The organism is Streptomyces sedi, assembly GCF_006335015.1.
Lineage (GTDB): Bacteria > Actinomycetota > Actinomycetes > Streptomycetales > Streptomycetaceae > Streptomyces > Streptomyces sedi.
Genome location: NZ_VDGT01000007.1, coordinates 1 through 115,343 on the forward strand (window position 1 = coordinate 1; position 115,343 = coordinate 115,343).

Consider the following 115,343-nt stretch of genomic DNA (forward strand, 5'->3'; position numbering starts at 1 on the left):
TGGAAGCCCATGGTGTTCACCTCCCCGCCTCAACGGCCCGTTTCCGCACACCGGACGACATCGCCAGGTTCCTCGATCCTCACAACACCAAGATCAAACCGACGTGTTGATTCCCGGCAAGCCCTTAGAGCCCCTGGGCCAAGGTGTCAGCGGGGGCGTGGGTAACAGCAGACAGCAAGTGCCGGTGGCGCTGCCGGCACGCCGGACCTGCCCGGATATGAGCGCTTCACGCGACTTCGCGTAAGTCATCTCGCTGAGAGGGCCTCAGCGCCCCGCAGTCGCTACAGCGGAAGCGACCCGTCGCAGAGCGCGCAGCAGAAGTAGTCGTCGCGCACGATGTTCCGGCGCCCGCAGTGCGGGCACTGCCGGAAGACGAACACGTGGGTGAATCCTGCGGGATGCCCGACTCCGGCAGTCGTCAGTGTCGTGTCGATGGCCGCCCAGGAATCAGGGGCCGGGCAGTACCCCGTCGACTGATTGGTGATCTCGTCGGCTTCCCAACCCTTCCCCCTGTGGGTGAAGCTGATCTCCCCGGCCGCGGCGACGAGGACTCCGCCCGAGCAGACGACGTGTTCGCTTCTGCGCGGCGCCAATCGGAGCAACAGGTCGGCGTCGACGGTAAAGGTGAAGGGCTCGCTCACGTCATCGGGCGGCTGCTGGGAGAGCCAGGCCGCGAGTTGGTCACCTGAGGTGATGGGCGATCCGACGGTTTCCTCGGATGCCCGGGCCAGATGCTCGGGAGGCCCGACATACGGGTAGATCTTCATGCGTCTTCTCCGGGTGGCTGCGACCGCGTCATCTCGCCGAAAGGCACGGCCTGGGCTTCTCCGACGTAGTCGGCCGCTGTGCTGGGCAGCAAGGGTGCGGGGTTTCCCGGCCCCCAGTACTCCCAACCGGCGAAGAAGTAGTGCCCCACGACGGTCGTGCGTGTGACGCCCTCTGCGTCCTCTCGCTCCAGAAGCTCCAACGCTTCGGTCAGTTGACGCAGAAAGTGGCCGATCTCGACCTGGGCCAGGGGGCGGTGGCTGCTCCAGATTCGGCTCCAAGCTTTCGGCCGGGCGGCCGGCTGGTCGGCCAGCCCCACCCAGGTCCTTTCTTCTACGGTGAAGACGTAGGCGGTGACGGTGTGCTCCGAGAAGAGCTGGACGCTTAGGCAGTCAGTCATTCGCGTATCAGGAATTCGATCAGGACGTCGGGGGTCATTTCGCCGCGACCGACCCGTTCGGCGATCTCGGCTGTTCGGTGGTGGCCACCGGTGATATGCACTTGAGAGCCAGGGTAATTGATGCTGTCGCCGGGGCCCCAGTCCCTGTATCCGCTGATCGGATCGTTCCCCTGAGGACCGCCGATCCGGATCAGTTCGTCGTTGGAGAGGTTCCTGACGCCACCGTGGCCGGCGATCTCGCCCCCCAGCATCTGTGCGTCGTTGAGCCCATGGCTGGGGACGCGGTTATCGACCAGTTCGCCCGCGCGGACATAGAACCGCTCCGGGTTGGAGTGGATCGGGAGGTCGGCCAGGTGCGCATTCGTGTAGGCCAAGCCCAGCGGGTCGATCCAGGTATGTGGGTTGTGTGGGTACGTGTACGGGTTCGGGGCCGGCAGGAGACCGTACGGGTCGGGGGTGCTGAAGCGACCGGTCTCGGGGTCGTAGTGGCGGTGGTGGTTGAAATGCCAACCGGTTTCCTCGTCGGCGTACTGGCCGGGGAAGCGCAGAGCGGTGTGGGCGCCATCGGCGCCTTCCGTGACCGTGCGGCCCCACAGGGTCGCACGGCGCTGCCAGGCGATGCCCCCGCCCTCATCGATCAGATGAGTCGGAGTCCCGACCAGGTCGGTGACTATGGCGAAAAAGCGCTCGTCGATCTCTCCCTGCTCCGCTTCCCGAGCCCCGTGGACGCGTTCCGTCTGCGTCAGAGGGTGGAGACCGTGGTGGTCCCAGGTCGTGATGCGGGCGGCCTCGTCGTCGGCCACCGCCATCTGTTCGACGAGGGCGTTGCCGTGCCAGGTGAAGAGCACGCGTTCCACGACTGTGGCGCCGTCGGCAGCGAGCCGCGTCTTGGCGATGCGGCGGCCGAGGGGGTCGTAGGAATATCGCCACCGCGTGCCATCGGGGGTCACCACGCCGGTGAGCTGGTTCTCGGCGTTCCAGGTGTAGTGCCAGATGTCGGGCTTCCTGGACAGGCGTTTGCGCTGTCGGCGTATGACGCGTCCGGCCGCGTCGTAGGTGTATCGGACAGCACCTGCCTGGGTCAGGAGGCTACCGGCGTAGTCACGCTGCCCCGTCTCCTCCCCCATGTGGCCGAACGAGGTCCGGTGGGCGTTGGTCTGGTTCCCGGCGAGGTCGTAGACATATGTCTCCTCGCCCCCCGGGCCTGCCACTGCCAAGACGTGCCCGGCAGGGCCGACGGTATAGTGGGTGGTATCCGAGCCCTCGGACACGGCCGTGAGGTAGCCGTCGGGCCGATAGGCGTAGGAGCGACGGTGGAGCTCTCTACGACCTCCGGCCGGCCCGTCCGGCACGGTGAGGACTTGCTCAGCTGGAAGTCCCGCCTCGTTCCAACAGTGTCGGAGGACGAAGGTGTCGTCAACGGCACGGAGGGACTCCCTGCCCAGTGCGTCACGTTCGAAGGCGAGATGGTGAGCGCCCGATGTCAGGGCCGAGACGCCCCCGCCTTCTGCGTAGCTCCAACTGCTGGCGTGGCCGCCGGGAGTACGCCGAGTGAGGAGTCTGCCAAGCCCGTCATAGTCCAGCGTGAGCGTACGTCCGTTGACGGTCTCCCACAGCAGGCGGCCCGACAAGTCATGGCTGCGGGTCATTTCCGCGTCCGGACCGTGCGCGTGCACGAGTTGACCCGCCCAGTCGTACGCGAAGCTGGTGGTCTCACCTGTCGACAGGACGCGGCGGACCACCCGGCCCATCGCGTCGTGGCTCAGGCTTAGCCGCTCGCCAGCCGCGTTCGTTCGGGAAAGGAGTTGGCCCGCGCCGTCGAGTTCGAAGTGGGTGGTCCGGTCGTCGAAATCCGACTCCGTCGTCATGCGACCGACCTGGTCATAGGTGTAGTCCCAGGTCAGCCCTGTCGGCGAGACCATCTGAACGATGTTGAGTTCGGTGTCCCGGACGTAGCGCAGCGTCGCCCCGTCCGGGGTCGTCTGCGAGGCGGCCAGATCGAACGGACCATAGGTGAACCGCGTCACGCCGCCGTTCTCGTCGGTGAACGCCAGGAGGTTGCTCTCGCCGTCCCAACGCCACTCGCGTCGCCCACCGTCGGGGGCAGTGCGGCGCAGCGGGTCCCCCTCCACGGACCAGGCGAAGGTGGTGACAGCCCCGAGGGGGTCGACGATCTCGACCGGACGGCCGAAAGCGTCTCGTCCATACCGACTCGTCCCACCTCCCGCATCGCTCACTGTGACCGGTAGACCGGCCGCGTCACACCCGAAGTGCGTGACGTTTCCCAAAGCATCAGTGATGGAGGAAACGGCCCCGGTGGGGAAGTGGGTGTACCTGGTGCGGTTGCCTGCCGGGTCGGTCACGGTGGTGCGGTTGCCCCGGCTGTCGTAGGCATATCGCCAGGTCGTGCCGTCGGGGTTGATGATCTCGGACAGAAGGCCGAGATCGTTGTACTGCGCCCGCGTGCGGGTGCTGTCCGGTCGGACAACGACGGTCACCTGCCCCGATTCGTCGTGGTCGCACCGCGTGGTGCGCCCCAACGGGTCGGTCAGCACGGTGACCCTGTCGTACCGGTCGAACGCTCGGCGAGTGGTGTTTCCGGCGGGGTCGGTCTCGGCGACGAGTTGGAAGCAGTCGTTGAACTGGTAGACCGTCACGTGGCCCAGGGAATCAGTCGCCGTCGTGCGGTGGTTCTCAGTGTCGTAGGCGTAGCTGCATTCGAGCGCACGGTCGGTGCCGGTGCCGAACACGCATCGGCCGGCCTCGTCGTACTCGTAGCGGTACCAGGTGCCGTTCCGGTCCTCCCACCGGGTCAGGCGGTGTTCCTCGTCATAGGAGAACAGCATGGGCAGACCCGAGGAGTTGTAGACCTTGGCCAGATTGCCTGCCGTGTCGTACTCATACGCCAGTAGCACAGGTTCCACATCATCGCTCAACAGCCGCAGTGCGGTGACCCGTCCATCGACGATCCCGACGCCGACCCGGTAGCCGCCCGAGTGCACGATCTCCGTGGGCTGCCCGTGCTCGCTGTAGCGGATGTCGATGCGGTTGGTGTTGCTGTCGCTTATCGCGACAAGAGGAAGCTCGCTTCCGCGGTGCCCCGGGACGGGGGCGAAATGGAGTGTCCGTCCCGTCTCCTGTCGGTGCACGGCGATGGGAGTACCCCTCTCCCCGTCCCATGACAGACCCCATCGAGGCCCCTCAACCGGCATCACCTCTTGCTCAGGCTCAGGCAGGGGAATGGGATACTCCAGCCGCATGCCGTCCTCAGTGAGAAGCGCGACCCCGTGCTCCTCCAAGACAAGACGCTGATCGAGCGTCGAGGCCCAGCTCGGTCCGAACCACCGGCCCTCCCGGTAGGTCGACAGGTGATGTCGCCGCAACACGAGCGACAGGACACCGGGCAGGTCGACATCGGTGGCCGGCCACGCCACTTCACCGGTCGCGAAATCCACCGGGTCACGCGAGAAGACCCTGCGTCCCCACTCCACCGCACTGCCCCGCAACCGTCGCCCCGCACCCACCGCACCCCTCGCCATACCGCGCAGCCCCGTACGGGCCAAACCGCGCAGGCCAGCGGCCAGTCCACCGAGGGTGGTAAGGCCCTTCATCCCCGGAATGCAGTCAAACGCGGCGAACGCGACATCGAGCAGTCCGGCTTCACCTCTCGCGAACTTGATCAGCGTGTCGGCGAGGACAACGAGGGCCGCAGCAAGGACCACCCAGGCCAGCGGACCGCCGATGATCATCACGACGACACCGAGTACCGCGACGATGACCTTGCAAGCCTCGACGAAGGTGTCCCAGTTGTCAGTCACCCAGTCGATGGCCTTCTCCCACCACCGCCGGTTCTGGATACCGGCGTCGGACGCCTCGTCGATATCGCGGGAGCACTCCCGTGCCGCGTCCTCGCGCATCTCCTGGGCTTCCTGGGCGAGTTGGCGGGCAGCGGACAGCCGCTCCTCGGCGTCGTTCACCCGGGACCGCGCCGCCCCGGCCGCCGCCTCGGCAGCCTGGGCATCCCGGGTCGCGGCACGGACGTCATCCTCGTCGGGCGGCTCGACGTCCTCCCGCTCCCCCTCGCGCCGCAACCGTTCGGCCTCCTCCCCGGCGCGACCCATCCAGTCCTCGGCGTCACCTAACGCCGACTGCGCGGAGGCGAGATCGGCCTGCGCCGAGATCGCCCGGTCCAACGCGCGGTCCGCCATACCCTGCGCGGTCTGGAGCTTCGGCCAGTAGGTCCCGAGCGCCTGCGAACAGAGGGAGTAGGACTCCTCCAACTTGGTCAGATTGCCCGGCACACCGTCGAACTCGGCACGGAACACGTCCGCCGACAACCCCGCCCAGTCCAACACCGCACGCTCCGAGGCCAGCCCCCGGATCTTCCCCAACGCCTCGTCGACATCATCGGCGAACTCCCGCAACTCATCCGCCAACTCGCGGACCTCGTCCGGATCACCCGGCGTCGGATCCCGATCCATGTCCACAGGCGACCAGTCAGACGCACGCACCATGCCCCCCCAGGCCGAAGGTCTCAGGTCATCGTAGAAAGCGCGAGGACACAGCGTCAACGCCGGCTACGTTCAGTCGTATGGCTCGTCTGGTGGACCGTACTCGCATTGTTCGACGTCACCGATTCGAGGTGAGCGAGAGAATCGCGAAAGCGTCATGAGCCTGCTGCCCTCCCACTCCCCCGTGACTCAGCCGCCTCTGCCACCGGGCATGGAGGGCGACCCGTTGGTCCCCTTGCGTGGCCAACGCGGGGACAACAGCCGTCAGGAGCAGGCGGAAAACCCCAGGTACCGGGCACGAAGCGCGAGCCTCGCATCAGCTCTCGAACCCAGAGAAAACCGCAGGTCAGAGGCCTGATAACGCGTCGTCCAGGGCGGCATTGCAAGTCCCCCCTCGGACACCACATCTTCCCAGGCCTGACCTGCGGGTTCCCTCCGGCCAGTGGTTCGCCCCCGCCGCCCCGCGCCGCCTCTCCGGAGACCGCCGAACGCTTGCGACTGACCGGATACGCCGGCTGCGACTACCGCCGCTCCCGCTCCCCGTTCTTCTGGGTCTTCCGGCTCTGCCCGGTGACCACCGCCGAGGGCCCGTGCCGGTCAGCCGGTGCCCGGCCAACCCCGAGCTCGGCGAGCGGGAAGTGATGACCGGCGCTGCTGGACCGCGACCGCCACCCCGCCCACGCCGGGCACCGGGCAGCGGTTAGCGGTTACTCGCCGCGGGCCGCCGCGCTCTGGCGCGACTGGACCAGCGACGCCCCGGGCAAACACTCACTCATCGCCTGTGCCCACTGAAGACATCGAACTCATTCGGGCTCGTGGCTGATCACGACCTTGCCGAAACGTGAGCCGTGCGCGAAGTGCTCGAACGCCTGTGGGGCCTCGGAGAAGGGGAAGACTCGGTCCATCACGGGGCGGATGCGGTGTTGGGCCAGGACGCGGTTCATCTCCTCCAGGTCGCCGCGGCTTCCGACGCCGATCGCGCGGAGTGTGGCGAAGCGGAGGGAGAGGGGCATCAGGTCCATGCCCTGCCCGGCGCCGCCGAGGTGGCCGACCAGGGAGATGGTGCCGTGCGGGGCGAGGGCCTCGACGGACTGGGAGATGGTGGCGGCGCCGCCGACTTCGACGACCGTGTCGACGCCGCGGTCGTCGGTGAGCTCGCGGACGAGGGAGCCCCAGCCAGGGGTCTCCGCGTAGTTGACGACGTCGGAGGCGCCGAGTGCGCGCAGGCGCTCGGCCTTGGCCTCACTGGAGGTGGTGGCGAGGACGCGAGCGCCGGCGGTGCGGGCGAACCGCAGCGCGAACAGCGACACACCGCCGCTGCCCTGCACCAGCACGGTGTCGCCAGGCCCGACGCCGGCCACGGCGGACCAACCGGTCAAGGCCGCGCACGGCAGCGTCGCGGCCTCCTCGAAGCTGAGGTGCTCGGGCATCGAGACCAGGGCGTTCTCGTCGACGACGGCGTAGTCGCTGAGCCAACCGTCGATGTCGGTGCCGTACATCCGGCCCACCTTTCGCATCGGGCCGCCGAACCATGTCGGGTGGAACGAGTTGACCACCCGGTCGCCGACCCGGAACCGCGTGGTGTCCGGCCCGACAGCCTCGATCACGCCGGCGGCGTCGGAGAGCTGGATCAGGTTCGGCAGCGGCGGGAGCGGATACCGGCCGCTGGCGATCACCGTGTCACGGCTGTTCAGGGAGGTGGCCTTGACGCGGACCAGGACTTGGCCACGTCCGGGAGTGGGCGTGGGTTCCTTGACCAGTTCGAGGGCGAGGTCGGCGTTCAATCGGTATGACTGCATGATCTTGACGCTAGGATGCCCGGGCTGGACGATCAGCACCCTGGAGTCCAAATTCCGCAACCGATCGTCCAGGGCCAGGAGTCATGGATCTCGTCGACACCGTGCTCAGCACGATGAACATCAGGCCCTCCCAGTACGCCCGGCTCAGCGTCGGCGCACCGTGGGGCATCTCCGTGCGGTCGCGCGACTCCGCCCGGCTGCTGCTGGTCGCGGAGGGCTCCTGCTGGCTCGACACGGAGTCGCTCGAAAAACCGCGACCGCTCGTCGCCGGCGACTGCTTCCTGGTGCAGAGCGACGTCGAGTTCACACTCCAGGACGCGCCCGGCCGCGCCCTCGTGGACTGCGAGTCGCTGTCCGGGAGCCACGTCGCCGAGCACGGCGGCGACGGCGAGCGGACGGTGATCCTCTCCGGCCGGTTCTCCTTCGACATCGCCGCCGCGGGACAACTCCTCGACACTTTGCCGCCGTTGCTGCGCATCGATCTCGGCAACGCCGCCGGCCGGTCGCTTCGTGCCACCTTCGAACTGCTCGACGCCGAGGCGTCCGAGGGCGGCGGCGGCTCCGCGCTGATCGCCAGCCGACTCGCCGATGTGCTTTTCGTGCAGGCGATGCGGGCCAGCTGCGCGTCCATCGGCAGCGGCGGCGTCAGCTGGCTCGCCGCGCTCCGCGACCCTCAGCTCTCCGCCGCCATGAACGCCGTGCACGGTGACCTCACGCGTGCGTGGACCGTCGCCGAACTCGCCCGTGTCGCCGGCATGTCCCGCTCCGCCTTCGCCGCCGCGTTCCACGCCAAGGCGGGAGAGACGCCGCTGAGCTACCTCACCTCGTGGCGCCTCTACCGGGCCAAGATCATGCTCCGCGACACGCCGTTGAGCGTGCAGGAGATCGCCGTGCGGGTCGGCTACGAGACCGGCACCGCCCTCAGCCGTGTCTTCACCCGCCGTGAGGGCATCTCCCCCGGCGCCTGGCGCAGGAACCAGCGGCGCTCGCGGGCCGCTTGATCCAGGATCGGTCGCCCGGTGGACGGCATGAACTGACGTGTGAGTCGGGGACGTTGACCGCTCCGTTGTCGGGGCCGGGCCGCGGGCCCCCACCCTGTCGCCACCCCTCGCGGCCGTCCCTCCCCCGGCTCCGCGCGCCAAGCCCGCGCAACCTCGCCGCGCCTCGCGCGGGCAGGTACACGCTGGCGCGCGGAGAGCGTCGCCGCCGTCACTCGTTCCGAAGCGGTGTCCCGTACGTGGCGTCAAGCACCAGAGCGAGCAGCCGGTCGGGCTGTTCCGCATCGTGGCTGCGGGCTGTGGACAGCGCGATGCCGACGACGAGTTGGACCAGGTCGTCGGCGGTCAGGCCGGCGCGTGCCGTTCCCCGCCGCTGAGCCCGGGCGAGAAGCTCGGCTGCCGCGTCCAGGATCAGCCGATGGCAGGAGAGCTCCGGCGCGACCGGCTCCGCGACCATCAACGCGCCCACCAGCCCGTGGCTGAGCCTGGCGTGAACGAGGAACGCGCGCAGCCATCGCGTCAGCGCGTCGTCGGCGGATTCCGAGGAGGACAGCGTCTCGGCCAGCTCGCACAGCGTCTCGATCCGGTCCCCGAGGACCGCGGTCAGCAGAGCGGAGCGGTTCGGGAAGTGGCGGTACAAGGTCCCCGGGCCGACGCCGGCGCGGCGGGCGACCTCGTTGAGGGACGCCTCCGGTCCGGCTTCGGCGAAGACGTCCCGCGCCGCGGCGACGAGACGTTCACGGTTGAGTCGCGCATCGGTACGCCGCGGCTCTCGCGCGGGGGCGTTCTCGTGTGTGGTCGTCATCGGCCCGTCTTCCGGTCGCGTTCGGGGCAGTTAAGCGGAGCGCCTCTCCGTATAGTACCGTCCATCAACCGGAGAACCTCTCCGGAATGCGTGACCTGAGGAGCGCGGATGACGGACTGCGGGCAGGCCGAGCTGGGACGAGTCGGGATCTGGACCTTCGCCTACGAGGGGCAGCCCGCTGGGCGGGTACGGGAATCGGCCGCGGAAATCGAGGAGTTGGGTTACGGGGCCATCTGGTACGGGGAGGCGTTCGGCCGCGACACGGTAGGCCAGGCGTGGCTGTTGCTGGCGGCGACACAGCGCATCGCCGTCGCCTCCGGCATCGCCAACATCGCGTTCCGGGACCCGATCGCCACCGCTACCGCGGCGCGTGCGCTGGGCGAGGCCTTCCCCGGACGCTACGTACTCGGCCTGGGCGGGCACCGCGTCGACGACACCGTCCACGAACTGGACGGCTACCCCGTGCCGGCCCGCGGCAGAGCGGTGACCACCATGCGCGCCTACCTGCGGGCCATGGACGCGGTACCCGCCCACGGCCCCCTGGCGGACCCGGCCCCGCGCCGCGTACTGGCCGCCCTCGGCCCGAAGATGCTTCGGCTGGCCGCCGAACACACCTGGGGCGCGCACCCCTACTTCGTACCCACCGACCACACCCGACTGGCGCGCCAGATCATGGGGCCGAGTGCCTTTCTCGCGGTGGAGCAGGCAGTGGTGCTCGACACCGACCTGAGCCGCGCCCGCCAGGTGGCCAGGGAACACGTCGCCGGCTACCTCTCGGCACCGCATCAGGAGGCGAACGTTCGACGACTCGGCTTCGGCGACGAGGACATCGTCGGCGGGCCGAGCCGTCGACTGGTGGATGCGATCGTCGCCTACGGGGAGGCGGAAGCGATTCGCCGACGCGTTCAGGAGCACCTCGACGCGGGAGCTGACCACGTCTGTCTGCAAGTGCTCACCGCCGACCCCCGCTCTCTGCCCGAGTACGAGTGGCGCGAACTCGCCGCCGTCCTCCTGCCCCGCCACGGCACGGGTGACGCCCCGCCCCCGCACGTGGTCTCCGGCGGTCGGTCAGTCCACGTCGCGGGGCCGCGGTGATCCCGTGCGGGCGGACAACCCGGTGGGGAACGGCTCCGCCCGTGCGCGGTGGCCACGGGCGGGGCCGGGCTCCGGGCAGGGGTCGGCGACATCTCGCAGCGCGGTGCGCGGCCGGCTCAGTCGGGCGTCGCGGCCGGCGGCGCGACCGCTCCGCGCAGTTCGGCGGCGGCCTCGGCCAGGAGTTGGGCGAGGGTGGTGTCCGGCTCGGCCAGCCAGCGGGGCAGGGCGCGCCGGTGGATCGCCAGCACCACGTCGACGACGAAACGCGCCTTGCCGGGTTCGACGCCGCGGCGTTCGAGCGCCGGTGCCAGCGCGTCGGCGACGGCGGCGAGCTTGATCAGGTCGCGCTCGGCCAGCGCCGGGTTGGCGGCGATCACTCTTCCCCGGCGCAGCAGGTACTCGCGCGGGCGGAACAGCTCCTCCGCGTTTCCCAGCGCGGTCAGCAGCGCCTCGATCGGGGCGAGGTCCGGGTCGGCCGCCTCGACCTGGGCGACGAGGTGGGCCTCAAGCGCGTCGCCGGCGAACAGCACTTCCCGCTTGTCGGGGAAGTAGCGATAGAACGAGCGCTCCTTCAGGCCGGCGGCGCCCGCGATCTGCGCGACCGAGGTGCGCTCGAACCCCTGCGCCTCGAACAGATCGAGCGCCGCGCGTTCGAGCCGGCCCTGTGCGTCGGATTCCCATCGCGGCATACCCGCCAGAGTACGACAACAGGAACTGTCGTCAGCTGGTACGGTCGATGACAACAGATGCTGTCATCACTCGGAGTGCCCTATGAAAGCTCTGCAGTTCGACCGGTTCGGCCCCCCGGACGTGATCCGGCTCCGCGACGTCCCCCAGCCGGAGCCCGGACCCGGCCAGATCCGGGTCGCCGTGCGGGCGTGCGGCCTGACACCGGCCGACTGGCACCTCGTCGACGGCCTCCTCGCCGACCATCTGCCGCCCCCGCCGCGCGGGTTCGGCCTTGAGGTCGCGGGCACCGTCGACGCGCTCGGCGGGAACGTCACCGGCGTCCGGATCGGCGACCGCGTGTTCGGCCCGGTCACCTTCGACGGCCCGACGGCCGGCGCCGCCGAGTACGCGCTGATGCCGGCCTGGGCGCCCATCCCCGAGGGCGTCACCCCCGAGCAGGCCGCCGCGCTCCCGACGGCGGCCGAGACGGCCTGGCGCGCGCTCGACGACCTCGGCGTCCAGCCGGGTGAGCTGCTGCTCGTCCACGGCGCGGGCACCACCGTGGGCGAGACGGCGGTGCGCCTGGCGCGGCACCGGGGGATCCGGGTGATCGCCACCGCCGGACCGACCCGGGCCGCCGCCCTGGAACGGACCGGCGCCCGGGTGACCCCCTACGGCGAGGGCATGGCCGCACGCGTCAGCGCACTGGCGCAGGGCGCCGTGGACCGCGCCCTGGACGCCTCGCCGACCGGAGGCCGGATCGACCGCGCCGACCAGCCCAGCCCGAACGGCGGCTCCCTGCCGACCCTCATCGAGCTGGCCGGGGACCCCGACCGTGTCCTCACCGTCTCGGACTTCGCCGCCGCGGCCGAACTGGGCGCCCGGATCACCGCCGAGATCCGCTACGACCAGATGCACGAGTTCGCCAGACTCGCCGGCGAAGGCGTCCTGGCCGTACCGGTCGCCCGCACCTACCCCTTCGACCAGGTCCAGGAAGCGGCCGGGCTCAGCCGATCCCGCCGCCCCGGCGGCAAGCTCATACTCGTCCCCTGACCACCCTGCGGCGACCACGGGGGCGGACGCGACGAGGCTGACGTCGCGTCCGCGGTCTCCGGAGGAGCCCCCGGGCGGTGGTCAGCCGTGGCCGTGCGCGGGCGGCGCGGGACGGGAGGGGGCGTGGGGGAGAACGACGAGGCCCCTGTGCCACAGCCCCGCCAGGAGCGCGTCGATCCGGTCGGCGCGGTGGCCGGTCGCTTCCGCCAGCCGGGCCACCGGGGTACTCCCGTCGCAACCGGCGAGCACCGCGCGGGTGGACGGGGTCAGCCGCACCGTGGAGATCCGCCCGCCGGCGCCCGCCGCCACCAGGTAGGTGGTGGGGCGTTCCGCGGTGTCCGCCAGTCGACCCGCCGCCAGCGTCGCGCGGTGCGCCGCCACGACCTCGCAGCCGAAGGAGGCCAGGACCGCGCCGGGGCGCAACGCCGGTCCGCGGGGGGCGGTCCCGGTCTCGCGCCCGGCCAGGAGACCGGCCCGGGCCTCGTACCACAGCGTCTCGAAGCGGATCAGGTCCAGGAACACGGACCGGCGCCCCTCCCCCGGGATCTCCGCGCGCGCCGCCAGTTCCTCCAGCCGCCGGCCGGCCGCCGCCGCCTCCCCGGGGCGGTCCAGGCGACCGCCAGGGGGGCCGTAGGCAAGCAGTTCCCCGGCCCCGGGGAGAGTGCCCGCCACGGTGATCGTCGCCGGGTACAGCGCCCTGATCTGCTCGCGGGTCTTCTCCCTCGCGATCCACGAGGTGGCGTCCAGGCCCTGGGGCCGCATGGCGGCGAGCCGGCGCACCTCGTCCCGGGGCAGGCCCTCGCGGTCGGCGAACGCGTCCGGGTCCTCGCGTATCTCCCGCAGCAGGTCGGGGGCCGTCAACGCCCGTGCCAGGAGCGCCTGGAAGGAGACCGGCGCGGGCGTCACCGGGGCTCTCCCGCGGAGGCGTACCGGGCCATGAGGTGGCGCGTCCGGCTGAGGTCCTCGTCGATCTCGGGGACGGAGAGGGCGAACGCGCTGTCCCGTTCGATCATCACCGCCGGCAGGTCGGGCCGCCGGCGCAGCAGCCACTCCAGCAGCGCGAACACCCGCTCGCCCACCGGGGCGTCGTGGCTGTCGATCAGGAGGCCCGCCACGTAGGCGTTTTCGGTGTTGCCGGCCAGATGGACCTGGACGACCCGGTCCAGGGGGAGCCGCGCCAGGTAGGCGTAGGGGTCGAGGCCGTGGTTGACGCAGTTGACCACGACGTTGTTGAGGTCGAGCAGCAGGCCGCAGTCGCAGTGGTCGAGCACGGCCCGGATCATCTCCGGCTGGGACAGCTCTCCCGGCATGTCGAGGTAGGTGGCGATGTTCTCCAGCAGGAACGGCCTGCCGACCCGGTCCTGCACCCGCTGGGCACGGGCGGCGATGGCACGGGCCTTGGCGAGGGTCTGCACCGTGGGCACGAGGTTGCCCAGGTCGATGCCCGCCTCACGGGTGAAGCACAGGTGGTCGCTGAACCACGGGGCGTCGACGGCGTCCGCCACCCGTGCCACGGCGTCGACGTACTCCAGGTCGAGCGGGCCCTCGGAGCCGACGGACATCTCCAGGCCGTGCGGGATCACGGTGAAGTCCTCGCGCAGGGCTCTCAGTTCGTCCAGCCGCTCGTCCCCGGCCAGGTAGTTGTCGGTGACGACCTCCAGCCATTCGATGGTCCCCCTCCCGGCCATGATGTAGTCGTGGAGTTCACTCCGGTATCCCAACCCGGTCCCGAGCCTGGGCACGTCGCTGGTCCTCGCCGCCCGATCCGGCATGGTTCTCCTCGTCGTTCTCTGTGGTGGAACGGGGTATCGCCCCGACCGCTTGCTCGATGACCGCCCCCCGGCGCATGACGATGACGCGGTCCGCCGGTTCCACGCGCGGCGCCCGGTGGGAGATCATCACCAGCGTCCGGTCACGGCAGTGGTCGCGTACGGCCCGGTCCACGGCCCGCGCGGTCTCCGGGTCCAGGGCGCTGGTGGCCTCGTCCAGGATCAGCATCCGGCAGTCCGCCAGCAGGGCGCGGGCGATGCCGACGCGTTGACGCTCGCCCCCGGACAGGCGGTGGCCGTCGCCCCCGACGGGCGTGTCGTAGCCGTCCGGAAGCGAGGCGACCAGCCCGTCGAGCCGGACGGCGGCGAGCGCGGCGTCCATCTCGGCGGTGCTGATCCCGTTCCGGGCGAAGGCGAGGTTGTCGCGCAGCGAGCCGTCGAAGAGCGTCGTGTGCTGGGGAACGAGCACCACCGACCGCCGCACGGCGGCCATGGCGTCCCGGTCCTGGGCTTCGGCCGGGTCGGGTGGGCCCTCCGCGTCGTCGGTGAGGAGGGAGCCGTGCTGCGGTGACAGCAGCCCGGCCAGCAGCAGCGCGAGGGTGCTCTTGCCCGAGCCGCTGCGGCCCACCAGCAGATGGACCCCGCCGGCCGTCAGGTCCAACGTGACGCCGTCCAGGGCGGAGCGCGCCGTTCCCGGGTACTGCCAGGAGACGTCGCGCACGCGCACCGTGAGGGCGGTGCCGGGACGCGCGGGGCCGTCGGAGCCGCCAGGTCCGGCCGAGCCGGCCGAGTCGGCCGGGGGCTCAGGGGGCCGGGCCACCGGCTCCGCCATCCGCAGGTCCAGGAACTCGATGATCCGCTCGAACATGGCCATGGACGCCTGGAGGCTGCCGCTCAACTGGAGCAGGCTCTGGATCGGCCCGGCCAGGCGCGACTGGAGGATGACGAGGGCCACGACCGTTCCCACCGAGAGATCAGCGAACCAGGTCCCGGCCAGCCAGTAGATGACCGGCGGGACACCCGCGAAGGTCGCGCCGATCAGGGCCGTCGCCGTGGCGCCCGCCATCCGCTGGCGGTAGGTCAGGTCCCGTACGCGCTCGACCTTCTCCACGAAACGCGCGCGCTGGGCTCCCCTGCGGCCCAGCGTGCGGCCGAGCAGCACCCCGCCCAGCGACAGGTCCTCCGCCACGTACTGGAGGATGGAGGTGAGGTGGCGCTGCCTGCGGCTGAACAGCAGCCGCCGTTTGCGGGCGAACCGGCTGTTCACCCAGCCCAGGACGGCGGCCAGCACCATCGAGGCCACCGCGATGGGCCAGCTGAGGGTCAGCATGATCATCAGCGACACGATGAGCAGGGTGAACGACGACAGGATGGTCTGAGCCGTCCCGGTGAGGAAGCGGCTCACCCCGTCGATGTCGCTCACCAACCGCGCCTGGATGCGGGCCTCGCGGTGCTCGGAGTAGAAGTCCAGGGGCTGGGTGTGCGCCCGGTCGAACACCTCGACCCGCAGGTCGGCGGTCACCCGCTGGCCGATCCACTGGGTCAGCGCGGTCTCCACCACGCTGAGCACGCTCGTCGCGACGGCGATGGCCAGCATGAGCGAGCACAGCCGCGCCAGCAGCGCGGTGTCCCGGTACGGCAGCGCGTCGTCGATGATCCGCGCGATCACGAGGTTGGTGCTCACGGACAGCCCCGCGACCAGCACCACGACGCACAGGGAGGCCGCGACCTGCCACCGGTACGGGGCGAAGCGGCCCGCCATGCGTCGGGCCGCGCGCCGCACGGTCAGCCGCCCGGTGGCCCGTTCCTCCCCCGGTGTCCCGGGCCGGTCGCTCAGCACGCGGCCCGGCCTTCCGCCGCACCCGGCGCCTGGCCGGGCCCGGCCGTGCCCAGGGCGACGGTGAACAGGTGGCGCCCGGCGCCGCCGGAGGCGCGGAGCGCGCCGGTGACCTGGTGACCCGCCCCTCCCCAGGGTGAGCACAGCAGCCCGTGGGTGCAGGCCGACAGGAGGATCGCGTGCCCCAGGGCGCCGGCCCGGGTGAGCAGCGCAGGGTAGGCCGCGTCCGCCGTCCCGCCCGGTGCGCCGCAGACCAGGGCGAAGGCCGGGGCGTCCGTGTACGCCTCGCACAGCGAGCGTGTGACGTCGGGCCCGGCGTGCAGCGGGCGGAAGCCGTGTTCCGGGTCCCAGCGGTGCAGGTCCGGGGCCAGACCGTCCACCGCGGGGGCGGCGAGGACGATCCGCAGGCCGGCGTCCCCGTGCCGCGCCACCGGCCACTGGCGGGTCTGCGTGGCCAGGGCGCGGGCAAACACGTCGGTGAGCAGGGTTGCGGCGAGCGGGCGCGGGGCGAACGCGCGCACCGAGCGGCGTTCGCGCAGCACCGCGTCCAGCGGGCGCGTGGCGGCGGTCGCGGCGGCGACGGGCGCCGGGGGCGGTCCGCCGGTGGGGGGCAGCGCACGGCGAGCCGGACCCACCAGGGCGGGCATGAGGCGTTCCATCTCGTCCTCGGGGATGAGCGGCATGGGGGCCTCCTCTCAGTTCTCTCTGGGGGCGTTGGCGCTCGGGGGGCGCGGCGGGTCGCCCACCGCCGCGACCGCCGTCACGTACTGGTCCCCCGGCACCAGGTCGAGGGTTTCGGCGAGGTCGTGCCCCCAGGCGGAGGCGAAGTCCACGGGCGTGCCCCGGCTGTGCAGCACCGCCGACAGCTGGGTGGTGGCGCAGCCCGCGTCGAGTTGGGCCAGGCGGTAGGCGAAGCCGCCGTACTTGGCGGCCAGCCGCTGGTGCGCCGCCACCATGACCAGGACGTGGCCGACGTCCTCAGCGCGAAGGTCCGTGGAGCGCAACGCCCGGTCGAGGGGGACGGGTTCCGGTCGTACGGCGATCAGTTCGTGGTGGGTGTCGTCGTAGCGGAACACCGTGCCTGGCAGGTCCACCTGTCCCTCGCGGGTGAGCAGGTACAGCTCCACCGAGGCGAGCGAACCGCCGCTGGGCGCCCAGCGGCCGGCCGCGGGGTCGTCGGTGTCCCGGAAGCCGCCGACCCGGGCGAGGACGTCGGCGATCTCCGCCATCCCCGAGGGGTCGCCGGCCGGCTGGCCGGCCCCCGCGCCGAAGGTGCCGGGCACCGGGAGCCCGGCCGCGGGCAACGGGCACCGGGGCCGGGTGACGAAGGACCGCGCGGGCCGGTCCCCGGCCAGGTCCGCCCAGCGGGTGGCGACGTCCTGGGGCGGGTCGCCGGGCGCCACCGCCGGCGGCGGGGGCCGTTCGACGGTCCACTCGTACAGTTCGGCGACGGCGGCACCGTCCTCGGCGGCGGGACCGGTGCCGCAGTCCGGGCAGCCGGGTTCGGGGGCCACGAAGAACCGTTCGCTCCCGCCGTCCGGCACCGAGACCGCGCGCAGCGTGCGGGCCGGGGCCGTCGTACTCGACGCGCCCAGCAGCGCCAGCGCCTCGGAGCACGCCAGGCCGGCCAGCAGGTCGCGGGTGTCCGGGTCCACGGACCGCGGCTCGCCCCAGCCGGCGGCGGCCCGGCCGGCCCGGCAACAGGCGACGCAGGCGGTGTAGCCGGACAGGAACACCGGGCCCAGCTCCACCCGGTCGCGGTCGACGGCCACCCGCAGCACCGGGACGTCCCACGCGGCGCCCTGGGCGGCGACCCGTTCCAGCAGGCCGTCCTGCCCCGGTTCGTCCACCACGACGAGGAGCGTGCGCGCGGCGCCCCGGGAGGCGGGGGCGGCGGCCAGTTCCGGGGCCGGTCCCGGTGGCGGCGGCGGTGGCGTCGCGGTGTGTCCCACTCCGCTCTCGGCGAGGTCGGCGGCGATGACACCGGCGGTGCCGGCCGGGCCGTAGACCAGGGCGGCGGTCCGGCCGAGGGCGTCGAGGCAGGCGTCGGCGTCGCGGTGCGCGCCGGTCCACTCGACGCCGCGGGAGACGAAGTCCGCCACATGGCTCGCCACGCGCTCCGCGCGCCGCCCGCGGCGCTCTTCGAGCAGCCCCCGCCGGCGCAGCAGGGCCAGCACCGCGTCCAGCTGCGGCGCGGACAGCCCCACCGCCGCGCACAGCCGGGGGCGCGTGCGGGTGCCGTCCAGCAGCGGCAGCAGCACGGGCAGGACCTCGCGCGCCGTCCTTCCCCGGAAGACGTGCCGGCGGGTACCGCCCTGGACGATGGTTCCCCCGTCGTGGGCGATCACGGCCAGTCCGCGCCGCAGCGCCGGGCCCTCGGTACCGGCCGGAGCGGGCCGGCCCTCCCGGGCGTGCCCCGCGCGCTCCTGCTCCACCGGGCCCGGGAGGACCGTGCCGGGGGGAACGGTGCCCGGGCCGGCGGGCTCCCGGCCACCGCGGTGCTGATCAGCGGACATCGCCGGCCTCCTCGTACACCGCGTCCAGCAGTGCGGGCAGCGCGGGCTCCGGCCGGTCGCCCACCGGGGCGCACCGGGGACAGCCGTGGCGGGGGATGACGGGGTGACCGTGCAAGGACATGTCCTGTTTCGCGATCCGCACCACGCGTCCCGGGTACGCGCCGGGGCGGCGCAGCATCCCCAGGGCGATACCGGCCGCCACCCGGGCGTGGGCGGGCAGATACCCGGTGGGGCCGAGTCCCGGGTCGCGGTCGTAGGCGCGGTGCACGGCCTCGGTGTCCCGATGGTGCTGATCGTGCTGGGCGCAGCGGTCGCGGTAGCAGCCGAAGCACGGTCCGCCCGGCGGGGTAACGTGCGGGCCGACCAGCACGGCCGGGTGCTCGTCGATGACGGGCAGCCAGGGCACGCCGAGTGCGTACGCCAGCCCGTCGGCCCGTTCGCACAGTCCGGGAGCCGGCCGCCAGGAGGCGACCACCAGCGGGCCTGGCCGCTCGCGCAGCGCCCGCTCCATCGTGTCGGCGTCCACCACCCGGGCGGTGGGCAGGCTGTCGGCGAGCAGCCGCGTCACCCGCAGGCCGAACGCCCCGAGCCCGAGCAGTACGGGGGACGGTGGCGGTGTCGGTTCCACCATGTCGCGTCTTTCCTCTTCCCCGGGCACGGCCCGGACGGTGCGGCGCCACCGGACGGGCCGCCGCGGCGCGGCCACGCCTCCTGGAGCTGGAGACCTCAGTGGGGTCAGGGGCGGGGCTTCATGAAGCAGGCCGGCAACATGCAGGCGCCGCCGCAGCTGGAGCCCTGACAGGCCAGGTCCATCGGGGTCATGGGCCCGGACTCCTCGTAGTCCTCCGCCTCCAGCTCCAGGTCCAGATCCAGTCCGTTGTCGCTCACGGTGTTCTCCTTCCGACGGCACAGTGCTGTGCGGCGTGGCCGCCACATGGCGGCCACGCCGCACACTCTCGGAGGTCCTCCGGTCGTGCCCCGGTCCCGGGAAGACCGGCGCGGGACCGGGCCGCGACCGGGGGCGCGCGCAGGGTGGGTCCCGCTGGTCCCGTCGCGCGAGGAGTACGCCCCATGGAGCACGCCCCACAGGTACCGGCGGGGCTGCGCGCCCTGGACGCCCTGGTCTCCCCGTACGGCGTGGTCTCCGGCGTCAGCGAACCCCGGCGCTCTCCCCTGCTGCCGCACTCCTACCGCTGCTCCGCCGAGGTCGGGGAACCCGGTGTGGCGCGCGGTCTCGGCATCGGTACCCGGGCACAGGGCGGCGGGCGGGCGCCGCACTCCCCCGACCTGGCCCGTTTCCTCGCCGTCGCGGAAGCCGCCGAACGGTACGCGGGCTGCGACACCCTCGGTGAGGAACGCGTCGTGGCGAGTGCCGCCGAGCTCGCGGGCACGTGCCTGGAACCCGAGCGGTTCCCGCGCCTGTCGGCGGCCGAGTACGCCCATCCCAAGTGCCGGCTCGTGCCCTTCGATCCGCGGGCGCCGATCCGGTGGGTGCGCGGCACGGACCTGCGCACCCGGCGGGAGCTGTGGGTCCCGGCCGCCATGGCCTGCTACGGCCTCGCCGACCCGATGGACGCCGAACGCTTCTGCTACCTCATCTCCACCGGGTACGCCGTGCACACCGACCCGGTGGAGGCGGTGCTGCGCGGCGCGCTTGAGGTCATCGAGCGGGACGCCGTCGCGGTCCTGTGGCTCCAGCGGATGGCCCTGCCCTCGCTGGCCCCCGCCGCCCTCGGGGACACCGTGCGGCACCTCGCGCGGGAGCTGGAGCAGCGGTTCGTGGAGACCTGTCTCTTCGACGCCACGGGCGACCTGGGCGTCCCCACGGTGTACTGCGTCCTGGTGGCCCCGCACGATCCCGCCGTGCGCACCGCTGTCGCGGCGGGCACCGGCCGCGACCTCGCGGACGCGGCGGTCGGGGCCGTGCTCGAAGCGGTCTCCATCATCGAGTTCCTGCACGAGCACCAGGACGAGCGGCGGGAGGAGGGGGCGGGGCCGGTCGCCGTGGAGGACATGACGGCGCTCACCGCTGCCTCCCGGTACATGGCCGCGCCGGAACGCGCCGCCGCGTTCGGTTTCCTGCTCGACGGCGCCGGGGACCGTCCGAGCCCGGCGACCGCCGCGCTGCCCGCCGACCCGGCGCGGGCGCTGCGGCAGGTCATCGGCCGGCTGGCGGACATCGGCGCCCGCCCGGTCGTCGTGGACCGCACCACCCGGGAGCTGGCCGACTGCGGGCTGACCGCCGTCAACGTGGTGATCCCGGACCTCCAGCCGATGAGCGTGGACCCGCTGGCGCAGTTCAAGGGCCACCGGCGGCTGTACGAGGCGCCGGCCCGCGCGGGACATCCGGTGCGCGCCGAGGAGGAACTCAACCCGTGGCCGCAGCCGTTCGCCTGACCTGCGCCCGCGTCTGCCCCGGCGCCCCGTCCGGCCTCCGCATGACCGGCCGTCCGGGGCCGTCCTCAACCGCCGGGGCGATCCCATGACCCTGGCTCACCTGACTCGGCTGGGCTCACCTGGCTCGGCTGGCTCCGCGGGGGCACGTTCTCCGTGCCGCTCCTCCCGCACCGTCGGCACGGCGGGATGGTGTGCCCACCCACGCACCTGAACTGACCGCCGGTCAGGCGCGCTACAGCCGTGCGGCGCCCCCGTGCTGACCGCGAGCCAGCGGTGTCGCGCGACCGCGGGACAGGGTCGGCGCGGGGAGCGGTGGTGCCGGACCGGTGACGGCCGCGGCGGGGGCCCTGGCGAGCCGGTGGTCGCCGTCCTCCCGGGCGCCCGGGGTGTGGACGGCTCGGAAGAGAGCAGGAGTACTACCCCGGCCCCGCACACTACGGAGGTCCCCATGGACTTCGCCCCCGCCCCCGCGATCACCGCGTTCCACGTGCGGACGCTGCTCGACTCGCCGGCCGACGACCCCGTGCTCTACGTCGACACCAAGGAGGCGCCCCGCATCGAGGTGTGGACGTCGGGCGACATCCGGCGCGCCACGATCGTGGCCACCCGGCGACAGGTCACCGGCTGGATCGGCGAGGAGCCCGACGACGAGGCGATCCACGAACTCCTGCCCCGGTTGCAGGACATCGCCGACAGGATGGTCGGCGGCTCCTGAGGGCGCGGCAGCGCGTGCCTAGTCGCTCTCGCCGGCGGGGCGCTTCCCGGAGCGTCGCCGCCCTGGGCGCGGCGCGGCCAGGAGGAGACGATCATCCGCCGTTCACGGGCACGCAAGCCACCGTTCGCGGCGGAAAGAAACGGTTTTGGGCGGTCCCGGCGTTGAGGGCCGCCCTCCCACCCCCGGTGGCGCGGCCCGGCGTCCGAAGCACCGCCCCAGGCAGCCGAGCAGTGAAGAGGCATCATGTTTCGTTTCCGACGGCGTCGGAACCAGCGCGTCAGAGAGAGATCCGTCTCAGCGACCGTCGTCGCCGCCCTGGTGGCCGGACTCGGCGCGGTGGCGGCGGCACCGGGCTCCGCCGCCGGCGACCAGGGCGGCGACGCCTCGCGGCTCAGCCCGTTCGACGCGGTGGACCAGTTCATCGGCACCCGCCACGACACCACCCAGAACAAGGGCAACAGCGCCTACGGCAACACCTGGCCCGGTGCCACGCTGCCCTTCGGCATGGTCCAGTTCACCCCCACCACGCACCACACGCGCGGCGGCGACAACTGGGGCGGATACGAGTACGACGCCGACCAGCTGCGCGGCTTCGGCCTCACCCGGCTCTCCGGCACCGGCTGCGCCCACAACAACGGCGCCTTCGACGTGCCGATCCTGCCGTACACCGGCCGGCTGACCGCCGACCACGGGCTGCCGACCTCGCCGGCCGACGGCATCGGCGACTACTACCTGGACTTCTCCCACGACAACGAGCACGCCGAGCCGGGCCATTACGCGGTCGGCCTCGACAACGGCACCGACGTCAGCCTGACGGCGGCCCCCCGCACCGGCGTCGCCACCTTCGACTTCCCCGACGACCGGGACTCCGCCACCCTCGTGTTCGACGTGGCCGGCTCCAACAACGGCTCCAGCGCCAGCGCCGTGACCGTCGAGGGCGACACCGTCTCCGGCTGGACCGAGACGCGCACCGTCTGCGGCGGCGGCAGCTACCGCGTCCACTTCTCCGCCACCTTCGACACCCCCCTCGCCTCGCACGGCACCTGGAGCGGCTCCGACGTCACGCCGGGCGGCACCGAGGCCGAGTCGACGTTCTCCCACGGCTCGGGCGCCTTCGTCACCTTCCCGCGCGGCGCCGAGGTCACCGCCCGCGTCGGCGTCTCCTACGTCAGCGTGGAGAACGCCGCGCTCAACGCCTCCACCGAGGCCGGCGACCGCACCGCGGAGGAGCTGCGCGCGGAGGCCGCCGCGGCCTGGCGGGACGCCCTGTCCACCGTCGACGTCACGGGCGGCGACGACGCCCAGCGCACCGTCTTCTACACGGCGCTGTACCACGCGCTGCTGCACCCCAACCTCTACGACGACGTCAACGGCGAGTACCTCGGCTACGACGGCACCGTCCGGCGCGTCGCCGAGGGCCGCCACCAGTACGCCACCTACTCCGGCTGGGACAGCTACCGCGGCCACGCCCAGTTGATCGCGCTGCTCTTCCCCGACGTCGGCTCGGACATCAACCAGTCCCTGACCGACCTGGCGACCCAGACCGGGCGCTGGCCCAACTGGCCGCACAACGGCGTCTCGCAGCAGAAGATGAGCGGTGACGGCCTCCAGGTCATGCTGGCCTCGATCGACGCGTTCGGCAGCACCGACTACGACCGCGAGGCGGCGCTCGCCTCCATGGTCGCCACCCAGACGCTGCCCGCCGACGCCAGCAACCGCCCCCATCTGCACCAGTACGCCGGCCTGGGCTGGGTGGAGAGCCGCAACGGCGATGTCGCGACCTCCAAGACGCTGGAGTACGCGATCAACGACTTCGCGATCGCCCAACTCGCCGGCAGGCTCGGAGACGAGGACAACCACCGCCGGTTCATGACCAGGGCGCAGCACTGGCATAACGTCCTCGACCCGGAGAGCGACCACATCCGGCCCCGCGCGCGCGACGGCTTCGACCGGGACTTCGACCTCGGCGAGCGCGGCGACCAGTTCGAGCAGTCCACCGGCTACCAGTACGGCTGGCTCGTCCCGCACAACCTGGCGTCCCTGATCGAACGCCGGGGCGGCGCCGAGGCCGTCACCGAACAGCTCGACACGTTCTTCACCGAGCTGGACGCCGGCGTGTACGGCACCCCGTACTCCTACCTCAGCAACGAGGCCGTCTTCCACACGCCGTGGATCTACAACTGGCTGCGCCAGCCCGCCGGAACCACCGACGTGCTGTACCGCGCCGCCGACGAGATGTTCGACACCTCGCCGAGCGGCCTGCCCGGCAACGACGACCTCGGCGCCCTCTCCGCCTGGTACGTCTGGGCGTCGATCGGCCTGCACCCCTCGGTGTACGGCACCGCCGACCTGGCCGTCTCCTCGCCGATGTTCCCGCGCGTGCTCATCGACAGCGCCGGTGGCGACCGCGCCATCGCCATCGACGCGCCGGGCGCCGGAACGGACCAGCGCTACATCCAGTCCCTCGCCGTCAACGGCACCGACTCCACGGCCTCCTGGCTCCCGGAGTCGTTCTCCAGGACGGGCGGCACCCTGGACTTCACCATGGGCGCCACTCCCGGCAGTTGGGGCACGGGGGCCGACGACGTTCCCCCCTCGTACGACGCCCAGGAGGACGCGTACAACAACGTCGGCACCACGGCGGAAGGTCGCGGCGCCACCGGCATGTTGGACGCCTCAGGCAACAGCCTCTCCCGCGACCACCTGGCCGCCGCGGGAGCCACCCCGGGCGCCGCACTGACGGTGCCGGAGACCGGCACCGTCTTCCACTGGCCGGACACCCGGGCGGGCGAGCCCGACAACTGGGTGCCGCACGGCCAGCGCGTCGACCTGGGCGGACGGCGGGGCGCCTCGGTGTCCTTCCTCGGCCTGGCCACCAACGGCCCCGCCGAGGGCACGGCGACCGTCGTCTACGCGGACGGCTCCACGCAGGAGGTTCCCGTCCAGTTCACCGACTGGACGCCGGGCACCTCCTACCGCTTCGGCAACGTTCCGGTGGTCACCGTCCCCGGCCGCAACGGCGCGGACGGCGGGCAGGACACCACCGAGGCGAAGGTCTTCGCCACCGCGCCGGCCGCCGTGGACCCGGACCTGGCCGTCGAGGCGGTGCTGCTGCCGGAGGGCTCCGACCGGGGCGTCATGCACGTCTTCGACGTGGCGCTCGGCGACACGGCGCCCCCGGCCCCGGACGAGACCCCCGAACGCGTGGTCCTCACCCCGGCCGCCGACCCGGCCACCGAGCAGCGGGTCACCTGGCGCAGCCGGGCGGACTCGGGCGCGGTCCAACTCCGCGCGGACGACGCGGGTGAGGCGGAGGAGGTGCGCACCGTCGAGGCCGAGGTGCTGACGGAGGCCCATGTCGGCGACGCCTCGTTCACCGGCTACACGGCCGCCCTCACCGACCTCGCCCCCGACACCCGCTACTCCTACCGGGTCGGCCACGAGGGGGCGTGGAGCCCCTGGCACGCCTTCACCACGGCCGCCGCCGGCGCCGAACCGTTCACCTTCCTCTACTACGGCGACAACCAGCAGGGCCTGGACGACGTCTGGCCCGCCATCGCGGCGCGGGCGAACGAGGAGTACCCGGACGCCAGGGCCGCCCTGTACGCCGGGGATCTCATCGACAACTCCCACGAGGGCGAGTGGAACACCTGGTTCGCGGCCAACCCCGCCGCCCTCGCCACCCAGCAGAACCTGGTGACGGTCGGCAACCACGAGTTCAACTCCGGCAACGGTCTGCTCCAGACCAACCGAGCGAGCTTCGTCTACCCGGCCAACGGACCGCTGCCGTCCGACGCCGGAGCGGACGCCGACCGGTACGGGGAGCATCTCGCGACGGCGCTGCGGGACACCGTGTACCACGTGGACCATCAGGACGTCAGGTTCGTGGTGCTCAACGCCAACCGAGACGACATCTGCGAACTCGCCCGCCCGGCCGACCTCGCGGACTTCGACTGCGCCGAGGCCCGCGACATCTGGGTGCGGATGCAGGCCGTCTGGCTGGACCGGGTCCTGGAGGAGAACCCCAGCACCTGGACGGTGGTCCTGCACCACCAGCCGGTGTTCTCGGCCGGCGCGGGCCGCGACGAGCCGGACATCCGCGAGGCGTGGCTGCCCGTCTACCAGGAGCACAACGTCGACCTGGTGCTCGCGGGCCACGACCACACCTACGCGCGCGGCCATGTGGACGACGACGCGACGGACACCCCCGGCCTCACCACGGGCCCGGTGTACGTGGTGGCGGACGCCGGTGCGAAGTTCTACGACCTCCAGCCGGAGGACGACAACGTCTGGACCCGCAACGGCGCCACCCAGGTCGTCCGGGCGCAGCAGACGTCCACGTACCAGGCGATCACGGTGGAGGGCGAGACCCTGTCGTACCGCTCGGTGATCGCCCACAAGGGCGACGACCGGGCGGCTCCGGGAGCGATCGGGGACACGCTGGACAGCTTCACGGTGACCCGGTACGCGGACGGGTCGAAGTGGGTCACCGAGGAGGGGGTGACCCCGCCGGAGCGGCCGGACGACTCGGACGGCCCGGACGGCCCCGGTGAACCGGACGGCCCGGGCGACCCCACGGACCCCGACGGCGGGGCGGGTTCGGACGGCGGCGGTCACGCCGGCGGCCAGCTCACCCCGTCCCCCGGCACCGGTGGTCCCGGTGGCGGCGACGGCGGTCCCGGTGGCGGCGGTCCCGGTGGCGATGGCGGCGGCTCTCCGGACGGGGGGGCGGCTCCCCTGACGGGGGCGGAGGCAAGGGCCCGCTGGCCGTCACCGGCGGTGCCGTGCTTCCCGTGCTCGGCCTCACCCTCGCGGCACTGATCGCCGGCACCGCGCTCCTCCTCTGGCGCCGCCGCCTGACGGCGCGCTGAACCGGCACCACTCCCGGGTCCCCCTCACCCCCGGCGAGGGGGACCCGGTCAACAGGTCGGCACGGGCCGACCGTTGGCGCTACCGGCCGTCGCCGAGGTCGACGAGCTTCTCGAAGAAGAACTCGTGCTTCAGATAGGACACCTCGTACTCGTGTCCGGGGTAGGGCGGGATGAGCTGAGCGGCCTGGATCAGCCGCCAGCCGTCGCACAGGGCCGCCACGCCCGTGGCGTAGGGCGGTTCCTCGCTGTCGCCCGTGGTCGGCGAGGTGCGGCCGGTGCCGTCGTAGTGCGCCCAGCCGACGACTGCGGAGTCCAGCGCGGAGGTCGACAGGTACAGCACCAGGAGCCGCTGGCGGACGGTGGACGCGGGGACGGGACGCGGGGCGCTCATGCCGCGGCTCCCCGAGGCCGGTTGGAGACGCGGGTGACCCAGTGCTCCAGGTCGAAGTCCTCGTCGCCGGTCAGGGACCGCCACAGCAGAACGCGGTTGTACCGTTCCAGGCGGCCCGTGGCGTGCTCGTACCAGGGGAAGTCGGCGTCCAGTTCCGCCGCCACCCGCGGGTCGTGCAGGTCGGAGGTGTCCCAGAGCCGCCGCTGCCGCACCGTCGGGTTGAAGCGGATCTTGAACATGTAGCGCGGGGAGTCGCTGTCGTTGCGCCGGCCACCGTGCCACAGACCGTGGTGCATAAACACCACGGTCCCCGCCGGGCACACCAGCCGGCTCTGACCCCGCAGATTCTGGTAGCGGCCGGTGTCGCTCTCGTTCGTGCGCCGCAGATGGCTGCCGGGCACGCTGAGTGTGCCGCCCATCTCAAGCGTCACCTCGCTCGGGTAGTACATGAGCTGGACGTCGAACGCGTCCGACCGCACGTCGATGATGGCGTCCGCGTGGAGCGGCTGCGCCTGCCCCTCGCGTGGCTGACGCACGTGCACGGCGTGGTGGTCGATGTTCGGCTCCGGGCCGACGAGGCTGTGCAACACGCCCGCCAGCTCGTCGAGTTCGATGAGCCGCCGCACGAAGGACCCCTCGGGGTACGCCAGGGTGGCCGGCGTGCCGTGGGGCGCCGCCCGGACGCCGTCCCGCAGGACCTCCACGGCCTCGGCGTTGAGCTCCGGTGGCACCACGGCGTCCAGCCGCAGCGAGCCGTGCGAGACGAAGTGTGCCATCTGCACCGACGTGAGCAGCTTGGGTGCGATTGTCGTCGTCATGGCGCCACGGTAGGCGGGGCGCGCCCGTCCACGCGTGGGTCCGGCTCCCTCTCCACTGGTAATTTCTCACCATGAGGGAGACCGTCGTAAGCCTCGCCGAGCCCCCCGTGGTGACGAGCGTCGGGGTCGGCTTCCACGGCCCGGCCGGGCAGGTCGACGTCTTTCGGCTGCCCGACCTGTGGCAGCTCCACCTGTATCCGTACGAGGCCGATCTCACCGTGGACGGCACGCACCACGCCATCCGCCCCGGCCGGATCAGCCTCGTGCCGCCGGCCACGACTGTCCGTTACCGCTATCGCTCCCGGTGCCAGCACCTCTTCGCGCATCTGCGCCTGCCGGGCGCCGGCGAGCGTCGCACCGTGCCCGTCATGCAGGACGCGGGATCCGAACTGCCCCTGCTCTCCTCCCACATGAAGCAGGCCGTGGCCGCCTGGCCCGGCACTCCCGTCCGTGCCGCGGCGGAGATCTGGGCCGTCCTGTGGCGCGTCGCCCATCTCGCCCCGCCCGGCTCGCCCCAGGGGCGGGGGAAGACCCCGCACCCGGCCGTCGACACCGCGATCGCGTATATCGAGGCCCGCCTCGCCGAGGCCCTCACCGTGCCGGCCGTCGCCCACGCGGCCGGCGTCTCCCACAACCACCTGACCAGGCTCTTCGGCGCCGCCACCGGCGACACGGTCGTCGCCTACATCCGCCGGCGCCGGATCGCCCGCGCCCGGCATCTGCTGCGCGAGTCCACCCTCTCCATTCCCGCGATCGCCGCCCAGGTCGGCATCCCCGACCTCCAGGCGTTCAACAAGGCGTGCCGGCGGGAGCTCGGTGCCTCCCCCCGGGCCGTCCGGCACTTGGCGGACGAAGGCGTCCCGGGGCCAACTCCGTGAGCCCGGCGGCGGGGTGGCGACACAGGTCGGCCAGGGCGCCGTGGTCGAAGCCGCTTGCCGGCGACGGCCCGGTAAAGTACGCGGTCAACGTCAGCAACCAGGCCGGCTACGCCGAGCGGCTACGCGGCCTGGTGCGCGAGCACGGCAGGCCCGCCGTCATCACCGAGTTCGGCTGCGGCGCGTTCACCGGTGCCGACCGACGAGGAGCCGGCTCCTTCCAGATCGTCAACTGGTTCGCCGCCACCCCACGCGTCCGCGGCGACCACCCGCGCGACGAACTGGTCCAGGCGCGCTACCTTGGCGAGCTCATCGACCAGTACCACGCCGAAGGCGCCCACGAGCGAGTCCACGTCCGCGGCCGAGGAGATCGCTTCGCCCCCACGCGCGTCCCCGTCGCCGGCCTCCCTCTCTCCCCGTGGTCAGCGCGTCGACAATATCTGCCACCCGGCAGATATACAGCCGTTCATCGCGCTCTGCCGGCTCCTGCTCGCCGTCGGGGCCGCCGTTGAGTCCGGTCAGGGGAATTCGTCGCGGCATCGGAGAATGCAACTCCATGGGATGTCGGAATTGTTGCACCGAAATGAACAGGACATCGACGACCCATCAGGCATCTCAACAGCCACACCAGTCACTCAGTTTTTCAACCAAAAGAATCAGAAACCAGGCATCCACGGCCATCCGAGCGAAGACCCCCACACCACCAGACAAACCGCCCCTCCACTTTCTCACGCTAGGTGACCAACTCCGCAATGCAGATTCCACTTACAGAATCCCGAACCTTGCGTTCACGCCTCACGCGCATTCAGGGGATTCACACAAGTGACCGGCTGTGCTACCTTAATTCAGGCTCGGACCGATTGATCTTTCGGGGGGATCGTGTCACAGACAGCAGCCACCACTCGAATACTCGTAGTCAACGAGAAGACCGTGACCAGGGCTGGATACCGCTCACTTCTGGAAAGCAACGAGGACTTGAAAGTGGCCGGGGACGCGGCGGACATCGGCAAGGCCATCGACAGCATCGGCCAATTACAGCCGGACCTCGTCGTCCTGGACGCGACCACGGACTCGCTCGACACCGCCGGGATCCGCAGGCTGACCACCAACGGCTCCGGCAAGCCGCCTCCCGTGCTGGTCCTGGTGGACCAGGTCGACGAACGGGTGTACCGACTTCCCCAGTTCGGCGTACGCGGACTGCTCCTCAACCAGTCGAGCCCCGAGCAGATCGTCTCGGCGGTCCGACTGGTGGCCGCCGGCTACGCGCTCTTCCTGCCCCACGGGATGCCCGCCGACCACGGGCCCCCGGTGATGGGCGAGGAGCCGACCGTCGGGGTCTGTCTCGGGCACCTGACCAGGCGGGAGTCCGACGTCCTCCAGCTGATCGCCCGAGGCCTGAGCAACGCGGAGATCTCCGCCGCGCTCTTCGTGAGCGAGAGCACGGTCAAGTCCCATGTCCAGCGGATGCTCGACAAACTCGACCTGCGCAACCGGGTACACGCGGTGATCTACGCGTACGAGATCGGCATGGTGCGCGTCGGTGTGCCGGTGCTCGCCACGGCGGGAGCCTGACCTCCGAATTACCGGACCGACTGCCAGTGGGCCTCTTCCAGAACTCTGGAGGAGGCCCACTAAGGTTGATTTACGGCGCGTCAGAATCGGCCCGACTCTATCTTCTCCGCCATACCCATCCGGTCTTTCTTTCCGTTTTCCGTCCTCGGCAGTTCATCCACCGTATGCAGCACGTCAAGGAGCATATAGACGGGAAGCCTCTCGGCACACCATTGCTTGAGCAAAAGAAACGAAACCCTACTCCCCGGTTGCGGGACAATGACGGCATGCAACGCCGCCCGGAGCCCTTCACCGACGACGACCACCGCGGAGTCAGCCACCGAAGGGTGACTGTCGAGTACGCTCTCGATTTCACCGAGTTCGACCCGTTGCCCACGGATCTTCACCATGTGGTCCCTGCGCCCCGCGTATTCGAGATTCCCGTCGGGGGTCTCGCGCACGAGATCTCCGGTGGGATAGGCCCCGCGTTGCGGCTCACGTCCCCAGTAGCCGAGCATCACGGAGGGCCCGGAGACCCACAGCTCTCGTACGTCCTCCTCCTCGCCCCCGCGCAGTTCGAGGGTGTCGCCGGAGGCCGCCGTGCCGATGGGCAGCGGAGTGGAGCGGGCGAGGTCATCGGCCGTGACCTCGTAGGACGTGCAGACGTTGGTCTCGGTCGGCCCGTACCAGTTGAACATCCGCACGTCCGGCCAGTGGGCACGAAGCCGCTGCGCGTAGGGCAGCGGAAACGGTTCGCCGGCGAAGAGGCAGATCCTCAGGTGCCGCGGGGGGTCCTGGTCGAGGAGCCCGCCCTTGCTCATCATCAGGGTCAGTGCCGAGGGTACCGAGTACCAGACGGTGATCCGGCGCTCGAAGAGCAGGCGCACCAGCAACTCGGGCGCGTAGGCGACGCCCTGGGGGATCAGATGGACCTCGGCTCCGGCGGCGAAGGCCGCGTAGAGGTCGAAGACCGACAGGTCGAAGTTGAACGGCGCGTGGTTGGCCAGCCGGTCCCCGGGCCCCAGTCCGAGGTGGTCAACGGCCCACTCGACGAAGGCAAGGGCGTTGCGGTGACTGACGCAGACGCCCTTGGGGTCTCCCGTGGAGCCCGAGGTGTAGAGGAGGTAGGCGGGGTCGTCCGGGCCACCGACGGCGCGGACGGCCCCGGTCGGGGCATCTGACACCGGCTCGGCGAGCAGCTCGCCGAAGGAGAGCACCGGCGCCTTGACGGCCGACGCCTCGGGCACGCGCTCCAGGCCCTCGGCATCGGTGACCACCAGGGCCGCGGTGCAGCCGTCGGCGATCTTCGCCAGCCTGGTGGGCGGGTTGGACTCGGCGACGGGGGCGTAGACCGCGTTCACCCGCAGACAGCCCTGCATCAGCGCGACCGCGTGCAGGCTCTTCCCGGACCAGATCACCACCCGGTCGCCGGCCCCCACGCCCCGGGCGGCGAGTGCGGCGGCGTACCGCTCGGCCAGAGCGTCGAGTTGACGGTAGGTCAGTTCGCCGTCGGGCGCCCGGACAGCGGGGGAATCGGGAGCGACGCGGGCCGCCGAGGCGACCAGATCCTCCAGTCTCACAGCCCCAACTCCCTTGCCACCAGCTCCTTCTGGATTTCGTTCGTGCCGGAGAAGAGCACCGAGGGCATCGCGTCGCGCAGCGCCGCCTCGATCCCCTCGTCGGCGAGATAGCCCCGTCCGCCGAAGACCCGCACGGCGTCCATCGCGCTGGCGACGGTGCCCTCGGAGACGGCGAGCTTGGAGAGCGCGACGGGCAGCCTGGCCGGCCCGCCGCGGTCCATCTCCCAGCAGGCGCGGTAGAGGAGCAACCGACCGCTCTCCAGTCGGAGCTTCATGTCGACGATCCGGTGCGAGACGGCCTGGAACGCGCCGATGCGGCGGCCGGACTGGCGGCGTTCCCTCGCGTGTGCCACGGCGCGGTCCACCAGTCTGGCGGAGAGGCCCAGATAGCCGGCGAAGAGGCAGGCGCGTTCCCAGCCCATGGAGTGTTGGAAGATGGCGGCGCCCATCCCGGGGCGGCCGATCACCTGGTCGTCGGAGACGAAGCAGTCGGTGAAGCGGACGCCTCCGCCCGGACAGGAGCGCAGGCCCATCTTCTCGAACGGCTCGCTTCTGCTGACACCGTCGGCCGTCCCCTCGACGACGAACGCCGTCTGGCCGAGGTGTCCCGACTCGGGGTCGGTGGTGGCGTAGGTGACCAGCAGATCGGCGACGGGGCCGTTGCTCACAAACGTCTTCTGCCCGTTCAACACGTAACCCCCGCGCACACGCGTGGCGGTGACGGACAGTCGGGAGATGTCGGACCCGGCGTCGGCCTCCGTCATGGCGTTGCCCGCGATGGTGCTTCCGTCCACCAGGCCGGGCAGGTAGCGCTTCCTCAGCTCTTCGCTTCCGAAGTCGGACAGGGGCACCGCGCAGGCGAAGAGGTGGGCGCTGGCCGCGAAGACCAGGCCGGTGTCGGAACAGCCCTCGCCCAGCGCCTCGTAGAGCCGCGCGGTGTCCAGGGCGCCGAGGCCCGCGCCACCGTACTCCGTCGGAACGCAGGCGCCCAGCAGGCCCAGTTCGCCCAAGGCTCGCCAGTCAGAACGGCTGTAGGGCACCCGTGGCGCCCCGCTGGTCTCGGGGAAGCGCCTCCGGACCGCGTCCAGGGTCCTGGTGTGACGCTCCTGTTGTTCGGCACTCCAGCTGAACTCCATATGCACTCTCCGTGGTCGTAGCGTGAGAGGTGGTGAGCCGTGCCAGCGGGCGAAACGCCCAGGTCCGAGAGTGCTGCTGCCGAGTCGACGCAGCAGAGAAAGTAACGCCCCGTAACATCCTTCATCGGAGAATTAATTCTCCGGCTGCCATGTATAACAGCCCCTCTGCTGGCTAGCAAGGCTCGTTTTGCCGGTGCGGGGACCGCCGGGCCCCTCCCGGGCTCCCCGGCGGCGCCGGGTGCCGGCTCGACTGTTCGCACCGTTGTTCTCCGTCGAAGGTGCGGTCCGCGGGCCGCCCTGCTCATCACTTCGGCTCGCCGTCCTCCTTAAGTCCCCCCGCCCGTCACCGACGGCGCGGCGGGTTTCGCTCCCAAGGCCAATGGTGGTGCCCCCGACCGGCGGAGGAGACTGCCCACAGGCCGGCTGGGACGCCCCGCGCCGCCGTGCCTCCCCCTCTTCTCCCCCTCCCTGGAGGTCTGATGGCGAGCGCCGATGGTCTGCCCCTGGAGGCGGTGGTGGTCGCCGACGTGGCGATCGTGCTGCTGGCGGGGACCGCGATGGTGGCGCTCAGCCGCCGGCTGCGCCAACCCCCCGTGGTGGCCGAGATCGCCACCGGAATCATGCTCGGCCCCAGCCTGCTGGGCTTGCTCCCCGGCGATCTGCCCCAACGGATCTTCCCCGACGACGCCCGCCCGATGCTCTCGGCCATCGCCCAGATCGGGCTGCTGCTCTTCATGTTTCTCGCCGGCTGGGAACTGGACCTGAGCCGGCTGCGCGGCCGGGGGCGGGCGGTCGGGGGGATGGCCGGCTTCTCGATGGCCGTCCCGTTCCTGCTGGGGCTGGGCGCGGCAGGAGTGATGTTCTCCCAGCACGCGGGGGACGGAGTGGACGCCAGCACCTTCGCGCTCTACGTCGGAACGGCCTTCTCCATCACGGCGTTCCCGGTGCTCGCCCGGATCGTCAGGGACGGCCGGCTGTCGGAGACCCGGGTGGGCACCACCGCCATGGCCTGCGCGGCGATAGGTGACGTGGTGGCGTGGTGCGTTCTGGTCCTGGTGGTGGCGCTGGCCGAGGCCGGGGGGCACGGGCAGTTCGTGCGAGTGGTCCTGCTGTCGGTGGCGTACGGGGCGTTGATGGGGTTGCTGGTGCGACCGCTGCTGACGGCCCTGCTGAGGCGCTCGGGCCGGGACGGCGACTCGGCGAGCCTGCTGGTGGTGATCGCCTCGGGGGTCTTCCTCTCCTCGTATGCCACGTCCTGGATCGGCATCCACGCGATCTTCGGCGCGTTCGCCTTCGGCCTGGTGATGCCGCGCGGCACGGGGCCGGCGCTGGCACGGGCGGTCGCCGCGCCGATGGAGAAGGTGGCGGCGCTGCTGCTGCCGGTCTTCTTCATCGTCACGGGGCTCTCGGTGGATATCGGCGCACTCGGCTGGTCCGGGCTGTGGACGCTGCTGCTGATCGTGGTGACGGCGGTGGTCGGCAAGTTCTGCGGGGCCGCGCTGCCGGCACGGCTGTCCGGGATGGGCTGGCGTGAGGCGAGCGTCTTCGGCGCCCTGATGAACACCCGGGGCCTGACCGAGATCGTCATTCTCGACGTCGGCCGGCAACTCGGCATCATCGACGACCAGTTGTTCACCATGATGGTGCTGATGGCACTGGTCACGACCGCCATGGCCGGACCGTTCCTGCACCTGGCGCGAGCCGCCCCGGCGGGCGCCGACGGCTCGGCGGAGGAGGGCCCGTCCGGGGCGGTTTCCTCGGCGCCCGATCAGGTTCCGCCGTCCGGCACGGGTCGGCAGACCGCCGGCGGCCGACGATGACCTGGTGCGGCGTCCGGGTGCTGGCCACCCCCGAGTTGGAGGTCTGGTACGGCTCGGTCGCCGGGCGGGGCAGGCGCGGCGCCGCGCTCCCGCTTCCGACGCCCGCGGAGCGGGAACGCGCGGGGACCTTCGTGCACGCGGCGGAGGGCATCTGGTACCTGGTCCACCGGCTGGCCACGCGCCGCATCCTCGCCGACCGGCTGCGCTGCGGACCCGAGGACGTGGTGATCGGCCGCTCCTCCTGCCCCGGTTGCGGAAGCTTCGAGCACGGCCCGCCGCGGCTGTTCGCTCCCCGCACACCGCTGACCCTCAGCCTCTCGCGCAGCGGCCCGCACTGGCTGCTGGCCCTGGCGCCCGGCGGCGGACGCGTCGGTGCCGACATCGAGCTGCTCGGCGACCGCGATGTCACCGGGCTGGCCAAGGTCTGCCTGACCCCCGCCGAGCAGCGCCGGCTGAGGAGCACGGAGCCGGCCGCGCGCGGTGTGGTCTTCCACCGCTGCTGGACCCGGAAGGAGGCGGTCGCCAAGGCGCTGGGCACCGGTCTCGCCGCCGGACTGTCCAGGATCGAGACCGGGTTGGGTTCCTCCACAGCCGTCAGGAGCCGAGTCGCCGACCGGAGCACGACGGTGGTCGCGGTGGACGGACGCCCCGGCGGCCGGTTCGTCGTACGCGATCTTCGGCTGCCCGCGGGGCTCGCGGGCGCGGTCGCCTGGGAACCGCCGCCCGGCAGCCCACTGCGGGGAGGAGTCTCCCCCCTGAGTGCCGGACGTCCGGCCGCCCTTTCATCACAAAGCGCGAGTCCACGGTTCATCAAGTGAGAGGAAGAATTCGGCGGTGGCGCCTGGATACCGTGGAGTGAGCCTGCCAGACAGCAGTTCCATGCGCCCCCAGAAGCTCCCGGAGGTCATGCACCATGTCGGAAACAACTCCCGTTTCGGCCGGCGGGCACGACGCCGTCCTCAAGGAAGTGAAGGACTTCCTCGAAGCGCGCTTCCTACCGGAGGGCGAGACGGGCATAGAGGCGACCACCCCCCTGCTGGAATGGGGAATTCTCACCTCCATCAGCACGACGGAGCTGATCGCCTTCATCCAGGACCGTTACGGCCTCTTCGTGCCGCCGGAGATGATCGTCGGATCGAACTTCAAGAACCTGGAGAAGATCACCGAGCTCGTCCTTTCCCTTGAGAACGATCCGCTGGCCAGAGCCTGAGACAGGAAGACCGAGAGGAGCTGGAGATGTCCGAGGTCGACTACGACATTGGAATCATCGGGGGCGGCCCCGCGGGTTCGACCGCCGCCTCGTACCTCGCCAGGGCGGGGCTGAGCGTCGCGGTCTTCGAGGGAGAGAACTTCCCCCGGCCGCACGTCGGTGAGTCGCTGGTGCCGGCCACCACGCCGGTGCTGCGGGAGATCGGCGCGCTCGACCTGGTCGATCAGGCGGGCTTCCCCCGCAAGTTCGGCGCCGCCTGGACGTCGGCCGTCGAGGGCGACGTGCCCCACCTGGGCTTCCAGGGGCTGAACAACGGTCTGGGATTCGCCGAGATCGAGTTCAACGAGCGCGACCAGCCGGGCGTGGGGCAGGACTACACGTACCACGTGGACCGGGGCAAGTTCGACCTGATGCTGCTCCAGCACGCCAACGCCCAGGGGGCCAAGGTCTTCGAGGGCATCCGGGTGCGCCGGGTCGACTTCGACGGCGAACGGCCGGTGATCCAGCTGCCGTTGGGGAGCAACGAGGTCGGCGTGAAGGTCCGCATGGTGGTGGACGCCAGCGGGCGCAACACCTTCCTGGGCCGGCAGCTCAGGCTGAAGGTGCCCGACCCGGTGTTCAACCAGTACGCCATCCACGCCTGGTTCGAGGGACTGGACCGGACGGCGTTGGCGCCCACCGGCGAGAAGGCCGACTACATCTTCATCCACTTCCTGCCGATCACCGACACATGGGTGTGGCAGATCCCCATCACCGACACGATAACGAGCGTGGGAGTCGTCACTCAGAAGAGCCAGTTCTCCGCCTCGAAGGATGACCTGGAGGGATTCTTCTGGGAGTGCGTGGGAAGCCGTCCGGAGCTGCGGAAGGCGCTGGAGGATTCCGATCAGGTGCGCCCGTTCAAGGCGGAGGGCGACTACAGCTACGGAATGCGGCAGATCGTCGGCGACGGTTTCGCGCTGATCGGTGACGCGGCGCGTTTCGTGGACCCGATCTTCTCCAGCGGGGTGAGCGTCGCGCTGAACAGCGCGAGGATCGCCTGCAAGGACATCATCGCCGCCGCGGAGAAGGACGACTTTCGGCGGGAGAGTTTCTCGCAGTACGAGCGGACGCTCAGGCGCGGGGTCAACAACTGGTACGAGTTCATCTCCGTCTACTACCGGCTGAACATTCTCTTCACCGCCTTCGTGCAGGACCCCCGGTACCGGCTCGACGTCCTGAAAATGCTCCAGGGCGACGTCTACGACGATGACGAGCCCAAAGCCCTGGCGGCGATGCGGAGGATCGTCCGGGTGGTCGAGGAGAACCCCGACCACCTGTGGCACCGGCATCTGGGCAGCCTTTCCGCCCCCAGCTCGGCCCCGATGTTCTGATGGGGAGCCGACAGCCTCCCCTCGTCCCGCGGGAGGAACCCGGTGCGCGGGGTGCCGTGGCCATCGTGGGCGCCGGTTGCCGCTTCCCCGGCGGGGTCACCGACCCCGACGGTCTGTGGCGCCTCCTGGTGAGCGGCGGCGACGCCATCTCCGAGGTACCGCCGTCCCGTTGGGACGTGGAGCGGTACTACGACCCGGAGCCGGGCGCGCGCGGCGCGATGTACTCCCGCTGGGGCGGGTTCATCGAGGACGAGACCCGTTTCGACGCCGGCTTCTTCGGCATCGCCCGGCACGAGGCCCGCCAGATGGACCCGCGGCAGCGGATGCTGCTGGAGGTCAGCTGGGAGGCGCTGGAGAACGCGGGCATCGTCCCCGGGGAGCTGTCCGGCTCCAGGACGTCGGTGCTGATGGGCAGTCTGGGCGCGGACTACTTCCTGCTGCACGCGCAACAGGCGGGGGTCCGCGGGATCGACCCGTGGTACGCATCCGGCAAGGAGCAGAGCTTCACCTCGGGCCGCCTGTCCTATCTGCTCGGACTCAACGGGCCGAGCCTGTCCATCAGCACCGCCTGCTCCTCCTCGCTGGTGGCGGTCCATCTGGCCCGCCAGAGCCTGCTCACCGGCGAGTCCGACTACGCGCTGGCCGGCGGCGTCAGCCTGGTCCTCTCTCCCGAACTCTCCGTCTACATGTCGCAGATCGGCGCCCTGTCCAAGGAAGGACGGTGCAAGGTCTTCGACGCGTCGGCCGACGGCATTGTCCGCAGCGACGGCTGCGCCGTGCTGGTGATGCGCCGGCTGGCCGACGCCCTGGCCGACGGCGACGACATCCTCGCCGTCGTCCGGGGCACCGCCGTCAACCACGACGGGCACAGCGCCGGACTGACCGTGCCCAACGGCGGCGCGCAGGAATCGCTGATGCGGGACGCGCTGCGCACGGCCGGGCTCGCCCCGCACCGGGTCGGCTACGTCGAGGCACACGGCACCGGCACGCCGCTGGGCGACCCGATCGAGATGGGCGCGCTGGCCAAGGTGTACGGGGCCGAGCGGGCGGCGGGCGATCCCTTGCTGGTCGGCTCGGTGAAGACCAACATCGGCCACACCGACGCGGCGGCCGGCGCCGCCGGGCTGCTGAAGGCCGCCCTGGCGGTCCGGCACGGCGAGGTGCCGCCGCATCTGCACCTGAGCCGGCCCAACCCCATGATCCGGTGGGACCGTTGGGGCGTCGACGTGCCGACGGAGCGGACCGCCTTCCCCTCCGGCGGCGACGACGTCCGGCGCGTGGCAGGGGTGAGCGCCTTCGGACTCAGCGGCACCAACGCCCACGTCCTGGTGGAGCAGCCGCCCCCGCGGCCCCCGGCCGAGCGCCCCGAGGGCGCCAGGCCGGCGCTGCTGCTCCCGCTGTCCGCCCGCTCCGGCGGCGCGCTGCGTGCGCTGGCCGAGGCGCACCGGGAACGGCTGGACGCGCTGGCCTCCCCCGCCCCGCCGGCCCCGCCCCTCGAAGGGGCGGATACCGCGGCCGAGTTGTCGGCCTATGTGCGCACCGCGGCCGAGCGGCGCACCCACCACCGCGAGTGGCGGCTGGCGGTCGCTGGCCGCACCGCGCCGGAACTCTTCGCCGAGTTGGGCGCGTTCCTGGAACGCGGGTCCGAGGCGGAGCCGGAAGGCGACGCCCTCGACCCGGATGCCGAGGCGCCGACCGGGCCGTGCTTCGTCTTCTCCGGGCAGGGCGGCCAGTGGCCCGGCATGGCCCGCGAACTGGTCGAGGAACCGGGCGCGTTCGGCGAGACGCTGCGGCGCTGCGACGCGCTGATACGCGACACGGCCGGCTGGTCGGTGCTCGCCGAGCTGGACAGGGAGGAGGAGCACAGCCGGCTGGCCGACACCGCGATCGCCCAGCCCGTGATCTTCGCGGTGCAGGTCGCCTCGGCCGCGCTGTGGCGCTCCTGGGGCGTGCGGCCGGCGGCCGTGATCGGCCACAGCATGGGCGAGATCGCCGCCGCCCAGGTGGCGGGCGCGCTCAGCCTGCCGGACGCGGTCGACGTGGTGGTCCGGCGCGGGCGGCTGCTCGCCGAGGCCGCGGGGGCCGGCGGGATGGCGTCGGTGGCCCTGGGCGCCGAGGAGACCGAGGAACTGCTGGCCGGCTACGGCGACCGGCTGAGCGTGGCCGCCGTCAACAGCCCGACCAGCGTGGCCGTCTCCGGCGACGCCGACGCGCTGGCCGAGTTCACCGCGACGCTCACCGCACGGGAGGTGAACTGGCGTGCCATCCCGGGCGGTTACGCGTTCCACAGCCCCCGGATGGAACCGTTCCGCCGGCGGCTGACCCGTCAGCTGCGGGGCCTGGCCTGGCGCACGCCGGACGTGCCCGTCCTCGTCACCACCCGCCCGGAGCACCGACACGACGCGGAGCGGCGCTTCGACGCCGCCCACTGGGGGCGGAACGTGCGCCGTCCCGTCGCCTTCGCCGAAGCGGTGGCCGAGGCGCTCGCCGCCGGGCACCGCACCTTCGTCGAGCTGGGGCCGCACCCGGCGCTGACCCAGCCGCTGCACCAGTGCATGGGCGCCGCCGGCGTCGAGGGCACCGTGCTGCCGACGCTGCGGCGCGGCACCGACGGGGCGCTGACCGCCCGCTCCTCGCTGGCCGCCCTCTACCGGCTGGGCCACGCTCCCGCCTGGGAAGCGGCCAGCGGCGGTCGGGGGCGTTCGCACCGACTTCCGACCTACCCGTGGCAGGGCGAACGGCTGTGGTTCGAGACGGCGGACGGGGCCGAGGCGGCGGGCGCCGCGCCCGAGTCCGCGGCGCCCGTCGCCGACGTGGGTCACCTCAGTGCGGAGCTGCGTCTGTTCGACGCCGAGGGGCGCCTGGTGGCGGAGACCTCCGGGCTGAGGCTCGGCACGCCGGGGGCGACGCCTCCCCCGGTGGCCGCACCCGCCCCGGCGACCGCCTCCGTCCCCTCGGCCGGCGTTTCCGCGGCCCCCGACGCGGAAGCGCTGGCCGACCGGGTGGCGGAGGCGGTCGCCGGGGTGCTCGGCCGGCCGGACGGCCGGTCGGTGCGGCGCCAGCACGGCTTCACCGAGCTCGGCATGGACAGTCTGGGCGCGGTGCGGCTCTGCCAGGTGCTCCAGCAGGAGCTGGGTGTGAAGGTGCCCAAGACCGCCGCGTTCGACCATCCCACGGTGGAGCGGATGGCCGCGTTTCTCGCCACGCTGCGGCCCGCGCGCTCGGTGTCGCCGGAGTCCGTGCCCCGGCCGTCGGCTGAGGTGGCGGAGCGGGCTCCGCTCGCCGCGCCCGGGGCCGAGCCGATCGCGGTGATCGGGATCGGCTGCCGGTTCCCCGGCGGCGCCCACGGGCCCGACGGCTACTGGCGGCTGCTGCGGGAGGGGGTGGACGCCGTGCGGGCCGCGCCCGAGGGCCGCCTCGACGGTCCTGAGATCTGGCGCGGCGGCTTCCTCGACCAGGACGTGAGCCACTTCGACGCCGGATTCTTCCGGGTGGCCCCCCGCGAGGCGAGATCACTCGACCCCCAGCACCGGCTCTTCCTTGAGGTCGCCTGGGAGGCGTTGGAGGACGCGGGGCAGCGGGCCAACGCGCTCTCCGGCTCCCGCACCGGGGTCTTCGTCGGCATCAACTCGCAGGACTACAACCAGCTGGTGACGGGCCACCCGGAAAACCTGGACGCGAGCTACGGCACCGGCGTCTCGTTCTGCGCCGCGCCGGGCCGGCTCTCCTATCTGCTGGGTCTTCAGGGGCCCAGTCTGGCCGTGGACACCGCCTGCTCCTCCTCGCTGGTGGCCGTCCATCTGGCGGTGGCCAGCCTGCGGTCCGGGGAGAGCGACATGGCGATCGCCGCCGGGGTGAACCTGATGCTCAGGTCCACCATCCACGCGACCAGCGCCGCCGCCGGAGCGCTGTCGGCGGCCGGTCGCTGCGCCACCTTCGACGCCTCGGCCGACGGCTACATCCGGGGTGAGGGCTGCGGCGCGGTGGTGCTCAAGCCGCTCAGCCGGGCACGGGCCGACGGGGACGAGGTGCTGGCCGTCGTCCTGGGGTCGGCCGTCAACCAGGACGGGCCGAGCGGCGGCCTGACCGTACCCAACGGCCCGGCCCAGACGGCGCTGGTGCGCGCCGCGCTCGCCGACGCCCGGGTCTCCCCCGGCGACATCGGCTATGTGGAGGCGCACGGCACCGGCACCCCGTTGGGCGACCCCATCGAGCTGCGTGCCCTGGGCGAGGCGCTGGGGCGCGACGAGCGGGGCGAGCCGTGCGTGGTCGGCTCGGTGAAGACCAACATCGGCCATCTGGAGGCCGCTTCGGGCGTCGCCGGGATGATCAAGACGGTGCTCGCGCTCCGCCACGGCGTGATCCCGCGCCATCTGCACCACGCCGAGCCCAGTCCCGACATCCCGTGGGAGCGGCTGCCGTTCCGGGTGCCGACCGAACCGGTGGCCTGGCCTGCGGGGGGAGCACCCCGGTACGCCGGGGTGAGCGCCTTCGGGTTGAGCGGCACCAACGCACACGTGGTGCTGGGCGAGGCCCCGGCCGCCACGGCCCCGGCGGACGCGGCGGAGCCACCGGCGCGCGATGGTTCCGTGCCGCCGGCGGGGATGCTGCTGCTGCCGCTGTCGGCCGCCACCCGCCCGGCGCTCGCGGATCGGGCGGCGGCCCACCGCGACCTGCTGAGATCGGCGGACGCGCCGGCGGCCGTGGATGTCTGTCACACGGCGGCGCTGCGGCGCGGCGCGCTGGACCACCGGCTGGTGGTGACGGGCGGGAACGCCGCCGAACTGGCGGCGCGTCTGGACGCGTTCGTGAGCGACCCCGAGGCGGCTCCGGGGGCGGGCACCAGCGTGGGGCAGGTCGCCGGGGAACGGCGGCGCGGGCCGGTCTTCGTCTTCTCCGGGCACGGCTCCCAGTGGGTCGGCATGGCCAGGGACCTGCTTGCCGAGCACCCGGTGTTCGCCACGGCCGTGGCGCGCTGCGACGAGGCGCTCTCCTTCCACCTCGACTGGTCGGTGCGGGAGACCCTGGCCGCCGGCAGCCCGGTCTCCGACGCGCCGGGCGCGGAGGCCGACCAGCAGATCCTGCTCTTCGCCATCCAGTACGGGCTGGTGGAGATGTGGCGGGCGGTGGGCGTGCTGCCGGCCGCCGTCATCGGGCACAGCATGGGCGAGACGTCGGCGGCGCTGTGCGCCGGGGCGCTCGGCCTGGACCAGGCGGCGGAGGTGATCGCCCGCCGCAGCCGCCTGCTGAAGGACCTGGTGGGGCGCGGAGGCATGGCGGTGGTCGGCCTCGGGGCCGACGAGACGGAGGCCGAACTGGCCGACTACGGCGACCGGTTGTGCGTGGCCGTGGTGAACAGCCGCCAGTCCACGGTGGTCTCCGGGGCGAGCGACGCCCTGGAGGACTTCGGCACCCGGATGCGGGAGCGCAAGGTGTTCTTCCGCGTCGCCAACGTGGGCGGTCCCGCGCACAGTCCGCTGGTGGAGCCGATGCGGATGGCTCTGGTCGACGCGCTGGCCGGGCTGGCGCCGGGTTCGGCCCGGGTGCCGGTGTACTCCTCGGTGACCGGCGGCCCGCTGGACGGTGAGGAGCTGACGGCCGACTACTGGGGACAGAACCTGCGCCGGCCGGTGCGCTTCGCCGACGCGGTCAACGCGGCCGTTGCCGACGGCCACGACACGTTCGTCGAACTCTCCCCGCATCCGATCCAGTTGACCCCCGTGGAGCAGGAGGTGGCGGCGGCCGGCGGCACACCGCTGACCGTGCACTCGCTGCTGCGGGACACCGACGGTGCGCTGGCGTTCGCCACCGCGGTGGCCGCGCTGCACACCGGCGGCCAACCGGTCGACTGGCGGCGCGTGTTGCCGCGCGGCCGGCAGGTGAGCCTGCCGCGCTACCCGTGGCAGCACCGGTCCTACTGGGTACCCAACGAGCCGAGGTCGGCCGACCCGGGAGGCCCGACCGAGGCGGCGACGGGCGACCATCCGCTGCTGGGGCGCGCGCGGCGGCTGCCGGGGTCGGGCCGCGCCCGGCTGGCCACAGCCGCGCTGGCACCGGACGCGCTGGCCGGGGTCGGGGCCGCCGCGCTCCCCGAGCACCCCGACGCGCTGGCCGTACCCGCCGCGCTCTGGTTGGAGCTGGCGCTGGCCGCGGGCTCCGCCGAGTTCGGCGGGCGGCGGCGGGTGTGCCTGAACGACGTGCGGCTGCCCGTCGCGCAGCCGGTCGCGGCGGAAGGGGTGACCCGGGCCGGCGTGGTGCTGAACGCGTCCGGCGACGGCGGCAGGGAGTTCACCGCGACGGTCGGGTCGCCCTGGGAGCCGGGGCTCGAACTGACCGTGGCCACCGGCCGGTTGACGCCGGTGGCCGGCCCGGTGGAGCGCCACGTGGCACGGGCCCACGGACCGTTGACGGATCCGCTCGCCGCGTGGCTGGCCGAGCTGGGCCACGGCGAGAGCGCCGCGGTGGCGGTCTCGGCCGCCACGGGTGGCGACGCGGTGGAGATCGCCTTCGACCGGAGGCCGGCGGCACGCCGCTGGACGCTCCCGCCCGATCTGCTCGAACTGGCGCTGCGCGTTCCCACGTTGCTGGCCGGCACCGAGCGGGGCATCGGGGCGGGGTCGCCGTCGGCCCCTCGCTGGATCGGGTCGCTCGCGGTGCGCGGACCGGTCGGCGAGGGCCGGCTGCTGGTCGGCGCGCGGCGGACCGCCGCCCCCGTGGGGGCCGGCCCGCGTGAGATCGCGGCGGACGCGTGGATCGCGACGGAGGACGGCACGGTGGTGGCGGAGCTGCGGCAGGTGCTGCTCGGCCCGCCCGGCGGCCTGGTCCTCTCCGCCGACCAGCGGACCGCGCTGGCCGACCGCCGCTTCGGCCTCGCGTGGCGGGAACCGGCGGCGGCGACCGCGGAAGCCGGGGCGGCTGCCGAGGCCGGGGCCGCCGACGCGAACGGCACGGCCGGCGAGGCGGACGCCGACCGCCGGACCTGGCTGCTGCTCTCCGACCGTGGCGGCGTCGCCGCCGCGCTCGGCGCGCGGCTGTATGCCAGGGGCGACGCGCACCAGCTACTCGGTGGCGAACACCCCGCGACGCCGGATGAGGTGGCCGACGCGCTGCGCGCGCTGGCGCGGGGCGACGGCTGCCGTGGGGTGGTGCACCTGGGCGCGCTCGATCTGCCGACCGGTTCGCCCGACGAGGCCGGGCTGGCCCAACTGGCCGCGCTCTGTGGCGGGTTGCCGGCCCTGACCGCGCTCCTGGACGGGGCGGGCGCACCACCGCTGTGGCACGTCACGCGGGGCGCGGTCGCCGTCGACGAGAACGAACGACCCGCCGCGCTGGCCGCTGCCGTGCGCCGGCTCGCGCCGGTGGCCGGGATCGGCCGCCCCCCGGTGTGGGGTGGGGCGATCGACCTCGACCCGTTCTCCGAGGGGTCCGTGGCCGACGCCGCCGACGTGCTGGCCGACGTGCTGGCCGGCGACGGTGAGGATCAGGTAGCCCACCGCGCGGGGCGCCGCCTGGTGGCCAGGGCCGTGCGCCTCCCCCGGCCCGGTCCGGTGCGGGCCCGCGTGCGGCTGCGCGGCGACCGGACATACGTGGTGGCGGGCGCCGGCGGCGAGTTGGCCGGCCGGCTGACGGCCTGGCTGACCGAGTGCGGCGCGGGCCAGGTGCTGTCCGTGTCCGCGCCGGAGAGCCGGGCCGGGGCGCGACAGGTACTGGAGAAGGCGGCGGCCGGTGGCGCCCCCGTCGGCGGGGTGGTGTGGGCGGCGGTCGACTGGGACCTGCCGCAGGGCACCGCCCCCGACGCCGGGGAGCAGGCGCGGGCGCTGCGGGAGCGCGCCTGGGGCGCCTGGCTGCTGGACGCGGCCTGCGCCGAAGCCGCCCTGGACCTCGACGTGTTCGTGGTCTTCGGCTCCGCCGCCTCGTCCTGGGCCGCCGTCGGCGCCGAGGCGCAGGCGCCGGTGGACGGGCTGCTGGGCGCGCTGGTGGAGCGCCGTCTGGCGCTGGGCGATCCGGTGCACGGCATCGCCTGGGCGCCGTGGGACGGCGTCGGGATGCTGGACGGCGAGAGCAGGGCGCGGCTGGTGCGCGGCGGCCTGGAGCCGCTGGACCCGGCGCGGGCCGTCGACCTGTTGGACCAGGTGGTGGCCGGCGCGCCCGGTGCGGTGCTGATCGCCGACGCGGACCTCGGCCTGTTGCTGCCGCTCTACCGCCAGGCGCTGCGTTGGCCCCTCTTCGACGAGCTGGCCGACGACGGAGGGGAGTCGTTCGCCGGGTGCGATGAGGTTCTGGCGCGGCTCGGCTCGACGACCGGCGAGGAGCGGCGGGGGCTGCTGCTCGACCTGGTGATGGCCGAGGCGTCGACCGTGCTCGGTCTGGAGCGCCACGACGACCTGGACCCGGCGGGCGGCTTCTTCGAACTGGGCCTCAACTCCGTGACGTCGCTGGAGATGCGCATCCGGTTGGAGCGCCGGTTCGGCGTCACCCTGCCGGCGACGTTCGTCTTCGAGCACCCGACCTGTGAGGCGGTGGCCGCCCGGCTGGAGGAGGACCTGGCGCCACGCCTGGCTCCCGCCACGGCGGAGCACCCGGTCAGCGCGGCGTCCCCGCCCGAAGTGGGGCCGTCGGCGCCGGCACCGGTCGGGGACGACGACCTGCTCGCCCGACTGCGGGCGGAGACCGCCGCGGTCGAGGCACTGATCCGCGGGAGGGGCTGATGTCCCCCCGGCCTACGGCCGCCCGCCGGGACGAGCCGGCGCCGACCGTCCCCGAGGCGGCCCGCCCGAGTCCGCGGCTCGCGCCGGCCTGGCCCGGCTGGAGCACGCTCGCCCTGCTGCGCACGATCCTCACCCTCGACGACAGGCTCATCAACGGCAAGCCACCGACCCCCCGCCCGCTCCCCCGAGTGCCCCGGCGCGACCACGCGACCCTGCGCGACACAGACCGATCATCCACCGAGGGGTGTTAACGATGGACGCAACGACTTCCAGGCCGCCCACGGCGTACGGCGCCTCGTCGCCGGCTCCGACCACCATGCGGGAGGTGTGCGGGCTCTTCGCCACCGGGGTGACGGTGGTCACCAGCGCGACCGGGGACCGCCGGGTGGGCGCCACGGTGAACTCCTTCACCTCCGTCTCGCTCGACCCGCCGCTGGTGCTGTTCTGCCTGCGCCACGACTCCGGGCTGCTGCGCGCCATCCGGGACTCCGGGGTCTTCGCGGTCAGCATCCTCAGCCGTGAACAGGGCCAGGTGGCCCACTCGTTCGCCCGTCCAGGACCCAACGGGTTCGAGACCGCCCCCGCCACCGCGGGGGCCACCGGGGCGCCCGTGCTGGACGGCGCCGTCGGCCATCTTGAGTGCAAGGTCGCCGAGGAGTTCGGCGGCGGCGACCACCAGATCGTGCTGGGTGAGGTGGTGAGCCTGGCCGGGGACAAGGGCGCCGCGCCGCTCGCCTTCCACCGCGGCGCGCTGACCGAACTCGCCACCGGGAGCTGACCTTCATGACGACCCTCGGCACACCACCGGACCCAGCCGTGCGCCGGCGCGTGGTGGAGGCGGACAGCCTCCCCGAAGCGCTGCTGCTGCGCGCCCGGGAGCGGCCGGACGACACCGCCTATGTCTTCCTGGCCGACGGCGAACGTCCCGCCGACAGCACGACCTACCGCCAACTGGACCTGGCCGCCCGCTCCCGGGCCGGCCTGCTCGGCGACCATGCCGGCCGCGGGAGCAGCGCGCTGCTGATGTACCCGGCCGGGGTGGAGTTCGTCCGTGCCCTGCTGGGCTGCATGTACGCGGGCGTGGCCGGCGCCCCGGTGCCGGTGCCGACCAGGGAGCGCGGGCTGGAGCGGATCCGCCGGATCGCGGACGACGCCGGCACCAGTCTGGTGCTGACGGTCGCGGAGGTACGGGACGAGTTGCTGGCCAGGTTCGGCGACTCGCCGTTCCTCGCCGGGCTTCGCCTGGTAGCCACGGACGAGGCGCCCGCCGCGCGGCCGGCCGCACCGCCGACGGCGATCGACCCGGATGCCGTGGCGCTGCTCCAGTACACCTCGGGCTCCACCGGCGACCCCAAGGGGGTGGAGGTCACCCACGCCAACTTCCGCGCCAACGTGCTGGAGACGGACGGGCTCTGGCCGTGCGCGCCGGACGGCGTCCTGGTCTCCTGGCTGCCGCACTTCCACGACATGGGGATGATGTTCGGGGTGGTGCTGCCGTTGTGGGCGGGCGCGCCGTCCTACCTGATGGCGCCCGCCGCGTTCGTCCGCCGCCCCGGCCGCTGGCTGGAGGCGATCTCCCGTTACCGCGGCACGCACTCCGCCGCACCCAGCTTCGCCTACGAGCTGTGCGTGCGGGAAGCCCGACAGCAGGGGGCGGCGCCCGGGGTCGACCTGTCCTCGTGGCGGGTGGCGGCCAACGGGGCGGAACCGGTGCGCTGGTCGGTCGTCGACGAGTTCGTCCGGACGTTCGCCCCCTTCGGGTTCGCCGGCCGCGCCATGTGCCCGGGCTACGGGCTCGCCGAGAACACCCTCAAGGCCACGGGCAGTCGGCAGGAGGACGAGCCGACCGTGATCTGGCTGGACGACGACGCGCTGCGCGAGAACCGGGTGGAGACGCGCCGGGGGCCGGGCGGGGGCGCGGTGCCGCTGGTCGGCGCCGGCGTGCCGGTCGGCGAGACGCGGCTGCGCGTCGTGGACCCGGCCAGCGGCTGGGGGGTGCCCGACGGCACGGTCGGCGAGGTCTGGATCAACGGCCCCTGTGTGGCGAGCGGTTACCACGGCAGGCCGGAGGAGTCGCGGGAGGTCTTCCGCGCCCGGATCGTCGGGGAACCGAAGGCCGGAACGTTTCTGCGGACCGGGGACCTCGGGTTCCTGCGCCGGGGCGAGCTGTTTCTCACCGGACGGCTGAAGGACGTGATCATCCGCAAGGGCCGCAACTTCTACCCCCAGGACATCGAGTTGTCGGCGGAACGGTCCCACGAGGGCCTGCACCCGAACAGCGTCGCCGCGTTCTCCGTCGACGACGGGACGAGCGAGCGGCTGGTCGTGGTGGTCGAGGCCGACGGACGGGTGCTGCGGGACTGCGCCCCGGAGGCGCTGCGCGAGCGGGTGCGCCTGGCCGTGCACGAGGGGCAGCGGCTCCCCGTGGACGAGGTGGTCGTGGTGCGCCGCGGGGCGCTCCCCAAGACCTCCAGCGGCAAGGTGCAGCGCAGGGCGTGCCGGGCCAGATACCTGGAGGACGCGTGGAGTCCCGCCGGGATCGGGGGCGGCAGATGACGATCCTGCCCGCACCCACCCGGCTGCGCACCGCGCCGGCCGTCGACGGGGCCCGCATCCTGGGCCTGGGGACCTACCGGCCGAGCACCGTGGTGGACAACGCACAGGTGGCCGGCCCCATCGACTCCTCGGACGAGTGGATCCGGCGGCGAAGCGGCATCGCCAGCCGCCGCTTCGCCGGCCCGGACGAGACCGTGGTGTCGATGGCCTCGGAGTCCGCGGTCAAGGCACTGGCCGCCGCCGGGATCGCTCCCGAAGCGGTGGACGCGGTACTGGTGGCGTCGATGTCGCACCTGGAGCAGGCGCCGGCCGCCGCGCCGAGGATCGCGCACCTCATCGGCGCCGGGACGGCCGGGGCGGCCGACGTGGGAGCGGCCTGCGCCGGGTTCTGCTACGTGCTCGCGCTGGGCGACGCCCTGGTGCGCTCCGGCGCCGCCCGGCACGTGGTGGTGATCGGCGCGGAGAAGATGAGCGACATCGTCGATCCCACCGACCGGGGCACCGCCTTCCTGTTCGGGGACGGCGCGGGCGCGGTGGTGCTCGGGCCCTCGGACCGCCCCGGGATCGGCCCGCCGGTCTGGGGGGCGGAGGGCGACCGGCATCGGATGATCGCCCATGACCGCTCCTGGCTGGAGGCCAGGGACCGGCCGGCCCCCTGGCCCGCGCTGCGCATGGCGGGGCCCGAGGTCTTCCGCTGGGCGACCGGCAGCGTGCCGGGCATCGCCCGGAGGGCGCTGGAGGCCGCGGGACTCGAACCCGGCGACCTGGCGGCGTTCATACCGCACCAGGCCAACGCCCGGATCATCGACGCGGTCGCCCGCAGCCTGGGGCTGCCGCCGCACGTGGTGGTGGCCAGGGACGTGGTGACCTCGGCCAACACCTCGGCCGCCTCGATCCCGCTGGCCATGGACAGCCTGGCCAGCCGGGGCGAACTCCCCAGCGGAGGGAAGGCGTTGCTGGTCGGTTTCGGAGCCGGGCTGGTGTACGCGGCGCAGGTGGTGGAGCTGCCGTGACGTGCCGACCCGCCGGTCCCCGGCCGCGCCGGGGACCGGGACGGCGTCGACGGGCGAGGTGCCAGGAGTACGCGGTGCACGCGGTGCACCCCAGGAGAGGAGTGGGACCGTGTCGACAGAGCTGACGGCGGACGACGCCGGAGGCCGCACCGCCCTGCGACTGGCCGAACTGGCCGAGCGCAGGGCGGTGCTGGCGGAACAGTCGGGGCCCGAACGGGCGGCGCGGCAGCACGCCAAGGGCAAGCTGACCGCGCGGGAGAGGATCGAGGCGCTGCTGGACCCCGGCTCCTTCGTGGAGCTGGACGCGTTGGCCAGGCACCGCTGCCACGACTTCGGCATGGAGCGGCAACGCCCCTACGGGGACGGCGTGGTGACGGGTTACGGCACGGTCGACGGCCGTCGGGTCTGCGTCTTCGCGCAGGACTTCACCGTGCTGGGCGGCGCGCTGGGAGAGGTCTTCGGCGAGAAGATCATCAAGGTGATGGACCTGGCGCTGCGCACCGGCGTGCCCATTATCGGCATCAACGACTCGGGCGGCGCGCGTATCCAGGAGGGAGTGGTGTCGCTGGCGTATTACGCGGAGCTGGTGAAGCGCCATGTCGCCGCCTCCGGGGTGATCCCGCAGATCTCGCTGATCACCGGGCCGTGCGCCGGCGGCGCCGTCTACGCCCCGGCCATCACTGACCTCGTGGTGATGGTCGACGAGATCTCCCACATGTTCGTCACCGGGCCCGAGGTGCTGCGCGCGGTCACCGGCGAGACGGTCGACCGCGAGCAACTCGGCGGCGCGCGGCGACACAACACGATCAGCGGCGCCGCGCACTACCTGGCGCAGGACGAGAAGGACGCGTTCGACTACGTCCGCCTGGTGCTCGGCCACCTGCCGTCGAACAACATGTCGGAACCGCCGGCCTACGCGGCCCGGGCGGGGCTGGAGCGGGAGGAGACCACCGAGGCCGACCGCGCGTTGGACACCCTGATCCCGGACCGGCGCAACCAGCCCTACGACATGGCGCGGGTCGTGCACACCGTGGTCGACGACGGCGAACTGGTCGAGGTGCAGCCGCTGTTCGCGCCGAACATCATCTGCGGCTTCGCCCGGGTCGAGGGCCGCAGCGTCGGGGTGGTGGCCAACCAGCCGCTGCACGCCGCCGGCGCGCTGGACATCGACGCCAGCGAGAAGGCGGCCCGCTTCATCAGGCTCTGCGACGCGTTCGAGTTGCCGGTGCTGACCTTCGTCGACGTGCCGGGGTTCCTCACCTCGATGGCGCAGGAGAGCGGCGGCATCATACGGAAGGGCGCCAAGCTCATCTACGCCTACTGCGAGGCGACCGTGCCGATGGTCACGGTGATCACGCGGAAGGCGTACGGCGGCGGCTACGGCGTGATGGGGTCCAAGCACCTGGGCATCGACATCAACCTGGCGTGGCCCACCGCGGAGATCGCGGTCATGGGCGGCGAGGGCGCGGTCAACGTGATCCACCGCAGGGAGATCGAGCGGGCCGAGGACCCGGAGGCCGAGCGGGTGCGGCTGCGGACGACGTACGAGGAGACGCTCTGCACGCCCTATGTCGCGGCCGAGCGCGGCTATGTCGACGCGGTGATCATGCCGCACGAGACGCGGGCGCGCGTGGCCTCCTCGCTGGAGGCCCTGCGGGAGAAGCGGCAGGAACGGCTGCCGCGCAAGCACGGGAACATCCCGCTGTGAGCGGGGTGGTGGGCGGGCACCCGGCCGGCACCCGGCCGGCGCGGCCCGCGGCCGGGGACGACCGCGGTATCCGCGTGGTCCGGGGCAATCCGGCCGAGGACGAACTGGCCGCCGCCGTCACCGCCGTGCTGGCGGTACTGGCAGCGGCCGACCGGCGGTCCGGGGAACGGGGCGCGGCGCCCGGCGCCCGGCGCTGGTCCGCGCCGGCCGCGCGCATGACGCGCCGGCCGCCGCGGGCGGGTTGGCGGTAGCGCCTCCTCTCCCCGTACCGCACGCGCGAGACAGGAGAGGGCCCCGCCGAGCGGTCGGCGGGGCCCTCTCCTGTCTCGCGCGCGTCCGGCGGGGAATGCCGCTCAGAACTCGGTGATCTCCCGCATCTCGGCGAAGAGCGCCTGGTACTCCTTCGACTGCACGAGCGGGATCATGCCCATCAGCTTGCCCATGTTGCCCTTGGCCCGCATCTTGCCGGTGGTGAAGGCGACGGGCGGCGAGAGCTTCCCCGTCTGGAGCTTGACGCTGTTGGCGTAGCTGATGGTGATGACGAACGCGGCGTCCTCCGCGTCGCCGCGCCTGGCCCGCTTGATCTGCCCCTCGTCGAACTCCAGGAAGTAGTGGACCTCCTCCCTGCCCTCGGGCAGCTGGTTGACCACGTACTGGGCGGTCAGCGTGGGCTGGCCGCGGTGCGGCAGTTCCCTGCCACGCTCCTCGACCTGGGCGAAGAACTCGTCGGACAGGTAGGCGATCTTGCTCAAGGCAGGCTCCTTCTCTTCGGTTCGCGGGGCCGTCCATCGGGTCCCGACGGGGTGGGGGAACGCCTAGCGCGCGATGAGCCGGACGCGCAGCGACTCCATGCTGCGCAGCGTCATCCGAGGCCGGAAGACGGGCTGCTCCAGGAACTCGATCGCGGAGAAACGGTCGAGCAGCGCGTTGACCACGATCTCCAGCTCCATCTTGGCGAGCGACACGCCCAGGCAGTGGTGGATGCCGGCGCTGAACGACAGATGCGCGTTGTCGGTGCGCCGGATGTCGAAGCGGTCCGGGTCGGGGAAGCGCTCGGGGTCGCGGTTGGCGCTGGAGAGCATCGCGATCAGCACCTCGCCCTCGGGGATGGTGACACCGCCGTACTCGACCGGCTCGAAGGTCATCCGCGGCGAGAGGCCTGCGGGCGGCTCCATCCGCAGCACCTCCTCCACGGCGCCGGGGATCAGCTTGCGGTCCTCGGTGATGGCGGCCAGCACCTCGGGGTCGCGCCACAGGTACCAGACGACGCTGCTGATGGCGCTCGTCGTGGTCTCGAAGCCGGCGGCTATCACCGCGTTGCAGAAGGCCATCAGCTCGTCGAAGCTGAGCTTCCCGCCCTCCTCCTCCGCGGCGATGAGGTCGGTCAGCATGTCGTCCCGCGGGTTGGCGCGACGCTCCTCGATGAGCCGGGTGAAGTACTCCTGGGTCTGCTCGGTGCCCTCGTCGGCCTCCAGCAGGTCGTCCGCGGTCATGCCGAGTTCGAAGGTCTTCAGGAACTGCTCGATCGGCTCACGCAGCGCGGGCGCCTCGTCGCGGGGTACGCCCAGCATGGTGGCGACGACCAGCAGCGGCAGCGGGAAGGCGAACTCGTTGAGCAGGTCGCCCTCCCCCCGCTCGGCGATCGGGTCGAGCATCTCGGCGGTGAACCCCTCGATCGAGGAGTGCATCTCGTGCACCCTGCGGGGGGTGAAGGCGTGGCTGACCAGCTTCCGCAGCCGGCGGTGGTCCTCGCCGTTGGACCACAGCATGGTGGACTTCAGCCGCCGTAGCGCGGGGTGGTCCTCCCACTCGCCGCCGAAGCGGCCGGCCATGAACTTGTGGATGTCCCGGCCGATGCGCGGGCTGCGCAGGACGCTGTTGACGTCCTCGTAGCGGGAGACGATCCAGAAGCCCATCTGGCTCCGGTAGACCGGGGCGAGTTCCCGCAGCTGGCGCTGGAGGGGGTAGGGGTCGGCGTAGGACTCGGGGGTGAGGAGCAGCTGCGCCAGGATGGCGTCGGCCTCCTCGGTGCGGGCTGCGTCGTGCGCACCGGTGCCGGTGGGCGTCACGGTCACGAGGGGTTCCCCAATCTCGTTGTGTGTGGGCGGTGGTGGGGGCGCGGGGGTCGGTGGCGGGTCAGTCGTCCTCGATGCCTCCCCCGCCTCCGCCGCGCACGCCGTAGGACCGCACCAGGCGGCGCACGGCGGGTGCGGCGTCCTTGCGGACCCAGCGCAGCGTGCGCAGCCGGCGTCGGAGGCTGAGGCCGTAGTCGAGGTCGTCCGGTTCGCCGAAGCCGTAGATCGGCGGCGCGATCCGTTCCCTGCGGAGCCGTTGGAAGATCCGGTCGGAGGCCTGGCGGGAGGTCGCCTCACCGGAACGGACCAGCTCGCACTCGGCGAGCGTCCAGTCGAGCAGTTCCTCGTACTCGGTGAGCGTCTGGTGGCAGGCCCCGGTTTCGGGGGCGCGGGTGCGCAACGCGGCCGACGCCTGCTCGATCTGCCCGGCGTTCAGCAGCTTCAGCCCCCGTTTGAGGGTGAGCGCGTCCAGCATGGTGCCCAGCAACCACACCCGGCCCATCGCGTTCCACAGCGGGAACTGGCCGCCGGCCGCGTGGACGGCCGCCGTCAGCCGCCGCTGCCGGGCCGCCATCCCGTGCTGGAGAGCCTGGAGATAGCGGAAGCGGCCGACGCCGAAGTCGCCGTCGCGCGCGGCCCCCAGCAGGTCGGCGGCGGCCGTGTGCACCAGCTGAGCGGAGACGTAGAGGTCGCGGCCGAGCAACGGGGACCCGCCGAGTGCCGCCCGGTCCAACAGCAGCATCCGGTCGCCGGCGGTCACCGTCGCGTGCCACTCGGGCTGCTCGTCCGCCCAGGTGACCAGCGGCCTGGCCTCGGCGAACTGGGCGGCCAGGGAGGGAAAACGCTCCAGATGCGAGCGGATCTCCGCCCAACCGCCGTCGCCTGCCGGCGTCCCCTCGCCGGTGAGCGTGAGACAGACGCTGGTCAGCGCGGTGCGTTCGAGGGTCTTCCCCGCGTTCCCGAAGTGGCTGACCGCCAGCACCCCGCCGTCGAAGACGTGGTGCAGCGTGCCCTCGTGCCAGGGCGGCGAGCCGTCCAGGTGCGGACTGACCTCGTCGAACGGGCGGACACCGACCGCGTGGGCGCTCAGCACCCGGGTCGTGCCGCCCGCGCGTTCCACGGTGCCGCCCAGCGCCTGGGCGACCGCGGAGCCCGGACCTGAGGTGTCCACGACGCAGGCGGCCGTGATCTCCTCGCCCGCCGCGGTGACCAGGCGGACGCCGCCGTCCTCGGGAATGGCCTTCTCCACCCGGACCCGCTGCCTGACCTCGGCACCGTGCCGGACCGCGAGGGCCAGCAGCCAGGCGTCCACGTCCGGCCGGTAGAGATGGCTCTCGCCGTGCTCGGACGGCACGTTGAACTGGAGCGATTCGTAGCGGCGGTGGGCCCGCCCCTCGGTGTGGTGGGCGAACCCGAAGGTGCGGTGCACCCCGCCCGCCCCCGAGATCTCCTCGCGCACCTTGTCGGCAAAGGCGAGGAACGCGATCTCCGGCACCCGGTAGCGGGCGGCGATCAGCTCGTACAGGAAGGACGTGCAGGGCAGGGTCAGTTCGCCCGGCTCGTGCCGGGGGTGCTCGTCCGGGCCGAGGAGGAGGACCCGGACGCCGTTCCTCGCCAGCACGGCGCCGAGCATGGCGCCGGTGACCCCGGTGCCGATGACGGCGACCTGGTGGTCGGCGCCCGGGTCGATGGTCGATCGCATGGCGTGCTCCCTCGCGTCGGGTCGGTTGCGGTCAGGCGCCACGGCTGAGGTGCTCGCGGGCGAAGCCGCCGATCGCCTTCGTGACGGTCGCGGAGATGTCCGCCGGCGCCTTGGTGCGCGCCCACTTCAGGGTGCGGAGCATCCGGGGCGGCGTGGCGTTGAAGAAGTGGTTCCGCGGCTGGTCGAGACCGAGCGGCGGCGGTATGAAGTCGGCACCGCGCAACGCGCCGAACAGTTCGGCGGCCACGTCACCGGGCTTGGCCTCCCCGGCCTCCACCGCCAGGCACAACTCCGTCGACGTACGCAGCAGTTGGTTGCATCCCCGGTGGGTGGGGAACGGGGAGCCGAGGAACTCGGCGCTCTCCAGGTCGCGCAGCGCCCGGTCGCTGCCGGTCCGGCGCAGCGTGTCGTAGGCGCCCTGGAGGTGGAAGGTGCCGAGCACGGTGGAGATGGCCCAGACCCGGAAGACCGCGTTCCACATGTCGTAGTCGCGGAAGGCGATGAACGAGTTGTTGACCAGGTCGTCGTTGGCGTTGAGCAGCGCCTGCTCCAACTCCTCGACGAAGGAGAACCGCTCGCGCGAGAAGTCGTCGTCGCGCACCGCGTCCAGCAGCCGCCAGGCGAGGACGTTGATGACCTCCAGGGTGTTGGTCAGGCCGCGCGAGTACAGGGCGTCGATGAAGCCGGCCGCGTGGGCGGTGACGCAGTAGCGGTCGCCGACGGTGGAGGCGGCGGAGTACTGGAGACGGCCGGTGGAGACCCAGTTCCGCACCGGCCGGGCGTCGGCGAACTGCGGCGCGATGTCGGGGAACCGGCGCAGGAACGCGTCGAACTCCGCTGCGGGCGGCAGCGTTTTGGGGTACCGCCTGGGGTCCAGGGTCAGGCCCACGCTGCACAGCGGGTTGGTGCCCTCGGACTCGTTGTCGAAGGGGATCACCCACAGCCAGCCGCCGTCGAAGACGTGGTGCAGCGTGCCCTGGTGCCAGGGACTGGGGTTGCCGTACGCGGAGCGTGGGGTCATCACGTCGTCGTAGGGCCGCACGCCCACCATGTGGGTGAAGAGGGAACGGGAGTGGTGCTTGAAGCGCGTGGGCTCCTCGCGCAGCCCGAACTTGGTCGCGACGGGCGAGCGGTGTCCGCTGGCGTCCACCACGTAACGGGCGAGCAGCTCGTCTCCGGCGGCGGTGCCCAGCCGCACCCCGCTGTCGTCGATGTCGACGTGCTCGACCATGGTGCGCTGCATCAGCGTGGCCCCGTAGAGGACGGCGACGCGGACCATGTAGGCGTCGATGTCCTGCCGGAAGAAGTGGTTCTCCGTGTGCAGCATCTTGGGGATGACGAACTGGTTGATCTCGTCCGGTCGTTGGGGCATCCCCTCGCGCTGGTAGACGAAGCCGAAGTTCCGCTTGACGCCGCAGGAACGGGTGACGTTCCGCCGCACCGACTGGAAGCTGGCCAGGTTCTTCAGCTCCGGCACGCCGTAGCGGTCGCCGACCACCTTGGTCAGGACGGAGGTGTAGGGGATGGTGGACTCGCCGATGGCGAACCTCGGGTGTGTGCCGGCGTCGATCAGCAGCACCCTGGCGCCGTTGCGGGCCAGCACGGCGGCGAGCACGGAGCCGGCGATGCCCGCGCCGAGGATGGCGACGTCGTAGCGGGGCGCCTTCGGCCCGCCGGCGGGGCGCGGCCCGGCGGCGGGCGCGGGTGCCTCCGCCCGGTTCCCCCCGCCCTCGGTACCGGCCGCGGAGGCGTCCGCGGACTTCTGGGCCGTCGACGGGCCGTCACCGGCCTTCGGCGCCGCTCCCTCCGGTCGCTTCCCCGCCGGAGTGCCCGCCCGCCCCGCGGACCTCGACTTCCCGGACGGTGGCCTGGGGGCCGGTGTGGTCGGTTCCTGTCGCGGCTGCTCTTTCACTGGCCGTCTCCCTCTTCCTGCTGGTCTCGGTACTCGTCCACGTCCCCGGACGCACGCACGGGCGCCCCGGCATCGACGTGTTGTGCGGTGATCTCGTCGGCCAGCATCCGGGCCCAGTGGATGGCCGGTTCCTCGAAGAAGGGGCGTGCCTGGAGGCTCAGCCGCAGTTCGCGCCGGAAGCGCCCGATCAGCTGCATCACCCCGAGCGAGTCGAGCCCCATCTCCAGCAGGCTGATCTCGTCGGTGATCTCCTCCTGGGGCACACCGAGTTGTCCCGCCAGCCGACCGCGCACATACACGTCCGCGGCGGTGGTGCGGTCCTCGGCCGCGAGGGCGAGCAGGGCGTCCAGCTCGGGGGTCGGCTCGGCCGCGTCCCCGGTCACCGGCGCCTGGTCGCTGATCCCGGCGAGCAGGGGACGGCGGCGCCTGGTCTCCAACAGCGGCTTGAGCGTGGGCCAGTCGACGCCGGAGACCACGGCCTGGACGACCTCGGGCGAGGCCAGCAGCTCCCCCAGGTGCCGCAGCCCGGTTTCGGCCGGCAGGGCCCGCAGCCCGTTGGCCTCCAGCCGGCCGAGGAGTTCGTCACCGCCGAGGCCGCTGGTCACGCGCCAGGGGCCCCAGTTGACGCTGAGTCCGGCCCGGCCGCGTGCCCGCCGGTGGGCGGCGAGGGCGTCGAGGAACTGGTTCGCCGCGGCGTAGGCGCCCAGATGGGCAGAGCCCCAGACCGAGGCGATGGACGACATGCCCAGGAAGAAGTCCAGCGGGGTGTCGCCGAGCAGCGAGTGCAGCAGCCAGGCGCCGGTGACCTTCGGGCGGAGCACCTCGTGGAGGGTCTCGGGCGACAGCTCCGAGAGGAGTTCGGCCCCGGCGAGGCCGGCGGCGTGCACCACGCCCCGCAGCGGCACCTCGCCCGAGGTGACGCGCGCCACCAGTGAGGCCATCGCCTCGGAGTCGCTCACGTCGGCAGCGGCCACCGTCACCGTGACGCCGCGGTCCCGCAGCGCCCACACCGCGAGCAGCCGGTCACGGACGGCCGCCGGCAACGTCCGGACGTCACCGTCGGAGGGCTCGGGGAGCCCTCCCCTGCCGGTGAGCACGAGGTGGCGCGCGCCGTGGTCGACGAGCCAGCCGGCGATGGTCAGCCCCAGGCCGCCGAGCCCGCCGGTGATCAGATAGCTCGCGTCGGGCCGGACCGGCGGCGCCGGATCCGTCTCGCCCGCCCGCGTGTCGGGGACCAGACGCGGCACCCTGCGCACCGTGCCGCGCAGCGCGACCACGTCGTCCTCGCCCTCCGGGTCGGCGACGCGGGCGAGTTCGGCGGCGAGGGCGTCCAGTTCCGGCTCCGCGTCGCCGGCCGCCCCGCCGAGGTCGACGGCGCCGCCCCACACCTCGGCGTGCTCCAGGGCCATCACCTTGCCGAGTCCCAGCAGCGGGGCCCCGACGACCCCGTCGACGGGGTCGTCGGGGCCGGTGGCCTGGGCCTGGCGGGTGACCAGCCAGAGCCGGGCCCCTCCGGCCGACCGTGCCAGCTCCCGCAGCAGGTGGGTGACGGTCTCCGCTCCGCGCACCGGCTCGGCGGCGATGTCGGCCGCGGTGGCGCCGGAGGCGTCCGGGGCGTCCAGGCTCCACAGGTGGACCACCCGGTCGAGCGGTCCGACGCGGGCCAACAGGGTGCTCAGCGCGACCGGGTCGGCCGGCGCCACGCGGTGCACGAGGCCCGCCTCGTCAGCGCCGTCGGGACCGGCCGGAGCGTCCGCGGAGTCCCCCGCGGCATAGGCGAGATGGCACTCCTCGCCGTGAGCCGCCAGCCGCCGCGCGAGCCGCTCGGCGGTGCCGCCCGCGTCGGCCAGCAGCAGGGTGCGGCCGGGAGCGAGGGTCGGCTGGGGGGCGGGGGGAGTCTCGTTCCACTCCACCAGGTAGCGGGTCGCGTCGGAGGGGCGCGGCTCGGCCGCCTGCTCGGTCGGGGCGGCCGGCCCCGCACCGGCGACCGCGGGGAAGCCGAACTCGGCGCGCTGGAACGGGTAGGTGGGCAGCCCCGCGTGGGGGACGCCACGCGTCGGGGCCAGCCGGTCCCAGCGCACCGGGGCGCCCCGGGTGTAGAGGTCGCCGAGGCCCCCGCGGATCTCGACGGCCTCGGGGCGGCTCCGACGCAGCGAGGGGACCCACAGCAGGTCGGAGTCCGGCAGCGCCCGGCTGCCGAGCCCCAGCAGGCCGCGCCCGGGGCCGACCTCGACGAAGGCGGTGATCCCTGCCGCGCCCAGCGCGCGCACGCCCTGGTGGAAGCGCACGGTGCCCCTGGCGTGCCGGGACCAGTAGTCGGGTTGGGCCAGCAGCGTGTCCTCGGCGATCTCCCCCGTGAGGTTGGAGACCAGCGGAACGCGCGGTGCCGCATGGGTGAACCGCGCCGCGATTCTGTCGAGTTCGGGAAGCACCGGGTCCAACAGCGGCGAGTGGAAGGCGTGCGAGACGTCCAGCCGCCTGGCCGTGAGCCCTCGGGCGGCCAACTCCTCGACGATCTCGTCGAGTCGCGCTGCCGCGCCGGAGAGCACGGTGGCCTCGTCGCCGTTGACGGCGGCGACGGCCACCCGGTCGGCACGGCCACCGATCGCCTCGCGCGCCTCCTCCTCGGACAGCGGCACCGAGACCATGGCGCCGGCCTCGGAGACGGTCTCCATCAACCGGCCCCGGGCGACGACCAGTTCCAGCGCGTCCTCGAACGAGAGCACGCCGGCCACGCAGGCCGCGGTGTACTCGCCGACGCTGTGTCCCAGCACCGCGCCGGGGGTGATGCCCCAGGAGCGCCACAGCTCGGCGAGGGCGTACTCGACCGCGAAGAGCGCGGGCTGGGTCCAGGCGGTGCGGCCGAGCGCGTCGCCGACACCGCCGGCGGGGTGCAGTACGTCGACCAACGGCCGGTCCAGGTGCGGGGCGAGGCGCTCCGCGCACCGGTCGAGCGCCTCGCGGAAGACGGGCTCGGTGCGGTACAGCTCCGCGCCCATCCCCGCGTACTGGCTGCCCTGGCCGCTGAAGAGAAAGGCGACGCGCACCCGGTGGCGCGGGGCGGCCCTGCGGATCACGGCCTCCGGCGAGCCGTCGGCCAGGGCACGGAGCCCGGCGGCGGCCCGCGCGGTGTCCGTCGCGGCCACGGCGGCGCGCACCCGGTGGTGGCCGCGTCGGCTGCCGGCCTCGGCGGCGACGGCGGCCAACGGCAGCTGGGGCCGGGCGTCCAGGTGGTCCGCCCAGCGTCCGGCGAGGGCGCGCAGCGCGGCCTCGGAACGGGCCGAGACGGGCACCAACGCGGCTTCCGGCCGCGCCTGCCGCTCCGCGCCCCGCGCCGCGTCCGGGCCCGGGTCCGCAGGGGCGGGCGCCTCGGTGACGATGAGATGGACGTTGGTGCCGCTGGCCCCGAAGGAGCTGACGCCGGCGACGCGCGGTCCCTCGCCGGCCGGCCAGGGCGTGGGCTCGGTGGGAACGCGCAACCGGAGCGTGTCCCAGTCGACGTTGGGGTTGGGCGTGTCGAAGTGGAGGCTGGGCGGGATCTCGCCGTGCCGCAGCACGAGGATGGCCTTGCAGAGCGCGGCCACGCCGGCGGCGGCCTCCAGATGGCCGAAGTTGGTCTTCACCGAGCCGACCGGCAGGGACTGGTCCTCGTCCCTGGCCGCGCCCAGCACCGCGTCGGCGGCCCGCAGCTCGATGGGGTCGCCCAACGGCGTGCCGGTGCCGTGGGCCTCCAGGTAGCCGACCCGCGCCGGGGCGACCCCGGCGTCCCGCAGCGCGGCCCCGATCACCTGCTGCTGGGCGTCCCCGCTGGGCACGGAGATGCCGCTCGCCTGGCCGTCGTGGCCCGCGGCCGAGCCCTGGATCACGGCCATGATCCGGTCCCCGTCGGCGAGCGCGTCGGAGAGCAGCTTCAGGACGACCATGCCGCAGCCCTCGCCCCGGCCGTAGCCGTCGGCCGAGGCGTCGAACGCCTTGCAACGACCCCCGGGCGACAGCGCGGCGGCCTTGCTGACCAGTACGAAGCCGTAGGGCGAGAGCAGCACGTTGACTCCGCCCGCCAGGGCGAGGTCGACCTCGCCCTGGCGGAGCGCCTGGCACGCCTGGTGGACGGCGAGCAGCGAGGAGGAGCAGGCGGTGTCGAGCACCTGGGCCGGGCCGCGCAGCCCGAGGGTGTGCGCGATGCGGCCCGCGATGAAGCTGGACTCCCCCAGGATCTGGTAGGCGTCCACGCTGTCAGGTGTGCCGAACTGCTGCCGCAGCCGCACGTAGTCGTTGGTGCTGGCGCCCACATAGACGCCGGTCCTGGTGCCGGCCAGGCTCGTGTGCGGGATGCCGGCGCGCTCCAGCGCTTCCCAGGCGACCTCCAGGGCCATCCGCTGCTGCGGGTCCATGCCGGCGGCCTCGGCGGCCGAGATACCGAAGAACTGCGCGTCGAACGCGGCCGGCTGGTCGAGGAACCCGCCGTCGAGCACGTAGGCCTTCGCCGGCGCGTCGGGATCGGGGTCGAAATAGCCGGAGGTGTCCCAACGGCCCGGCGGGAAGGGCCCGATGGTGTCGACGCCCTCACGCAGCACCCGCCACATCTTCTCCGGGTCGTCCGCCCCGCCGGGAAACCGGCACCCCATTCCGATGACGGCGACCGGCTGCCGCGTTTCCCTTTCCCGTTCCTCCAACACCGCACGGAGTGTGGATATGGTGTCCAGAGCCTTTATCAGCTCGGCACGGTAATCCGGTGTATCGGCGGCTGCTACTGGTGCCGTCATTCGGCGTCCTCCCGCTGACAAAGGCATAACAGGGTTTCCCTGGGCGTCGCCTGGACACACGGTACTGAAGAAGCCGGGTACATGCCTCAGCCGAAGTCATGAACCAACAGGTCACCCAAGGTGGCGAACGGCGGTCGGTCGCGCTTCCCTTTTTGTGATGACAGTAGCCAGAAGGGAGGAGAAACGGATTCAACAGTTCGGTGGAAGACCCCTTGCCCGAGTGGCCGTTAATGTCCCCGGGAAACCGCTCCCGTCTCAAGGAGGTATCGGGTGGCAGGCTCCGTTGACCCCAGCCCACCGGGTGGGCGGGCCGAGCCGCGGCGCTCGGACGAGCGCTGCGACGTGGCCGTGCTGGGAACCGGCCTGCCGGCCTGCGTGCTGGCCGCGATCCTCGCCGCGCGCGGCGCCGACGTGGTGCTGGTCGGCACGGACGACGAGCCGGAGCCCTCGGCGCGCGGCGCGGTCACCGTTCCCTATCTGTCGCTGCTGCTGCGTCAACTCGCCGTGCGCTACCGGGTACCGGGACTGACCGGAGTGGCCGGCTTCGCCGCGCTGCGAGAGCACGCGGGTCCCTCGGCCGGGGTCGCCCGCAGCCTGGGCTTCGTCTACCACCGCGCGGGGCGGGGGCCGTCGCCCCGGGAGGTGGACCAGCTGGCCACGCCCAACGCGGCGCCGGCCGAGGCCATCCTCCACCGGCCGGAGACGGACGCCTATCTGCTGCGCCTGGCCCTGGCCTCCGGCGCCGGACTGCGCCGACACCCGTCCGTGGCCGAAGTGGCCACGGGGCCCGGGGGCGTGGAACTGACCACCTCGGACGGTGCCACGCTGCGCTGCCGCTACGTGGTCGACGCGGTGGGCCGCGACTCGCCACTGGCCCGCGCGTTCGGGCTGCGCGAGGGCGCGCCGGCGCCCCGACACGCCTCGCGCGCGATCCACGGCCAGCTGGTGGGCGTGCGGCCGTTCGACGAGGTCGTGCCGGGCGCGGAGTTCAAGCCGCCGGTGCCCTGGCACGCCGGTCCGCTGCACCATGTGTGCGCGGAGGGCGTGCTGACGGTGACGCCGTTCGGCAACCACCGCAAGGCGAGAAACCCGCTGACCGGTGTCGAACTCACCCTGGACGCCGGGGCGCCGCCGTCCGGCGCCGGCCCGGAGGAGGAGTTCCGGGCCGTCGTCGAGCGCTACCCGGGGATCGCCGCGCACCTGCGCGGCGCCCGCCGAGCCGGCCCCCTGACGGCCACGCCCGGTCCGCAGGGCTACCGGTCGGCCCGGATGCTGGGCGACCGCTGGTGTCTGCTCGGCGACTCGGCGGGGCACGTCGACCCGTTCCTGGCCCAGCCGTTGGTGGTCGCCCTGGAGGTGGTCGGGGCGCTGGCCTGGCGGCTGCTCGCCGCGCTGCGCGACGACGACTTCTCACCCGGCAGGTTCGCCGCCGTGGGCGAGGTCGGGCAGGCGCTGCTGGACAGCAACGAGGCGCTCGTCGCCCAGGTGGCCGCCGCCCGGGGCGAGTACCTGCTGTGGAAGGCGGTGTTGCGGGTCTGGGAGACGGGACTGCTCTACGGCACCTTCCAGATGCTGACCGCGCTGGGCGAGCTGCGCCGCACCGGTTCGGACGAGGCGCTGCGGAACAGGGAGGAACGCTCCTTCGCCGGCTACCCGTTCCCCGGCCACCGGGGCTACCGGCTGCTCCAGGACCGGACCTCCGCCGTGCTCGACGCGGTGGCGGCCGGCACCGCGGACGGCGCCCGAGCGGGCCTGGGCCTGCTCGACGACCTGGCGGCGACGGGCATCGCACCCCCGCCCTTCGGACTCACCGATCCCGCCGAACGCTTCTACTACCCGCGCCCGCCGGTCATCGCGAAGGTCGTGCGATGGACCTACCGGGGTGCGCCGCCCGGCGTCGGGCCGCTGGTACGCGCCGGACTGCGCAATCTCGTGCTTCAGCGCCTCACCCGATAACCCACGAGAGGAATCCCCATGAAGGACCAACCGGCGCAGACGAAAGCCCCGGCCCTGGTGAAGGGACCGGAATACGACGTGATCATCCTGGGGGCGGGGCTGGCCGGCTCCATCCTCGGGGCGATCATGGCCAGGCACGGGGCGCGCACCCTGATCGTCGACGCGGGCAGCCACCCCCGCTTCGCCGTCGGCGAGTCGATGATCCCCTACACCCTGCTCGCGCTGCGCAGCATCGCGGAGCGGTACGACGTGCCGGAGATCGCGACGCTCTCGTCATACGACAGCTGCAACAAGGAGATCAGCACGTCCTTCGGCTGGAAGAAGCACTTCGGCTTCATGCGGCACCAGGAGGACACCGAGCCCGACCCGAGGGAGAGCAACCAGTTCTCCACGCCCGGCATCTTCAACAAGACCGGCCACCTCTACCGCCAGGACACCGACACCTACCTCTTCAACGCCGCGGTGCGCTACGGCTGCGACCAGCGGTTGGGTATGCGGGTCAAGGAGGTGGAGATCGAGGACAAGGGCATCGCGGTCATCTCCACCAACGACGAGGTCTTCCGGGGCCGGTTCCTGGTGGACGCCAGCGGCTTCAGGTCGCCGCTCGCCGAGAAGCTGGAGCTGCGGGAGAAGCCGAGCCGGTTCAAGCACCACTCGCGCTCGCTGTTCACGCACATGATCGACGTGCCGATCACCGACGACGTCCTCCGCCACGCCAAGCGGGACCGCCCGCCGAAGCGCTGGTGGGAGGGGACGATGCACCACCTCTTCGACCGCGGCTGGTTCTGGGTCATCCCGTTCAACAACAATCCGCACTCGACCAATCCGCTGGTCAGCGTCGGCCTGACGATGGACCCGCGGAAGTACCCGAAGGACACCGCCCTCTCCCCCGAGGAGGAGTTCCACGCGTTCGCCGCCCGCTTCCCCGCGGTGGAGCGGCAGTTCACCGGGGCGCGTGCGGTGCGGCCCTGGGTCTCGACCGACCGGCTCCAGTACTCGTCCAAGGCCTCGGTCGGCGACCGCTGGTGCCTCATGTCGCACGCGGCCGGCTTCCTCGACCCGCTCTTCTCGCGCGGCCTGTCCAACACGGCCGAGGTCATCAACGCGCTGGCGCACCGGCTGATGGCGGCGTTGAAGGACGACGTGTTCACCCGGGAGCGCTTCGAGTACGTCGAACAGCTGGAGCAGGGCCTGCTCGACTACAACGACGAGCTGGTCAACAGCGCGTTCATCTCCTTCGACCACTACCAGCTGTGGAACGCGGTGTTCCGCGTCTGGGCGATGGGCTCCAACATGGGCGCGTTCCGCATCCTGCGGGCGCTCAACCAGTTCCGCAGGACAGGCAGCGACGCCTCGTTCCACGCCATGGAACAGGCGACGAACACCGGGCTGTGGTGGCCGGACCACGACGAGTACCGGAAGCTCTTCGACACCACGGTCGCCGAGTGCGAGGCGGTGGAGAAGGGGGTGACCACTCCCGAGCGGGCCAGCGACACCATCTTCGCCATGCTGGAGAGCGCCGACTACTTCCCGCCCGCCATGGGTTTCCAACGGCGTGACCTGCCCTTCATCAATCCGACGCCCAAGATGGTCGGGGCGGTCGCCCGCTGGGCGTTCACCAAGGCACCGCCCGACACGAGGGACCTGATGCTGGGCACCGTCAAGGACATCGCCAGGGCGGGGGTCCGCGTCAAGCGGGCCATCTGACCGACCGCTCCGCACCCTTCGGCCTCCCCTCCCCCGCGCGCCCCGAGTCGACCACGGCTCGGGGCGTCGCCGTAGGCGGCGCCGATCGCCCGCGGTCGGCCCGGTGTGCCGACGGACCGATCGTCAAGAGCCGCCGGCCGCAGGACTGTTGCGGGGCGCCGGGCCGCGCCCTTATATTAATTCCCTGATGAGTTAGTTCTTGTGACACACGATGAGCTGGAGATGACGCCATGGGACAGACACCCGTCGGCAGCGACGGCCAGGAGGAGCTGGCATCCGGGCCGGAGCGGCCCGACGCCGAGGACGACGGCTTGGACCAGGCCGCCCCCCGCAACCGCTGGCTGGCCCTGACCATCGTGTTGTCCGGCGTCTTCATGCAAATGCTGGACACCACCATCGTGATGGTGGCGGTGCCGCCCATCCAGGCGGACCTCGGCGCCAGTTCGGCCCAGCTGGAGCTGATCATCGCCGGCTACTCGCTGGCCTTCGCCTGTGTCCTGATCACCGGAGGCAGGCTCGGGGACCTCTACGGCCGCAAGCGGGTCTTCCTGATCGGGCTGACCGGCTTCACCTTGGCCTCGGCGCTCTGCGGCGCCGCCCCGGACGCGCCCTTCCTCGTGGCGTCCCGGATCTTCCAGGGCATCTGCGCGGGATTGATGTTCCCGCAGGCACTGTCCATCCTCCAGACCACCTTCCCGAAGAGGGAGCGCCCGAAGGCGCTGGCCATCTACGGCGCCTGCGTGGGCCTGGCCATGGTCTGCGGTCCCGTGCTGGGCGGCTCGCTGATCGAGCTTGACCTCTTCGGAACCGACTGGCGCATGATCTTCTACGTCAACGTTCCGATCGGGATCGCCGCCCTGCTCCTCGGCGTGGGGGTGATCGGCGAGTCCCGTGCGCTCGGCGCGCCACGCCTGGACGTGGTCGGCGCCCTGCTGGTCACCACCGGGCTGTTCCTGCTGGTGCTGCCGCTGGTGCTCGGCCAGGAGGAGGACTGGCCGGCCTGGACCTTCTGGATGATGGGCGGCAGCCTGCTGGTCCTCGGCCTGTTCTACCTCTACGAACGCCGGTTGACCGCGCGCTCGGTCGGCACCCCGCTGCTGCGCACCACGCTCTTCCGGCAGCGCGGCTTCACCATGGGCCTGCTGGTGAACCTGGTCGTCTTCATGGGTGTGCCGGCGTTCTTCTTCATCAGCGTCATGACGCTCCAGGTGGCCTTCGAGTACTCGGCCATCGGGGCGGGCGCCGCGCTGCTGTGGTTCGCCGCCATGGTGGGCGCGGGATCGGGGCGGTCGGCGCAGGTGGTGAAGAAACTCGGCACCTGGACGCTGACCCTCGGGCTGACGCTGATGACCCTCGGCATGGTGGGCGTGATCATCACCGTCAACATTGTGGAGACGGACCTGCGCGGCTGGCAGCTGGCGCCGGCGCTGATGGTGGCCGGCCTCGGCGGCGGCTTCTTCCTGGCCCCCGTGATCAGCGTGGTCATCGCGAGCATCAGGTCCGAGGACGCCGGCACGGCGTCCGGCGTGCTCGCCACCGCGCAGCAGGTCGGCTCGGCGATCGGCATCGCCGTGATCGGCGTGCTGTTCTTCGGGTTCATCGGCGACAACGCGCAGCGCTCACTGGAGGAGACCGAACCCGGGCTCCGGACCTCCCTGGTCGAGCAGGGGCTTCCCGAGCCGGCGGTCGAGGAGATCGTGGCCGGCTTCGGCCAGTGCTTCGACGACCGCGCGCAGTCCCAGGACCTCTCGGAGAGCCCGGAGAGCTGCGAGGCGATGCGGGAACGGCTGGCCGCCAGCCCCCTGCCCGACGAGGCCAAGCAGCTGACGGCGCAGGCGATCGAGGAGGAGGCGGCGCCGCTGGCGCTCAAGACCAACTTCGCACAGAGCTACCAGCAGGCTGTCTGGTGGCAGGTCGGCGTCTTCGGGGCCGGCCTGCTGCTGACACTCGCCCTCCCGAAGGTGAGGCCCAAGGGAGGTGTGACCCCCGGCGGCGTCGGCTGACCCCCGCGGCCAGATCCCGCCGGGACATCGAGGGGCCGCGGTCGCCTGAGCGACCGCGGCCCCTCCCCCGGGCTCGCGCCTCGGGAGTCGTGCCCCCTCACTCGCCGCCGGGCAGGTCCAACTCGGCCGTCAGATAGCGCTGGATCACCGGGGCGTAGGCGGCCACCAGCGTCTCCGTGTCGGCGGAGGCGATCGGGTTCACCCGGACGATGTAGCGGATCATGATCAGGCCGATCAGCTGGGAGCCGACCAGGGCCGCACGCATCGAGGCGTTGGGCCGCTCGATGGCCTCGGCGAGCCGGCCGATGACCTCGGTGCTGACGAACGCGCGCAGCATGCGCACCGCTTCGTCGTGCGAGGTGGCCGAACGGATGACGGCGACCATGGTCTCCCGTTTGTCCTGGGACTCCCAGAGCGTGAAGAAGGTGCGCAACAGTCTTTCGCCGATGCCGTCGAGACCGTCCGCCAATAGCGAGGGCATCACTTCGCCAATACGAAGGGCATCTTCCATCGCGGCGGCGAACACGCCTTCTTTCGATTTGAAGAAGTGGTGCACGAGAGCGGAGTCGACCTTGGCCTCCTCGGCAATGCCCCGCACTGTCGTACCGTCATATCCGCGCTCAGCGAACTTCATGCGAGCCGCTCTGAGAATTTCCTCTCGGCTGCCGCTGAAACCGCTTCGCCTTCCCGGGCGTCTGGACATGTCTTCCTCTCCAGCCGTACAGCCTCGCCGAGACGCTCGGAAAACGATGGCTTCGGCGCCCCACACAACGGGGGAAGATGACCTCCATCCAACCCCCAATTCCTGATAACTCGTTGAGCTTACAAAGAAGCCCCCGGGACTGGCAACCTATGACAGGTTTCACCGGATAACCCCTCCGACGGAGAGGAGTTGCCGGGTCCCACGCGGCACCGAGCCTCCACTACCGCACCGGCGAGACGCCGCCTTCGAAGGGACAACCCCCGTGACCACTCGTCCACTTCGGCTTTTCTGCCTGCCGCACGCGGGCGGTAGCGCGGTCGTGTACCACCCGTGGCGGCGCGGGCTCGCGCGGGTCGCCGAGGTCGTCCCCACGGAACTTCCGGGGCACGGCACCCGACGCGGCGAACCCCTGTCCACCGACCTGCGCCAGGTCGTCGCCGACCTCACCGCCCGGGTCCGACCGCTGGTCAACGACCCGTTCGCGCTCTTCGGCCACAGCTTCGGCGCGCTGCTCGCCTTCGAGCTGGCCCGGGAACTCACCGCCGCCGGCACCCCGCCGAGCGCGCTGCTGGTCTCGGGGCGGGACGGCCCCGCCGTCCCCGCGCCGGGGCCAGCCGTGCACGCGCTGCCCACCGCCCGGTTGCTCGACCGCCTGCGGCTCCTGGACGGCATCCCGCCGGCCCTCGCGCGGGACGGGGAGCTGCTGGAGCTTCTGCTGCCGCCGCTGCGCGCCGACATGAAGATGGTCGAGGAGTACGTGCGCGCCCCCGGCCCGTCCCTGACCTGTCCGATCTGGGTGGCCGTCGGGAGCCTCGACCCCATCGCCACCGCGGAGGGGCAGCGTCGCTGGGCCGAGGAGACCTCGGCCCCGTGCCGCCTCGTCTCCGTGGCGGCCGGTCACATGCTCCTCGACCACCCCGGGTTCCTTCGGGAATTGACCAGGGAACTGGCTTCCCACTCCGGCCGCTGACCCGGGCGGCCGACAACGGTCCCGGCCGCGGGACACCCGGCGGCATTCGGCGGGGCGCCGCCGAAGAGCCGCGTTCACCCGAGGAGGACCGTCGGGGTTCATGGCTCCGCGCACCGCCGGCTCCGCTCAGGTGAGGGCCCGCACCACCCAGCGGACCGCCGTCATAACGCCGCGCCAGATCCCGCCGAAGAGGCCCGCCGAAGCGGCCAGGTCGGTGGCGGTGGCCGCCGTGTCCGTGGCGTCGTCCCGGCGGCCGGCGCCATGGCGGCACTTGGGGCACGAACGGGGCCAACGGCGCTTGTCCGCACCGCACTTCACGCACTTCGCCATGGCCCCAGTGTCCCCCACCCCCACCGGGGCCCCGCAGCGCCGGGAACGGTGCGGGGGGCCACTCCCCTCGGCCGCGCCGGTCCCCTCTCGCCGGTCTCCCACACCCGGGCGACGGCGCGACGGAGCCGCCGGGGACCCGCCTGTAGTGCGTACGCACCAGACCCGCCGCGCCGCCGGTCCCCCCGCACCAGGGGAAGACGGCGACGACGCACGATGTCCCGCGGCGCCCCGGACGGAAGTGTGGACGGCACGCGCGAATCCCGCGTTCCCGCCCTCTCTCACGGTGTCTGGAGTGATCTACGGATGGCGAACTCTCTCTATCGGATCGGGCGGTGGGCCTTCCGGCGGCGCCGGCTCGTGGGCGGCCTCTGGCTGGGGGCCCTGCTGGTGGCCGTCCTCGCCGCCGCCGTGGCGCCGGCGGCTGAGGAGGAGGACCTCTCCATGCCCGGCACCGAGTCCCAGGAGGCGTTCGACCTGCTGGGCGAACGTTTCCCCGAGAGCAACGCGCAGGGCGCCGAGGCCCGCGTCGTCTTCCGCGCCCCCGACGGGCAGCGGGTGACGGCCGCCGAGCACCGGGCCGTCGTCGAGGAGACGCTGGGCGCACTGGGCACGGGCGAGCAGGTCGCCTCGGCCACGGACCCCTACGAGACGGGGGCCGTCAGCGAGGACGGCACCATCGCCTACTCCACCGTCGCCTACGACGTGGACGCCCTCGACCTGACCGACGCGTCCAGGGACGCCCTCGGCGAGGCCGCCGACCGGGCCGCGGACGCGGGGCTGACCGTCGAGGTCGGCGGCTCCGCCCTCGACTCGGAGGAGGAGCCGGGCGGCACGACGGAGATCATCGGCGTCGCGGTGGCGGCGGTCGTGCTGGTCGTCGCACTCGGCTCCGTGGTCGCGGCCGGGCTGTCGCTGCTGACCGCCCTGGTGGGCGTGGCCATCGCCTTCGGCCTGGTCTCCGCGCTGGCCGTTCCGCTGGGGCTGACGTCCACCGTCGCCATCCTGGCGTTGATGCTGGGGCTCGCCGTCGGCATCGACTACGCGCTGTTCATCACCTCCCGCTACCGCGACGAGCGGTCCCGGGGCCATGTGCCGGAGGAGGCCGCGGGGCGCGCGGTCGGCACGGCGGGGTCCGCCGTCGTCTTCGCCGGCGCGACGGTCTTCATCGCCCTCGTCGGGCTCGGCGTCGTCGGCATCCCCGAGCTGACCCGGATGGGTCTGGGCGGCGCCGGGGCCGTCGCGCTGGCGGTGCTGGTCGCGCTGACGCTGGTGCCGGCGCTCTTCGGGTCGTTCGGCGATCGGGTGCTCGCCCGCGCCGCCCGCCGGAGTGCCGCGGGGCCCGAGCGGAACGGGCACCCCGAGACCGTGGCCGTCCGCTCCGCCAGGCCGGGGCTCGGCGTCCGCTGGGCGGGCCTGGTGCTGCGCCGGCCGGTGGCCGTGCTGCTGGTCGCCGGGCTCGGCCTCGGCGCCGTCGCCCTGCCGGCGTTCCAGCTCCAACTCGGCCTGCCGGGCGACGAGTCCAAGTCCGTGGAGACCACCGAACGCCGCGCCTACGACCTGCTCTCCGAGGGCTTCGGCCCCGGCTTCAACGGCCCGCTGACGGTGGTCGTCGACACCGCCGAGTCCGGGGAGACCCGGGCCACGGCGGACCTGGTGGTCGAGACCGTGCGGGAGGTGGAGGGCGTCGCCTCCGTCGGGGAACCGGTCCTCGGCGAGGACGGGGACACCGCCCTGCTGACCGCCGTCCCGGAGACCGCGCCGAACAGCGGCGAGACCAAGGAACTGGTCGGCGCCCTCAGGGAGGCGCTCTCCGCCGTCGAGACCGACACGGGCTCACGCGTCCTGGTCACCGGCACGACCGCGATGAACATCGACATCTCCGAGGCGATGTCCGACGCACTCCTGCCCTATCTGACCGTCGTCATCGGCCTGGCGGTGCTGCTGCTCGCGGTCGTCTTCCGCTCGGTCCTGGTCCCGGTCAAGGCCGCGCTCGGCTTCCTGCTGTCGGTGGGCGCCGCGTTCGGGGTGCTCGTCGCCGTCTTCCAGTGGGGCTGGGCGGCCGACCTCGTCGGCATCGAGCAGACCGGGCCCGTGATGTCGCTGATGCCGATCCTGATCATCGGGATCGTCTTCGGCCTGGCCATGGACTACGAGGTCTTCCTGCTCAGCCGGATGCGCGAGGCGTATGTGCGCGGCGCCTCCCCCGACGAGGCGGTCGTGAGCGGCTTCCGGCACAGCGGACGCGTGGTCGCCGCGGCGGCGGTCATCATGGTCAGTGTCTTCGCCGGGTTCATCGGGATGAGCAGCCCGACGATCCAGACGATGGGCGTCGGGCTGGCCGCCGCCGTCGCGTTCGACGCCTTCGTCGTCCGCATGGCGATCGCCCCCGCCGTTCTGGCGCTGCTGGGCCACCGCGCCTGGTGGATGCCCCGTATCCTGGGCCGCGTGCTGCCCAGTGTGGACATCGAAGGTGAGGGCCTGGACCGGCGGGAGCCGGCCCCCGCCACCGGAACGGAGCCGGCCGCGGCGCCGCTCCCCGTCAGCCGGCACCGGCGCTGAGCCGGCCGTGACACGCGGCGAAGGCGGCGGCCCACGCGCGCGCGGCGCGCGGTGGCGGGAGGGCGCGGTCCTCGGAACGGCGTTCGTGCTCTGCCTCTTCGGCGGCGTGATCCACGTCGACGACACCCTGTCGGCGCCGCCGCCCGCCGCCTACCTCGTCGCCCTGGCGTCCTGTGCCGTGCTCCCCGCGCGGCACCGGGCGCCGCTGGCGACCCTGGCGGCCACGACGGCGATCGGGGTACTCGTCCCGTTCCTCGGGCTGCTGCTCAGCCCGCCGATCGTGGCGCCCGCCGTGGTCGCCGCGCACGCGTTCGCGCTCGCCGCGCCCGGCGAACGGCGCGCCGCGGGCGGGGTCTCGCTCAGCGCGGCGGCGCTGCTGCTCGCCTCCACCCCGCTCTTCGGCGAACTGTCGTGGCAGGACGCCAGCCGGATGGGAACGATGGCGGTGATCCCGTTGATGGCCGGCGTGCTCGGCCGCTCGACACGGAACCGGCGCGCCTATCTGACGGCCGTTCAGGAGCGCGCGGCGCGCGCCGAGGAGAGCAGGGAGAGCGAGGCGCGCCGCCGGGTGGACGAGGAACGGGTGCGCATCGCCCGGGAGTTGCACGATCTGGTGGCTCATCAGATCACCCTGGCCCACGCCCAGGCGTCGGTCGCGGCCCACCTGTTCGACACCCGGCCCGAGCAGACCCGCGCCAGCCTCGACGAGCTCGTCGAGACCACGAGCAACGCCCTCGACGAACTGCGCGCCACCGTCGGCCTGTTGCGCCGCACCGGGGACGTGGCCGGCCCCGAGGAACCGGCGCCCGGGCTCGCCCGGCTGCCCACCCTGCTGGAGTCCTTCCGCACGGCGGGTCTTGAGGTGACGGTGCGCCACGAGGGCACGGCGCGGCCCCTGCCTCCCGGGGTGGACCTCACGGCCTACCGCATCGCCCAGGAGGCGCTGACCAACGTGACCAAGCACGCCGGCACCGGGTCCGCCCGGCTCCGACTGTCCTGGGCGCGCGACCAGTTGACCCTCGCGGTCTCCGACGACGGCCCCGGCGTCACCCCGCCGGACCACACGCCCGGCTACGGCCTGATCGGGATGCGCGAACGCGCCACCGCGGCCGGCGGCCACCTCACCGCCACCCACCGCCCCGAGGGCGGCTTCCTCGTGACCGCCCGCCTCCCCCTCCCCCCGTCCAGGGACCCCCTCCGCTCCACGGGAACGCCCCCGGCGCCCGACCGGCCTCCGGACGGCGCTCGGTGACGCTCGGCGATCGGCCGCGCACCGCGGCGTAGTCGACGGAGTATCCTGCCTCCGGCGCTCGGGGGCGCGTCCCCCGTCTCTCACGACCAACCAGGGGAGCCCCGTTGCCCGTTCGGCACGACTACGACGCGGAACGCGAACTGTGGGATGCATACGCCGCGTCGGCGGTGAGGGACGCGGGCGACGTGGCCGAGCCGGGGTTCCGGTGGACGCAGTACGAAGGCCACGGTCCCGGCGTCGAGTTGCTCGGCGATCCGGGGAGCGTGCTGGAGATCGGGTGCGGAACGGGGCGGAACCTCGCGTGTCTGGCGCGGCGCGGGGTGGCGGCGACCGGCGTCGATCTCTCGCCCGTCATGGTCGCGCACTCCTCGGCGCGTTGGGGAGGGCTGGGGGCCCGGTTCGTCCGCGCCGAGGTGCTGGAGCACCTCGCCGGCGAGAGCGCGACCTTCGACGCCGTGTACTCGGTCTTCGGGGCGGCCTGGTTCTGCGCCCCCGAGCGGCTGCTCCCCCTGGTGCACGCCCGGTTGAACGAGGGCGGTCGTTATGTCTTCTCGCAACCGCCGGCCATTCCGGGGGCGTACGGGCCGCAGGGCATGTACAAGGGCGGCTTCGCCGGCCCGGCGAGGTACACGTACCGCTACAGCCACACCGCGGAGACGTGGGCGGCCATGCTGGAGGACGCCGGGTTCGCCGAGGTGCGCGCCTCGGTCCTGGACGCGCCGACGCCCGGTCACATCGGCACCCTGCTGGTGCGCGGCACGCGGCGCTGAGGCGGGGAACGGCGCGGGGCGGCCGGGCGCTCCGCCGTCGCGTCGGCGCCTACGATGTCCGGCATGACCTCGCAGCCTTCCGGGCGGTCCGAAGCCGGGCACGTCCGGGTCCTCCTCGCCGACGACCAGGCCCTGCTGCGCGGGGCGTTCCGGCTGCTGCTGGAGTCGGCGGAGGACATCGAGGTGGTCGGCGAGGCCGCCGACGGGCGGGAGGCGGTGCGGCTGACCCGTCGGCTGCGGCCCGACGTGGTGATCATGGACATCCGGATGCCGGAGATGGACGGGATCGCGGCCACCGCCGAGATCTGCGCCGACCCGGAGCTGCGCGGCAGCCGCATCCTGGTGCTCACCACCTACGAGACGGACGAGTACGTCGCGCAGGCGCTGCGCGCGGGCGCCGGCGGCTTCGTCGGCAAGGGCATCGGCGCCGAGGACCTGCTGGCCGCCGTGCGGACCATCGCCGACGGCGACACGCTGCTGTCGCCGTCGGCGACCCGTTCGCTCGTCGCCCGCTTCCTGGCCACGCCGGACCAGGCGCCGCCGCTCGGGGCGGACCGGCTGGCCGCGCTCACCCCGCGGGAGCGGGAGATGGTGGCACTGGTCGCGACGGGGTTGTCGAATCAGGAGATCGCGGAGCGGATGTTCCTCAGCCCGTTCACGGTCCGGGCCCATGTGCAGCGGGCCATGACGAAGCTGGAGGCCCGCGACCGGGCGCAGCTCGTGGTCATCGCCTACCGGACGGGCCTGGCCCGCGTCGCCCCCGACGAGGGCGCCGGGGGCCCGTCGCGGTAGGGCCGCGTCGTCAGCGCGAGGATCGGGCGGTGGCGCGCGCCAGCAGGAGCGCGGGCACCGCGGCGAGCGCGAAGAGGCCGCCCGCGAGGACGACATAGAGGTGGACGCCGGTCGCGGAGCTGACGGGCGCCCCGTCGGCGAGCGCGCCGGGCACCTGGGTCGCCTTGAGCACCTCTCCCCCGGCGAAGGTGAAGACGACCGAGCCGAGGGCGAGGACGACGGAGACCAGACCGGCGGCCGTGCCCTGCCGTTCGGGTGTGGCGACGCTGGTCACCATGTTGTAGCCGGAGGCGCCGATGGCGCCGGCGGCCATGCCGACCATGGCGCCGCAGGCGATCGCCGTCGGCAGCGTGGAGACACCGGACAGCATCGCGAGGGTCGCCGCCGTTCCGAGGGCGATGCCGCCGAGGAGCGGCAACGCGGGCCCGTGGCGGCCCGCGGCCCAGCCGGCGAGGACGCCGCCGAGGACGATTCCGGCGTTGGGCGTGGCCAGCAGCACGGCGACCGCCTCCCCCTCGCCGAGGCCGTAGCCGAGCCCCAGGCCGGCGGGAACCTGGGCGACGATGCTGGTCAGTTGGAGGATGGCGCGGAACGAGCCGGCCGCCAGCACCAGGGCGAGCAGCGTCAGCAGGATCGGGCGGGTGAGTGCCCGCGGGTCGATGACGGGTTCGTCGACGCGCAGCGCGTGGAACGCCCAGCCGGTCAGCGCGGCGGCGCCGGCGAGCAGCAGCGCGACCGTGCCGCCGTTCAGCCAGCCGAGGTCGCCGCCGAGGCTTACGTAGGCCAGCACCCCGCCGAGGCCGCAGCCGAGCAGCAGGGCACCGGCCAGGTCGATCCGCCCGGTGCCGCTGACGGGGGGTTCCGGGATGAACGCGCGCACGCACACCGCCGCGACGGCGGCGAGCAGCGCGGCCACCAGGAACACGCTGCGCGGGCCGAGGAGTTCGATCACCGGGTCCATCAGGAACGGTTCGACGACGCCCACCACGGAGGAGCCGGAGGTCACCAGCCCGACGAGGGCCATCGCCACGCGCGGGGCGCAGATCTGGCGGGCGAGGGCGACGGTGAGGAAGACGGCGCCGAAGGCGGCGCCCTGGAGGAAGCGGCCGGCCAGGAAGATCCAGAGGTTGGGCGCGGCGAGGCAGACCAGCGCGCCGGCGCAGGCCAGCACCAGCGTGCCGACGAGTGTGCGGCGCCTGCCGTGGAGGTCGGAGCACTTGGCGAGGAGCGGCGACCAGAGGGCGCCGGCGAGCATGGCGCTCGCGTTGATCCAGGCGGCCTGGTCGGTGTCGAAGTGGTCGAGTAACTGCGGCAGGACCATCATCGGGGAGCCGATCGCCACGTCGGCGAGGACGTTGGCGAGGGTGAGCACGACCGCCCACCCGACGAGCCGCCGGCTCCAGGCCGCCTCGGGGCGGTCGGGCCGGTCCGGGTGGTCTGGGCGGTCGGGGTGGTCGGGGGTGAGGGGGGCGGGGTCGCGCGAGGTCACTTTCACGGTGTGCACTCTCCAGCGCGTCGGGGTTCGGGGCCCGGCGGTCGGCCCGGGACGGGCGGCGCGCCGGGCAGGGCGGGGCGTTGCGTGGCGGGGTGGCGGGGTCAGGGCGCGCCGGCTCCGGCGGCCCGCAGCGCCTCGTCGCGGGCGGCGATGTCGGCCCAGGTGGCGGGCACGATGCGGTCCCGTCCGCCGTGGACGCTGTCCTGGGCGAAGTCCACGTAGGGCCGTTGCCGTCGCTCGTAACGCGGGAAGGCGTGGGTGTGGTCGCCGCCGGCGCGTTCCAGTTCCTCGGCGAGGAAGCGGGCGCCGGTGAGGGCGAGGGAGGTGCCGCGGCCGGAGAGGTAGGCCGCGCAGTGGCCGGCGTCGCCGACGAGCACGGCGCGCCCCCGGTGCCAGGCGGGCAGGTGGATCTGGGCCGCAGGGGTGAGGAAGAACTCGGGGTCGGCGCGGGCCGCTTCGAGGAGTTCCGGGATGCGCCACGAGCGGTGGCCGTCGAACGCGTCGAGCAGGGCCCGCTTCTGACCGTCCAGGTCGCGTCGGTCGAGGTCGGTGCTCTCGGAGCGGAACTGGAAGACGGCGACGGCCCCGCCCCCGTAGCGGAAGACGCCGGCCATCCGGCCGGGGACGTTGTGGATCGCGTTGGGGCCGCCGGCGTCGGGCTCGTCGGGGAGGGCGGCGAGGGCGAGGTAGACGCCGAGGTGGCGCGCGTGCTTCTCCTCGGGGCCGAACAACAGGCCGCGTACCGCCGAGTGTTGGCCGTCGGCGCCGATCACCAGGTCGTAGCGCCCGGTGTCGCCGGAGGCGAGGCGCGCGTCGACGCCCTCGTCGTCTCCGGCGTTCCCCAGGCTCTCGATCGCGTCGCCGAAGCGGATCGCCACGCCGGCCGGGAGGGCGCCGGCGAGGAGGCGTACCAGGTCGCCCCTGAGCAGCTCGATGTCGTCGTCCGAGTCGCTGACCTCGGACATCGGTATCCGGGCCACGGGTGTGCCCTCGGCGTCGACGAAGCGGACGGCCTCGGACATCCGCACGCGGTGCCGTCGCGCCTCGGCGAGCAGCCCCATCCGCTCGACGGCCTCGATCGCGTCGCCGCGGATGTCGATGGGGGTGCCGGTGACGCGGAGTCGGGGGGCGCGCTCGACGACGGTGATGTCGTGGCCCCTGACGGCGAGTTCGCGCGCGCAGGCGAGTCCGGCGACGCCGGCGCCGGAGACGAGGATCTTCACGGGTGCACTCCAGTGATCGAGGGGGCTTCGGGAGAGAAGGGGCGCGAGGAGGAGGGAGCGGTCCGCGGCGGCGCCGCGCGGGTGGGCAGGCGGGGACCGCGACCATCCACCCCTAAAAGAAACAACCTGTCGCTTTTAGCGAGCGTACTCACTACCCGGTTGCACCGCAACGCCGCCCCTGGCCACAATCAGCTCCGGGCAACGAGGAGAGGTGGAACGCGGCGATGGCCAACGGCACCGCTCACCGGCAGCCGGCGCGCCGCCCCGGCGGGCGCAACGCACGGGTGCGCACGAGGATCCTCGACGCGACCGTGGAGCTGGTGGCCCGCGACGGCATCGCCGGCTTCCGCTACGAGGAGGTCGCGGAGTGCGCCGGCGTGCACAAGACGAGCGTCTACCGCAACTGGCCCGACCGCGAGGAGCTGGTGGTCGAGGCGCTGCTCCGCTACGCGGAGGACCTCGCCTCGATCGCCGACACCGGCGACATCCACCGCGACCTGGTGGAATTCCTGCTCGCCCTCGCCGGCGGGCTGGAGACGCCGTTCGGCCAGACCCTCGAACGGGCGCTCCAGCCCGGGCGCCAGAGCCCCACCATCCGGACGCTGACCAGGGTCCTCGACCAGCGGGTCGCCGCCATGACGCGCCGGGTGGAGACCGCCGTCGAACGGGGTGAACTCCCGCCGGTGGACAGCGGGTTCCTCGGCGAGATGATCTCCGGTCCGGTGCATCTGATCGTCAACCGCGGGGTGCGCCGCTTCTCCCGCGAGGACGCGGAGCGCGTCGTCGGCGTCGTGCTCGCCGGCATCCGGGCCACCGCCCCCGAGCGCTGAGCGCGACCGGCGCCGCCGCCCTCCCCTACCGGTCGCCCGCCCCCGGAGAAGAGGAGAACCCACGATGGACGCCGTCGCCCCGCATCTGGTCGCCGAACCCGCCTTCGGCTCCTCGGTGTTCCTCATCCCCACCAACCGCGACTACTCCCGCGCCGCCGCCAGCTATCTGAGGGAGCTGGACTTCGCCAGGGAACGGGCGGGCAGGTCGATCCCGCTGGTGGTCTCCGAGACCGACCGGGGCCCGAGCGTGCCGGCCAACGCCGAGGCGCTCGCCGCCCTGGCCCGCGAGAACCCGGACCAGCCCGTCCACCACCTCACCCTGGACGCGCAGCACGCCTACTTCGACGAGCTGCTGCGGGGCGAACCCGCCGCCCTCGCCGAGGTGTTCCGCTCCCCGCGGCGCGACTACGGCACCGCGATGAACAAGCTGTTCCTGATGACCGCCTCGTTCGGCGCCGAGGCCCTGCACCGGCGCGACTCCGACACCCGGCTGCTGGACGAGGAGGTGCCGGAGGCCGCCGGCCGGTTCCCGATCGAGGTGGAACTGGCCTTCCTCGGCCGCCGCGTCGGGGACGTCGAGGCGGCCGGGAGGGAGGGCCGCGACCCGGCCGTCGAGGACGCGCCGGTCTGCGTGGTGGGCGGCAACTACTTCGGCGAGTGGAACCTCGACGTCAAGGACCTGGCCGAGCGCTCCTACGGCATCGTCCACCGGCTCTACGAGATCCTGGGCTTCGCCCCCGAGGACGTGCCCGCGCTGGTCTCCGAGGTCTTCCCCGCCGAGCAGGTCTACGACGGGCGGGACGCGCGCACCCTGCGCCTGGCACCCAACGAGGGCGCCGACCCCGACTGCGGCAACGTCGCCGTCACCCGCGTGCACGAACTGCTGCCGAGCGTGCCGAGCGACAACAGCCTGGCCGTCGACTACTTCGGCTTCGACCTGGCGATGGCGCTGGGCATCCCGGCGCTCCACCACACCAGGACGGTCTTCCACGAATACCACTCGGGGCGCTTCGTGCCCGAGGAGAAGCGGCTGTACTGGGAGGGCGTCGCCCGGTTCGCCGACTACTTCCACAGCTACGGGCCGCTGTTCGAGCCCGGTGCCCTGGGCCGCGCCGACCTGGCGGGCGAGGAGCTGATCCCGGCGGAGTCACGGGCGGCGATCGGCCGCGCGGTCGGCGCGCTGCCCGGCGCCGACCCGGCCGGCAGGGCGGCCAGGATCACGGCGCTCGCCGAGGAGATCCTGATCCCGTTCGACGAGCGGTACGCGCGCATCGGCCGGCATCTGGCGCGGAACGCGGAACGGTACGTGCGCGAGGCCGACGCGGGCTACGCGCACCACCGGCTGCTGCTGGAGCGCTGGCCGGGGCTGATCGAACGGGCCGGGAACCTCGATCTCCGGAAGTTCGCGCCCGCGCTGCGCGGCTGAGCACCCCGCACCCCGCACACGGACGCAGACGCGGCGCGGCCCCGGTCCTGGATTCGGACCGGGGCCGCGCCGGGGCCTGTCGTCGCGCGCGTCAGCTGGCGGCCGGCGGGGCGCCGACGACGTCGGCGTTGTCCTCCAGCCACGCCTCGACACCGGCGGCCGGGTCGTCCGCGTGCTCGTTCACGACGAGGTCCTCAAGGGAGCCGTACTCCTCGTCGGAGAGCTTGATGCCCTCGATCCACTCGGCGACCTCGGGGAACTCGTCCGCGAAGCCCTCCTTGCCGAGGAAGTGCAGGGCCTCGGGCTCGCCGAGCGCGCCCTCCGGGTCCTCCAGGTCACGCACGGGGTACTCGGCGTTGGCCCAGAACGGACGCCACAGCGTGACGACGATCTCCTCCTCCTGGTCGATCGCGTTGCCCAGCTCGGTGAGCATCGTGGAGGTGGAGGAGGTCGACAGCGAGTAGCCGGCCTCGTCCAGGCCGTAGGTCGGGATGACCTCGTTCTGGGTGACCTCGGTCAGGCCGGCGCCGGGCTCGATGCCGACGATCTGGCCGCCCAGCTCGTCGACGTGGTCGGGCAGCTGGTCGATCGAGGTGATCTCGCTGTACTCGGGAACGGCGAAGGTGAGCACCGCGTTGTCGTAGTAGGCGCCGATGTCCTCGATGCGGTCGCCGTACTGCTCCATGTAGGAGGCGTGGGTCACCTCGGGCCACGCCGAGGGGAACATGTCGACGTCGCCCTCGGAGAGCGCGGTGTAGAGGACACCGGCCTCGCTGATCTCCTCGTGCTCGACCGTGTAGCCGGCCTCTTCGAGGAGGTTCTCCAGCAGGTAGGCGGTGCTCAGACCGTCGGTCCAGGACGGGATGTAGCCGAGGGTGATGGACTTCCCATCGCCGCCGCCGTTGCTCTCGTCGTCGTCCGAGCCGCCGCAGGCGGCCAGCGAGAGGCCGAGCCCGGCGGCGACCGCCACGGCGGAGATCTGGCGAAGGCGAGGAGTCGGGGTTCTCATGGGGTCTCTTTCTCTTGACGACAGGGGAAGTGACGTTCTGGGGGATGTCGGCCGTCAGGCCGCGGAAACGGTCTCCGCGCCCTTCGGTCCCGTGCTCTCCGGCTCCGCGGCCCCGGTCTCGGTGGCCTTGGCGTCGGTGGCCCGCTCGCTCGCGGCCCGCGTCGCCGCCTGGCGGCGACGGCGCACGAAGGCACCGAGGGAACGCCCGGTGGGCTGCCCGATGGCTCCGGTGGTCCGGTCCAGGAAGATGGCGAGGATGACGATCGCCAGCCCGGCCTCGAAGCCCTGGGCGACGTTGACGCGGGAGAGCGACTCGACCACGATCTTGCCGAGGCCGTCGGCGCCCACGAAGCCGGCCATGACGGCCATGGACAGGGCGAGCATGATCACCTGGTTGATGCCGGCCATGATGGTCGGCAGCCCCAGCGGCAGCTGGATGCCCCGCAGGATCTGCCACGGCGTGCCGCCGAAGGCCTGGCCGGCCTCCACGGTCTCCTTGTCGACCTGCCGGATGCCCAGCTCGGTGAGCCGGACGCCGGGTGCCATCGAGAAGACGATGGTGGCCACCACGCCTGGCGCGTAGCCGATGCTGAAGAAGATGACCACGGGCACCAGGTACACCAGCGCCGGCATGGTCTGCATCAGGTCGAGCACCGGCCTGACGACGGCGCTGACCGTGTTGTTGCGGGCGGCGAGGATACCGACCGGGACGGCGATGATCACCGCGATGATCGTCGCGATGAGCACCATCGCGAGCGTCTGCATCGCCGGCTCCCACAGCTCCATGCTCACGATCAGCCCCGTGCCCAACAGCACGAAGATCGCGAAGCGCACGGACCTGATGGCCAGGCCGAGGAGCGCGAAGAGGATCACCAGCACCAGCGCGGGCGGCGACAGAAGCCAGTCGCTCAGCCCCTCGACCAGGAACTCCAACGAGTCCTTGATGCTGTCCAGCAGACCGGACATGTTGTCCTTGATCCACCGGATGCCGTCGTCGACGCGCTCCCCGAGGGGGATGTGCGGCAGCTCGTTCATCGGGTGCCTCCCGCGGTGGTCTCCAGGGCGGCCTCGGCACCGCTGTCACCGGGCTCGTCGAGGCTCGGCGGGGTCAACGCGCTGAGCAGCGTCACCCGGGGGATGATGCCGACCAGCGCGCCCGTCTCGTTGACCACGGCCAGCGGGGCGCGGGTCGCGGCGGCGTGCTGGAAGAGGTCGGCGAGGAAGTCGTCCGGGCTGACCCGGGCGATGCCCTCGCCGTCGCGCAGCGGCAGCTTCTCGGAGCCGTCGCGCACGGCCTCGGCGATGTCCTCCTCGTAGACCACGCCCCGCACCTGGCGGTCGTTGCTGACGACGAGGAGCGCCTGCGTCTGGTGCTCGCGCATCAGGCGGTGCGCGGCCTTGGGGCCGGTGTTCGGTCCGACGACGGCGACCGGGCGCTCCATCACGGCGCCCGCCGTGAGCACCCGGGTCCGGTCGACGTCGGCGACGAACTGGGAGACGTAGTCGTTGGCCGGCTCGTTGAGGATCTCCTCGGCGCTGCCGACCTGCACGATCCGCCCGTCGCGCATCATCGCGATCCGCTCGCCCAGGCGCATGGCCTCGTTGAGGTCGTGCGTGATGAACAGGATCGTCTTGCCCAGCTCGGACTGGAGCTCCAGCAGCTGGTCCTGCATCTCCTTGCGGATCAGCGGGTCCAGGGCGCTGAACGCCTCGTCCATCAGCATGATGTCGGTGCCGGCGGCCAGGGCGCGGGCCAGGCCGACGCGCTGGCGCATACCGCCGGAGAGCTCGGAGGGCATGTGGCCGCCCCAGCCTCCGAGGCCGACCATGCCGAGGGCCTCCTCGCCGGCCTTCTCCCGGTCGGCCTTGTTCACGCCGCGCAGCTGGAGCGCGTAGGCGGCGTTCTCCCCCACGGTGCGGTGCGGCAGCAGCGCGAAGTGCTGGAACACCATGCTCACCTTGTTGCGCCGCATCTCGCGCAGTCGGGCGGCGGAGAGGTGGGTGACGTCGTCGCCGTCGATCCGCAGGGTGCCGTCGGTCGGCTCCAACAGGCCGTTGATCATGCGGATCAACGTCGACTTGCCGGAGCCGGAGAGCCCCATCACGACGAAGATCTCGCCGGGTTTGACGTCGAAGGTGGCGTCGATGACCGCCGCGGTCAGTCCCTCACGGCGCAGCCTCTCTCTGTCGGCTCCCTCGGCCAACATGCGCACACCACGTTGTGGTTTACGGCCGAAAATCTTGGTCAGGCCTGTCGCTTCTATGGCCGGCACGATGCTCCAGGAGTCGGGGACGGGGGGCGGCCACACTCACGTATCACACGCGGGTGGCGGTGTCGGGGGCTCGCAAACCGGTGGCCGGTGGGCCCTGCGACGCCGTCTAGCCTTACACGAGCCGCGCACAAGATGCACACTGCAGGCATTCCGAGGCTGTAACGATCCACCTCAGACCCGTCCGACCTGCGAAAGCGTCATTTCCGCCCGCATCCGGAACCGGGGCATCGGTCGCCCAGGGGTGCCCGTCGACGACTCTCCGTGGTTTTCGGCTTCCGCCGACCGGAAGGCGCAGCTCAGGCCGGGTTCCGCCCGGTTACGCCCGGTGCGCGCGGGGTCGGGCGGCACGCGCGGGACCCGGGGGCCTCGGGCGCGTACCGAGGGGGCTCCCTCGCGCCGGATCGCGCGCCGGCGCGATACCTCCAGGTTCACCGCATGTATCGCGCGCCGGCGCACCCGCGAACCGAGCCGGAGAAACGTTCGCAGTCGCGAAGCCACAGCGCGGGCACCCGGGGTGGCGCCGGCCGTGGGCGCTGACACCCCGGCCGCCCACGCCTCGGTGCCAGGCGCCGCCTCCTGTGGCTTGATAGAGCGCAGGGGCATCCCGGGCCGGGTGGAGAGCAGCGCCGTCGGCCGGGGGCGCCGGGAGAGCGGGCGTCCGGCGGAAACGCCGGCCGCCGGAACCACCGAGGAAGGGACGGCACGATGACCCAGGACGATCGACAGGTTGGCAAGGACGATCAGGAGCGCGAGGCCCTGATCGCCCGGATCGACCAATCGGTGCCCCACTCCGCTCGTGTGTGGAACTACATGATCGGCGGCCAGGACTGGTACGAGGTGGACAAGGTCCTCGTCGACCAGTTGATGACCAACCACCCGGAGGCGAAGGGACTGGCGATCGCCTCGCGCGAGTTCCTCGTCCGCGCGGTGCGCTATCTGGTCCAGGAGGCCGGCATCGACCAGTTCCTCGACATCGGCACCGGCCTGCCGACCGCCGACAACACCCACCAGGTCGCGCAGCGTTACGACCCCGAGGCGCGGATCGTCTACGTCGACAACGACCCGCTGGTGCTCCTCCACGCCAGGGCACTGCTGACCTCGACGCCCGAGGGCGCCACGGACTACGCGGAGGGCGACGTGCGCGACCCGGGCGCGGTGCTCGCCGCCGCCGGCGCCACGTTGGACCTGGAGCGCCCCGTCGGCCTGATGCTGCTGTCGATGCTCGGCCACATCCGCCCCGACGCGGCGGCCGAGCTGGTCCAGGACTACATGCGCCGACTGCCGAGCGGCAGCTACCTGGTGACCTGCGACAGCATCGACGACCCGGTGATGATCGCGCTCAACAAGGACTACGCGGCCTCCGGCGCCGTTCCCTACTACCCGCGCAGCGAGGCCCAACTGGCGGCCACGGCCGATGGGTTGGAGATCGTGGAGCCGGGCGTGCTACCCATCGCCCGCTGGCGTCCCGCGACGTCCGCCGCTCCGCCCACCGACCAGCTCTTCCAGTGGGGCCTGGTCGCCCGCAAGCCCTGAACTCCCGCGCGGCGGGCGCGCGTCCCGTTCCTTCCGGGGAACGGGACGCGCGCCCGCCGTTCTTCGCCACGGCCGCCGGGTATGGAGTCGGCCCGCCGGGGGAAGCATGGGTACCACCCGCTTCCGTCCCTCACGACCGACGCAGCCTCCCCCGCACCATCCATCGCGACGATCGCTCCGCACGGCGTCCCACGCCGCGCGCATGAAACGATTCACGAGTGGAGGGTCCATGGCCGCCTCCCGCCCCAACCCCGAGGACCACGCGCCCGGCAGCCGCACCCCCGAGGGCCGCGCCGCCCCGGAGGAGCACGGTTCCGAAACCCCGCACGACGACCGACCGCCCCCACCCGTCGTCGCCCTGCGCGACGTGTGGAAGAGCTACGGCGCGGTCGCCGCCCTGCGCGGCGCGCGGATCGAGCTCCACGCCGGGGAGGCGCACGCCCTCGTCGGCGAGAACGGCGCCGGCAAGTCCACGCTGATCAAGGTGCTGGCCGGGGTCCGCCAGCCCGACCGCGGCGTGCTCGAACTGGACGGGGCGGCAACGGAGTTCAAGAGCCCGCAGGACGCCAGGGCGGCCGGCGTCGCGGTCATCCACCAGGAGCCGGCGCTCTTCCCCGACCTGAGCGTGGCGGAGAACGTCTTCGCCGGGCGCCAGCCGCGCGGCCGGTTCGGCCGGATCGACGAGCACGCCATGCGCGAGCGGGCGCGCGCCCTGCTCGCCCGGCTCGGTGTTCCGCTGGACCCGCGCCGCCCCGCGCGCGGCCTCTCCATCGCCGACCAGCAGATCGTGGAGATCGCCAAGGCCGTCTCCCTGGAGACCCGCGCGCTGGTGATGGACGAGCCGACCGCCGCCCTGTCGGGGCCCGAGGTGGACCGGCTCTTCTCCGTGGTGAACGCGCTGCGCGCCGAGGGCACAGCCGTGCTCTTCGTCTCCCACCGCTTCGCCGAGGTCACCGCCCTCTGCCAGCGCGTCACCGTGCTGCGCGACGGCGCCCATGTCTCCACCGGACCACTGGCCGAGACCACCGTCGACCAGCTGGTGGCGCGGATGGTGGGCCGCGAGCCGGACGCCCTCTTCGTGCGCCCCGGGAAGCAACGCCCGCCGGGCGAGGTGGTGTTGGAGGTCGAGGGGCTGAGCAGGGCCGGCGCGTTCCGGGACGTCGGCTTCCGGGTGCGCGCCGGGGAGATCGTCGCGCTCGCCGGGCTGGTCGGCGCCGGCCGCTCCGAGGTGGCGCGCGCCGTCTTCGGCGTCGACCGGCGCGACGCGGGCCGGGTCACGGTCGCCGGCCGCGCCCTGCCGAACGGCCGGCCGCGCGCCGCGATGGCGGCCGGCCTCGCGCTGGTCCCCGAGGACCGCCGCCAGCAGGGCCTGGTGCTCGCGGCCTCCGTGCAGCGCAACGCGACCCTGCCGCGCGCCCGCCAGCTCTCCCGCTTCGGCTTCCTCGTCGGCGGCGCCGAGCGCCGCGCCGCCAGGGAGTGGGCCACCCGGCTGCGCACCCGTTACGGCGACCTGGACGACCCGGTCGGCACGCTCTCCGGTGGCAACCAGCAGAAGGTGGTTCTCGCCAAGTGGTTGGCCACCGGCCCCCGGGTGTTGATCGTCGACGAGCCGACCCGGGGCATCGACATCGGCACCAAGGCGGAGGTGCACCGGCTGATCGCCCAGCTCGCCGCCGACGGCGTGGCGATCCTGCTGATCTCCTCCGAACTGCCGGAGGTGCTGGGCATGGCCGACCGGGTACTGGTCATGCGCGAGGGCCGACTGGTAGCCGACCTGCCGCGTGAGACGGCCGACGAGGAGCGCGTCATCCGCGCCGCGACCGGTCAGGAGGCCCCCGCATGACCGTCACCGCACGGCCGCCCGAGCCACCGAAGGAAGGTCGACGGCGCGGCGGCGCGGCCCTGTTGGACGCGGTGCTGCGGTTCCGCGCGCTGGGCCTGGTCGTCGCACTGGTCCTACTGGTCGCGACCACCTGGCTGGCCAACTCCCGTTTCCTCTCCGCCCAGTCCGTCCGCGACATCCTGCTGTCCACCGCGCTCACCCTGCTGCTGGCGTGCGGGATGACGATGGTGGTCGTCGGGCGCGGCATCGACCTGTCGGTCGCCTCCGTGCTCGGCCTGTCCGCGTTCGGCACGGCGACCGTGCTGGCCGACCACCCGGGGCTGCCCGTCCCGCTGGCCGCGCTCGTCGGCGTCGGCATCGGCGCTGCCTGCGGCGCGGTCAACGGGGTGGTCATCGCCTACGGCCGGGTGCCGGCGCTGGTGGCGACGCTCGGCACGCTCTACGTCTTCCGCGGCCTGGTCTACTTCCTGGCCGGCGGCTCCCGCATCAGCGCCGGGGAACTCCCGCGTGGCTTCCTGGACTTCGGCACCGCGCGGGTGCTCGGCGTCCCCTGGCTCTTCCTGATCGCGGTGGCCGCGCTGCTGGCCGTCGGCGAGTTCCTGCGCCGCCACCGCGCCGGCCGCGACCTGTACGCGATCGGCTCCCACGAGGAGGCCGCCCGGCTCGCGGGCATCCCCATCCCGTCCCGGCTGCTGCTGGCCTATGTCGTCTCCGGCACCCTCGCCGGGCTCGGCGGCGTCCTGTACGCCGCGCGCTACGGAACGGTCGACGCCTCCGCCGGCTACGGCATGGAACTGGACATCGTCGCGGCCGTGGTCGTCGGCGGCGTCGCCATCTTCGGCGGCAGCGGCAGCGTCTTCGGCGCCGCGCTGGGCGCGCTGCTGCTGACCGTGATCAACAACGCCCTGCCGGTGCTGGGCGTCGACCCGTTCTGGCAACGCGCGGTCGTCGGCGCGCTGATCATCGCGGCCATCGCCCTGGACCGGCTGGTCGCGCTGCGCGTCGCCGCCTCGCTCCGAGGGAGGGACGCCGATGTCCACTGAGGCCCCGTCCCGCGCCACCCGCGCCCCGCTGCGCGACACGCTCCGCCTCCCGCGCCGCCTCGCCGGCTGGGACGCGGCGGTCGTCGTCCTCACCGTGCTGACCCTGGTGGTGGCGTCCGGCACGGTGGAGGAGTTCGGCACGACCAGGAACGCGACGTTCCTCATCCTCGACCTGGCGCCCGTGCTGCTGCTGGCGCTGCCCATGACGCTGATCGTGGTCAGTGGTGAGATTGACCTGTCGGTGGCCAGTACGGTCGGCCTTACCAGTGCCCTGATGGGTGAACTCTGGGCGGCTGGAATGCCGTTGGAGACCATCATCCCGCTGGCGGTGCTGGCCGGCGCGGTGTTGGGCGCGTTCAACGGGCTGCTGGTCACCGTCCTCGGGCTGCCCTCGCTGGCCGTGACCATCGGCACACTCGCCCTCTACCGGGGCCTGGCCTATGTGCTGCTCGGTGACACGGCTGTCGCCGACTTCGCGCGGGAGTACACCCGTTGGACGATCGGCTCGCTCGGCGGCGGCTGGGTCCCGAACGTGGTGCCGCCGATCCTGCTGCTGGTGACGGTCTTCGCGGTGGTGCTGCACGCGACCCCGGTGGGCCGTTCCCTCTTCGCGATGGGCGCCAACGACACGGCCGCCGCGTTCTCCGGGATCCCCGTGGAGCGCACCAAGTTCTGGCTCTACGTGATCGCCGGCGCGGTCGCCGGACTGGTCGGCGCCTACTGGACGCTGCGCTACTCGACGGCCCGCGCCGACAACGCCGAGGGGCTCGAACTCACCGTCGTCGCGGCCGTGTTGCTGGGCGGCGTCTCCATCTACGGCGGCCGGGGCACGCTGCTCGGCGTCGTCGCCGGCGTCGTGCTGCTCAGCTCGCTCCAGAACGCGCTGCGGCTGGCGAAGGTGTCTGCCGACGCGCTGACCGTGGTCACCGGCACCCTGCTGATCCTCTCGGTGCTGCTGCCCAACGTCACCGCCGCGCTGCGCGCACGCCTCGCCCGCCGCGCGGCCCGCGCCGTTCCGCCGCCCCGGGGGCCCGAGCCGCCCCCGCCGGGCACCCGCAGCCCCGCCCCCGAGCCGACACGAAGGGATGGCACGCCATGAACCGCACGCCCCGCGGGAGGACCCGCGCCCGCACCGCATCGACGAGGGCGCTGGCCCTCGGCGTACTTCTCGCCACCCTGGCCGCCTGCGGCGGCACCACCAGGGACGACGAGGAGGAACGCGACGACTCCCCCGCCGGCGACGCGACCGCCGACCCCGACGCCGAGTACGCCTCGGACCTGAGCGTCGCGATGCTGCCGAAGTCGGTCAACAACCCCTACTTCGAGGCCAGTAGCGAGGGCGCCGAGCAGATCGCCGAGGAGCTGGGCGGCTCCTACGACTACACGGGACCCTCCGAGGCCTCGGCCTCGTCCCAGCTCTCCTATGTCAACACGCTCAGCCAACAGGCCACGGACGTCCTGCTGTTGTCCGCGAACGACCCCAACGCGCTGTGCTCGTCGCTGGAGCAGGCGCGCGCGCTGGAGACCGTGGTGGTGACGTTCGACTCCGACGTGGCGCCCGAGTGCCGCGACGTCTTCGTCAGCCAGGTCGACGGCGAGGAGGTCGGCCGTTCCCTGCTGGAGATGACCGCCGAACAGATCGGCGGCGAGGGCGAGATCGCCGTCCTCTCCGCGACGGCCAACGCCACCAACCAGAACGTCTGGATCGGCATCATGGAGACCGAGCTGGCGGAGAACCCCGACTACGCGGACATCGAACTGGTCGCCACCGCCTACGGGGACGACGAGGACGAGAAGTCCTTCCGCGAGACCCAGGGCCTTCTCCAGGCCCACCCCGACCTCAGGGCGATCGTCTCCCCCACCACGGTCGGCATCGCCGCCGCCGCGCGCTACCTCCAGGGCTCCGAGTACGGCGGCGAGGTGGCGCTCACCGGGCTCGGCACCCCCAACCAGATGCGGGAGTTCGTCGCCGACGGCACGGTCACCGAGTTCGCGCTGTGGGACCCGACCCAGCTCGGCCAACTCGCCGTCTACGCGGGCGCCGCCGTCTCCTCCGGCATCATCACCGGCGCGGAGGGCGAGACGTTCACCGCCGGCGAGCTGGGCGAGTACACGGTGGGCGCGGACGGGGTGATCACCCTCGGTCCGCCGACCCGCTTCGACGCGGAGAACATCGACGACTACGACTTCTGACGCGGCGGTACCCGCGCCGGACCGCCGTTCCCCTGCAGGCGGGCGGCGGTCCGGCGCGGGTACCGCAACCGCTGGTCCGGCAGCGCCCCGCCGCCCCCGGCCGCGGGGAACCGACTCAGTCCACGTCCTCGTCCTCGTCGTCGTCCTCCTCCATGCTCGCGTACCCGGAGTGGAACAGCGCGGAGAAGCTGGGGTACTCCGTGGTGTCGCCGTACTTCGGTGCGAACTCGTAGGCGGCCCACTCGCCGTCCGGCCCGACATCCGTCGGGTCGAGCAGCCAGTAGTCCTCGCCCCGGGCGATCTCGACGCACCGGCGGAACAACAGGACTTCGTCCTCATTGCCGGGTATCGAGTCGTACGTCGCGATCACGCGCCCGCCGGCCTCGCTGTCCCGCATCCACACGACACGGCCGCAGGAATGGACACCGTCCACGTAGCCTTCGAGGCGCGTCCACCCGTCGCTTGCCTGGAAGAACCCCCGCAGGCCGGGTGGGAACCGCACTCCGAGCCGCTCCTCGGCCGCCGCCAGGGCCTCCTCCCGAGCGGGGGTCTCGCCCAACCACGGCTGGACCCGCCCCCCTCGCTCCAGGACCTCCAGCTGATCGTCGTCCAGCAGATCGACCAGTTCGTCGCCGTCGGCACGAACCCTCGCGTACAGCTCGCCGTACCGCTCCAGAAAGGCACGCCACTCCTCCGGCGTGGTCGGAACCCCGGCAACTTCGTTCTCCGCGGACGTGGTTGTCTCACTCATGCCGATCATGGTGCCAGGCAGCCGTCCCGCTCCCGCCGCCGGTGGCCGCCGGCCGGCACGGGTCGATGCCCTTCATGGTCATCGCGGCGTAGCCGACCTCGATCAGCGGATAAGGTCACACCCCCGTGTTCGCCGGTTACGGGGGCGCCACGCCGACGCGCACCCTCGCGCACCCCCGTGACCGCTTACTACCGCGTCGCGTTTCCGCCGAGTACGACTCACCCCGCCCCGTTGAGGAGTCCCTCATGCCCGCTGTTCTCAGGCCCGTCCTCGATCTTCTGACCATACGCGGCACCGTCACCGAGGCGGAGCAACTCACCGCTCGGATGCGCCGGTTGCGCATCGAGAGCGGGCAACTGGCCGGCCTGGAGGTCCGGCCGGGCCAGCAGGTGCGCGTCCTGGTCGGCGGACTCACCCTCCGCACGTACTCGATCTGGCACCACGACCCGTCCGGCGTCGTCGAGTTGTGCGTACTGAACCACGCGGGAGGCGGACCGGGCGCCGGATGGGGCCGTGCCGTCGCGCCGGGCGAACAGGTGCGGCTGCGGCGCCCCGAGGGCACCTTCATGCTGCGCCCCGATGCCGCCCGCCACTTCTTCGTCGGCGACGAGACGGCCTCGGTCGCGTTCGGTGCGATGCTCGCGGCACTGCCCGGGGAAGCCGTCGTCTCCGGGTGTATCGAGACGGCGACAGCCGCGGACCGGCTGCCCCTGGCGGGCAGCGACCGGCTGGACTGGGTGGTCCGGGGCGAGACGTCACTGCCCGACGCGGTACGACGACTCGCTCCCGAGCCCGGTGGGATCGCGTATGTCGCGGGGGAGGCACGGGACGTGCAGGCAGTGCGGCAGGTGCTCGTCAGGGAGGCGGGCTGGGACCGGCGCGCGGTCCTGACCAAACCGTTCTGGACGCCGGGCAAGAAGGGCATGGAATGACGGCCGGGTCGTGCTCCTCCGTCCGCCACTCGCCTAACAGGCCGTGTCGACCCGTCGCGCGAGGCCGCTCGGGGCGAGTCCCCGCGCGACGCGGGAGACGTCCTCCGGGTGGTCGGTGTGCAGGACCCACGCGGCGCACCGGCTCCGCGCCAGGTAGTCGGCGGCCTGCGCGTCGATGATCGGCGGGGCCCCCGCGGCCTGCCAGCCCAGCGAGGCCGTCGCCAGCTGGCGCAGGCTCAACCGGCCCGGCAGGTCCAGGAGGTTGGGGCCCAGCGAGTTGAGCCGGGAGAAGTGCTTGAACGTGCAGGCGACGCGGGAGCGCGAGTGGTAGGTGGCGGCGGCCCACAGGGAGTCCGTGGTGGCGAAGTCGGTCGAGGGGAGCAGGGTGCAGACCCGATGGCCGGCCAGCGCGTCCGGCAACTCGGTGGGGTGGTCGACCAGGGTGGAGCGATGGGCGGAGTTCCGGCGGAGCCAGTGCTGGATGACCTTCGACTGGGCGGCGACGACCTGGGCGCCGATGTCGGCCACCGCCTCGTCGTCCACGTTCAGCCTGCGGGCCAGGTCGGTCAGCAGATAGGCGCCGGCGCCGCTGGGGACGAGCACGACCCTGACGTCGCGGGCCAGCGCGCCGACGGTGCGCAGCAGCCGGCCGAAGAGGTCCGGGTCGATGCCGAAGTCGCGGTAGGCGCAGGAGGAGTAGGACTCGATCCGCCCCATTCTTCTCGTCGTTCCGTATCCGGGGAATCTGACGCAGATGACCTGTTCGTCACAGGGCATCGACGCTCCGCAGCAGCATCGCGAAAGCGGGGGTCTTCTCCGTGAGTTCGTCAAGACCCGCGCGGTCCACCCATCGGTACTCCTCCAACTCGGAGCGTGCCAGCAGAATGCGCGGGATCTCCGGGGTGGTGTGGCGGAAAAGGAACCAGAGGTGGTCGGAGACCCCGTAGCGGCACTCCTGCCCCTCCCTCAGCATTCCTCGGAACATCAGTTGGAGGGCGGTCGTCTCGATGCCGACCTCCTCGTGGAGTTCGCGTCGGGCGGCGAGCAGTCCCGACTCCCCCCATTCGCAGTGGCCGGCCGGAATGCTCCACCGCCCCTCGTTCGGGGGCTTGGTCTTTCTGACCACCAGCACGCGGTCGCCGTGCCGCACCACGACGCCGGCGGAGACGTGGGCCGGGCGGTTTCCGTTGTCGATGACGACGTTCGGACCCGCGTGGTCGATCCGGGCCGGCCGGACGAAGATTCGGTGCTGGTTCATTCCGTCCCTCGTGCTGTTTCCGGTTCTGGTGGGAGCGACGTCGTTTCCCTCGATGGCCGCGAGACCGACCGAGAAGCGGTCGAGAACCTCCTGCGCCGTGTTTCTCGCGGCGGGTTCGGGGAGAAGGCTGAACAACTGCTCCCGGTGGTCGGAGATCTTCCGCGGGGCGTCGGGGACCGCGAGGAGCCAGCGGGCCAGTTCGCCGGTGCCACGCGCGGTCAAAGCGGCGACGGCCGCGCGGCTCGGGAACCGTTCCGACCGGTCCGCCATCCAGCTGTCCAGAAACCCGTTGATCCGTGCGACCAGCGGCGCGTCGGTCAGTTCGTACCCGAAGCGGTACAGGTTGTCCGCGTAGTCGAGTCGGCCGGGAAAGATCTGGAGATAGGTCAGCTTCCGCAGCCCGCGTATCTTCACTCCCGGGTGCGACTGGGTGAACGCCACCGTGCGGAGGGCGGTGTCGGCGGGGAGTTCCAGGGTGTTCCAGAGTTTGTCGAGACCGGTGAGGATGCGGACGCCCCGGCGCAGCATGTCCGTCTCGGGGTCCGCTATCTGCTGGCCCTCCGGCTTCACCGCCGTGGGAACGCGGGCCTCCCCGGCGGACTGCCGGCGCAGCGTGGGATGGGAGACGACGAGCGGCGAGACGTGCGCTATCTCGACCTTTTCCAGGTTCCTGCCGTTTCTCGCGATGATTCCGGCCAGGAAGTCGGAGGTCTGCGAGGTGGTGCTGACGATGGTCAGCCGGTCCTTTCGTGTCGCCCGGATCTTGTGTTCCAGCCGCACGTCGGCCTCGGAGAACCGGGAGGTGACCCGGAACCTGACCACCGCCCTCGCCTCGATCTCCGAGGCCAGCGAGTCGAGTTCCTCGCGGGGAACGAAAGCGGAGAGTGCGTGTGTCAGCACCAGCCGCCGGTAACTCTCGTCCTCCGCCGCCCTGCTGGCCAGCTCGGTGAGGCAGGAGGAGTCGAAGTCGAATATCTCGATCGCGTGCCCGTGGTACTGGTACCCGAGGACGAACACCCCGCACTCCGACGGCGTGGCGTCCACCTGGGTGCTCCAGCCGCTTCGGCGGAGTTCGGCGAGAAGCCGCAACCCGAGGAACGCCTCCCGGAGTTCCTCGCAGTCGAGTTCCTGGCCGCGGGTGACCCTCGCGTTCAGGATCTCGTAGATCTGCCCGATGCGCCGGTTGTGCCTGGCTCTCCGCACGGTCGCGGTCGTGATCTGACCGAAGGCAACCGTTGTGAGTATTCCCTGCGTGAAACTGCCCACGTAGCTGGTGGCGAACGCGCGCACGGCCCCCACGAAGAGGGACGACGCCTGGATGGTCAGGATCAGCGAAACGGCCATGAGGGGGATGGCGTTTCGGGCGGCGAAAGCGGTGAGGCTGCGCCAGGTCTTTCCCGGCCCAATGGTCACGGTGATGGGTCCGATCCGTCTCGGGAAGTGCCTCTCCGACGGGTTCCGTTCGGCCTGTTCGACGCGGCACCTGGCTCGGCACCCGCTGAACGGGCAAGACCTACCAGCCGCGTGCGGGTGCGCACAAGGGCGCGTGGGTGCGGGAGCGGGGGGTAGAGCTGCCGGTGTGCCGGAGGAGTACGCGTACCCCTATCGTCAGGGGCTTGTGTCATCGGGTCGCTTCCCCTCGTTGACGTCCGGGGTGTCCGAGGTGCTCGCCGACCGGCTGCCCTCCCGGGCCTGGGACGTGGTGGTGGATCTCGGCTGTGGGGACGGCGGGCTGAGCCGTCGGCTGGCCGACCGCCTGACGGTCTCGGCCGGCTGGATACTCCTCGACCGCGACCGGAGACTGCTGGACGAGGCCCGTCGCGTCCTCTCCGCGCGGGTCGAGCGGGTGGTGCCGGTGGTGGCCCATCTCGGCGCCACGCCGCTGGCGCGGGACCTCTCACCGGCGAGGTCGCTCGTTCTGGTGTCCCATGTGCTCTACTACCTGCACCCCTGGCAGCCCGTCATGCGGGGGCTGATCGAACGGGCGCGCGGGAGCCGACCGCCGGCCGTCATCGTGGTCGTCCTCCACAGTCACCGCTCCGACTCCTATGTGCTGCGCCACGGCGTCCGGGTCTCGCGCGGCGAGGCGGAGCCGAGGATGGCGCACGCCGAGGAGTTCGCGGCGTGGCTGGCGGAACGGGACGTTTCCTGGGCGCGGCACCGGGTCTCGGTGTCGTACCGGCCCACCACCCGCCCGATCGGCGTCGGGCTGCGGACGCTCGCCGAGGAGGACGGCGCACTCCGTTCGCTGCTGCGGATGTTGGGCCACGCCGATCCCCTCGCCGTGGAGCCGTCCGTCCTGGCGGCGTTCCAGCGCGTCGTGGCCCGGGACGGCCGCGGGCGACCGCCCGTGTTCGAGTTCCACGACGAGGTCTTCCTTCTGCACGGCGGGCGGGGTGCGTAGACGGCGGAGCCGCGGCGCGCCGTCAGGACGGGGTGCGGCAGCGGCGTTCCGTGCCGGGCGCACCGCCGCCCCCACTTCGGCGCGGGGCAACTCGACGGCTCCTCACGACCACGACTACGACTTCTGACGCGGCGGGACCGCGTCGGGCCGCCGCCTCCTGGCCCGGTAGGCGGCGGCCTTGACGCGGTTCCCGCAGCCGTCCATCCCGCACCACGCGCGCCGGGCCCCGCGCGACTGGTCGAGATACAGCCGGGTGCAGCTCTCGCGCCCGCACTCCTTGAGGCGGGCGCCGGGGTCGGCCAGCACGGCGATCCCGCTTCTGGCCAGGCCGGCCAGCACCGCGCCCAGGTCCCCCGTGATCCGCGCCCCCGCGTCGCTCAGGCGGAGCGCGGGGGGCGGCCCGGCGGCGGACACGTTGACCGTCTCCAGGGCGGCCGGGTGGAACGGGCGCTCCCGCACGCGGTCGAGCGCGAGCCGGTAGAGCGCCTCGCGCAGCGCCAACGCGCTCTCGAAGAGGCCGTCGCGCTCCGAGCCGCCCCCGGTGAGCCGGTCGGGAAGCCCCGGGCACTCCCCCACCCAGCGCTCCAGCGCCGCCGGGTCGGTCAGCAGGTCGACGGGCGCGTCCCGGCGGGAGAGCACGGTGCCGGTGAGGTCGAGCGACGGATCGCCGCTGACGAACGAGAACATCACGTCACCATCTTGACCGGTGACGGGCGACGGGGCAACATCGTCACCGGTTCAACCAGTTACGCGAAGGAGGCCGTTGATGGGCGGGGCCCCCGAGGAACCCCGGAGGGTCGTCACGGGCACCCGAGGGGTCGAGGGCGTGGAGGCCGTCGTGCTGGACGTCCTCGGCACGCTGGTCGACGAGCCCGGCGGGCTGCGGGCGGCGATCCGCGAGGTCGCGCCCTCGGTGGACGAGGCGTCCGTCGAGGCACTGCTCTCGCTCTGGCAGCGCCATGTGGCACACGAGCAGCGACGCATCGCGGCAGGTCGGCGCCCCTGGGCCACCACCACGACTCTCGACGGCGAGGCGGCGCGACGAGTCGCCGACGGACTCGGACTCGGCGACCCCCACACCCTCGCCCGCCTGGCCACGGCCAGCCGACGGCTGCCCCCCTGGCACGACTCCGTCGACGCCCTGGCCCGCCTCTCCCGGCGGTTCCCCGTGCTCGCCCTCTCCCACGCCGACCACACCGCGCTGCTCGGACTGAACGCCCACGCCGGCCTGCGATGGCACCAGGCCCTCTCCGCCGAGACCGTCCGGGCCTACAAGCCGGCCCCCGAGGTCTACCGACTCGCCGTCGACACCGCCGGGATGCCGCCCGCACGTGTGCTGATGGTCGCCGCCCACGCGTGGGACCTGCGCGGGGCGCGGGCGGTGGGCATGTCCACCGCCCATGTCAGCCGGCCGGTCGGCGATCCGCCGTGCCCGTCGGACGACTTCGACCTGCGCGTGGACGGCCTGCACGCGCTGGCCACCGCGCTGGGCGCCTGAGCCGCGCCTCAGGTGGCGGGGGCGTCCCGGACGGGGAGTTCCACCGCCAGCTCCATGCAGCGCAGGCGGGCCGGGGAGAAGTCGTAGGGCATCTTGCCGACGGCCTCGAACGCGCTCATGGAGCCGGCCTCCCGCCGGCCGGGGCCCAGGTCGCCCTCGCCGTCGTCGGCGGCAGCGGGGTGCAGGGCTTCCCAGGCGTCGAAGAGAGCATCCTCGTCCTCCTCCAGCCCCGACTCCTCGATGACGGCGTGCAGCGCGCTCTCGAAGGCGTGCCGCTCGGCGGCCACCTGAGCCACTCGTGGGTCGTCGACGGCGACACCGTCGTCGAGCGCCTCCTCGGCTTCGTCGACGCGGTCGGACTCCTCCCGGAGCGTGGGATGCGTGGCCAGTGCGAGGAAGCGGCTGGCCTGGACGGCCGCGCCGAGCGGGCCGAAGATCCGCTCGGTGACCAGCAGGGTGTCCAGGTCCTCCTGACGCAGGGAGCCCTCCGGCAGGTCCTTGAGGCGTGCGGTCACGAAGTCGGAGAGCAGGCCCAACCGGCTGCCCTCGGCGCGCATCCGCCGCACGGCGTCCCGTTGCCGCCGGGCCTCCGCCTCCCGCCCGGCGAGCGTTTCCTCCAGCCGCTCCAGCGTGCCCGCGACACCGTCCCCTCCGTCCGCGTCGGCGGGGCCCGTGCCGGTGGTGAGGGCGTCGCGGATGTCGTCCAGGGCGATCCCGGCGTCGGCCATCCTGCGGATCCACAGCAGGCGGATCATGTCCTCGTACCCGTAACGGCGGCGGTCGTCGCCGCCCCGCTCGGGCTCGGGGAGCAGACCGATCGCGTGGTAGTGGCGGATCGCCCGTGGCGTGGTGCCGACGAAGGCCGCCGCGTCCCCGATCCTGACCTGGCGGGGCGGCTGGGGAAACGGGTGCATGGGCGGGGACCTCTCCTCAGGGCATCGGAACGTGGACCCACCGCACCACATGCCGCTGCGGAAGGTGCAACCCACGGCGCCCCGCGGCGGCTTCCACGCGGTGAGGCCCGCCGTCAGCGCCGGTCCGCGGCGCAGGCGTTGTCGCTCTGCCGTCCGTCCTCGATCCGCGCCACGGGCGTGCCGACGAGCCGACGCAGCACGGTGCGCAACCCCTCCTGGGCGTCGGCGTCCAGGTCGGCGAGCAGGCTGGCCTCGATCGCCTCGACGTCCGCGCGTGCGGCGTCCAGGGTGCGCCGGCCCTCCTCGGTCGCCTCCACGATGCGGGCCCTGCGGTCGGCCGGGTCCGGACGGCGGCGCACCAGCCCGGCAGCTTCCAACTCGTCGAGAACCAGGACGAGTTTGCTCTTGTCGACGGAGACGGCCTGGGCCAGGGAGAGCTGACTCCGCACGGGAGCTTCGACGACGGCCATCAGGACCGTGTAGCCCCACAGGCTCATGCCGTGCTCGCGCACGACCGACACTTCCGCCGTGGCGAGGCCCTGCTTGAGGCGGGCGAACAGCCAGTGCAGATCGCCGTGGAGCCGGCCGGCCGACACCTGGTCGCCGGTGGGGGTGAGGGACATACCAGCAGGCTAGCAACGCGTCAAAATCGTCTTGGTTCACAACTATCTTGGATTACTCTGATTTCTACTTCAGATCATCTAGCCTGAAAGGAACTGCTGTGGCGCATCTGCTGCATCTGGATGCCAGCGCCCGCACCGACTCGTTCTCGCGGGAGCTTGGCGCGGCCTTCGTCACGCGCTGGCGGGCCGCTCGTCCGGAAGGCACCTACACCTACCGGGACCTGCTGGCGGAGCCGGTCGCGCCCATCGACGAGGCCCGGGTGAAGCTGGCCGCCCGGTCCTCCCTGGACGGCGTGAAGGACCTCGCGACCATGGACGAGGCGGTGGCCGCCGCCCCCGAACTGGCCGGGGCATGGGCGGCGACCCGCCCCCTCGTCACGCAACTCCTCGCGGCCGACGTGCTGCTCGTCGGCACGCCCATGTACAACTTCACCATCCCCGCCGCCCTCAAGGCCTGGATCGACCAGGTGACCCTGCGGTGGCTGCCGCTCGCGGGGAAGTCCGCCGTGATCCTCAGCGCCCGCGGCGGCGCCTACGGCCCCGGCACGCCCCGGCAGCCGTTCGACTTCCAGGAGCCCTATCTGCGCGCCTACTTCTCGGCACTCGGCCTGGAGGACGTGGAGTTCGTGCACACGGAACTCACCTCCGCCCCGGTCATGCCGTTCCTGAAGCCGTTCCGCGACGCCCACGAGGCGTCCCGGGCCGCCGCCCTGGAAGCGGTCGAAGCACTGGCCGCCGGCGTACCGGCCGAGGCCCGCGCGAACCGAACCGTTCCGTAGGGCGAGGCCCGGCCCCCGCCAGCTCACAGCCCCCTTCCCCCCACGAGAGAGGACATCACGCACGATGGACACCGCACTCAGGGACCGTGTGGTCCTGGTCAGCGGCGCGTCGACCGGTATCGGCGCCGCGACCGCCCGCGCCTACGGACGGGAGGGCGCCCGCGTCGCCCTCACCTACCGCGACAGCCGGGAGAAGGCGGAGAAGGTCGTCTCCGAGATCGAGGCCGGCGGCGGGCAGGCACTCGCCGTCCGGCTCGACCTGGAGGATCTCCCCACCGTCGAGGAGGCCGTGGCCACGGTCGTCGCAGCCTGGGGCGGGGTCGACGTGCTCGTGGCCAACGCCGTGCGCTGGGGCGGCGACGGCCCGCCGGACCCGAGCATCCGCTTCGAGGACGTGCCACTGGAGGAGTGGCAGGCCATGATCGGCGCCAACCTGGTCGGCGCCGCCGCCCAGGTCCGGGCGGTCCTGCCGGGCATGCGCTCGCGCGGCTGGGGCCGGATCGTGCTGATCTCCTCGGGCGTCGCCGAGGAGGGCGTGCCCGGCCCCGGACCGTACGGAACGGCCAAGTCGGGCCTCCACGGCCTCGCCCGCGGCCTCGCCTGGGAGGCCGGTCGCGACGGGATACTCGTCAACGTGGTGGCCCCGGGCTTCACGTTGACCGACAGCCGACCGCCCATCCCCCCGGCGATCGTCGAGCGGCTCGCCGCCGGCACGCCCACCCGCCGTCTCTCCGACGCGGACGACGTCGCCAAGCTGGTCCTGTTCCTCGGCTCGGGAGCCAACGGCAACCTCACGGGCGAGCTGGTCCGCGACGGCTCATCCGCCGCGCGCGCCCCCCACGTCGGCCCCTGACGCCGCACCGGCGCGGGGCCGGGCGGCCCCCATGACGACCACCTTGTTCCTGGAGGAGGACAGGGACCTCGGTCGGTACGAGACGAGCCTGAATCACCTCCGCAGCGAGGCGCTTGACGCGGCGGCGTCGCTCCGACTCATCCGCGATGTGGCAAAGGAACACTACAAATGATCAAAGAGGTCGACCTCAGCGAGGCCGTCTGGACCAAGAGTCACCGCAGCAGCGGCGGCGACAACTGTCTGGAGGTCGCCTTCGTCGACGGCGTGGTGGCCCTGAGGGACTCCAAGGACGTCGGCGATCCGCGAGCCAAGGTGTTGCTGTTGTCCGTTGACGACTACCGGGCGTTCATCGGCGGCGTCCAGGACGGCCAGTCCGACCTGCTCCCCTGACCGCGCCTGCCCCGGGCCCTCACGAAAACACGTGGGGGGCCCTTCTCGTATCCATGCCCCACCACCGACTCACCGGGCTACGGGGTTCACTCCATTCAGTGCGTCGTCACCGCCCCAGCAACTCCCGCGCCTGTCCGGCGAACGGCTCGAACCCGCTGCGCTCGGCGCGCCGCAACAGCGGCAACGCGGCCTCGCGTTCGCCCCGTTCGACCAGGATCTCGCCGACGCGGTAGCCGGCCTCGCCCACCAGCTCGGCGTCCTCGCTGGCTGCCAGCGTCCTGCGGTACCAGTCCACCGCCTCGTCCCGGCGTCCCAACCAGTAGCACAACTCCCCTATGTGCGCGGCGAACAGCGGCGCCTGCTCGTGGTCGGAGGCGGCCGTGCGCCCGAAGTGTTCCAGCAGCGCCGGCAGGTCCCGCTCCTCCTTGGCCGCCGCGCCGAGCTGAAGCACAGCGGTGAGGGCCATCCCGCTGTCGCCGCTGTTCTTCGCGCGCCGCCGCCACTCACGGGCCGCGTCCTGGTCGCCCTCGCGTTCCGCCTGGGTGGCCAGGGCGAGGGCGGCGCGAGCCGCCCATTGCCCCGTCCCCTCAGCCGCCGTCCTCAGCAGGGTCAGGCCCAACTCGCTCTCGTCCCCGTCGTGTAGGAACTCGCCATAGCGGAAGACCGCCTGGAAGTGTGGCTTGGACGACGCCTCGACCCGCCGTGCGAACGACATCCCTTCCGCCTCCAGCGCCGCGTTGAGCGCGTGCACCGCCTCCTCCGGGGCCCCGTGCTCCTTGAGAACCCTGAGCAGGGTGTGGAGGGCGCGAGCGGTCCCGCTGCCGCCCTCCCACCGGGAGAGCCGCACCACCGCGCGCCCCCAGTCGGCGAACGCCTCCGTCCGATCGCCTCGCGCGTGGGCAAGTACGGCCAACGCCCCGGTCGCCGCGACGGCTTGGCGCCCCAGACGGTGCTGGGCCCCGCAACGGTCCACCGCCTGACGCAACGCCTCCGCAGCCCGCTCCGGCTCGCCCAGGTCGCGCAGGGCGAGGCCGAGTCCGAGGGAGGAGAGCGCTCGGGTCTCCTCGTCGGCGGTGTCCGCCGAAGCGGCACGCTCCAGCCACTCGACGGCCTCCGCGAGATCGCCTCGCTCCCGCGACCTGGTGCCCACCGTCAGAAAGCCCCTGGCCGCCGCGGACGGGTCCCAGCACTCGGCAGCCGTGGCCATCACGAGGACGGCCGACGCGGAACCGTCCTGCTCCAGCAGCTCCAGCAACTTCCGCCCCACCCGCCGCGCGCCGAGGGTGGCCGGGCCGCCGGTCCCGGCGACGGCGGCCCGGTATCCCTCGGCGGGGCGCCCCGTCAACATGGCCAGCCGCAACGTGGCCGTCACCGCGCGCCGCCGCCGCCACTCGTCGGCCCAGGCGAGGGAGAGAGCGACGAGCAGGGTCGCGGCCGCGTCCAGGTCGCGGTCCTCGGTGATGGCCAGGAGCAGGGCTTCGGCCTCCGGGAAGTTTTCCGCGAGGAGGGGACCGGCCAACGCGCGTGCCGGCTCGCCGTAGTGCTCCTCCAACAGCGCCCGGGCGCCGGTCAGGTCACCGTCGCCGGCGAGTCGGTGAGCGTGGGCCGCCGGCGACTCGGTGCCGGTGCTTCGGCGTATCTCCGCGGCCAGGCCCTCATCACGTTGGGCGAATTCCGTTGCGAGGGCCCACCCGAACTCCGCATCGGCCTCCGTCTCCCGGCCGAGTCCGCGCAGCAGCACCCCGCGCCGTACGGCCGCCCGGGAGCGGTAGCGGTCCCCGTAGTGCGGATGGGGCGCGCTGTGCTCGGCGCGTTCATAACTGGCGCACGCCGCCTCGTACGCGCCCTCCCGCGCCCGGAGGTCCCCCAGCGCGAGCAGCGCCTTGCCCTCGGTCGCGGGGTCGGCCAGGTCGGCGGCTTGCGCGTAACGCTCCGCGGCTCCGGCCGTGTCGCCCCGCTCCTCGCGCAGCCAGCCGAGAAGGAAGTGGCCGTGCGCGCTGCCGCGTTCCGCCTGCCGGGCGTACCACGGCTCGATGTCCTCGCCCGTCGACGGCACGGCGTCCGAGGCGAAGTTCCCCGTGTCCCAGCAGTCCCCGACCCGCAGCGGCTCCAGCCAGCGGGGGTCCGTGACCCGGATGTCGAAGTCTCCCTGTACGAGCAGCTCCTCGTCCGGCCAGGCCCCGTCCTCGCACTCGCCGGAGTACTCCTCGAACTCTTCCGGGTCCACCTCCAGGTTGTGCGCGGCGACCCGCTCCACGGCGGTGACGAACCGGTGGGTGTGCCGGTCGATCCAGTCGGCGTCGAAGTACTCCCCGTGCGTCACCAGGTCGGTCAACGGCCCGTAGCGGAAACCGATCGTGTCGTCCGCGGCCTCGACCAGCACCCGGAAGAAGAAGCTGGGATCGTCCGGCAGCAGGGCGTCGCCGTCCTCGTCCAGCAGATCCTCGTAGCGGGTGACGAGAACCCGCAGACGCACCCGGCACCGCTCACGGTCGATGCTCAGAACCCGTACTCCGAAAAGGTTGTTGACAGACATGGGACCTTCCCCCGTCGAGACGTGGCCACTCGGCGGCAGCAACACCGCCGAGTGGTGACCCACCGTAGTGGGGGCCACTGACAACGGCGCTCAGTCCGTACGCGTCCAGCGGGACGGGGGCGGCTCGGTGCCGTTCTCCGTCTCGTCCTCGCGGTGGAGCCGGATCAACTCGTCGCGGAAACGGTGCTCGGCGCCCGGCAGTTCGTCGTGCACCCGGGCGCCGTTCTCCCACCACTGCGTCAGGCCCCTGCCCAACTCCTGGCCCGCCTTGGTGTGCACGCAGTGCGCGTGGTCGGGTACCTCCACCAGCGCGTCGCCGCGCTCGACCATCGTCGCGACCCAGTCGGCGTGTTCGGAGGCGGTGCGGTCCTTGGGTGCGGTGGCCAGCAGGCGGACGGCGTGGCAGGCCATCATCCAGTCGCCGCCAGGCCGGGCCTCGAAGTTCCTGTGCAGCGTCTCGATCAGGACCGGGGCGAGCGGCAGCCCCGTGCCGACGTCCTCGACGGCGATCAGCCGCAGCCGCCGCCACAGATGCTCCGCCACGTCGGGCGACGTCGTGCACATCTCGTAGGCGGCCAGGACGGCGTTGTCGACCTCGCTCCTGCGGATCGCCTTCTGGAGGACGGAGACGAGGTCGTCGACGGGGATTCCGTGCGGCGAGACGATCTGCGCGTAGGGATCCTCGGTGAAGTGGCCGGGGCCGTGACGGCGTGACATGCGCCCGTTTCCTTCCGTTCGACGAACAGGCGCGTCCGGAAGCCGGAAGGGGCCCAAGGCGAACGCGACGCTAGCACGCCGGGGAAGGGGCGGGGTAGCCCTCATCGCCGGCCGTGGGGCCGGCCGTTGTCAGTGGCGTGTTCTACGGTGAGACACCACTCGACATACCACGGCGTCCAATGGGAGTGGCCTCACGGAGGGGTGGCGTGTGAGCGACAGTGCGGAGCGAGAAAGGGACTTTCATGGGCTGGAGCATGGAGATGGCCGCCGTGCGGACCACCGATCTCGACGAGGCGGTGCCGCACCTCTTCTCTCCGGCGGGCGGTACGACGCGTTTCGAGGGCGCCACCTCGATGTCACGGCCCCCCGAGATGTGCGCGGCGCTGGTGGGCGGCTGGGCGGTCGTGATCGACGTGGAACACAGGCTCTCCGAAAACGCGGGCCATCTCCGGAAGGCTTCTCGGGCGACGGACGTGCACCTGGTGCGGGTCGACGAGGTCGAGCCCGCCGCGCTGCACTACCGGGCCGGCACGCTGGTGTCGGAAGCGGTGCCCGAGTCAGGGGAGGACGGTGAGAGTTGGGCGATGAGGACGTTGCGTGAGAGGACCGGTATCCACTTCGGCGAGGGGCCGAGTGGGTTGTGGGACGTGAACTTCCAGGTGCTCGCCGTGACGACGGGGCTTCGTATCGACGAGTCGACCCACATTCCCGAGGGGGCCCTGCGCTGGGAGCTGCCCGGCGACCCCTCCGACGGCCGGGCGGACCCCACGCTGGGCGGGTTCACCACCGAGCTGAGCGTCGACACCACTACGTGCCCGGGGTTGGACGCGGGGCAGCGGCAACGCATCCGTGAGCGCGTCGCCCGGCACCACCGCGACGGAGACGTCATCGTCGCCAACTCCGAGGGAACGATCACCGTGCTGGTCGACTGGATCGTCACGTACCCGGAGTCCGCCGACCTCGCGCGGGCGCGCGCGGTCGCCACCCTGCGGGAGGCGCTGATGCCGTGAGGGTGCCCTTCGACGGCGGTCGCCTCCCGGCAGGTGCGGGCGGCAACGACTCGAAACGCCTACCGGTCCGGGGCCCGCTCACACCGTCCACGCCTCCGTCTCGACCGTCACGTGGGGGGCCAGGGCCCGCAGGAAGTCGGCCGCGTCGAAGAGTTCGCCGGCGGAGACGACGCCCACCGCGCGGGTGCGGCCGGTCAGGACGCGGTCCAGCGCCTCGACGACCAGCGGCGCGGTGACGGCGTAGATGTCCCGGCCCTGGGCGACCGCGCGGCGTTCCGCGTCGCCGGCGCGGACGCGGACGTCGACGAGGAACGTCTGGTCGGAGCGGCCGTGCGCGTCGGTGGCCGCGGGCGCGGGGGTGTCGGGGTCGGCGATGTCGCGGGCCGCCTCGGTGGTCATGTAGGTGCGCACCTCCGGCACGTCCAGATGGCTGGGCACGGTCACGACGTCGGCCATGGTGAACTCCCCGATGACCGCGCGCGGTCCCAGCGGGGCGGGGAAGCGCCACTCCAGCGTCGGCGGGGCGTCGTCGCGGTGTTCCAGCCGGCCTCCGCTGTAGCGGATGCGGCGGCCTTCGCAGCGTTCCCGGGAGACCGTGCCGGAGACGCGGGTTCCGGCGGTGGGATGCCAGCCGCTCAGCCCGTAGGCGATGTGCGCCTCGTCGGCCCGGGCCCACTCCCCCATGGCCGCCGTGACCAGCAGGTCCCCGAGGCCGCCGAAGAACGCCATCGCGGGGACGACCACCGCGCCCGCCTGCCGCGCGCGGTCGGCGTAGTGGGCGAAGGTGTCGGCGTTGGCCTCGATCTCGGCGGCCACGTCCAGATAGGGGATGCCGGCGCGCAGGGCCGCCTCGATCAGGGGTGCGGCCGTCGCGGCGAACGGGCCGGCGGTGTTGATCACGGCGGCGGTGCCGACGAGCGCCGCGTCGAGCGCGGCCGGGTCGTCGACGGCCGCGGGGCGGGGCTCGCCGCCGCGCTCGTACGCCAGGGCCTTGAGCCGGTCGGCGTCGCGGCCGACGAGGACCGGCAGGTAGCCGCGGGAGCGCAGCTCGTCGACGACGAAGCGGCCGGTGTGCCCGTAGGCGCCGTAGACCGCGATCGGTCGGGCGGACGCGGGCCCGACCGGCTGCCGCTCTGTCGTCGTCATGGTGGACCTCCGTGGTGCGTGTTCCGTTGCTGGGGAAGATCCTGTCGGCGGGCTGCACCCGCCCGCGACCGTCTGGAACGACATGCCCCATACACTTTCGGACATGACGACTGTGGCGGTGGCGGCGACCGACGGGATGCTGCACCTGGAACTGGCGCTGGCCTGCGAGGTGTTCGGGGCCAACCCGGAGGAGCTGGCCGACCCCTGGTACACCCTGGCGATCTGCGGGCCGGGCAGCGTGCGGGTCGGCAGGTTCCTGATGGAGCCGGACCGGGGGCTGGAGGCGCTGGCGGAGGCGGACACGGTGATCGTGCCGGGGTGGGCGGACGTGGAGCGGGAGCCGCCGGCCGCCCTGGTCGACGCGGTGCGCGCCGCCCACGAGGCGGGGGCGCGGGTCGCCTCGCTCTGCACGGGCGCGTTCGTGCTGGCGGCGGCCGGCCTGCTGGACGGGCGGCGCGCGACCACGCACTGGGAGCACACCGCCGCGCTGGCGGCGCGCCATCCCCGGGTGACGGTCGACCCCGACGTGCTGTACGTGGACAACGGCACGGTGCTCACCTCGGCCGGCAAGGCCGCCGCGATGGACCTGTGCCTGCATCTGGTCCGCCTCGACCACGGCTCGGCGGTCGCCAACACGCTCGCACGCCGGCTGGTGGTCCCGCCGCAACGGGAGGGCGGGCAGGCCCAGTTCGTGACGACCCCGCTGCCCGCGCCGACGCACCACCCGCTGGAGGGCCTGTTCCCGTGGGTGCTGGCGCGGCTGGACCAGCCGTTGACCGTGGAGGACCTGGCCCGGCGCGCGGGCATGAGCGCGCGCCACCTCGGGCGCCACTTCCGCGCCGCGACGGGGACGACGCCGCTGAAGTGGCTGCTGATCCAACGGATACGCCGGGCGCAGGAGTTGCTGGAGACCACGGGCGAGACGGTGGACGCCGTCGCGACGGCCACCGGTATGGGAACGGCGACCACGTTGCGCCGCCACTTCCAGCGCACGGTGGGCGTTCCGCCGGACACCTACCGCCGCACGTTCCGGGCACGGACGCCGAGCGGGGCGAGCGGTGGTCCGGCCCGCGCCCGCCGCGCGTCCTTCGGGGCGTGAGCGGACCGGCGACCGGGTGCTCAGCCGGCGGCTCCGGGCTCAGGCGGCTCGGCGGGCCGCGAGCCGGTCGGCGGCGGTGCGGGGCTCTCGCCCCAGGAGTTCGGCCAGCAGCGGGCCGGCCTCGGCGAAGTGGCCGGCGCGGGCGGCCTGGTACCAGGTCAGCAGGAGCCGGGCCATTCGTTCCGGCACACCGCTCGCGACCTGGTCGGCGACCCACCGCGCGTCGTCCACGACGACGCGCCTGACGGCGGCGCCGGTGAGCCCGGAGGCGATGCCGGCGAGTTCTTCGAGGGTGACGGCGGTCGGCGCGGTGAGGGTCACGGGGCCGTCGAAGGCGCGGTCGCCGGCGAGTACGACCGCCGTGGCCTCGGCGATGTCGTCGCGGTCGGTGTACGGCACGGGGCCGTCCGCCGGCCGGGCGATGACGCCGGTCCGCCGCCACGGGCCGAGGACCTGGTCGAGCGGGCCGTAGGCGCCGTTGCGCAGCGCGGTCCAGGCGACGCCGGAGTCGTCGAGGACCGCCTCGGTGGCGCGGTGAATGTCCGACGGCGGGTACGGGTTGCCCGGGACGGCGCCCTGCTGGCTCGTGTAGACGATCCGTCGGACGCCGACCTCGACCGCGGCCCCGACGGCGTTCCGGTGCAGGGCGACCAGGTCGGCGGCCGGATCGTTGCCGGACACCAGGAGGACCTGTTCGGCGCCGGCGAAGGAGTCACGCAACGCGGCCGGGTCCTCGTAAGAGCCCTGCCGCACGCGCACGCCACGGTCGGCGAGGTGACGCGCCGCGGCGGCGTCGCGGACGCTGACCCCGATCCGGTCGGCGGGTACGCGCCGCAGGAGGTGCGCGACGGTGGCGCCGCCCAGTCCACCGGTGGCGCCGGTGACAACGATCATTTCCTCATCCTTCCTGAGCGCCCACGGCGTCTTCCGGCCGTTCACGGCGTCAACCGTGACCGTGGACCGGCCATAAGCTGACCATGCCAGTCAGTTTATCTTGCGTCTGCGACCGTAGGTAAACTGACTCGGCGAGTCAAGTCCCGCCCCGGGTGTGATGCGATGCCCGCGGTCGGAGCGTTCCGTGCGTTCCGTACGGTCCGCACGAGAAGGAGGCAGGTGAGGGCCATGGCCGGTGCGACGCCTTCGGGACCCCGGCTGCGCGCCGACGCCCGGCGCAACGCGGAGCAGATCCGCGCCGCCGCGATCGGCGCCTTCCAGGGGCAGGGCCTGACGGTGCCGCTGGAGGAGGTCGCCAGGGCGGCCGGGGTGAGCAAGGCCACCGTCTTCAACCGGTTCGGCGGGCGGATCGGCCTCATCGAGGCCGTCATCGAGGAGGTCGTGGCGAGTGAGCTGTCGGCCGTCATCGACCGCACGCGGACCATCGACGACGCCGGCGAGCGGATCACCCACTACCTCACCGCGCTCCGCGACCTCCAGTACCGGCAGCCCGCCTTCAACGACGTCCTGTTGCGGACGTATCCGGATTCACCGGGGCTCATGGAGATCTGCCGGGTCGGCGGCGAGGCCAACGAGGAGTTCGTCGCGGCGGCACGGGCATCCGGCGCGCTGCGGCCGGAGTTCACGGCGGGCGACCTCCAGGCGCTCGTCGTCGACAACGCCCTCGCCCTCCGGCACGGCGAGCGGCCAGGCCGGGACGACTACGACCGCCGCACCCGGTACCTGCTGGACGGGATCCGGGGGCACTCCCCCGCCCCCGGCGGCTGCTGACCGCGCGGCCGACCCGGCGGAGTCGGCGGAGTCGGCGGGCCGGCCGGTGCGAACCCCGGCCGTGCGCAACGGGCCCGCGGGGTCGGGGCGCGGCCCATGTCCACGCCCCGGCCCGACGCCCTGAGCGGGTACCAGGACGCGTCCGGCGGCCCGGGTTCACCGCGCTCTCTCGCGCCACCACGGCTCGACGGCGGTCAGGTCACGGAACGCGTTGGTGACGCAGTGGAGTTCGCCGCCGACCGTGCCCACGCCGTGCGCGTACTCCCAGTCCTCGACCCAGGCGACCCGGACACCCACCCGGGCGAGGGACTCCTCGGTGGCGCGCTGGAAGACGTCCGCGCCCGAGGCGTCGAGCGGGGCGTGCGTGTCGGGTGCCAGGAAGACCTCGGTGCCCGGCTGGACGCCGTTGGCCACCGCCGGCAGGTGGTTGGCGACGACGCCCTGCCGTGGGTGGCCCGGGATGTCCAGGCTCTCGAAGAGGGCCGGGACCCGGACGATGTCCTCGTCGGTGAGGGCCAGTTCCTCGGTCAGCACCGCGAGCGCCGCGTCCACGCCGGCGGACGCCAGCTCGGTGCCGGCCCGCAGCTGGGGGTGTTCCAGGGCGGCGGCCACGGTCAGCCCGGGGTAGGGCGTCAGCTCCGGATCCACGTCGCGGACCAGCGGCTGCTCGCCGCCGCCCGCCTCCGCCACCTCGGCGAGCAGGCGCAGGCCCCAGTCGGGGTCGGCGACCAGCGCGGCCCAGCCCCGCTCGTTGTCGGCGGGCACGAAGGACAGGAACTCGTCGATGTGCCCCACGCCCAGCCAGCTGGTGTCCACGGCCAGCGGGTCCTGCTCGCCCTGGGCCGCGAGCAGTCCCGTGAACGCCGGGTCCGGGGCGGCGAGTCCGCCGTCCGAGCCGTAGAGCACCCGGCCGGTCGGAAAGTCCGCGGCGGCTGTCCGGTAGGGCGGGGCGACCAGGAAGTTGCCGGTGGAGCTGAACGAGCCCCACAGCGCGCTGTGCTCGTCGTCCCCCACCCGGTCGGCGGTGAACTCCTGGAGCACGGCGGTGTCCGCACCGCGGAAGACGGTGAACGCCGTCCGGCCGCCGTCCCGCAGCGGGAAGTCGGCGCTGCTGCCCTCCGGCATCACGTCGGCCGAGCGGAGGAGGACGCTCAGCCGTCGTGGCTCCCCGTCGGGCCCCGGCGCCATGGCGTAGCCCGTGATGAACTGGTCGCGCGTCCACTGGTCGCCGCCCGTGGGGTAGTCGAGCAGCCGATCGTCGACCCCGGCCTCGGCCAGACCCTCGGCGAGCCCGGCGCGGAACTCCGCCTCGCCGGGCAGGTGGGGCTCGGCGGGTGTCCCGGGGTCGTAGCCCTCGCGCTCCGCCTGTTCGGGAGTAGTGCCGTTGTCCGAGACCAGCATCCGTTCCACCGGCAGCAGGTCGTGGGTGAGCAGCAGCGGCGCCACCCGCAGACGCACCCGGTCCCGATAGGTCTCGCCCCGGTCGTCGATGGTCAACGTGACGTCCACGAACCCGTTCCATCGCTCGGGGTCGCGCACGATGTCGCGCACCTCCAGCGCGAAGTCCGCCCCGTCCACCAGCTGTTCCCGCGTCAGCTCGCCGCCGTCCGGGAACGGTGTGTGGGTCGGTTCGCCGTCGGGGCCGGTGCCGCGCAGAAAGAGCCCGGCGTGCCGGGCCGACGCCTCGTCCAGACTGAGCGTCGCGCGGGCGGCAGGGCCGGGGTCGGCGCCGCCCGCCAGCCGGAGCGGGGCCAGGTCGGCGGCGTCCTCAACGTCGGCGACCACGTCGTCCGTCCCGTCGTGGCAGGCGGCGAGGCGCTCGTCGGTCAGGCGTCGGCCGTCGGGGGCGAGCGTCGGGCAGCGCCCGGCGTCGTCGTCGATGTTGGGCAGCACGAGGGCGCCCCGGTCGTCGTGCCACTCACCCTTGCCGGCCTCGTCTCGGTGGGTCGGCCGGCCGTCGCGGTCGGTGTCCGCCAGCAGACGGGGGCGGTCCGGCGCCTGCGACGAGCCGTGGGCGCTCACTCCGGCGGCCACCCCGGTGCCGAGCAGGGCCACGGCCAGCAGGCCGCCGGTGGTCCGGCGCCGCCGGGGCCAGGAGCGGAACGGGTTCGGGAACGGTCTCTTCGACATACCGCCAGCCTGTCCCGGGGGCGGGCGGCGGCACATCGGCGTTTCGGCGGAGACGGCGCCCGGCCGGCCGGGGAGCCTCCCCCTTTCGGCAGAGGCGGGGAACGGCGGCCCTAGGCTGGGCGGATGAGGTGGCGCGCGTGGCTCGGTCCTGCCCTTGTCTGCGGTGTGGCGGGCTGGGCCGGGCACGACGTCCGCGCCGTGGGCTGGTCGATCACGCTGCCGGCGGCGCTGGCGGTCGGCGCCGCGCTGCTGTGGCCGGCCCTGTCCGGCCGCCGGCCGGCGGGGGTGCCGGCCGGGCGGCTGACCGTGGCGGCGGTGGTCACCCTCTCGGCGGGGGCGACGCTCGGCTACGGCGGGTCGTCGCCGAACCGGGCCGGGGTGTGGTGGCTGGTCGAGACGGCTGGGCTGTTGGCGCTGCTGACGCTGGTCGTCCGGGCCGAGCCGGCTCGTTGGGCGGTGCCCGCGGCGGGCGGGCTGCTGCTGGCCCTCGGCGCGCTGCCGACGCGGCTCGGGCTGCGGATGGAACCACCCTCGCCGGCGGGCGAGTTGGCGGTGCTCTGCGCCGGCTGGGCGCTGGCCGGGCTCGCGGCGGCGGTGGGAGGCGCGGCGCTGCGGCGACTGGACCGCCACCGGGAGCTGGCGGTGGCGGAGGCCAGGCGGGCCCAACGGCTGGCGCTCGCGCGGCATCTCCACGACTTCGTGGCCCACGAGGTGAGCGGCATGTTGGTACGGGCGCAGGCCGGCGGGGTGGTGGGCGAGCGCGATCCCCGGGCGGCGCTGGCCGCGTTGGCGGAGGTCGAGGAAGCCGGGCAGCGGGCACTGGCCTCGCTGGACCACGCGGTGCTGCTGCTCGGCGCGGCGGACGGCGGGGCGCCGGCCGGTGCCCCGCCGTTCGAGGCGGGGCTGGCGGAGCTGGCCGCGCTGGTGGCGCGGTTCCACACGGCCGACGACGCCGAGGTGGTGCTGGAGCAGGACCCGGCGACCCGCGCGCCGGGCCTGTCGGTCGCCGTCTCCGGCGCCGCCTACCGCGTGGTGCTGGAGGCGCTGACCAACGTCCGGCGGCACGCGCGACACGTCGGCCGGGTGCGCGTGGTGGCCCGGCGGCGGGGCGCCGAGCTGGAGATCAGCGTCACCGACGACGGGGCGGGCGGCAGGGGCGCGGCCGGGGACGCCGTCGGCCGCCCACGGGCGGGTGGCGGCACGGGGCTCGCCGAACTGGCCCGGGAGGTCGGCGCGTTGGGCGGCACGCTGACCGCGGCGGCACGCGTCCCTGGGGGCTGGCGGGTCACGGCGAGATTCGTGGCAGCATGGCCGACGTGACGACGCGCATCGTGATCGCGGACGATCAGGCGGCCATCCGGCACGGCTTCCGGCTGGTCCTCGACGCGCAGCCCGACCTGTGCGTGGTCGGGGAGGCCGCCGACGGCGCCGGGGCGTTGGCGACCGCCCGACTGCTGCGGCCCGACATCCTGTTGGTCGATGTCCGGATGCCCGGACCGGACGGCCTGGAGGTGGTCCGGCAGTTGGCCGGCGACGGGCCAGGCGCCGTTCCGGAGACCCGGGTCATCGTGGTGACGACCTTCGACCTCGACGAGTACGTCTATCCGGCGCTGCGTGACGGGGCGGCCGGCTATCTGTTGAAGCGGTCGGGGCCGACCCTGCTGGTCGAGGCGATCCGGGCGGCGATGTCGGGCGAGGCGCTGGTCTCGCCGTCGATCACCGTCCGCCTGCTGCGCGGCCTGACCGCCTCCCCCGCGCCCGCCACGGCACGGGCCGCGCTGACCGAACGGGAGGCGGAGGTGGCCGGGTTGGTGGCCCAGGGGTGCACCAACGCGGAGATCGCCGCCGAGTTGCTGATCTCGCCGGGCACCGTGAAGACCCATGTGGCAAGCGCCCAGCGGAAGGTCGGCGCCCGGAACCGGGTCGGCGTCGCCGCCTGGGCCTGGCGCACCGGCCTGGCCCGCTGACCCGCGCCGCCCGCGTCGGGCGGGCGCTTGACGGCGTCGCCGACTTGGGGGTGTCGGGCGCTCTTCTCTCGCGGATTCTCTTCGCACGGAGGGAGCGTAGACATGCGTCAGGGGATCGTGCGCGGACGCGAATGATCATGGTTTCTTGCCCATGGAACCAGCCGTTCTCCGCACCTCGCCGCCCCCGGGAACACCGGCCCTCTCCTGCGTCTTTCACGGTCTGGACCGCCGCGAAACCGTCCTGAAATCGACGGCACGCGCCGTCAACGCGGCATCGCCGCTCCGTCACCTCCGCAAAGCACGGTGCCCGTGCGGAGAGGCGGAACGACGCGGGCCGGGTGGCGCCCCCGCGGCGGCGGACAGTTGACGTTTACCCGGCGCCGCCCCGCCGGGAAGCCTTGTCCGGCCTGCCGGACGGCCGCTACGGTGCTCACGTACCGGGCCGCGATCGCGGGGCCTGGGGGCTGCTTCGACGACATCAGCGCGGTTCGGCGCATCGACACCCTTCGTGCGTGCGCCGCCGAGCGAGCTTCTCCACCTCCCGCCCCACGGCGGGACGTTGGCGCCTCGACGGCGTGCCTTCCCCCGGGAGGTAGTACCCCCATGCGCTTGTCTCGTCATCGCCCCCGCCGCTGGCTGGCGGCCACGCTGCTGGCCGTCGCCGGATTGGCCGGCGGCACGCTCACCGCGCCCCCGGCCGCCGCCGCGCGCCCCCTCGCCGAGGAGGACGACGGCGCCGACTGCCAGGTCGAGCCGGGCTCCGGGCCGTCGAACGCGTTGCTGCCCGACCCGTTCACCCGGCTGGACGGAAGCCGGATCACCAGCCGCGAGGACTGGCGCTGCCGCCGCGCGGAGATCAGGGAGCTCGCGGAGCGGCACGTCTACGGCGACCGGCCGGCACCGCCGGAGAGCGTCTCCGGCACCGTCTCCCCGACCGGCGTCACGGTCAACGTCCAGGATCAGGGCCGGAGTGCGGGCTTCTCGGTCTCCGTCGACCTGCCGAGCGGCACCGGCCCGTTCCCCGCCGTGGTGGTCTACGGCGGCTTCGGCGCGGACACCGCCGCGATCAAGGCGGCGGGCGCGGCCGTCATCTCCAACGACCCGTACGCCGTCGGCGCCTAGGCCGTCTCGTTTGGATCTTCGCGGGGGCGCGACGCCAGCTACGGCACCTCGCTGCGTTACCGAATCGCGCGAATACGACCAAGTATGAGCTGCGATCCGGCGCCTTGCGATGCACCGCATCTGACGCCGCGCCCTGATCCACGAAGATCCAAACGAGACGACCTAGGGCACCCCGAGGAACGCCAAGCGCGGCGCGTTCTACGACCTCTACGGCGCGACCAGCCCCACCGGGCTGCTCCAGGCGTGGGGTTGGGGCGTCAGCCGGATCATCGACGTGATCGAGCAGTCGGACGGCACCGTGCTGCGGGCCGACGCGACCGGCGTCACGGGGTGTTCGCGGTTCGGCAAGGGGGCGCTGGTGGCGGGCGCGTTCGACCAGCGGATCGCGCTGACCATGCCGATCGAGTCCGGCACCGCCGGGGTGCCGATCTTCCGGGGGGTGGCGGCCGAGGGCGGCCAGCCGCCGGACAGCGCCTACGGTGAACAGCCCTGGCTGGGCGACGCGTTCGGCTCCTACACGGGCGACACGGCCGCGCTGCCGGTGGACACCCACCAGATCCTGGGGATGATCGCGCCGCGCGGGCTGCTGGTCATGGAGAACCCGCACGTGGACTGGCTTGGCGCGCGGTCCGGCAGCGTGGCGGCGCTGGGCGGCGCCGAGATCTACGAGGCGCTGGGCGCGGGCTCCCACCTCTCCTATGTCTCCGACGTCCAGGACGGCACCCACTGCGCGTCCCGCGCGGAGTGGAACGGCCCGCTGACGCGGTCGATCCAGGCGTTCCTGCTGGGCTCTGGGTCCCCGCCCGACGTGTTCCGGGTCTCCGGCGCGAAGTCGGGGAACCTGGCGGAGTGGCGCGACTGGCAGACGCCGGTGCTCACCGACTGAGCCCCCTCCGCGGTGCCGGGGCGCGCGGAGCGGGCGCGCGCCCCCATCCCGGCCGCGGCAACGCCGCGCCGCGGGCCGGCGGGAAGCGGACGGGCACGGGGAGTTGGCGGCCCCGGGGGATCGAGCGGCGGCGCCGCGTGGTCGTCGTGGACATCGCGCGCTCGGGGCCCCGAAGGTAGACGGCGGGGCGTGCGGAGGTGCACCCTTCCCCTGCCACCTGTATCGATAAAGAGATCCCGGCTCCACCCGCCCCGTCGCCCTCCCCCGCACCCCGCGGGCCGCCCCCCGCCCCCGAACACCCTTGCCCCGGCGGCCCGTTGGGGCGCGGCCCGGGGCGCTGACCTGCGCCGCCGAACCCGGAACCGGTCACGGAACCGGTGACGTGAAAGAGTTTGACGAGCATCGGACAATGCACACTGGGTGGGCACGACCGACCACAGAGACCGCACCGTATCGCCGCGCGATCCCCAGCGCGCGGCAGCACCGGAGGGACCGCAGATGTCGGAGCAGCCCGCGACCCAGCCGCGCGACGCGGACAAGCGGCCGACCATCTACGAGGTCGCCCGGCTCGCCGGGGTGTCCCACCAGACGGTCTCCCGGTTCCTGCGCAAGGACCCCACCATGCGGCCGGACACCGTGCGCCGGGTCTCACACGCGGTGGAGAAGTTGGACTACCGCCCCAACCTGGCGGCCCGTTCGATGCGCACCCGCAGGACCAACCGGATCGCGGTCATCCTCCCGGAGACCACCTCGTTCGTCCCGACCCGGCTGCTCAGCGGCGCCGCCGCCGCCGCGCACGACGCCGGCTACCTGGTGGACGTCGTCGGCCTGGAGGGCGACGCCGCCGCCCGCGCCGAGCGGATCGGCGCCCTGCTGCAACCGGCGAACGTGGACGGCATCCTGTCGTTCACCCCGCTCGCCGAGAACCTGGAGCGGCTGGCCCCCAGCGGGCCGCGGGTGCCGATCGTGGTGGACGGCGAGTACGACGACAACATGCGGGCCCGCGCGCTGCTCGCCGACGCCAAGGCGGCCGACGAGATCGTCGGCCACCTCGCGGACCTGGGCCATCGCACCTTCGTACATGTCGCGGGCCCGAAGACCTTCGCCTCCGCGCTGAACCGCCGCACCGAGTACGAGGCGTCCGTCGCCCGGCGCGGGCTGGTCTCGCACGCGGTGGTGGAAGGCGACTGGAGCACGGGCTCCGGCTGGAAGGCGGGGCGCGAGGTGATCGCCGGCTCTCCCGCGACGGCCGTCTTCGCGGCCAACGACCGGGTGGCCTTCGGGGTGATCCGCGGGTTGCAG

The 115,343-nt window shown here is 72.9% G+C and carries 89 protein-coding genes and 1 pseudogene (1 of these 90 running past the window's edge); 49 read left to right on the forward strand and 41 right to left on the reverse strand.

The window, feature by feature from the left end; all coding sequences use genetic code 11:
- Positions 1-281: 281 nt before the first annotated feature.
- The 4 genes from FH715_RS11165 to FH715_RS11180 form a co-directional block, all read right to left on the reverse strand.
- Entirely contained in the window at positions 282-767 is a 486-nt protein-coding gene (locus FH715_RS11165; protein ID WP_211367551.1) for a hypothetical protein, read from the reverse strand.
- Positions 764-1,165 (reverse strand): hypothetical protein, encoded by a 402-nt coding sequence (locus FH715_RS11170; protein WP_139643918.1) that lies wholly within the window; start codon positions 1,163-1,165, stop codon positions 764-766. Before FH715_RS11170 ends, FH715_RS11165 begins: the two co-directional genes overlap by 4 nt.
- The gene (locus tag FH715_RS11175) at positions 1,162-5,646 is read right to left on the reverse strand and encodes an RHS repeat-associated core domain-containing protein (RefSeq protein ID WP_139643921.1); all 4,485 of its coding nucleotides are present in this window, start codon (positions 5,644-5,646) and stop codon (positions 1,162-1,164) included. Before FH715_RS11175 ends, FH715_RS11170 begins: the two co-directional genes overlap by 4 nt.
- Positions 5,647-6,479: 833 nt before the next feature.
- Positions 6,480-7,475, reverse strand: coding sequence for a zinc-dependent alcohol dehydrogenase family protein (locus FH715_RS11180; protein ID WP_139643923.1), 996 nt, complete (start codon positions 7,473-7,475; stop codon positions 6,480-6,482).
- 83 nt (positions 7,476-7,558) lie between these two features.
- On the opposite strand from FH715_RS11180, the gene FH715_RS11185 reads away from it, so the two are divergent.
- Positions 7,559-8,476 (forward strand): AraC family transcriptional regulator, encoded by a 918-nt coding sequence (locus FH715_RS11185; protein WP_139643926.1) that lies wholly within the window; start codon positions 7,559-7,561, stop codon positions 8,474-8,476.
- A gap of 208 nt (positions 8,477-8,684) precedes the next feature.
- Here the strand turns inward: FH715_RS11185 and FH715_RS11190 are convergent, their stop codons facing one another.
- Positions 8,685-9,278 (reverse strand): TetR/AcrR family transcriptional regulator, encoded by a 594-nt coding sequence (locus FH715_RS11190; protein WP_139643929.1) that lies wholly within the window; start codon positions 9,276-9,278, stop codon positions 8,685-8,687.
- A 108-nt stretch (positions 9,279-9,386) separates the two neighbouring features.
- Between FH715_RS11190 and FH715_RS11195 the strand changes: the two genes are divergently transcribed.
- Positions 9,387-10,373: a TIGR03620 family F420-dependent LLM class oxidoreductase gene (locus FH715_RS11195; RefSeq protein WP_246108687.1), complete on the forward strand. Its 987-nt coding sequence runs from the start codon at positions 9,387-9,389 to the stop codon at positions 10,371-10,373.
- A 116-nt stretch (positions 10,374-10,489) separates the two neighbouring features.
- Here FH715_RS11195 and FH715_RS11200 read toward each other — a convergent pair whose 3' ends face one another.
- Complete coding sequence (locus FH715_RS11200) at positions 10,490-11,062, reverse strand: TetR/AcrR family transcriptional regulator (RefSeq protein ID WP_139643932.1); 573 nt, start codon at positions 11,060-11,062, stop codon at positions 10,490-10,492.
- An 82-nt stretch (positions 11,063-11,144) separates the two neighbouring features.
- Here FH715_RS11200 and FH715_RS11205 point away from each other — a divergent pair, with 82 nt between their 5' ends.
- Positions 11,145-12,095 (forward strand): NADP-dependent oxidoreductase, encoded by a 951-nt coding sequence (locus FH715_RS11205; RefSeq protein WP_139643936.1) that lies wholly within the window; start codon positions 11,145-11,147, stop codon positions 12,093-12,095.
- Between the two features lie 81 nt (positions 12,096-12,176).
- Here the strand turns inward: FH715_RS11205 and FH715_RS11210 are convergent, their stop codons facing one another.
- The 7 genes from FH715_RS11210 to FH715_RS28180 form a co-directional block, all read right to left on the reverse strand.
- Entirely contained in the window at positions 12,177-13,001 is an 825-nt protein-coding gene (locus tag FH715_RS11210) for a hypothetical protein (protein ID WP_139643938.1), read from the reverse strand.
- Positions 12,998-13,837: an MbnB/TglH/ChrH family RiPP precursor modification enzyme gene (locus tag FH715_RS11215; protein ID WP_246108688.1), complete on the reverse strand. Its 840-nt coding sequence runs from the start codon at positions 13,835-13,837 to the stop codon at positions 12,998-13,000. The genes FH715_RS11210 and FH715_RS11215 overlap by 4 nt, the downstream gene beginning before the upstream one ends.
- The gene (locus tag FH715_RS11220; RefSeq protein ID WP_139643943.1) at positions 13,800-15,704 is read right to left on the reverse strand and encodes an ABC transporter ATP-binding protein; all 1,905 of its coding nucleotides are present in this window, start codon (positions 15,702-15,704) and stop codon (positions 13,800-13,802) included. The genes FH715_RS11215 and FH715_RS11220 overlap by 38 nt, the downstream gene beginning before the upstream one ends.
- On the reverse strand, positions 15,698-16,384 hold the full coding sequence (locus FH715_RS11225) for a nitroreductase family protein (protein ID WP_139643946.1): 687 nt from the start codon (positions 16,382-16,384) through the stop codon (positions 15,698-15,700). The genes FH715_RS11220 and FH715_RS11225 overlap by 7 nt, the downstream gene beginning before the upstream one ends.
- Before the next feature lie 12 nt (positions 16,385-16,396).
- Positions 16,397-18,217: a nitroreductase family protein gene (locus FH715_RS11230; RefSeq protein WP_139643949.1), complete on the reverse strand. Its 1,821-nt coding sequence runs from the start codon at positions 18,215-18,217 to the stop codon at positions 16,397-16,399.
- Positions 18,207-18,848 carry a TOMM precursor leader peptide-binding protein gene (locus tag FH715_RS11235; protein WP_139643951.1) on the reverse strand — a complete coding sequence of 214 codons (642 nt, stop codon included), beginning with the start codon at positions 18,846-18,848 and terminating at the stop codon, positions 18,207-18,209. Before FH715_RS11235 ends, FH715_RS11230 begins: the two co-directional genes overlap by 11 nt.
- A gap of 104 nt (positions 18,849-18,952) precedes the next feature.
- A complete protein-coding gene (locus FH715_RS28180; protein ID WP_170184698.1) occupies positions 18,953-19,105 on the reverse strand; it encodes a hypothetical protein in 153 nt (50 codons plus the stop codon).
- Positions 19,106-19,288: 183 nt separating this feature from the next.
- Here FH715_RS28180 and FH715_RS11240 point away from each other — a divergent pair, with 183 nt between their 5' ends.
- From FH715_RS11240 to FH715_RS11250, 3 genes are all read left to right on the forward strand, one after another.
- The gene (locus FH715_RS11240; RefSeq protein ID WP_139643953.1) at positions 19,289-20,614 is read left to right on the forward strand and encodes a YcaO-like family protein; all 1,326 of its coding nucleotides are present in this window, start codon (positions 19,289-19,291) and stop codon (positions 20,612-20,614) included.
- A gap of 448 nt (positions 20,615-21,062) precedes the next feature.
- Positions 21,063-21,329 carry a hypothetical protein gene (locus tag FH715_RS11245; protein ID WP_139643956.1) on the forward strand — a complete coding sequence of 89 codons (267 nt, stop codon included), beginning with the start codon at positions 21,063-21,065 and terminating at the stop codon, positions 21,327-21,329.
- Positions 21,330-21,572: 243 nt separating this feature from the next.
- Positions 21,573-26,150 (forward strand): GH92 family glycosyl hydrolase, encoded by a 4,578-nt coding sequence (locus tag FH715_RS11250; protein ID WP_139643959.1) that lies wholly within the window; start codon positions 21,573-21,575, stop codon positions 26,148-26,150.
- A 129-nt stretch (positions 26,151-26,279) separates the two neighbouring features.
- On the opposite strand, the gene FH715_RS11255 is transcribed toward FH715_RS11250, so the two are convergent.
- Positions 26,280-26,591, reverse strand: a complete 312-nt coding sequence (locus FH715_RS11255) for a hypothetical protein (protein WP_139643962.1) — start codon at positions 26,589-26,591, stop codon at positions 26,280-26,282.
- Complete coding sequence (locus tag FH715_RS11260) at positions 26,588-27,409, reverse strand: phytanoyl-CoA dioxygenase family protein (protein ID WP_211367553.1); 822 nt, start codon at positions 27,407-27,409, stop codon at positions 26,588-26,590. The genes FH715_RS11255 and FH715_RS11260 overlap by 4 nt, the downstream gene beginning before the upstream one ends.
- Before the next feature lie 71 nt (positions 27,410-27,480).
- On the opposite strand from FH715_RS11260, the gene FH715_RS11265 reads away from it, so the two are divergent.
- A complete protein-coding gene (locus FH715_RS11265; RefSeq protein ID WP_139643964.1) occupies positions 27,481-28,287 on the forward strand; it encodes a helix-turn-helix domain-containing protein in 807 nt (268 codons plus the stop codon).
- A gap of 119 nt (positions 28,288-28,406) precedes the next feature.
- Here the strand turns inward: FH715_RS11265 and FH715_RS28185 are convergent, their stop codons facing one another.
- On the reverse strand, positions 28,407-28,625 hold the full coding sequence (locus FH715_RS28185) for a hypothetical protein (protein ID WP_211367555.1): 219 nt from the start codon (positions 28,623-28,625) through the stop codon (positions 28,407-28,409).
- Between the two features lie 589 nt (positions 28,626-29,214).
- Between FH715_RS28185 and FH715_RS11275 the strand changes: the two genes are divergently transcribed.
- The gene (locus tag FH715_RS11275) at positions 29,215-29,856 is read left to right on the forward strand and encodes a response regulator transcription factor (RefSeq protein WP_139643967.1); all 642 of its coding nucleotides are present in this window, start codon (positions 29,215-29,217) and stop codon (positions 29,854-29,856) included.
- Positions 29,857-29,936: 80 nt separating this feature from the next.
- Here FH715_RS11275 and FH715_RS11280 read toward each other — a convergent pair whose 3' ends face one another.
- Both FH715_RS11280 and FH715_RS11285 read right to left on the reverse strand, forming a co-directional pair.
- Positions 29,937-31,415: an amino acid adenylation domain-containing protein gene (locus FH715_RS11280; protein ID WP_139643971.1), complete on the reverse strand. Its 1,479-nt coding sequence runs from the start codon at positions 31,413-31,415 to the stop codon at positions 29,937-29,939.
- Positions 31,412-32,551: an acyl-CoA dehydrogenase family protein gene (locus FH715_RS11285; RefSeq protein ID WP_139643973.1), complete on the reverse strand. Its 1,140-nt coding sequence runs from the start codon at positions 32,549-32,551 to the stop codon at positions 31,412-31,414. Before FH715_RS11285 ends, FH715_RS11280 begins: the two co-directional genes overlap by 4 nt.
- 479 nt (positions 32,552-33,030) lie before the next feature.
- On the opposite strand from FH715_RS11285, the gene FH715_RS11290 reads away from it, so the two are divergent.
- The 11 genes from FH715_RS11290 (at position 33,031) to FH715_RS11340 (ending at position 51,190) form a co-directional block, all read left to right on the forward strand.
- Positions 33,031-34,371 carry a cation:proton antiporter gene (locus FH715_RS11290; protein WP_139643976.1) on the forward strand — a complete coding sequence of 447 codons (1,341 nt, stop codon included), beginning with the start codon at positions 33,031-33,033 and terminating at the stop codon, positions 34,369-34,371.
- Positions 34,368-35,189, forward strand: a complete 822-nt coding sequence (locus FH715_RS11295; RefSeq protein ID WP_139643979.1) for a 4'-phosphopantetheinyl transferase family protein — start codon at positions 34,368-34,370, stop codon at positions 35,187-35,189. Before FH715_RS11290 ends, FH715_RS11295 begins: the two co-directional genes overlap by 4 nt.
- Positions 35,190-35,284: 95 nt before the next feature.
- Positions 35,285-35,581: an acyl carrier protein gene (locus FH715_RS11300; protein ID WP_139643982.1), complete on the forward strand. Its 297-nt coding sequence runs from the start codon at positions 35,285-35,287 to the stop codon at positions 35,579-35,581.
- A gap of 26 nt (positions 35,582-35,607) precedes the next feature.
- Positions 35,608-36,954: an NAD(P)/FAD-dependent oxidoreductase gene (locus FH715_RS11305; protein WP_139643984.1), complete on the forward strand. Its 1,347-nt coding sequence runs from the start codon at positions 35,608-35,610 to the stop codon at positions 36,952-36,954.
- A 56-nt stretch (positions 36,955-37,010) separates the two neighbouring features.
- A complete protein-coding gene (locus FH715_RS11310) occupies positions 37,011-45,662 on the forward strand; it encodes a type I polyketide synthase (protein WP_170184700.1) in 8,652 nt (2,883 codons plus the stop codon).
- Complete coding sequence (locus FH715_RS11315; RefSeq protein WP_139643990.1) at positions 45,662-45,913, forward strand: hypothetical protein; 252 nt, start codon at positions 45,662-45,664, stop codon at positions 45,911-45,913. Before FH715_RS11310 ends, FH715_RS11315 begins: the two co-directional genes overlap by 1 nt.
- A 2-nt stretch (positions 45,914-45,915) precedes the next feature.
- Entirely contained in the window at positions 45,916-46,440 is a 525-nt protein-coding gene (locus FH715_RS11320) for a flavin reductase family protein (protein ID WP_139643993.1), read from the forward strand.
- A gap of 5 nt (positions 46,441-46,445) precedes the next feature.
- Positions 46,446-48,218, forward strand: coding sequence for a fatty acyl-AMP ligase (locus FH715_RS11325; RefSeq protein WP_139643996.1), 1,773 nt, complete (start codon positions 46,446-46,448; stop codon positions 48,216-48,218).
- A complete protein-coding gene (locus tag FH715_RS11330) occupies positions 48,215-49,231 on the forward strand; it encodes a beta-ketoacyl-ACP synthase III (RefSeq protein ID WP_139643998.1) in 1,017 nt (338 codons plus the stop codon). The genes FH715_RS11325 and FH715_RS11330 overlap by 4 nt, the downstream gene beginning before the upstream one ends.
- A 109-nt stretch (positions 49,232-49,340) precedes the next feature.
- Positions 49,341-50,939 (forward strand): acyl-CoA carboxylase subunit beta, encoded by a 1,599-nt coding sequence (locus FH715_RS11335; RefSeq protein WP_170184701.1) that lies wholly within the window; start codon positions 49,341-49,343, stop codon positions 50,937-50,939.
- A complete protein-coding gene (locus FH715_RS11340) occupies positions 50,936-51,190 on the forward strand; it encodes an acyl-CoA carboxylase epsilon subunit (protein ID WP_139643999.1) in 255 nt (84 codons plus the stop codon). The genes FH715_RS11335 and FH715_RS11340 overlap by 4 nt, the downstream gene beginning before the upstream one ends.
- A 102-nt stretch (positions 51,191-51,292) precedes the next feature.
- On the opposite strand, the gene FH715_RS11345 is transcribed toward FH715_RS11340, so the two are convergent.
- From FH715_RS11345 to FH715_RS11365, 5 genes are all read right to left on the reverse strand, one after another.
- Positions 51,293-51,691, reverse strand: a complete 399-nt coding sequence (locus FH715_RS11345; protein ID WP_139644002.1) for an SCP2 sterol-binding domain-containing protein — start codon at positions 51,689-51,691, stop codon at positions 51,293-51,295.
- Positions 51,692-51,754: 63 nt separating this feature from the next.
- Positions 51,755-53,014, reverse strand: coding sequence for a cytochrome P450 (locus tag FH715_RS11350; protein ID WP_211367557.1), 1,260 nt, complete (start codon positions 53,012-53,014; stop codon positions 51,755-51,757).
- 61 nt (positions 53,015-53,075) lie between these two features.
- On the reverse strand, positions 53,076-54,716 hold the full coding sequence (locus FH715_RS11355; RefSeq protein WP_139644006.1) for an NAD(P)/FAD-dependent oxidoreductase: 1,641 nt from the start codon (positions 54,714-54,716) through the stop codon (positions 53,076-53,078).
- 31 nt (positions 54,717-54,747) lie between these two features.
- The gene (locus FH715_RS11360) at positions 54,748-56,628 is read right to left on the reverse strand and encodes an NAD(P)/FAD-dependent oxidoreductase (protein WP_246108689.1); all 1,881 of its coding nucleotides are present in this window, start codon (positions 56,626-56,628) and stop codon (positions 54,748-54,750) included.
- A complete protein-coding gene (locus FH715_RS11365; protein WP_170184702.1) occupies positions 56,625-61,304 on the reverse strand; it encodes a beta-ketoacyl synthase N-terminal-like domain-containing protein in 4,680 nt (1,559 codons plus the stop codon). The genes FH715_RS11360 and FH715_RS11365 overlap by 4 nt, the downstream gene beginning before the upstream one ends.
- 357 nt (positions 61,305-61,661) lie before the next feature.
- Between FH715_RS11365 and FH715_RS11370 the strand changes: the two genes are divergently transcribed.
- From FH715_RS11370 to FH715_RS11380, 3 genes are all read left to right on the forward strand, one after another.
- Entirely contained in the window at positions 61,662-63,347 is a 1,686-nt protein-coding gene (locus FH715_RS11370) for an NAD(P)/FAD-dependent oxidoreductase (RefSeq protein ID WP_139644011.1), read from the forward strand.
- Between the two features lie 18 nt (positions 63,348-63,365).
- Positions 63,366-65,054 carry an NAD(P)/FAD-dependent oxidoreductase gene (locus tag FH715_RS11375; RefSeq protein ID WP_139644015.1) on the forward strand — a complete coding sequence of 563 codons (1,689 nt, stop codon included), beginning with the start codon at positions 63,366-63,368 and terminating at the stop codon, positions 65,052-65,054.
- Between the two features lie 230 nt (positions 65,055-65,284).
- A complete protein-coding gene (locus tag FH715_RS11380) occupies positions 65,285-67,057 on the forward strand; it encodes an MFS transporter (RefSeq protein ID WP_139644017.1) in 1,773 nt (590 codons plus the stop codon).
- A 97-nt stretch (positions 67,058-67,154) separates the two neighbouring features.
- On the opposite strand, the gene FH715_RS11385 is transcribed toward FH715_RS11380, so the two are convergent.
- A complete protein-coding gene (locus FH715_RS11385) occupies positions 67,155-67,760 on the reverse strand; it encodes a TetR/AcrR family transcriptional regulator (RefSeq protein ID WP_139644020.1) in 606 nt (201 codons plus the stop codon).
- Positions 67,761-68,022: 262 nt separating this feature from the next.
- Here FH715_RS11385 and FH715_RS11390 point away from each other — a divergent pair, with 262 nt between their 5' ends.
- Positions 68,023-68,730, forward strand: coding sequence for a thioesterase II family protein (locus FH715_RS11390; RefSeq protein ID WP_170184703.1), 708 nt, complete (start codon positions 68,023-68,025; stop codon positions 68,728-68,730).
- 126 nt (positions 68,731-68,856) lie between these two features.
- Here FH715_RS11390 and FH715_RS11395 read toward each other — a convergent pair whose 3' ends face one another.
- Positions 68,857-69,060 (reverse strand): hypothetical protein, encoded by a 204-nt coding sequence (locus FH715_RS11395; protein WP_139644024.1) that lies wholly within the window; start codon positions 69,058-69,060, stop codon positions 68,857-68,859.
- A 303-nt stretch (positions 69,061-69,363) separates the two neighbouring features.
- Here FH715_RS11395 and FH715_RS11400 point away from each other — a divergent pair, with 303 nt between their 5' ends.
- The 4 genes from FH715_RS11400 (at position 69,364) to FH715_RS11415 (ending at position 74,433) form a co-directional block, all read left to right on the forward strand.
- Positions 69,364-71,619 (forward strand): MMPL family transporter, encoded by a 2,256-nt coding sequence (locus tag FH715_RS11400; RefSeq protein WP_139644026.1) that lies wholly within the window; start codon positions 69,364-69,366, stop codon positions 71,617-71,619.
- A 7-nt stretch (positions 71,620-71,626) separates the two neighbouring features.
- Positions 71,627-72,871: a sensor histidine kinase gene (locus FH715_RS11405; RefSeq protein WP_139644028.1), complete on the forward strand. Its 1,245-nt coding sequence runs from the start codon at positions 71,627-71,629 to the stop codon at positions 72,869-72,871.
- Positions 72,872-72,975: 104 nt separating this feature from the next.
- Entirely contained in the window at positions 72,976-73,641 is a 666-nt protein-coding gene (locus tag FH715_RS11410) for a class I SAM-dependent methyltransferase (RefSeq protein ID WP_139644031.1), read from the forward strand.
- A 63-nt stretch (positions 73,642-73,704) separates the two neighbouring features.
- Positions 73,705-74,433, forward strand: a complete 729-nt coding sequence (locus FH715_RS11415; protein ID WP_139644034.1) for a response regulator transcription factor — start codon at positions 73,705-73,707, stop codon at positions 74,431-74,433.
- A gap of 10 nt (positions 74,434-74,443) precedes the next feature.
- Here FH715_RS11415 and FH715_RS11420 read toward each other — a convergent pair whose 3' ends face one another.
- Both FH715_RS11420 and FH715_RS11425 read right to left on the reverse strand, forming a co-directional pair.
- Positions 74,444-75,928, reverse strand: coding sequence for an MFS transporter (locus FH715_RS11420; protein WP_246108690.1), 1,485 nt, complete (start codon positions 75,926-75,928; stop codon positions 74,444-74,446).
- A gap of 101 nt (positions 75,929-76,029) precedes the next feature.
- Positions 76,030-77,151 (reverse strand): FAD-dependent oxidoreductase, encoded by a 1,122-nt coding sequence (locus FH715_RS11425; RefSeq protein ID WP_139644037.1) that lies wholly within the window; start codon positions 77,149-77,151, stop codon positions 76,030-76,032.
- Positions 77,152-77,375: 224 nt separating this feature from the next.
- Here FH715_RS11425 and FH715_RS11430 point away from each other — a divergent pair, with 224 nt between their 5' ends.
- Together FH715_RS11430 and FH715_RS11435 are read left to right on the forward strand one after the other, a co-directional pair.
- Positions 77,376-77,981, forward strand: coding sequence for a TetR/AcrR family transcriptional regulator (locus FH715_RS11430; RefSeq protein WP_139644040.1), 606 nt, complete (start codon positions 77,376-77,378; stop codon positions 77,979-77,981).
- Between the two features lie 64 nt (positions 77,982-78,045).
- On the forward strand, positions 78,046-79,407 hold the full coding sequence (locus tag FH715_RS11435; RefSeq protein ID WP_139644043.1) for a DUF6271 family protein: 1,362 nt from the start codon (positions 78,046-78,048) through the stop codon (positions 79,405-79,407).
- A 91-nt stretch (positions 79,408-79,498) separates the two neighbouring features.
- On the opposite strand, the gene FH715_RS11440 is transcribed toward FH715_RS11435, so the two are convergent.
- Genes FH715_RS11440 through FH715_RS11450 form a run of 3 tightly spaced genes read right to left on the reverse strand, consistent with a single transcriptional unit; the run spans position 79,499 to position 82,689 of the window.
- Positions 79,499-80,416 carry a glycine betaine ABC transporter substrate-binding protein gene (locus tag FH715_RS11440; RefSeq protein WP_139644045.1) on the reverse strand — a complete coding sequence of 306 codons (918 nt, stop codon included), beginning with the start codon at positions 80,414-80,416 and terminating at the stop codon, positions 79,499-79,501.
- Positions 80,417-80,470: 54 nt separating this feature from the next.
- The gene (locus FH715_RS11445) at positions 80,471-81,451 is read right to left on the reverse strand and encodes an ABC transporter permease (RefSeq protein ID WP_139644048.1); all 981 of its coding nucleotides are present in this window, start codon (positions 81,449-81,451) and stop codon (positions 80,471-80,473) included.
- Positions 81,448-82,689: a quaternary amine ABC transporter ATP-binding protein gene (locus tag FH715_RS11450; protein WP_139644051.1), complete on the reverse strand. Its 1,242-nt coding sequence runs from the start codon at positions 82,687-82,689 to the stop codon at positions 81,448-81,450. Before FH715_RS11450 ends, FH715_RS11445 begins: the two co-directional genes overlap by 4 nt.
- Positions 82,690-83,394: 705 nt before the next feature.
- On the opposite strand from FH715_RS11450, the gene FH715_RS11455 reads away from it, so the two are divergent.
- The 5 genes from FH715_RS11455 (at position 83,395) to rhaS (ending at position 89,301) form a co-directional block, all read left to right on the forward strand.
- Positions 83,395-84,222, forward strand: a complete 828-nt coding sequence (locus FH715_RS11455) for an SAM-dependent methyltransferase (protein ID WP_139644054.1) — start codon at positions 83,395-83,397, stop codon at positions 84,220-84,222.
- Positions 84,223-84,451: 229 nt separating this feature from the next.
- On the forward strand, positions 84,452-86,065 hold the full coding sequence (locus FH715_RS11460; protein ID WP_139644057.1) for a sugar ABC transporter ATP-binding protein: 1,614 nt from the start codon (positions 84,452-84,454) through the stop codon (positions 86,063-86,065).
- A complete protein-coding gene (locus FH715_RS11465) occupies positions 86,062-87,108 on the forward strand; it encodes an ABC transporter permease (protein WP_139644060.1) in 1,047 nt (348 codons plus the stop codon). Before FH715_RS11460 ends, FH715_RS11465 begins: the two co-directional genes overlap by 4 nt.
- Positions 87,098-88,207 (forward strand): ABC transporter permease, encoded by a 1,110-nt coding sequence (locus tag FH715_RS11470; RefSeq protein WP_139644063.1) that lies wholly within the window; start codon positions 87,098-87,100, stop codon positions 88,205-88,207. The genes FH715_RS11465 and FH715_RS11470 overlap by 11 nt, the downstream gene beginning before the upstream one ends.
- Complete coding sequence (gene rhaS, locus FH715_RS11475; RefSeq protein ID WP_139644066.1) at positions 88,204-89,301, forward strand: rhamnose ABC transporter substrate-binding protein; 1,098 nt, start codon at positions 88,204-88,206, stop codon at positions 89,299-89,301. The genes FH715_RS11470 and rhaS overlap by 4 nt, the downstream gene beginning before the upstream one ends.
- Positions 89,302-89,416: 115 nt before the next feature.
- Here the strand turns inward: rhaS and FH715_RS11480 are convergent, their stop codons facing one another.
- Entirely contained in the window at positions 89,417-90,061 is a 645-nt protein-coding gene (locus tag FH715_RS11480; RefSeq protein ID WP_139644069.1) for an SMI1/KNR4 family protein, read from the reverse strand.
- Between the two features lie 236 nt (positions 90,062-90,297).
- Here FH715_RS11480 and FH715_RS11485 point away from each other — a divergent pair, with 236 nt between their 5' ends.
- Entirely contained in the window at positions 90,298-90,984 is a 687-nt protein-coding gene (locus tag FH715_RS11485) for a siderophore-interacting protein (protein ID WP_139644072.1), read from the forward strand.
- A 33-nt stretch (positions 90,985-91,017) separates the two neighbouring features.
- On the opposite strand, the gene FH715_RS11490 is transcribed toward FH715_RS11485, so the two are convergent.
- Both FH715_RS11490 and FH715_RS11495 read right to left on the reverse strand, forming a co-directional pair.
- Positions 91,018-91,701: a hypothetical protein gene (locus tag FH715_RS11490; RefSeq protein WP_139644074.1), complete on the reverse strand. Its 684-nt coding sequence runs from the start codon at positions 91,699-91,701 to the stop codon at positions 91,018-91,020.
- A 49-nt stretch (positions 91,702-91,750) separates the two neighbouring features.
- A complete protein-coding gene (locus FH715_RS11495) occupies positions 91,751-93,586 on the reverse strand; it encodes an NUDIX hydrolase (protein ID WP_139644077.1) in 1,836 nt (611 codons plus the stop codon).
- Between the two features lie 298 nt (positions 93,587-93,884).
- On the opposite strand from FH715_RS11495, the gene FH715_RS11500 reads away from it, so the two are divergent.
- Complete coding sequence (locus FH715_RS11500; RefSeq protein WP_139644080.1) at positions 93,885-94,646, forward strand: class I SAM-dependent methyltransferase; 762 nt, start codon at positions 93,885-93,887, stop codon at positions 94,644-94,646.
- 114 nt (positions 94,647-94,760) lie between these two features.
- On the opposite strand, the gene FH715_RS11505 is transcribed toward FH715_RS11500, so the two are convergent.
- Positions 94,761-95,333 (reverse strand): CGNR zinc finger domain-containing protein, encoded by a 573-nt coding sequence (locus FH715_RS11505; RefSeq protein ID WP_139644416.1) that lies wholly within the window; start codon positions 95,331-95,333, stop codon positions 94,761-94,763.
- Positions 95,334-95,412: 79 nt separating this feature from the next.
- Between FH715_RS11505 and FH715_RS11510 the strand changes: the two genes are divergently transcribed.
- Positions 95,413-96,144, forward strand: coding sequence for a haloacid dehalogenase type II (locus FH715_RS11510; protein ID WP_139644084.1), 732 nt, complete (start codon positions 95,413-95,415; stop codon positions 96,142-96,144).
- 8 nt (positions 96,145-96,152) lie between these two features.
- Here FH715_RS11510 and FH715_RS11515 read toward each other — a convergent pair whose 3' ends face one another.
- Together FH715_RS11515 and FH715_RS11520 are read right to left on the reverse strand one after the other, a co-directional pair.
- Complete coding sequence (locus tag FH715_RS11515) at positions 96,153-97,058, reverse strand: MerR family transcriptional regulator (protein WP_139644089.1); 906 nt, start codon at positions 97,056-97,058, stop codon at positions 96,153-96,155.
- A 113-nt stretch (positions 97,059-97,171) separates the two neighbouring features.
- Positions 97,172-97,681, reverse strand: a complete 510-nt coding sequence (locus tag FH715_RS11520) for a MarR family winged helix-turn-helix transcriptional regulator (RefSeq protein WP_139644092.1) — start codon at positions 97,679-97,681, stop codon at positions 97,172-97,174.
- Between the two features lie 98 nt (positions 97,682-97,779).
- Between FH715_RS11520 and FH715_RS11525 the strand changes: the two genes are divergently transcribed.
- From FH715_RS11525 to FH715_RS11535, 4 genes are all read left to right on the forward strand, one after another.
- Positions 97,780-98,460: an FMN-dependent NADH-azoreductase gene (locus FH715_RS11525; RefSeq protein WP_139644095.1), complete on the forward strand. Its 681-nt coding sequence runs from the start codon at positions 97,780-97,782 to the stop codon at positions 98,458-98,460.
- A gap of 64 nt (positions 98,461-98,524) precedes the next feature.
- A complete protein-coding gene (locus FH715_RS11530) occupies positions 98,525-99,313 on the forward strand; it encodes an SDR family NAD(P)-dependent oxidoreductase (protein WP_139644097.1) in 789 nt (262 codons plus the stop codon).
- Positions 99,314-99,344: 31 nt separating this feature from the next.
- A complete protein-coding gene (locus tag FH715_RS28190; RefSeq protein ID WP_170184704.1) occupies positions 99,345-99,485 on the forward strand; it encodes a hypothetical protein in 141 nt (46 codons plus the stop codon).
- On the forward strand, positions 99,482-99,703 hold the full coding sequence (locus FH715_RS11535; protein ID WP_139644100.1) for a DUF397 domain-containing protein: 222 nt from the start codon (positions 99,482-99,484) through the stop codon (positions 99,701-99,703). Before FH715_RS28190 ends, FH715_RS11535 begins: the two co-directional genes overlap by 4 nt.
- Positions 99,704-99,809: 106 nt before the next feature.
- On the opposite strand, the gene FH715_RS11540 is transcribed toward FH715_RS11535, so the two are convergent.
- The gene (locus FH715_RS11540) at positions 99,810-102,239 is read right to left on the reverse strand and encodes a tetratricopeptide repeat protein (protein WP_139644103.1); all 2,430 of its coding nucleotides are present in this window, start codon (positions 102,237-102,239) and stop codon (positions 99,810-99,812) included.
- Between the two features lie 90 nt (positions 102,240-102,329).
- Entirely contained in the window at positions 102,330-102,956 is a 627-nt protein-coding gene (locus FH715_RS11545; RefSeq protein WP_170184705.1) for an AAA family ATPase, read from the reverse strand.
- Between the two features lie 242 nt (positions 102,957-103,198).
- On the opposite strand from FH715_RS11545, the gene FH715_RS11550 reads away from it, so the two are divergent.
- Positions 103,199-103,966, forward strand: coding sequence for a hypothetical protein (locus tag FH715_RS11550; RefSeq protein WP_139644108.1), 768 nt, complete (start codon positions 103,199-103,201; stop codon positions 103,964-103,966).
- Positions 103,967-104,044: 78 nt separating this feature from the next.
- Here FH715_RS11550 and FH715_RS11555 read toward each other — a convergent pair whose 3' ends face one another.
- The gene (locus FH715_RS11555; protein WP_139644111.1) at positions 104,045-105,112 is read right to left on the reverse strand and encodes a saccharopine dehydrogenase family protein; all 1,068 of its coding nucleotides are present in this window, start codon (positions 105,110-105,112) and stop codon (positions 104,045-104,047) included.
- 103 nt (positions 105,113-105,215) lie between these two features.
- Between FH715_RS11555 and FH715_RS11560 the strand changes: the two genes are divergently transcribed.
- Positions 105,216-106,211: a helix-turn-helix domain-containing protein gene (locus FH715_RS11560; protein ID WP_139644114.1), complete on the forward strand. Its 996-nt coding sequence runs from the start codon at positions 105,216-105,218 to the stop codon at positions 106,209-106,211.
- Between the two features lie 39 nt (positions 106,212-106,250).
- Here FH715_RS11560 and FH715_RS11565 read toward each other — a convergent pair whose 3' ends face one another.
- On the reverse strand, positions 106,251-107,105 hold the full coding sequence (locus FH715_RS11565; RefSeq protein WP_139644117.1) for an NmrA family NAD(P)-binding protein: 855 nt from the start codon (positions 107,103-107,105) through the stop codon (positions 106,251-106,253).
- Between the two features lie 228 nt (positions 107,106-107,333).
- Here FH715_RS11565 and FH715_RS11570 point away from each other — a divergent pair, with 228 nt between their 5' ends.
- Complete coding sequence (locus tag FH715_RS11570) at positions 107,334-107,936, forward strand: TetR/AcrR family transcriptional regulator (RefSeq protein ID WP_139644120.1); 603 nt, start codon at positions 107,334-107,336, stop codon at positions 107,934-107,936.
- Positions 107,937-108,092: 156 nt separating this feature from the next.
- On the opposite strand, the gene FH715_RS11575 is transcribed toward FH715_RS11570, so the two are convergent.
- A complete protein-coding gene (locus FH715_RS11575) occupies positions 108,093-110,066 on the reverse strand; it encodes a protein-arginine deiminase family protein (protein ID WP_139644123.1) in 1,974 nt (657 codons plus the stop codon).
- Between the two features lie 123 nt (positions 110,067-110,189).
- On the opposite strand from FH715_RS11575, the gene FH715_RS11580 reads away from it, so the two are divergent.
- From FH715_RS11580 to FH715_RS11595, 5 genes and pseudogenes are all read left to right on the forward strand, one after another.
- The gene (locus FH715_RS11580) at positions 110,190-111,386 is read left to right on the forward strand and encodes a sensor histidine kinase (protein WP_139644126.1); all 1,197 of its coding nucleotides are present in this window, start codon (positions 110,190-110,192) and stop codon (positions 111,384-111,386) included.
- Positions 111,374-112,033: a response regulator gene (locus FH715_RS11585; protein WP_139644129.1), complete on the forward strand. Its 660-nt coding sequence runs from the start codon at positions 111,374-111,376 to the stop codon at positions 112,031-112,033. Before FH715_RS11580 ends, FH715_RS11585 begins: the two co-directional genes overlap by 13 nt.
- A gap of 603 nt (positions 112,034-112,636) precedes the next feature.
- Positions 112,637-113,155 carry a glucuronyl esterase domain-containing protein gene (locus FH715_RS28850; RefSeq protein WP_246108691.1) on the forward strand — a complete coding sequence of 173 codons (519 nt, stop codon included), beginning with the start codon at positions 112,637-112,639 and terminating at the stop codon, positions 113,153-113,155.
- A gap of 190 nt (positions 113,156-113,345) precedes the next feature.
- A pseudogene (locus FH715_RS28855) lies at positions 113,346-114,041 on the forward strand (glucuronyl esterase domain-containing protein); the annotation flags it as partial.
- A 498-nt stretch (positions 114,042-114,539) separates the two neighbouring features.
- On the forward strand, positions 114,540-115,343 hold the 5' portion of the coding sequence (locus FH715_RS11595; protein ID WP_139644132.1) for a LacI family DNA-binding transcriptional regulator. The gene runs 240 nt beyond the window's last position; the window shows 804 of its 1,044 coding nt (coding positions 1-804); its start codon is at positions 114,540-114,542; its stop codon lies beyond the right edge, outside the window.

Excerpts from the sequence above, each read along its gene's own strand:
- FH715_RS11165 (WP_211367551.1), bottom strand. The coding sequence starts at position 767 with ATGAAGATCTACCCGTATGTCGGGCCTCCCGAGCATCTGGCCCGGGCA.
- FH715_RS11170 (WP_139643918.1), bottom strand. The coding sequence starts at position 1,165 with ATGACTGACTGCCTAAGCGTCCAGCTCTTCTCGGAGCACACCGTCACC.
- FH715_RS11175 (WP_139643921.1), bottom strand. The coding sequence starts at position 5,646 with ATGGATCGGGATCCGACGCCGGGTGATCCGGACGAGGTCCGCGAGTTG.
- FH715_RS11180 (WP_139643923.1), bottom strand. The coding sequence starts at position 7,475 with ATGCAGTCATACCGATTGAACGCCGACCTCGCCCTCGAACTGGTCAAG.
- FH715_RS11185 (WP_139643926.1), top strand. The coding sequence starts at position 7,559 with ATGGATCTCGTCGACACCGTGCTCAGCACGATGAACATCAGGCCCTCC.
- FH715_RS11190 (WP_139643929.1), bottom strand. The coding sequence starts at position 9,278 with ATGACGACCACACACGAGAACGCCCCCGCGCGAGAGCCGCGGCGTACC.
- FH715_RS11195 (WP_246108687.1), top strand. The coding sequence starts at position 9,387 with ATGACGGACTGCGGGCAGGCCGAGCTGGGACGAGTCGGGATCTGGACC.
- FH715_RS11200 (WP_139643932.1), bottom strand. The coding sequence starts at position 11,062 with ATGCCGCGATGGGAATCCGACGCACAGGGCCGGCTCGAACGCGCGGCG.
- FH715_RS11205 (WP_139643936.1), top strand. The coding sequence starts at position 11,145 with ATGAAAGCTCTGCAGTTCGACCGGTTCGGCCCCCCGGACGTGATCCGG.
- FH715_RS11225 (WP_139643946.1), bottom strand. The coding sequence starts at position 16,384 with ATGCCGCTCATCCCCGAGGACGAGATGGAACGCCTCATGCCCGCCCTG.
- FH715_RS11230 (WP_139643949.1), bottom strand. The coding sequence starts at position 18,217 with ATGTCCGCTGATCAGCACCGCGGTGGCCGGGAGCCCGCCGGCCCGGGC.
- FH715_RS11235 (WP_139643951.1), bottom strand. The coding sequence starts at position 18,848 with ATGGTGGAACCGACACCGCCACCGTCCCCCGTACTGCTCGGGCTCGGG.
- FH715_RS11240 (WP_139643953.1), top strand. The coding sequence starts at position 19,289 with ATGGAGCACGCCCCACAGGTACCGGCGGGGCTGCGCGCCCTGGACGCC.
- FH715_RS11245 (WP_139643956.1), top strand. The coding sequence starts at position 21,063 with ATGGACTTCGCCCCCGCCCCCGCGATCACCGCGTTCCACGTGCGGACG.
- FH715_RS11250 (WP_139643959.1), top strand. The coding sequence starts at position 21,573 with ATGTTTCGTTTCCGACGGCGTCGGAACCAGCGCGTCAGAGAGAGATCC.
- FH715_RS11255 (WP_139643962.1), bottom strand. The coding sequence starts at position 26,591 with ATGAGCGCCCCGCGTCCCGTCCCCGCGTCCACCGTCCGCCAGCGGCTC.
- FH715_RS11260 (WP_211367553.1), bottom strand. The coding sequence starts at position 27,409 with ATGACGACGACAATCGCACCCAAGCTGCTCACGTCGGTGCAGATGGCA.
- FH715_RS11265 (WP_139643964.1), top strand. The coding sequence starts at position 27,481 with ATGAGGGAGACCGTCGTAAGCCTCGCCGAGCCCCCCGTGGTGACGAGC.
- FH715_RS11285 (WP_139643973.1), bottom strand. The coding sequence starts at position 32,551 with ATGGAGTTCAGCTGGAGTGCCGAACAACAGGAGCGTCACACCAGGACC.
- FH715_RS11290 (WP_139643976.1), top strand. The coding sequence starts at position 33,031 with ATGGCGAGCGCCGATGGTCTGCCCCTGGAGGCGGTGGTGGTCGCCGAC.
- FH715_RS11295 (WP_139643979.1), top strand. The coding sequence starts at position 34,368 with ATGACCTGGTGCGGCGTCCGGGTGCTGGCCACCCCCGAGTTGGAGGTC.
- FH715_RS11300 (WP_139643982.1), top strand. The coding sequence starts at position 35,285 with ATGTCGGAAACAACTCCCGTTTCGGCCGGCGGGCACGACGCCGTCCTC.
- FH715_RS11305 (WP_139643984.1), top strand. The coding sequence starts at position 35,608 with ATGTCCGAGGTCGACTACGACATTGGAATCATCGGGGGCGGCCCCGCG.
- FH715_RS11315 (WP_139643990.1), top strand. The coding sequence starts at position 45,662 with ATGTCCCCCCGGCCTACGGCCGCCCGCCGGGACGAGCCGGCGCCGACC.
- FH715_RS11320 (WP_139643993.1), top strand. The coding sequence starts at position 45,916 with ATGGACGCAACGACTTCCAGGCCGCCCACGGCGTACGGCGCCTCGTCG.
- FH715_RS11325 (WP_139643996.1), top strand. The coding sequence starts at position 46,446 with ATGACGACCCTCGGCACACCACCGGACCCAGCCGTGCGCCGGCGCGTG.
- FH715_RS11330 (WP_139643998.1), top strand. The coding sequence starts at position 48,215 with ATGACGATCCTGCCCGCACCCACCCGGCTGCGCACCGCGCCGGCCGTC.
- FH715_RS11355 (WP_139644006.1), bottom strand. The coding sequence starts at position 54,716 with ATGCGATCGACCATCGACCCGGGCGCCGACCACCAGGTCGCCGTCATC.
- FH715_RS11375 (WP_139644015.1), top strand. The coding sequence starts at position 63,366 with ATGAAGGACCAACCGGCGCAGACGAAAGCCCCGGCCCTGGTGAAGGGA.
- FH715_RS11380 (WP_139644017.1), top strand. The coding sequence starts at position 65,285 with ATGGGACAGACACCCGTCGGCAGCGACGGCCAGGAGGAGCTGGCATCC.
- FH715_RS11385 (WP_139644020.1), bottom strand. The coding sequence starts at position 67,760 with ATGTCCAGACGCCCGGGAAGGCGAAGCGGTTTCAGCGGCAGCCGAGAG.
- FH715_RS11395 (WP_139644024.1), bottom strand. The coding sequence starts at position 69,060 with ATGGCGAAGTGCGTGAAGTGCGGTGCGGACAAGCGCCGTTGGCCCCGT.
- FH715_RS11400 (WP_139644026.1), top strand. The coding sequence starts at position 69,364 with ATGGCGAACTCTCTCTATCGGATCGGGCGGTGGGCCTTCCGGCGGCGC.
- FH715_RS11415 (WP_139644034.1), top strand. The coding sequence starts at position 73,705 with ATGACCTCGCAGCCTTCCGGGCGGTCCGAAGCCGGGCACGTCCGGGTC.
- FH715_RS11430 (WP_139644040.1), top strand. The coding sequence starts at position 77,376 with ATGGCCAACGGCACCGCTCACCGGCAGCCGGCGCGCCGCCCCGGCGGG.
- FH715_RS11435 (WP_139644043.1), top strand. The coding sequence starts at position 78,046 with ATGGACGCCGTCGCCCCGCATCTGGTCGCCGAACCCGCCTTCGGCTCC.
- FH715_RS11440 (WP_139644045.1), bottom strand. The coding sequence starts at position 80,416 with ATGAGAACCCCGACTCCTCGCCTTCGCCAGATCTCCGCCGTGGCGGTC.
- FH715_RS11445 (WP_139644048.1), bottom strand. The coding sequence starts at position 81,451 with ATGAACGAGCTGCCGCACATCCCCCTCGGGGAGCGCGTCGACGACGGC.
- FH715_RS11455 (WP_139644054.1), top strand. The coding sequence starts at position 83,395 with ATGACCCAGGACGATCGACAGGTTGGCAAGGACGATCAGGAGCGCGAG.
- FH715_RS11460 (WP_139644057.1), top strand. The coding sequence starts at position 84,452 with ATGGCCGCCTCCCGCCCCAACCCCGAGGACCACGCGCCCGGCAGCCGC.
- FH715_RS11465 (WP_139644060.1), top strand. The coding sequence starts at position 86,062 with ATGACCGTCACCGCACGGCCGCCCGAGCCACCGAAGGAAGGTCGACGG.
- FH715_RS11470 (WP_139644063.1), top strand. The coding sequence starts at position 87,098 with ATGTCCACTGAGGCCCCGTCCCGCGCCACCCGCGCCCCGCTGCGCGAC.
- rhaS (WP_139644066.1), top strand. The coding sequence starts at position 88,204 with ATGAACCGCACGCCCCGCGGGAGGACCCGCGCCCGCACCGCATCGACG.
- FH715_RS11480 (WP_139644069.1), bottom strand. The coding sequence starts at position 90,061 with ATGATCGGCATGAGTGAGACAACCACGTCCGCGGAGAACGAAGTTGCC.
- FH715_RS11485 (WP_139644072.1), top strand. The coding sequence starts at position 90,298 with ATGCCCGCTGTTCTCAGGCCCGTCCTCGATCTTCTGACCATACGCGGC.
- FH715_RS11490 (WP_139644074.1), bottom strand. The coding sequence starts at position 91,701 with ATGGGGCGGATCGAGTCCTACTCCTCCTGCGCCTACCGCGACTTCGGC.
- FH715_RS11495 (WP_139644077.1), bottom strand. The coding sequence starts at position 93,586 with ATGGCCGTTTCGCTGATCCTGACCATCCAGGCGTCGTCCCTCTTCGTG.
- FH715_RS11505 (WP_139644416.1), bottom strand. The coding sequence starts at position 95,333 with ATGTTCTCGTTCGTCAGCGGCGATCCGTCGCTCGACCTCACCGGCACC.
- FH715_RS11510 (WP_139644084.1), top strand. The coding sequence starts at position 95,413 with ATGGGCGGGGCCCCCGAGGAACCCCGGAGGGTCGTCACGGGCACCCGA.
- FH715_RS11515 (WP_139644089.1), bottom strand. The coding sequence starts at position 97,058 with ATGCACCCGTTTCCCCAGCCGCCCCGCCAGGTCAGGATCGGGGACGCG.
- FH715_RS11520 (WP_139644092.1), bottom strand. The coding sequence starts at position 97,681 with ATGTCCCTCACCCCCACCGGCGACCAGGTGTCGGCCGGCCGGCTCCAC.
- FH715_RS11530 (WP_139644097.1), top strand. The coding sequence starts at position 98,525 with ATGGACACCGCACTCAGGGACCGTGTGGTCCTGGTCAGCGGCGCGTCG.
- FH715_RS28190 (WP_170184704.1), top strand. The coding sequence starts at position 99,345 with ATGACGACCACCTTGTTCCTGGAGGAGGACAGGGACCTCGGTCGGTAC.
- FH715_RS11535 (WP_139644100.1), top strand. The coding sequence starts at position 99,482 with ATGATCAAAGAGGTCGACCTCAGCGAGGCCGTCTGGACCAAGAGTCAC.
- FH715_RS11540 (WP_139644103.1), bottom strand. The coding sequence starts at position 102,239 with ATGTCTGTCAACAACCTTTTCGGAGTACGGGTTCTGAGCATCGACCGT.
- FH715_RS11545 (WP_170184705.1), bottom strand. The coding sequence starts at position 102,956 with ATGTCACGCCGTCACGGCCCCGGCCACTTCACCGAGGATCCCTACGCG.
- FH715_RS11550 (WP_139644108.1), top strand. The coding sequence starts at position 103,199 with ATGGGCTGGAGCATGGAGATGGCCGCCGTGCGGACCACCGATCTCGAC.
- FH715_RS11555 (WP_139644111.1), bottom strand. The coding sequence starts at position 105,112 with ATGACGACGACAGAGCGGCAGCCGGTCGGGCCCGCGTCCGCCCGACCG.
- FH715_RS11560 (WP_139644114.1), top strand. The coding sequence starts at position 105,216 with ATGACGACTGTGGCGGTGGCGGCGACCGACGGGATGCTGCACCTGGAA.
- FH715_RS11565 (WP_139644117.1), bottom strand. The coding sequence starts at position 107,105 with ATGATCGTTGTCACCGGCGCCACCGGTGGACTGGGCGGCGCCACCGTC.
- FH715_RS11570 (WP_139644120.1), top strand. The coding sequence starts at position 107,334 with ATGGCCGGTGCGACGCCTTCGGGACCCCGGCTGCGCGCCGACGCCCGG.
- FH715_RS11575 (WP_139644123.1), bottom strand. The coding sequence starts at position 110,066 with ATGTCGAAGAGACCGTTCCCGAACCCGTTCCGCTCCTGGCCCCGGCGG.
- FH715_RS11580 (WP_139644126.1), top strand. The coding sequence starts at position 110,190 with ATGAGGTGGCGCGCGTGGCTCGGTCCTGCCCTTGTCTGCGGTGTGGCG.
- FH715_RS11585 (WP_139644129.1), top strand. The coding sequence starts at position 111,374 with ATGGCCGACGTGACGACGCGCATCGTGATCGCGGACGATCAGGCGGCC.
- FH715_RS28850 (WP_246108691.1), top strand. The coding sequence starts at position 112,637 with ATGCGCTTGTCTCGTCATCGCCCCCGCCGCTGGCTGGCGGCCACGCTG.